At 46.5% G+C, this 115,343-nt stretch carries 113 protein-coding genes, 1 tRNA gene, 2 riboswitches and 3 other annotated features (2 of these 119 cut by a window edge); of the genes, 90 read left to right on the top strand and 24 right to left on the bottom strand.

Annotated features, from left to right (window positions below; genetic code table 11):
- Window positions 1–303 carry the 3' portion of a bifunctional 3-deoxy-7-phosphoheptulonate synthase/chorismate mutase gene (locus FQV30_RS11590; protein ID WP_146500302.1) on the top strand. It extends 783 nt beyond the left edge of the window, so the window shows 303 of its 1,086 coding nt (coding positions 784–1,086); its start codon lies beyond the left edge, outside the window; it ends in the stop codon at window positions 301–303.
- A 98-nt stretch (window positions 304–401) separates the two neighbouring features.
- Window positions 402–1,403 carry a catabolite control protein A gene (gene ccpA, locus FQV30_RS11585; protein WP_146500301.1) on the top strand — a complete coding sequence of 334 codons (1,002 nt, stop codon included), beginning with the start codon at window positions 402–404 and terminating at the stop codon, window positions 1,401–1,403.
- Between the two features lie 22 nt (window positions 1,404–1,425).
- Here ccpA and FQV30_RS11580 read toward each other — a convergent pair whose 3' ends face one another.
- The 3 genes from FQV30_RS11580 to FQV30_RS11570 are packed head-to-tail and all read right to left on the bottom strand — an operon-like array spanning window position 1,426 to window position 3,868.
- Window positions 1,426–2,577 (bottom strand): acetoin utilization protein AcuC, encoded by a 1,152-nt coding sequence (locus FQV30_RS11580; protein WP_146500300.1) that lies wholly within the window; start codon window positions 2,575–2,577, stop codon window positions 1,426–1,428.
- A complete protein-coding gene (locus FQV30_RS11575) occupies window positions 2,574–3,218 on the bottom strand; it encodes an acetoin utilization AcuB family protein (RefSeq protein ID WP_146500299.1) in 645 nt (214 codons plus the stop codon). Before FQV30_RS11575 ends, FQV30_RS11580 begins: the two co-directional genes overlap by 4 nt.
- Before the next feature lie 17 nt (window positions 3,219–3,235).
- Window positions 3,236–3,868: a GNAT family N-acetyltransferase gene (locus FQV30_RS11570; protein ID WP_146500298.1), complete on the bottom strand. Its 633-nt coding sequence runs from the start codon at window positions 3,866–3,868 to the stop codon at window positions 3,236–3,238.
- A gap of 167 nt (window positions 3,869–4,035) precedes the next feature.
- Here FQV30_RS11570 and acsA point away from each other — a divergent pair, with 167 nt between their 5' ends.
- A complete protein-coding gene (gene acsA, locus FQV30_RS11565) occupies window positions 4,036–5,754 on the top strand; it encodes an acetate--CoA ligase (RefSeq protein ID WP_146500378.1) in 1,719 nt (572 codons plus the stop codon).
- Between the two features lie 99 nt (window positions 5,755–5,853).
- Here acsA and FQV30_RS11560 read toward each other — a convergent pair whose 3' ends face one another.
- Window positions 5,854–8,829 carry a transglycosylase domain-containing protein gene (locus tag FQV30_RS11560; protein ID WP_146500297.1) on the bottom strand — a complete coding sequence of 992 codons (2,976 nt, stop codon included), beginning with the start codon at window positions 8,827–8,829 and terminating at the stop codon, window positions 5,854–5,856.
- A gap of 105 nt (window positions 8,830–8,934) precedes the next feature.
- Window positions 8,935–9,124, top strand: a binding site (T-box leader).
- A 171-nt stretch (window positions 9,125–9,295) separates the two neighbouring features.
- Here FQV30_RS11560 and tyrS point away from each other — a divergent pair.
- The gene (gene tyrS / locus FQV30_RS11555) at window positions 9,296–10,558 is read left to right on the top strand and encodes a tyrosine--tRNA ligase (RefSeq protein ID WP_146500296.1); all 1,263 of its coding nucleotides are present in this window, start codon (window positions 9,296–9,298) and stop codon (window positions 10,556–10,558) included.
- A gap of 64 nt (window positions 10,559–10,622) precedes the next feature.
- Here the strand turns inward: tyrS and FQV30_RS11550 are convergent, their stop codons facing one another.
- From FQV30_RS11550 to rpsD, 4 genes are all read right to left on the bottom strand, one after another.
- Entirely contained in the window at window positions 10,623–11,279 is a 657-nt protein-coding gene (locus FQV30_RS11550; RefSeq protein WP_146500295.1) for a potassium channel family protein, read from the bottom strand.
- A gap of 74 nt (window positions 11,280–11,353) precedes the next feature.
- Window positions 11,354–12,307 carry a magnesium/cobalt transporter CorA gene (gene corA, locus FQV30_RS11545; RefSeq protein ID WP_146500294.1) on the bottom strand — a complete coding sequence of 318 codons (954 nt, stop codon included), beginning with the start codon at window positions 12,305–12,307 and terminating at the stop codon, window positions 11,354–11,356.
- Between the two features lie 9 nt (window positions 12,308–12,316).
- Window positions 12,317–13,123: a cobalamin-binding protein gene (locus tag FQV30_RS11540; RefSeq protein ID WP_146500293.1), complete on the bottom strand. Its 807-nt coding sequence runs from the start codon at window positions 13,121–13,123 to the stop codon at window positions 12,317–12,319.
- Between the two features lie 114 nt (window positions 13,124–13,237).
- A complete protein-coding gene (rpsD, locus tag FQV30_RS11535; protein WP_146494199.1) occupies window positions 13,238–13,840 on the bottom strand; it encodes a 30S ribosomal protein S4 in 603 nt (200 codons plus the stop codon).
- Between the two features lie 323 nt (window positions 13,841–14,163).
- Between rpsD and megL the strand changes: the two genes are divergently transcribed.
- A complete protein-coding gene (gene megL / locus FQV30_RS11530; protein WP_146500292.1) occupies window positions 14,164–15,372 on the top strand; it encodes a methionine gamma-lyase in 1,209 nt (402 codons plus the stop codon).
- A gap of 248 nt (window positions 15,373–15,620) precedes the next feature.
- Here the strand turns inward: megL and FQV30_RS11525 are convergent, their stop codons facing one another.
- Together FQV30_RS11525 and hisJ are read right to left on the bottom strand one after the other, a co-directional pair.
- Window positions 15,621–16,100: a GAF domain-containing protein gene (locus tag FQV30_RS11525; RefSeq protein ID WP_146500291.1), complete on the bottom strand. Its 480-nt coding sequence runs from the start codon at window positions 16,098–16,100 to the stop codon at window positions 15,621–15,623.
- A gap of 13 nt (window positions 16,101–16,113) precedes the next feature.
- On the bottom strand, window positions 16,114–16,920 hold the full coding sequence (hisJ, locus tag FQV30_RS11520) for a histidinol-phosphatase HisJ (RefSeq protein ID WP_146500290.1): 807 nt from the start codon (window positions 16,918–16,920) through the stop codon (window positions 16,114–16,116).
- 152 nt (window positions 16,921–17,072) lie between these two features.
- On the opposite strand from hisJ, the gene ezrA reads away from it, so the two are divergent.
- From ezrA to FQV30_RS11465, 11 genes are all read left to right on the top strand, one after another.
- Window positions 17,073–18,776: a septation ring formation regulator EzrA gene (ezrA, locus tag FQV30_RS11515; RefSeq protein ID WP_146500289.1), complete on the top strand. Its 1,704-nt coding sequence runs from the start codon at window positions 17,073–17,075 to the stop codon at window positions 18,774–18,776.
- 57 nt (window positions 18,777–18,833) lie between these two features.
- The gene (locus FQV30_RS11510; protein WP_146500288.1) at window positions 18,834–19,937 is read left to right on the top strand and encodes a cysteine desulfurase family protein; all 1,104 of its coding nucleotides are present in this window, start codon (window positions 18,834–18,836) and stop codon (window positions 19,935–19,937) included.
- Between the two features lie 5 nt (window positions 19,938–19,942).
- The gene (gene thiI, locus FQV30_RS11505) at window positions 19,943–21,151 is read left to right on the top strand and encodes a tRNA uracil 4-sulfurtransferase ThiI (protein ID WP_146500287.1); all 1,209 of its coding nucleotides are present in this window, start codon (window positions 19,943–19,945) and stop codon (window positions 21,149–21,151) included.
- Between the two features lie 175 nt (window positions 21,152–21,326).
- On the top strand, window positions 21,327–22,904 hold the full coding sequence (gene mbcS / locus FQV30_RS11500; protein WP_146500377.1) for an acyl-CoA synthetase MbcS: 1,578 nt from the start codon (window positions 21,327–21,329) through the stop codon (window positions 22,902–22,904).
- A 213-nt stretch (window positions 22,905–23,117) separates the two neighbouring features.
- Window positions 23,118–24,014: an EamA family transporter RarD gene (gene rarD, locus FQV30_RS11495; protein WP_146500286.1), complete on the top strand. Its 897-nt coding sequence runs from the start codon at window positions 23,118–23,120 to the stop codon at window positions 24,012–24,014.
- A gap of 74 nt (window positions 24,015–24,088) precedes the next feature.
- The gene (sppA, locus tag FQV30_RS11490) at window positions 24,089–25,102 is read left to right on the top strand and encodes a signal peptide peptidase SppA (protein WP_146500285.1); all 1,014 of its coding nucleotides are present in this window, start codon (window positions 24,089–24,091) and stop codon (window positions 25,100–25,102) included.
- 13 nt (window positions 25,103–25,115) lie between these two features.
- Window positions 25,116–25,694: an RDD family protein gene (locus FQV30_RS11485; RefSeq protein ID WP_255473415.1), complete on the top strand. Its 579-nt coding sequence runs from the start codon at window positions 25,116–25,118 to the stop codon at window positions 25,692–25,694.
- A gap of 42 nt (window positions 25,695–25,736) precedes the next feature.
- A complete protein-coding gene (tpx, locus tag FQV30_RS11480; RefSeq protein WP_146500284.1) occupies window positions 25,737–26,243 on the top strand; it encodes a thiol peroxidase in 507 nt (168 codons plus the stop codon).
- A gap of 56 nt (window positions 26,244–26,299) precedes the next feature.
- Window positions 26,300–27,223, top strand: coding sequence for a class I SAM-dependent methyltransferase (locus FQV30_RS11475; RefSeq protein WP_146500283.1), 924 nt, complete (start codon window positions 26,300–26,302; stop codon window positions 27,221–27,223).
- A gap of 76 nt (window positions 27,224–27,299) precedes the next feature.
- On the top strand, window positions 27,300–27,485 hold the full coding sequence (locus FQV30_RS11470; RefSeq protein ID WP_146500282.1) for a hypothetical protein: 186 nt from the start codon (window positions 27,300–27,302) through the stop codon (window positions 27,483–27,485).
- 292 nt (window positions 27,486–27,777) lie between these two features.
- Window positions 27,778–29,040: a mechanosensitive ion channel gene (locus FQV30_RS11465; RefSeq protein ID WP_146500281.1), complete on the top strand. Its 1,263-nt coding sequence runs from the start codon at window positions 27,778–27,780 to the stop codon at window positions 29,038–29,040.
- A 155-nt stretch (window positions 29,041–29,195) separates the two neighbouring features.
- Here the strand turns inward: FQV30_RS11465 and FQV30_RS11460 are convergent, their stop codons facing one another.
- A complete protein-coding gene (locus FQV30_RS11460) occupies window positions 29,196–29,693 on the bottom strand; it encodes a GNAT family N-acetyltransferase (RefSeq protein WP_146500280.1) in 498 nt (165 codons plus the stop codon).
- A 95-nt stretch (window positions 29,694–29,788) separates the two neighbouring features.
- On the opposite strand from FQV30_RS11460, the gene FQV30_RS11455 reads away from it, so the two are divergent.
- The 3 genes from FQV30_RS11455 to FQV30_RS11445 are packed head-to-tail and all read left to right on the top strand — an operon-like array spanning window position 29,789 to window position 31,855.
- Window positions 29,789–30,238: a MarR family winged helix-turn-helix transcriptional regulator gene (locus tag FQV30_RS11455; protein ID WP_146500279.1), complete on the top strand. Its 450-nt coding sequence runs from the start codon at window positions 29,789–29,791 to the stop codon at window positions 30,236–30,238.
- Between the two features lie 42 nt (window positions 30,239–30,280).
- Window positions 30,281–31,624, top strand: a complete 1,344-nt coding sequence (locus FQV30_RS11450; RefSeq protein WP_146500278.1) for an NAD(P)-binding domain-containing protein — start codon at window positions 30,281–30,283, stop codon at window positions 31,622–31,624.
- A gap of 15 nt (window positions 31,625–31,639) precedes the next feature.
- The gene (locus FQV30_RS11445; RefSeq protein WP_146500277.1) at window positions 31,640–31,855 is read left to right on the top strand and encodes a hypothetical protein; all 216 of its coding nucleotides are present in this window, start codon (window positions 31,640–31,642) and stop codon (window positions 31,853–31,855) included.
- Window positions 31,856–31,880: 25 nt separating this feature from the next.
- Here the strand turns inward: FQV30_RS11445 and queE are convergent, their stop codons facing one another.
- Genes queE through queC form a run of 3 tightly spaced genes read right to left on the bottom strand, consistent with a single transcriptional unit; the run spans window position 31,881 to window position 33,672 of the window.
- Window positions 31,881–32,588 carry a 7-carboxy-7-deazaguanine synthase QueE gene (queE, locus tag FQV30_RS11440; protein WP_146500276.1) on the bottom strand — a complete coding sequence of 236 codons (708 nt, stop codon included), beginning with the start codon at window positions 32,586–32,588 and terminating at the stop codon, window positions 31,881–31,883.
- Window positions 32,585–33,010 carry a 6-carboxytetrahydropterin synthase QueD gene (gene queD / locus FQV30_RS11435; RefSeq protein WP_146500275.1) on the bottom strand — a complete coding sequence of 142 codons (426 nt, stop codon included), beginning with the start codon at window positions 33,008–33,010 and terminating at the stop codon, window positions 32,585–32,587. The genes queE and queD overlap by 4 nt, the downstream gene beginning before the upstream one ends.
- Complete coding sequence (gene queC / locus FQV30_RS11430; RefSeq protein WP_146500274.1) at window positions 33,007–33,672, bottom strand: 7-cyano-7-deazaguanine synthase QueC; 666 nt, start codon at window positions 33,670–33,672, stop codon at window positions 33,007–33,009. The genes queD and queC overlap by 4 nt, the downstream gene beginning before the upstream one ends.
- 7 nt (window positions 33,673–33,679) lie before the next feature.
- A riboswitch (PreQ1 riboswitch) is annotated at window positions 33,680–33,723 on the bottom strand.
- 172 nt (window positions 33,724–33,895) lie between these two features.
- Between queC and FQV30_RS11425 the strand changes: the two genes are divergently transcribed.
- Together FQV30_RS11425 and FQV30_RS11420 are read left to right on the top strand one after the other, a co-directional pair.
- Entirely contained in the window at window positions 33,896–35,269 is a 1,374-nt protein-coding gene (locus tag FQV30_RS11425) for a M1 family metallopeptidase (protein ID WP_146500273.1), read from the top strand.
- A 63-nt stretch (window positions 35,270–35,332) separates the two neighbouring features.
- Window positions 35,333–35,782, top strand: a complete 450-nt coding sequence (locus FQV30_RS11420; protein WP_146500272.1) for a DUF4362 domain-containing protein — start codon at window positions 35,333–35,335, stop codon at window positions 35,780–35,782.
- A gap of 271 nt (window positions 35,783–36,053) precedes the next feature.
- Here the strand turns inward: FQV30_RS11420 and FQV30_RS11415 are convergent, their stop codons facing one another.
- The 3 genes from FQV30_RS11415 to FQV30_RS11405 are packed head-to-tail and all read right to left on the bottom strand — an operon-like array spanning window position 36,054 to window position 39,176.
- Entirely contained in the window at window positions 36,054–37,661 is a 1,608-nt protein-coding gene (locus FQV30_RS11415) for a YndJ family protein (RefSeq protein ID WP_146500271.1), read from the bottom strand.
- Window positions 37,651–38,262, bottom strand: a complete 612-nt coding sequence (locus tag FQV30_RS11410; protein ID WP_146500270.1) for a DUF4166 domain-containing protein — start codon at window positions 38,260–38,262, stop codon at window positions 37,651–37,653. The genes FQV30_RS11415 and FQV30_RS11410 overlap by 11 nt, the downstream gene beginning before the upstream one ends.
- Before the next feature lie 11 nt (window positions 38,263–38,273).
- A complete protein-coding gene (locus tag FQV30_RS11405) occupies window positions 38,274–39,176 on the bottom strand; it encodes a DoxX-like family protein (protein WP_146500269.1) in 903 nt (300 codons plus the stop codon).
- A 141-nt stretch (window positions 39,177–39,317) separates the two neighbouring features.
- Between FQV30_RS11405 and FQV30_RS11400 the strand changes: the two genes are divergently transcribed.
- Both FQV30_RS11400 and FQV30_RS11395 read left to right on the top strand, forming a co-directional pair.
- Complete coding sequence (locus FQV30_RS11400) at window positions 39,318–39,833, top strand: GNAT family N-acetyltransferase (RefSeq protein ID WP_146500268.1); 516 nt, start codon at window positions 39,318–39,320, stop codon at window positions 39,831–39,833.
- A gap of 118 nt (window positions 39,834–39,951) precedes the next feature.
- Window positions 39,952–40,887, top strand: coding sequence for an NADP-dependent oxidoreductase (locus FQV30_RS11395; protein ID WP_146500267.1), 936 nt, complete (start codon window positions 39,952–39,954; stop codon window positions 40,885–40,887).
- A 50-nt stretch (window positions 40,888–40,937) separates the two neighbouring features.
- On the opposite strand, the gene FQV30_RS11390 is transcribed toward FQV30_RS11395, so the two are convergent.
- Window positions 40,938–41,486: a universal stress protein gene (locus FQV30_RS11390; RefSeq protein ID WP_146500266.1), complete on the bottom strand. Its 549-nt coding sequence runs from the start codon at window positions 41,484–41,486 to the stop codon at window positions 40,938–40,940.
- 311 nt (window positions 41,487–41,797) lie between these two features.
- Here FQV30_RS11390 and ald point away from each other — a divergent pair, with 311 nt between their 5' ends.
- A complete protein-coding gene (ald, locus tag FQV30_RS11385; RefSeq protein ID WP_146500265.1) occupies window positions 41,798–42,913 on the top strand; it encodes an alanine dehydrogenase in 1,116 nt (371 codons plus the stop codon).
- A 45-nt stretch (window positions 42,914–42,958) separates the two neighbouring features.
- On the opposite strand, the gene FQV30_RS11380 is transcribed toward ald, so the two are convergent.
- On the bottom strand, window positions 42,959–44,050 hold the full coding sequence (locus FQV30_RS11380; RefSeq protein WP_146500264.1) for a M24 family metallopeptidase: 1,092 nt from the start codon (window positions 44,048–44,050) through the stop codon (window positions 42,959–42,961).
- Between the two features lie 92 nt (window positions 44,051–44,142).
- On the opposite strand from FQV30_RS11380, the gene FQV30_RS11375 reads away from it, so the two are divergent.
- Together FQV30_RS11375 and FQV30_RS11370 are read left to right on the top strand one after the other, a co-directional pair.
- A complete protein-coding gene (locus FQV30_RS11375) occupies window positions 44,143–44,823 on the top strand; it encodes a metal-dependent hydrolase (protein WP_146500263.1) in 681 nt (226 codons plus the stop codon).
- 140 nt (window positions 44,824–44,963) lie between these two features.
- Window positions 44,964–46,271, top strand: a complete 1,308-nt coding sequence (locus tag FQV30_RS11370) for a DRTGG domain-containing protein (RefSeq protein ID WP_146500262.1) — start codon at window positions 44,964–44,966, stop codon at window positions 46,269–46,271.
- 37 nt (window positions 46,272–46,308) lie between these two features.
- Here the strand turns inward: FQV30_RS11370 and FQV30_RS11365 are convergent, their stop codons facing one another.
- Window positions 46,309–46,608: a YtpI family protein gene (locus tag FQV30_RS11365; protein WP_146500261.1), complete on the bottom strand. Its 300-nt coding sequence runs from the start codon at window positions 46,606–46,608 to the stop codon at window positions 46,309–46,311.
- A gap of 92 nt (window positions 46,609–46,700) precedes the next feature.
- On the opposite strand from FQV30_RS11365, the gene FQV30_RS11360 reads away from it, so the two are divergent.
- From FQV30_RS11360 to FQV30_RS11225, 28 genes are all read left to right on the top strand, one after another.
- Window positions 46,701–47,639 carry a DHH family phosphoesterase gene (locus tag FQV30_RS11360; protein ID WP_146500260.1) on the top strand — a complete coding sequence of 313 codons (939 nt, stop codon included), beginning with the start codon at window positions 46,701–46,703 and terminating at the stop codon, window positions 47,637–47,639.
- A gap of 22 nt (window positions 47,640–47,661) precedes the next feature.
- A complete protein-coding gene (gene dnaE, locus FQV30_RS11355; RefSeq protein WP_255473426.1) occupies window positions 47,662–50,718 on the top strand; it encodes a DNA polymerase III subunit alpha in 3,057 nt (1,018 codons plus the stop codon).
- A gap of 113 nt (window positions 50,719–50,831) precedes the next feature.
- Window positions 50,832–51,482: a FadR/GntR family transcriptional regulator gene (locus tag FQV30_RS11350; protein WP_146500259.1), complete on the top strand. Its 651-nt coding sequence runs from the start codon at window positions 50,832–50,834 to the stop codon at window positions 51,480–51,482.
- Window positions 51,472–52,338, top strand: coding sequence for an acetyl-CoA carboxylase, carboxyltransferase subunit beta (gene accD / locus FQV30_RS11345; RefSeq protein ID WP_146500258.1), 867 nt, complete (start codon window positions 51,472–51,474; stop codon window positions 52,336–52,338). Before FQV30_RS11350 ends, accD begins: the two co-directional genes overlap by 11 nt.
- Window positions 52,331–53,296: an acetyl-CoA carboxylase carboxyl transferase subunit alpha gene (gene accA, locus FQV30_RS11340; protein ID WP_146500257.1), complete on the top strand. Its 966-nt coding sequence runs from the start codon at window positions 52,331–52,333 to the stop codon at window positions 53,294–53,296. The genes accD and accA overlap by 8 nt, the downstream gene beginning before the upstream one ends.
- A 142-nt stretch (window positions 53,297–53,438) precedes the next feature.
- Entirely contained in the window at window positions 53,439–54,398 is a 960-nt protein-coding gene (gene pfkA / locus FQV30_RS11335) for a 6-phosphofructokinase (protein WP_146500256.1), read from the top strand.
- Window positions 54,399–54,420: 22 nt separating this feature from the next.
- Window positions 54,421–56,181 carry a pyruvate kinase gene (gene pyk, locus FQV30_RS11330; RefSeq protein ID WP_146500255.1) on the top strand — a complete coding sequence of 587 codons (1,761 nt, stop codon included), beginning with the start codon at window positions 54,421–54,423 and terminating at the stop codon, window positions 56,179–56,181.
- Window positions 56,182–56,204: 23 nt separating this feature from the next.
- Window positions 56,205–56,591, top strand: coding sequence for an FxsA family protein (locus FQV30_RS11325; RefSeq protein WP_146500254.1), 387 nt, complete (start codon window positions 56,205–56,207; stop codon window positions 56,589–56,591).
- Window positions 56,592–56,774: 183 nt separating this feature from the next.
- Window positions 56,775–57,890 (top strand): citrate synthase, encoded by a 1,116-nt coding sequence (gene citZ / locus FQV30_RS11320; RefSeq protein WP_146500253.1) that lies wholly within the window; start codon window positions 56,775–56,777, stop codon window positions 57,888–57,890.
- Between the two features lie 76 nt (window positions 57,891–57,966).
- Window positions 57,967–59,235, top strand: coding sequence for an NADP-dependent isocitrate dehydrogenase (icd, locus tag FQV30_RS11315; protein WP_146500252.1), 1,269 nt, complete (start codon window positions 57,967–57,969; stop codon window positions 59,233–59,235).
- A gap of 116 nt (window positions 59,236–59,351) precedes the next feature.
- Window positions 59,352–60,290 carry a malate dehydrogenase gene (mdh, locus tag FQV30_RS11310; RefSeq protein ID WP_146500251.1) on the top strand — a complete coding sequence of 313 codons (939 nt, stop codon included), beginning with the start codon at window positions 59,352–59,354 and terminating at the stop codon, window positions 60,288–60,290.
- 132 nt (window positions 60,291–60,422) lie between these two features.
- Window positions 60,423–60,899: a MaoC/PaaZ C-terminal domain-containing protein gene (locus FQV30_RS11305; protein ID WP_146500250.1), complete on the top strand. Its 477-nt coding sequence runs from the start codon at window positions 60,423–60,425 to the stop codon at window positions 60,897–60,899.
- A 50-nt stretch (window positions 60,900–60,949) separates the two neighbouring features.
- A complete protein-coding gene (locus FQV30_RS11300; protein WP_146500249.1) occupies window positions 60,950–61,654 on the top strand; it encodes a response regulator transcription factor in 705 nt (234 codons plus the stop codon).
- Entirely contained in the window at window positions 61,651–63,048 is a 1,398-nt protein-coding gene (gene pnpS, locus FQV30_RS11295) for a two-component system histidine kinase PnpS (RefSeq protein WP_146500248.1), read from the top strand. Before FQV30_RS11300 ends, pnpS begins: the two co-directional genes overlap by 4 nt.
- Before the next feature lie 14 nt (window positions 63,049–63,062).
- Window positions 63,063–64,277 carry a carboxylate--amine ligase gene (locus FQV30_RS11290; protein WP_146500247.1) on the top strand — a complete coding sequence of 405 codons (1,215 nt, stop codon included), beginning with the start codon at window positions 63,063–63,065 and terminating at the stop codon, window positions 64,275–64,277.
- Between the two features lie 216 nt (window positions 64,278–64,493).
- Window positions 64,494–67,112, top strand: a complete 2,619-nt coding sequence (gene polA / locus FQV30_RS11285) for a DNA polymerase I (protein WP_146500246.1) — start codon at window positions 64,494–64,496, stop codon at window positions 67,110–67,112.
- A 15-nt stretch (window positions 67,113–67,127) separates the two neighbouring features.
- Window positions 67,128–68,000, top strand: coding sequence for a bifunctional DNA-formamidopyrimidine glycosylase/DNA-(apurinic or apyrimidinic site) lyase (gene mutM, locus FQV30_RS11280; RefSeq protein WP_146500245.1), 873 nt, complete (start codon window positions 67,128–67,130; stop codon window positions 67,998–68,000).
- 9 nt (window positions 68,001–68,009) lie between these two features.
- Complete coding sequence (coaE, locus tag FQV30_RS11275) at window positions 68,010–68,615, top strand: dephospho-CoA kinase (protein WP_146500244.1); 606 nt, start codon at window positions 68,010–68,012, stop codon at window positions 68,613–68,615.
- Window positions 68,616–68,715: 100 nt separating this feature from the next.
- Window positions 68,716–69,732 carry a glyceraldehyde-3-phosphate dehydrogenase gene (locus FQV30_RS11270; RefSeq protein ID WP_146500243.1) on the top strand — a complete coding sequence of 339 codons (1,017 nt, stop codon included), beginning with the start codon at window positions 68,716–68,718 and terminating at the stop codon, window positions 69,730–69,732.
- 318 nt (window positions 69,733–70,050) lie between these two features.
- Window positions 70,051–70,434, top strand: coding sequence for an adenosylmethionine decarboxylase (gene speD / locus FQV30_RS11265; RefSeq protein ID WP_146494425.1), 384 nt, complete (start codon window positions 70,051–70,053; stop codon window positions 70,432–70,434).
- 256 nt (window positions 70,435–70,690) lie between these two features.
- Window positions 70,691–71,167 carry a transcriptional regulator NrdR gene (gene nrdR / locus FQV30_RS11260; protein ID WP_146500242.1) on the top strand — a complete coding sequence of 159 codons (477 nt, stop codon included), beginning with the start codon at window positions 70,691–70,693 and terminating at the stop codon, window positions 71,165–71,167.
- 11 nt (window positions 71,168–71,178) lie between these two features.
- Complete coding sequence (locus FQV30_RS11255; RefSeq protein WP_146500241.1) at window positions 71,179–72,543, top strand: replication initiation and membrane attachment family protein; 1,365 nt, start codon at window positions 71,179–71,181, stop codon at window positions 72,541–72,543.
- Window positions 72,544–73,479 carry a primosomal protein DnaI gene (gene dnaI / locus FQV30_RS11250; protein WP_146500240.1) on the top strand — a complete coding sequence of 312 codons (936 nt, stop codon included), beginning with the start codon at window positions 72,544–72,546 and terminating at the stop codon, window positions 73,477–73,479.
- Window positions 73,480–73,984: 505 nt separating this feature from the next.
- Entirely contained in the window at window positions 73,985–75,913 is a 1,929-nt protein-coding gene (gene thrS, locus FQV30_RS11245; protein WP_146500239.1) for a threonine--tRNA ligase, read from the top strand.
- Between the two features lie 58 nt (window positions 75,914–75,971).
- Window positions 75,972–76,110, top strand: a sequence feature (ribosomal protein L20 leader region).
- A 73-nt stretch (window positions 76,111–76,183) separates the two neighbouring features.
- Window positions 76,184–76,702, top strand: a complete 519-nt coding sequence (gene infC / locus FQV30_RS11240) for a translation initiation factor IF-3 (RefSeq protein ID WP_219905823.1) — start codon at window positions 76,184–76,186, stop codon at window positions 76,700–76,702.
- A 29-nt stretch (window positions 76,703–76,731) separates the two neighbouring features.
- Window positions 76,732–76,932: a 50S ribosomal protein L35 gene (rpmI, locus tag FQV30_RS11235; protein WP_033541514.1), complete on the top strand. Its 201-nt coding sequence runs from the start codon at window positions 76,732–76,734 to the stop codon at window positions 76,930–76,932.
- A gap of 114 nt (window positions 76,933–77,046) precedes the next feature.
- Window positions 77,047–77,406 carry a 50S ribosomal protein L20 gene (gene rplT, locus FQV30_RS11230; protein WP_106533893.1) on the top strand — a complete coding sequence of 120 codons (360 nt, stop codon included), beginning with the start codon at window positions 77,047–77,049 and terminating at the stop codon, window positions 77,404–77,406.
- A gap of 65 nt (window positions 77,407–77,471) precedes the next feature.
- Entirely contained in the window at window positions 77,472–77,753 is a 282-nt protein-coding gene (locus tag FQV30_RS11225) for a DUF1294 domain-containing protein (protein ID WP_146500238.1), read from the top strand.
- Between the two features lie 36 nt (window positions 77,754–77,789).
- Here FQV30_RS11225 and FQV30_RS11220 read toward each other — a convergent pair whose 3' ends face one another.
- Window positions 77,790–78,176 (bottom strand): sigma-w pathway protein ysdB, encoded by a 387-nt coding sequence (locus tag FQV30_RS11220; protein WP_146500237.1) that lies wholly within the window; start codon window positions 78,174–78,176, stop codon window positions 77,790–77,792.
- 82 nt (window positions 78,177–78,258) lie between these two features.
- Here FQV30_RS11220 and FQV30_RS11215 point away from each other — a divergent pair, with 82 nt between their 5' ends.
- From FQV30_RS11215 to pheT, 8 genes are all read left to right on the top strand, one after another.
- Window positions 78,259–78,744 (top strand): dUTP diphosphatase, encoded by a 486-nt coding sequence (locus tag FQV30_RS11215; protein ID WP_146500236.1) that lies wholly within the window; start codon window positions 78,259–78,261, stop codon window positions 78,742–78,744.
- Between the two features lie 79 nt (window positions 78,745–78,823).
- Window positions 78,824–79,912 carry a M42 family metallopeptidase gene (locus FQV30_RS11210; RefSeq protein WP_146500235.1) on the top strand — a complete coding sequence of 363 codons (1,089 nt, stop codon included), beginning with the start codon at window positions 78,824–78,826 and terminating at the stop codon, window positions 79,910–79,912.
- Window positions 79,913–80,119: 207 nt separating this feature from the next.
- Window positions 80,120–80,335 carry a helix-turn-helix transcriptional regulator gene (locus FQV30_RS11205; RefSeq protein ID WP_146500234.1) on the top strand — a complete coding sequence of 72 codons (216 nt, stop codon included), beginning with the start codon at window positions 80,120–80,122 and terminating at the stop codon, window positions 80,333–80,335.
- A complete protein-coding gene (locus FQV30_RS11200; RefSeq protein WP_146500233.1) occupies window positions 80,325–80,825 on the top strand; it encodes a hypothetical protein in 501 nt (166 codons plus the stop codon). The genes FQV30_RS11205 and FQV30_RS11200 overlap by 11 nt, the downstream gene beginning before the upstream one ends.
- On the top strand, window positions 80,822–81,271 hold the full coding sequence (locus tag FQV30_RS11195) for a small multi-drug export protein (RefSeq protein WP_146500232.1): 450 nt from the start codon (window positions 80,822–80,824) through the stop codon (window positions 81,269–81,271). The genes FQV30_RS11200 and FQV30_RS11195 overlap by 4 nt, the downstream gene beginning before the upstream one ends.
- Before the next feature lie 47 nt (window positions 81,272–81,318).
- Window positions 81,319–82,086: a TrmH family RNA methyltransferase gene (locus FQV30_RS11190; RefSeq protein ID WP_146500231.1), complete on the top strand. Its 768-nt coding sequence runs from the start codon at window positions 81,319–81,321 to the stop codon at window positions 82,084–82,086.
- Window positions 82,087–82,174: 88 nt separating this feature from the next.
- Window positions 82,175–82,402: a binding site (T-box leader), on the top strand.
- Window positions 82,403–82,441: 39 nt separating this feature from the next.
- A complete protein-coding gene (gene pheS, locus FQV30_RS11185) occupies window positions 82,442–83,479 on the top strand; it encodes a phenylalanine--tRNA ligase subunit alpha (RefSeq protein ID WP_146500230.1) in 1,038 nt (345 codons plus the stop codon).
- 13 nt (window positions 83,480–83,492) lie between these two features.
- Window positions 83,493–85,892, top strand: coding sequence for a phenylalanine--tRNA ligase subunit beta (gene pheT / locus FQV30_RS11180; RefSeq protein ID WP_146500229.1), 2,400 nt, complete (start codon window positions 83,493–83,495; stop codon window positions 85,890–85,892).
- Between the two features lie 552 nt (window positions 85,893–86,444).
- Here pheT and rnhC read toward each other — a convergent pair.
- Window positions 86,445–87,377, bottom strand: a complete 933-nt coding sequence (rnhC, locus tag FQV30_RS11175) for a ribonuclease HIII (protein ID WP_146500228.1) — start codon at window positions 87,375–87,377, stop codon at window positions 86,445–86,447.
- An 83-nt stretch (window positions 87,378–87,460) separates the two neighbouring features.
- Between rnhC and zapA the strand changes: the two genes are divergently transcribed.
- From zapA to FQV30_RS11110, 13 genes are all read left to right on the top strand, one after another.
- Entirely contained in the window at window positions 87,461–87,721 is a 261-nt protein-coding gene (gene zapA / locus FQV30_RS11170; protein WP_146494444.1) for a cell division protein ZapA, read from the top strand.
- Window positions 87,722–87,726: 5 nt separating this feature from the next.
- The gene (locus FQV30_RS11165; protein WP_146500227.1) at window positions 87,727–88,263 is read left to right on the top strand and encodes a CvpA family protein; all 537 of its coding nucleotides are present in this window, start codon (window positions 87,727–87,729) and stop codon (window positions 88,261–88,263) included.
- A 60-nt stretch (window positions 88,264–88,323) separates the two neighbouring features.
- Entirely contained in the window at window positions 88,324–90,027 is a 1,704-nt protein-coding gene (polX, locus tag FQV30_RS11160) for a DNA polymerase/3'-5' exonuclease PolX (protein ID WP_146500226.1), read from the top strand.
- 12 nt (window positions 90,028–90,039) lie between these two features.
- On the top strand, window positions 90,040–92,400 hold the full coding sequence (locus tag FQV30_RS11155; protein WP_146500225.1) for an endonuclease MutS2: 2,361 nt from the start codon (window positions 90,040–90,042) through the stop codon (window positions 92,398–92,400).
- A 23-nt stretch (window positions 92,401–92,423) separates the two neighbouring features.
- Entirely contained in the window at window positions 92,424–92,837 is a 414-nt protein-coding gene (locus FQV30_RS11150) for a DUF350 domain-containing protein (protein WP_146500224.1), read from the top strand.
- Window positions 92,838–93,060: 223 nt separating this feature from the next.
- A complete protein-coding gene (locus FQV30_RS11145; protein ID WP_146500223.1) occupies window positions 93,061–94,752 on the top strand; it encodes an AMP-binding protein in 1,692 nt (563 codons plus the stop codon).
- 131 nt (window positions 94,753–94,883) lie between these two features.
- Window positions 94,884–95,468 carry a fatty acid metabolism transcriptional regulator FadR gene (locus FQV30_RS11140; protein WP_146500222.1) on the top strand — a complete coding sequence of 195 codons (585 nt, stop codon included), beginning with the start codon at window positions 94,884–94,886 and terminating at the stop codon, window positions 95,466–95,468.
- 16 nt (window positions 95,469–95,484) lie between these two features.
- Complete coding sequence (locus FQV30_RS11135; protein WP_146500221.1) at window positions 95,485–96,258, top strand: enoyl-CoA hydratase; 774 nt, start codon at window positions 95,485–95,487, stop codon at window positions 96,256–96,258.
- Window positions 96,259–96,278: 20 nt separating this feature from the next.
- A complete protein-coding gene (locus tag FQV30_RS11130; RefSeq protein ID WP_146500220.1) occupies window positions 96,279–97,052 on the top strand; it encodes an electron transfer flavoprotein subunit beta/FixA family protein in 774 nt (257 codons plus the stop codon).
- Window positions 97,053–97,112: 60 nt separating this feature from the next.
- Window positions 97,113–98,078, top strand: coding sequence for an electron transfer flavoprotein subunit alpha/FixB family protein (locus tag FQV30_RS11125; RefSeq protein WP_146500219.1), 966 nt, complete (start codon window positions 97,113–97,115; stop codon window positions 98,076–98,078).
- A gap of 153 nt (window positions 98,079–98,231) precedes the next feature.
- A complete protein-coding gene (gene trxA, locus FQV30_RS11120; RefSeq protein WP_106533870.1) occupies window positions 98,232–98,546 on the top strand; it encodes a thioredoxin in 315 nt (104 codons plus the stop codon).
- Window positions 98,547–98,596: 50 nt separating this feature from the next.
- Window positions 98,597–100,390, top strand: a complete 1,794-nt coding sequence (gene uvrC, locus FQV30_RS11115) for an excinuclease ABC subunit UvrC (protein WP_146500218.1) — start codon at window positions 98,597–98,599, stop codon at window positions 100,388–100,390.
- 41 nt (window positions 100,391–100,431) lie between these two features.
- A riboswitch (Lysine riboswitch) is annotated at window positions 100,432–100,606 on the top strand.
- Between the two features lie 99 nt (window positions 100,607–100,705).
- Entirely contained in the window at window positions 100,706–101,920 is a 1,215-nt protein-coding gene (locus FQV30_RS11110; protein ID WP_146500217.1) for an aspartate kinase, read from the top strand.
- 97 nt (window positions 101,921–102,017) lie between these two features.
- Here FQV30_RS11110 and FQV30_RS11105 read toward each other — a convergent pair whose 3' ends face one another.
- A complete protein-coding gene (locus FQV30_RS11105; protein WP_146500216.1) occupies window positions 102,018–102,419 on the bottom strand; it encodes a YslB family protein in 402 nt (133 codons plus the stop codon).
- A 202-nt stretch (window positions 102,420–102,621) separates the two neighbouring features.
- On the opposite strand from FQV30_RS11105, the gene FQV30_RS11100 reads away from it, so the two are divergent.
- The 11 genes from FQV30_RS11100 to FQV30_RS11050 all read left to right on the top strand — a co-directional run bounded on the left by FQV30_RS11100 (window position 102,622) and on the right by FQV30_RS11050 (window position 110,983).
- Window positions 102,622–103,233: a succinate dehydrogenase cytochrome b558 subunit gene (locus FQV30_RS11100; protein ID WP_186725625.1), complete on the top strand. Its 612-nt coding sequence runs from the start codon at window positions 102,622–102,624 to the stop codon at window positions 103,231–103,233.
- A 45-nt stretch (window positions 103,234–103,278) separates the two neighbouring features.
- The gene (gene sdhA / locus FQV30_RS11095) at window positions 103,279–105,027 is read left to right on the top strand and encodes a succinate dehydrogenase flavoprotein subunit (RefSeq protein ID WP_146500214.1); all 1,749 of its coding nucleotides are present in this window, start codon (window positions 103,279–103,281) and stop codon (window positions 105,025–105,027) included.
- Window positions 105,028–105,045: 18 nt separating this feature from the next.
- Window positions 105,046–105,816, top strand: a complete 771-nt coding sequence (sdhB, locus tag FQV30_RS11090) for a succinate dehydrogenase iron-sulfur subunit (RefSeq protein WP_146500213.1) — start codon at window positions 105,046–105,048, stop codon at window positions 105,814–105,816.
- Between the two features lie 129 nt (window positions 105,817–105,945).
- Window positions 105,946–106,413 carry an acyl-CoA thioesterase gene (locus FQV30_RS11085; RefSeq protein ID WP_146500212.1) on the top strand — a complete coding sequence of 156 codons (468 nt, stop codon included), beginning with the start codon at window positions 105,946–105,948 and terminating at the stop codon, window positions 106,411–106,413.
- A gap of 72 nt (window positions 106,414–106,485) precedes the next feature.
- On the top strand, window positions 106,486–106,938 hold the full coding sequence (locus FQV30_RS11080) for a MarR family winged helix-turn-helix transcriptional regulator (RefSeq protein ID WP_186725624.1): 453 nt from the start codon (window positions 106,486–106,488) through the stop codon (window positions 106,936–106,938).
- Window positions 106,939–106,955: 17 nt separating this feature from the next.
- On the top strand, window positions 106,956–107,759 hold the full coding sequence (racE, locus tag FQV30_RS11075; RefSeq protein ID WP_146500211.1) for a glutamate racemase: 804 nt from the start codon (window positions 106,956–106,958) through the stop codon (window positions 107,757–107,759).
- A gap of 77 nt (window positions 107,760–107,836) precedes the next feature.
- Window positions 107,837–108,586 carry a ribonuclease PH gene (gene rph, locus FQV30_RS11070; RefSeq protein ID WP_146500210.1) on the top strand — a complete coding sequence of 250 codons (750 nt, stop codon included), beginning with the start codon at window positions 107,837–107,839 and terminating at the stop codon, window positions 108,584–108,586.
- The gene (locus FQV30_RS11065) at window positions 108,583–109,188 is read left to right on the top strand and encodes an XTP/dITP diphosphatase (protein ID WP_146500209.1); all 606 of its coding nucleotides are present in this window, start codon (window positions 108,583–108,585) and stop codon (window positions 109,186–109,188) included. The genes rph and FQV30_RS11065 overlap by 4 nt, the downstream gene beginning before the upstream one ends.
- 100 nt (window positions 109,189–109,288) lie before the next feature.
- Window positions 109,289–109,362: transfer RNA gene (locus tag FQV30_RS11060), tRNA-Arg, on the top strand.
- 214 nt (window positions 109,363–109,576) lie between these two features.
- Window positions 109,577–110,125, top strand: a complete 549-nt coding sequence (locus FQV30_RS11055) for a DsbA family oxidoreductase (RefSeq protein WP_370512394.1) — start codon at window positions 109,577–109,579, stop codon at window positions 110,123–110,125.
- A 300-nt stretch (window positions 110,126–110,425) separates the two neighbouring features.
- Complete coding sequence (locus tag FQV30_RS11050) at window positions 110,426–110,983, top strand: class I SAM-dependent methyltransferase (RefSeq protein ID WP_146500207.1); 558 nt, start codon at window positions 110,426–110,428, stop codon at window positions 110,981–110,983.
- 47 nt (window positions 110,984–111,030) lie between these two features.
- On the opposite strand, the gene FQV30_RS11045 is transcribed toward FQV30_RS11050, so the two are convergent.
- Window positions 111,031–111,696, bottom strand: a complete 666-nt coding sequence (locus tag FQV30_RS11045) for a hypothetical protein (protein ID WP_146500206.1) — start codon at window positions 111,694–111,696, stop codon at window positions 111,031–111,033.
- A 128-nt stretch (window positions 111,697–111,824) separates the two neighbouring features.
- Between FQV30_RS11045 and FQV30_RS11040 the strand changes: the two genes are divergently transcribed.
- The 4 genes from FQV30_RS11040 to clpX form a co-directional block, all read left to right on the top strand.
- Window positions 111,825–112,223, top strand: coding sequence for a hypothetical protein (locus tag FQV30_RS11040; RefSeq protein ID WP_146500205.1), 399 nt, complete (start codon window positions 111,825–111,827; stop codon window positions 112,221–112,223).
- 92 nt (window positions 112,224–112,315) lie between these two features.
- The gene (locus tag FQV30_RS11035; protein ID WP_146500204.1) at window positions 112,316–113,296 is read left to right on the top strand and encodes a tetratricopeptide repeat protein; all 981 of its coding nucleotides are present in this window, start codon (window positions 112,316–112,318) and stop codon (window positions 113,294–113,296) included.
- A gap of 101 nt (window positions 113,297–113,397) precedes the next feature.
- Window positions 113,398–114,723, top strand: a complete 1,326-nt coding sequence (gene tig / locus FQV30_RS11030) for a trigger factor (RefSeq protein ID WP_146500203.1) — start codon at window positions 113,398–113,400, stop codon at window positions 114,721–114,723.
- Between the two features lie 170 nt (window positions 114,724–114,893).
- On the top strand, window positions 114,894–115,343 hold the 5' portion of the coding sequence (clpX, locus tag FQV30_RS11025; RefSeq protein WP_146500202.1) for an ATP-dependent protease ATP-binding subunit ClpX. 822 nt of this gene lie beyond the right edge of the window; 450 of the gene's 1,272 nt are visible here — the first part of the coding sequence; it begins with the start codon at window positions 114,894–114,896; its stop codon lies beyond the right edge, outside the window.

Genomic DNA, 115,343 nt, shown 5'->3' with positions numbered 1-115,343 from the left:
GGGATTCGCACATATGAAAAAGCGACGAGAAACACGCTTGATATCTCTGCTGTGCCAATCCTGAAACAGGAAACACACTTGCCGGTGTTTGTGGATGTTACGCATTCTACAGGACGCCGTGATCTGCTGCTGCCTACCGCAAAAGCCGCTATCGCAATTGGCGCAGACGGTGTTATGGCTGAGGTTCATCCAGATCCTGCTGTTGCTTTATCTGATGCCCAGCAGCAAATGAATATACCTCAGTTCGACGAATACTATGATGCTTTGATGAAGTTCATGAAGCAATACGAATTTAAAGCATAAGACCGAAGAGCCGGGAATTTACCCGGCTTTTCTTTTTTAGTTGATATCATGAAAGTTTCTATCGTATGATAAAAGGAGCACTTGAAAGGAGGCGTACAATGACCGTTACAATTTACGACGTGGCAAGAGAAGCGAACGTTTCCATGGCAACCGTTTCACGGGTAGTGAACGGAAACCAGAACGTAAAGCCTGCCACACGGAAGAAAGTCCTAAAAGTTATAGAAGAATTGGGTTATCGCCCCAATGCAGTGGCAAGAGGGCTTGCCAGCAAAAAAACCACAACGGTTGGCGTAATCATCCCTGATATTTCCAACAGCATGTATGCTGAACTTGCACGTGGCATTGAGGACATCGCTACGATGTACCGCTACAATATCATCTTGTCGAATTCAGACCAAAACCAAAACAAAGAACTTCAACTCCTGGAAACAATGCTTGGTAAACAAGTAGACGGAATCGTTTTCATGAGTGGCATGATTACGCCGGAACTTCTGCATGAAATGGAGCGTTCATCGGCTCCGATTGTTTTGGCGGGATCTATCGACGAGTCAGCTACAATTGCGTCGGTCAATATCGATTATTATGGAGCCGCCTATGAAGCAGTGAAAAAATTGATTGATAACGGCCATAAGAAAATCGCATTCATTTCAGGTCCGATGACATCCAAAGTCAACAAAGACTATAAGCTAAAAGCGTATAAACAAGCTTTGCTGGACGCAGGAATCGAATTCGAAGAACAAATGGTGGTGGAGTGCAACAATTCATATGATGAAGGCACAGAAGCTGTTGAAACCCTGAAACCATTCGATCCGACTGCTTATTTTGTCAGCAATGATGAAATGTCCGTAGGAGTTATCCATGGATTGGAAGAAATCGGAAAGAAAATTCCGGAAGATGTGGAAATTATCAGTTATGAGAATTCGAAATTAGCCCGCATGGCACGTCCTATGCTAACCTCTATCGCATTCCCCTTATACGATATCGGAGCTGTATCCATGCGTCTACTAACAAAATACATGAACAAAGAGGAAATCGAGGAAAATCAAGTCATTCTTCCATATCGTATAGAAGAACGCCAATCTACCAAAAATAACGATTAAAAGCTCCCTTATAGGGAGCTTTTTACGTATTCCGAATCATATACAGCGCTTTGTTGAGCATTTGATGGTTTTTATCCGTGATTTCTTCTTTTCGGGGAATGGCTTCATACATATTTTGAGGATCATGCCATGTATCGATTAGCCGGACGGGCGATTCTGGCTGCCATTTGGAAATCCAGGATTGCGGCAATTTTCCTTCAGGAAGGAGAAAATTGTTCATTTCCATCCATAAAAATGACCAAGCCCTGGGTACGACACGCCATATATCATAGCCGCCGCCTCCAACTGCAATCCAGCGGCCGCCACAGTATTCATGGGCCAGCTCGTGAGCTATTTTTGGTATCTCCCGGTAAATGTTCATAGTCCCGTACAAATGCGTCAAAGGATCCAAATAATGGGCATCAGCACCGTTTTGGCTAAGAATAACGTCAGGTTTGAAATACTCAACAATTTCTTTCATAGACGTCCGGTAAATATCCAAAAAAGATTCATCTTCCGTAAAAGCATCTATCGGAAAGTTGAAGCTTGTTCCATAACCTTGGCCACTGCCGCGCTCACTGATGCTTCCTGTGCCTGGAAACAAGTACCGCCCAGTTTCATGGATGGAAACTGTGCAGACATCCGGATCTTCATAAAAGCACCATTGCACGCCGTCACCGTGGTGGGCATCCGTATCAATGTAGAGCACTCGTGCTCCATATTTTTCCTTGATGTAATTGATGGCTACCGAGCTGTCATTATAGATGCAAAAGCCTGATGCTTTTCCGCGAAATCCATGATGGAGGCCGCCGCCAAGATTCAGGGCATGTTGAGCTTTTCCTTCCATCACATAGTCGACCGCTGTCAGTGTTCCGCCGACTAGACGCGCACTGGCTTCATGCATGTTTTCGAAAATAGGGGTATCTTCTGTGCCGATGCCATAGCTTTCGCCGGCTTCAGGCGTGATTTCCCCACGGCTCGCTTTTTTGACGATATCAATATAACGCTGATCATGGGCTAAAAGCAATTCTTCGTCTGTCGCTATACGAGCTGGAACAATAACATCATCTGAAAGCGCATTCATATGTCGGAGCAAATCTATGGTCAGAACAAGCCTCTTTTGATTGAATGGATGCGTCTCTGAAAACTTATAGCCCAGCTGGTCTTCCGAATAGACGAAGACGGCATGTTTCATTTGTTTATTTTGGGTATGTTTGGCCATAAAACATCGAAACCTTCTTTGCGTAAGTCATCAATCACAGTTAATGGATTCATCGTCTGGACACGGAACACGAGAATTTTGTTGCTGGAATCCTGCTTGTCGGGATATACCAGGACGCTTAGAACATTGATGTGCTTTTCGTAAAATACTTTCGAAACCTCATATAGTACACCAGAACGGTTTGGAACTTTTATCTCGATTTGTGAACCGGGTTGATGAGCTCCGGTAAGTTCGATGTACTTGTACAGAAGGTCGGTTTCTGTCAAAAATCCAACTAATCTTGTTCCGCTTAAGACAGGAAGGCAGCCAATTTGCTGTTCGTAGAAAACCAAAGCGATTTCTTCGACAAAATCCATTGGATGCGCAGTTACCGGATTTTTCGTCATGATGCTTTCGATTTTCTTCTCATATCGTTCCGGCGGCGGGGAAGTAGCGAAACGTGAGGGCAGGGCATCTTTCAAATCACGGTCTGATAGGATCCCCACAAGTTTTCCGTCTTCTACTATCGGTGCATGGCGAATATGCTTTTCTTCAAATAACAGTACAGCTTCTTTGACGGTTTGCTCGGGACGGAGCGAGTGGATAGTGGTTTTCATAATCTCTTCAACTAACATATATACACCCCTCGAATTTAATACATGTAGCGGTTCATGAAACGCAATTGATCGAATTTTTGGACTGACTCGGGATCGACGCGGCTGCCGATTTTAGCCATCAAACAATTTGCCGGGTGCGAACTGATTTCAGGATCATCGGTGGCATAATACTCCAGTCCGCCCGCCTGCATCATTTTCTCCATAACTTTTCGGTATTCCCAAACGTTCAAGCCGGTTCCGTTCAGATCCCAATGCCAATAATATTCAGTCGTAATGACTATAAAATCTTCCAGCGCATCATCCATCATCGATACTTTCAGCAGCGCTTTGCCGACTCCGCTGCCCCTGAATTTAGGGATGACTTCAATAGCGCCAAGTTCAATCAAGTTCTCCATTTTCCCTTCAGACCATCTTTCAAGAGGGTCTGGATAAAGGAAGGTGACATATCCGACAATCATACTTTGGTCGCGGGCAATTATAATCCGTCCCTCCGGCAGATCGGCGATTCCAATAACCGCTTTATGCTGCTGTTCAGGCGGACGGAAGGCGACCAGATCTTCATGAAACTCAAGCTCTTCCAATTCGCTGGAAGGAACTGGCCCTTCAATGACTAGAGGGCCGTGCTTTGTCTTCAACTCCAACACATTATAGGTTTTCTTATGCTCCATTTTTTCACCGCCTATTGGTTACAATTAGCTTTATTATACATGAACTGGTGATAGATGGGGACTAAGGCCGTGAAAGAGAGTGTCTTTTCTAAAAAATTAAAATAATTGGCATTCAATTGTCAGAATGTTGTAGAATGAAAGAGAATCGACAGGAAAGGATGATTAGGATGAAAGTGGAAGCGATACCAGCGTTACAAGGAAATTATCTATTACATAACTATGAAGAAACTGCTGCAAACTTTGATTGGGCCGATGCTGAAAAAGAATTCAGCTGGCATGAGACCGGCAAGGTCAATATGGCATATGAAGCAATCGATCGCCACGCAGATTCTGATCGAAAAAACAAAGTCGCTCTATATTATAAAGACCAGGGAAGAAGCGAATCATACACCTTCTACGAAATGAAACGCATGACAAATCGGGCAGCAAATTTATTGAAAGCGCATTCTGATCTTGAAAAAGGGGACCGGTTGTTCATTTTCATGCCAAGATCGCCGGAATTGTATTTCATGATGTTTGGCGCATTGAAAATGGGATTGATTGTCGGCCCGTTGTTCGAGGCGTTCATGGAAGGGGCTATCTACGACCGTTTGGATGACAGCGACGCGAAAGCGATCATCACGACCCCGGAATTGCTGCCGCGTGTTCCGCATGACCGGCTGCCTAACTTAAAGACGATTTTCCTGGTTGGAGGGAATATTGAGGAAGACAGCAAAATCATTGATGTCCATAAATACTTGAATTCGAGCTCTGATCAGTTTGATATTGAGTGGCTTGATAAAGAAGACGGCCTTGTGCTGCACTATACCTCCGGCTCGACAGGCAAGCCGAAAGGGGTGCTTCATGCTCAATACGCCATGGTCCAACATTACCAGACCGCAAAATGGGTATTGGATTTGAACGAGCAGGACATCTATTGGTGTACTGCCGACCCGGGATGGGTTACTGGAACTTCTTACGGGGTGTTTGCTCCTTGGCTGACAGGGTCAACCACAGTCATTCTGGGAGGCCGCTTTTCTCCTGAGGGCTGGTACAAGGCAATTGAAGATTTTGGCGTAACCGTTTGGTATAGCGCGCCTACCGCATTCCGCATGTTGATGGGGGCAGGGGACGCATTGGTCAAAGAGTTCGATTTGTCGACGCTCCGCCACGTGCTGTCAGTTGGAGAACCGTTGAATCCCGAAGTTGTACGCTGGGGCATGCAAGTGTTCAAAAAGCGGATCCATGATACATGGTGGATGACAGAGACTGGCGGCCACATGATCTGCAATTATCCATCCATGACGATCAAGCCTGGTTCTATGGGCAAGCCGGTGCCTGGCATCAAAGCGGCCATTGTCGATGACCAAGGCAAGGAACTTCCGCCAAATCAGATGGGGAACTTGGCCATCAAGAAAGGCTGGCCATCCATGATGCGCCAAATTTGGAACAACCCGCAGAAATACGAATCTTATTTTATGAACGACGAGTGGTATGTTTCTGGAGATTCAGCTTATATGGATGAAGAAGGCTATTTCTGGTTCCAAGGACGTGTAGATGACGTTATTATGACTTCTGGTGAACGTGTCGGACCGTTCGAAGTTGAAAGCACGCTGTTAGAGCATCCTGCAGTAGCGGAAGCGGGCGTGATCGGAAAACCGGACCCGGTGCGGGGAGAAGTCATCAAAGCATTTGTGGCACTGAACGAAGGCTATGAGCCCTCAGAGGAACTTGTGCAGGACATCCAGCAATTTGTGAAGAAGGGGCTTGCGGCGCATGCAGCACCAAGAGAAATTGAATTCAAAGACAAGCTGCCGAAAACACGGAGCGGAAAAATCATGCGGCGTGTGTTGAAAGCTTGGGAATTGGATTTGCCGACAGGCGATTTGTCGACAATGGAAGATTGATAGATAGAAGGAAAAAGCCTCAGCCGATTTTCTGGCCGAGGCTTTTTTCTCATAGAAAAAGCCGATCCGCTCTGAGCGGACCGGCTGGATAGATGAAAATCATTCTTCGTCTTTCGGTTCTTCTTTATCTTCATCTTCATCTTCAGCAGGTTCTTCTTCTTCTTCTTTTTCTTCGTCTTTTTCTTCGTCTTTCTTTTCTTCGTCAGCCGGCTTGGAATCTTCATCTTTTTTGTCGTCAGAAGAATTATTTTCTTCCGTTTCCGGTGCTGATTCTTTCTCTTCCTCTTCCTCTTCCGGTTCTGCTTTTGGTTTTTCCGCTTCGATGCTTACGCTATTGGACTTGCCGGATTGTTTGCCGGTAATATCAACAGCCACTACATAATAGCTGCCCGCTCCAGGCAAATTAAAAGAGTTCTCTCGGGATTCAGAGAGGGAAGAAAGAGGAGAGCCGCTGCCTTCTCTGTATACACGATAACCGACAACATCATCGGAAGCTGAATTGCTCCACGTAAGGGTGCTGCCATTCAATGTTGCGTTTACTGCTGAAGGAGCAGAGCCGTCGGGCTCAAAATTGGATCCTGCGACCACTCTTGCATAACGAGAGTCGCCTGGGAATAATTTGCTTGCATCGCCTCCGAATGGTGCAAGCATCCGATCAACAAAGGCCTGCGATACACCAGCGCCTCCACTTGTGACAAATTCTCTTGGCGTGCTGTCAAGTGCAGCATAACGGCTGCCATTGATGGTTGTATAGGATCCGGAAGTCAAACTGTCATCCCTCTTGGATGGAACCATTGCTTTTTCATTGAACAAATCGGCTTTCACTAAGCCGTCGCCCGAACATGATCCGCTCGGTGCAAGACCGGAAATTGCACAGAAAGAGCGTGTAACAACGCCTTTCGGCTGTTTGAACTTTTTGTTTGCACCGATTAGTTTTGGCTTTACATCGTAAGAAACATTCATCAAGTTAGCCCATAACTGGTTGACTCGGACTGAAGGCTGCAAGTCACGGTTAGGAAAGTCAGCCAGCGAGTATTTCTCTTTGTCATATCCTAGCCAAACACCCATCGTGATGTTGGGGTTATAGCCGATAAGCCAGACATCTCTTGTCTGTTGGGTTGTACCGGTTTTTCCAGCAAAGTCTGCGTTGAAGTTCAATAAACTGTTTGCGCGGTTTGCTGTTCCTCTGTCATTTTCAAACACATCGCGGAGCATATCGGTAAGAATATAAGCCGTTTGCGGCGTAAATACTTCTTTCTCATTTGATTTGTGTTCAAAAACCACATTTCCTTCGTCATCTTCGATTCTATCGATCATATAGGCATCGACAAACTTACCGCCGTTGGCAACCATTGCATATCCATTCGTAATTTCCTCTACAGATCCTTCAATACCGCCGCCCAATGCAGCCGATGTATTGTAGTTTTCCTGTTCTTCCACTCTGGAGAAGCCAGAGTTCATCATATACTTGATCGGCACTTGGTCATTGATTTGCGCGTATAAGCGAAGTGCCGGCAAATTTTGGGATTGTGCCAAAGCGTCGCGCGCCGGCATGATGCCTTGTTCGCTTGTCGGTACAAAGTTGGCTGGCTCCCAGATGGTTCCGTTGTCGTTCTTTTTGAATTTCACATCGACGACCGGGCTGCCGGCGCCAATTTTGCCGTATTCGATTGCTGGTCCATAGACAAGCAACGGTTTTACGGTTGAACCAATCGAACGGAAACCTTGCGTTGCATGGTTCAATTTCTCGATTTCAGGGTCACGTCCGCCAATAAAGCTCAAGATGCGCCCCGTTTTGTTTTCTATTGTCATACTGCCGACTTGGACCGGGAATTCCTTTTCTTCTTCTTCGCCATCGGCATTGATGACAGTGCCATTTCTGGTCGTGCCATACGTTTTATAATTGTCTTTTGCTTTTTGTTGTGCATCATATAACTTTTTGTTGATGGTCGAATAGATCCGATATCCGTTTGACCGGACTGCGCGGTCAGCAAGAATTGCATATTCTTCATAGAGCTTATCGTTTTCATCCAAGGTTTCTGGCTCGACTCCATCTTGTTCTGCCAGGACATCCATGATGATGCGGGTAGCACGTTTTTCCAGCTCTGTAGTCACGTAATAATATTTATCATAAGCGCGCTGTTCGTTTTTCCGGAAATCTTTTGTAATATCATAAGCTAGGGCTTCGCTGTATTCTTCTTCTGTAATGTATTCCGTCTCTTTCATGCGGAACAGCACAGTTTTCATGCGGTCGAGCCCGGGCTGAAGCCCATCTTTGCTTTTCAGCTTTCCGCCTTGCGCTTGGTAAGGAGTATAAAGGAAGGGAGCTTTTGGAATCCCTGCAATATAGGCAGCTTGTGGCAAAGTCAATTCGCTTGCCGACACGTTGAAAATGCTTTTCGCAGCAGTTTCAATTCCGGCAATATTTGTCCCTGCGGAATTTCGGCCATAAGGGACAATATTCAAGTAAGCTTCCATAATTTCATCTTTGGACATGAATTTTTCCAATCGCATCGCCAGCAAAATTTCCTTCGCTTTCCGTTCGTAGGAAACTTCGTTCGTCAAAATCTGGTTCTTGATAAGCTGTTGTGTCAGTGTAGATCCACCCGTCTGGCTATCCGAATTGGAGACGTCCTGGAACAATCCGCGGAAAATAGCTTTTGGGACAATCCCGTTATGTTCTTCAAAGTACTCGTCTTCCGTAGCAAGAACGGCGTTGATCGCATTTTCTGATACTTTATCTAGTGTAGTTTCTGTACGTTCCAAATCCGTTTGAAGCTTCCCGAAGTAAACTTCTCCAGCAAAATACAATTCCGATGTTTCCTCATAGCTATAAACCTCGTCCCGCATTTCTTCAGGGGTACGAAGCTTTTCCTCGTCGACTAGTGAAGCGAAATAGCCTGCGCCGACTGAAGCGGCAAACACTCCGCTCGCGACAAATATGATCGCAAGCAAGATGGCCAAATTCCAAAGGACGCCAGTGGTAATATTAAAGCGTCTGGCCCATTTGGCAGATGACCATTTATTGTAAGACTCTTCAGCTTTAGCAAGCCAGTTCTTTATTTGATCGAGCACATTATCACCCTCCTAAAATCTTGTCTTATTATAGCATATTCTCATATACTCAATGAAGGATATTGACAATATCTTATATTAAAGTAAACTACTAAATATATTCATATTTAAACGTTGAAGAGTCCGAAGTAGGGCGCGCGAATTTTGTCCAGAGAGCCGGTGGATGGTGCAAACCGGTCAAAGCGCAGCGGCTGAATTACAGGCTTGGAGTTTACGGAAGTGCCCCGTTCGGCACATTTGGAGTAGGGAGAGAAAATCTCCAAGCTGGGTGGTACCGCGCAAAAGCGTCCCTGCATGAATTTCATGCAGGGGCTTTTTTATTTTGAGCTGGGTTAAGTGGAGATTAGGAGTGTCCTGTAACGCCGCTGTACTTTTCAACGGCCATCCCAGCTGCTTTGCTCCATATTCAGGAGAGCGGAAACAACCGCAGGACTTGATGCAGCGCATATCTTAAGGAGGAATTAGAATGGCAAACGAGTTGATGAAAGATTTGAAATGGCGTGGGTTGTTATACCAACAAACCGACGAAGAAGGTCTGGCGAAATTGCTGGAAGAAGAAAAAATCTCTTTATACTGCGGAGTCGATCCCACTGCAGACAGTATGCATATTGGCCATATTGTTCCGCTGTTGACTTTGCGCCGCTTCCAGATGCATGGCCATCAGCCGATTTTGCTTGTAGGAGGCGCGACAGGCATGATTGGCGATCCGTCAGGACGCAACGAAGAACGCCAACTTCAATCAACAGAGCAAATCGATAAAAACGTCGAAGCGATAAAAGTGCAGATGGAACAGATTTTTGATTTCCAGTCCCAAAACGGAGCACAGATGGTCAACAACCGCGATTGGATCGGCCAAATGAGCGTGATTGAATTTTTGCGGGATTATGGAAAACTGATTTCCGTCAATTACATGCTTGCAAAAGAATCGGTTGCTTCACGCCTGGAAAATGGAATTTCGTTTACTGAATTCTCATACACGCTGATTCAAGCGATCGATTACAACCATTTGTACAATAACTTTAATTGCCGTGTACAAATCGGCGGATCCGACCAATGGGGCAATATCACTTCCGGCCTTGAAGTTATCCGCAAGACGCACGAAGAAGAAACCAAAGCATTCGGCATCACGATACCGCTTGTTACAAAAGCGGATGGCACAAAGTTCGGGAAAACTGCCGGCGGTGCAGTATGGCTTGATGCGAAAAAAACTTCGCCTTATGAATTCTACCAATTCTGGATCAACACAGCAGACGCGGATGTTATCAAGTACTTGAAGATTTTTACGTTCATCAGCCGTGAAGAGATTGAGGCGCTCCAAGTTACGGTCGAAAATGAACCGCATCTGCGCAAAGCCCAGAAGGTGCTGGCTGAAGAAATGACCAAGCTGATTCACGGGGAAGATGCGTTGGATGATGCGCTTCGCATCACAAAAGCGCTGTTCAGCGGCGACTTAAAAGCGTTGTCTGCCAGCGAAATGAAAGCGGCGTTCAAAGACGTGCCTTCTGTGGAAATGGCGAAAGAGCCGAAAGCCATCATCGACTTGCTTGTAGAAGCGGGCATTTCATCTTCCAAAAGACAAGCGCGGGAAGACGTGGCAAACGGTGCGATATCAGTAAACGGAGAGAAAGTGACCGATCTGGAATATGTTGTAGATGAAAAAGACCGTTTAGAAGATACATTCGCCATTGTCCGCCGCGGCAAGAAAAAATACCACATGGTACAATTTTGAACAAACCCAAAAATCCGTCCAGAGCAATTCTCTGGACGGATTTTCTTATGGAAGAAACAGGCGCTTAAACGCTCTTATCTTCAAAGCGCTTCAAATCTTCACGGTGCCCGATGATGATCAATATATCTCCGAGCTTGATAACATCGGAGGGCAGCGGAACAATGTTCACATCTTCCCCTCGTTTGATGGCGAGGATGGTGCAGCCGTATTTGGCGTTCGTATTCAGCTGGTTCAAACTTTTATTGGCCGTCTTCTCGGTTGCCACCAATTCGACAATGCTATAGTCTTTCGAAAGGTCGATATAGTCGATCAGCTTTTCAGAATCCATATGGTGGGCCACACGGATGCCCATTTCATTTTCGGGCTGGATGACCCGATCTGCGCCGACGCGCTCCAATATGGTTTGATGCTGCAAGTCGCGGGCTTTTACCCAGACTTTTTTCAGGCCGATTTCTTTTAGCATCAACGTGCAGAGGACACTTGACTGGAGATTGTCGCCGATTGCGACAATAGCGTGGTCAAAGTTGCGCACTCCTAAAGATTTCAAGCTTTTTTCATCTGTGGCATCTGCCACTACGGCATGGGAAGAATAATCCGTCAATCCATTGACGCGTTCAAAGTTCTGGTCGATGGCTAACACTTCATGGCCCAGTTTATACAGTTCTTTACAGACGCTTGTGCCAAATCGGCCGAGCCCGATAACAACAACTTGTTTTTTCATTTTGCTTCCTCCAATCGATCAGCGGTTTTTGCTTTGGTGCGGCTGGCTGTTCATCTGCTTGGCGACTGTCAGCGTTATTCGCTGTCGAACCAGCCTTTGTTCTTGAACCAGAGAAACATGCCGATGCCGGTGAACAGCATGACAGCCAATACAACAAAATATCCTGCTTCCCATTGAAGTTCGGGCATGTATTGAAAATTCATCCCGTAGATTCCGGCTAAAAATGTCAGTGGCATGAATATAGTGGTAATGACGGTCAAAGTTTTCATAATGTTGTTCATTCGGAAAGAGTTCATCGATATGTAGCTGTCGCGAATATCTGAAGTCAGCTCGCGGTTGGATTCAATAATCTGGCTGAGCTTGATCAAATGGTCATGGATATCCTGAAAATAAGCCCGTTTTTGTTCCTGGATGATAAAACGCTTCGATTCCAGGATCCGGTAAACCAAATCCCGCATCGGAAGGACAGTTTGCCTGAGTTTCAGCAAATCCTTCCGTATATCGAAGGTTTTCTGAATGATCATATTGCCCGCAAATTGGTCTTCCCTGGAATTTTCAATGCCAAGCAAATGGTCTTCCAGCTTGTCCGTAATCGGGAAAAATGAATCGACCACTTTATCCATGATTTTGTAGACAACTTCGACAGGCTTTATCCGGTCGGAACTTTTTGAACGCTGGAAATAATCCCAGACATAGTTGACTTCCTGCAAGTCTTCATAATGGAAAGATACCGTGAAATTTTCGGTGATAAACAAATCCACTTCAGAAGCTTCCAGCGTTTTTTCGTTCAAGGTATGAAAAACGAGGAAGCTGAGGTTTTCATAGTGCTCCAGCTTCGGCCGTTGAAGCGAGTGGATGCAATCCTCAATGGCAAGCGGGTGGAAATGGAAATAACTTCCGAGCAAGCTGGTTTCTTCATCTGTCGGCATATTAAAATCCGCCCAGTACCACTTCATGTTTTCCAATGAATCCAATGGCGGGTTTATAAGCAGATCGTTTTCTTTGTTGATTGCTAGTATTCTAAGCATACTTTTCTCCTATAGTTGTTTTTCTCCAATAAAGCTCGGCAGCTCCATATCGCTGTATATGTCCGGATGAACCAATTTCCCCAGCTTGATGGCTCCTTCAACCAAACGGGGGGAAGGGCGGCAATACAATTCTTCTTCCATGATATGGATGTTTTCGTATGCTTTCATTTCGTTCCAGCCCGGCCGTTTCCTGACAAGCGCAGGTTTCACTTTGGAAGTCATAATGCCGACCCATGCAAGAAGTATAAAATCAGGGTCGCGCTTTTTCACTTCTTCCCAATCGGTTTGGAAATTGGCTGAATCGATATCATCGAAAATATTGCGTGCTCCGGCAATTTCACTGATTTCCGTCAGCCAATTGATGCTGCCGGGTGTGAAAACCGGTTTTGGCCACCATTCCCAATAAAGGGAAGGGCGGGGCAAGGCGTTGGCCGAACGGCTTTTGATATCTTCAATAACAGCAGTATATTCAGCGTGAATCTGCGCTGCATCGATGCCGCATGCTTGCCCCACTGTTAGGAGATCATTGCCGATTTCATCTAGAGACTGGGGATTTAAAACGAGATGAGGAATTTTCCGTTTGATCAGTTCGTCTACGTTTCTTTCCATGCCCGGTACGCTAAGCGAGGCTAAAACCAAGTCGGGGTTTAAAGCTTCAAGTTCATCCATGCGGATGGACAAATCAGGCCCAAGCCGCGGCAACCCGGCAACATGCTCCGGCCAATCGGAAAAATCATCGACAGCCACCAGCATGTGATCGGCACCCAAAAAAGCGAGAAGTTCCGTATTGCTTGGACAGATTGAAATGATTCGCATTTTGCACCTCCGCCGTTTTCCTCAGTTTACCATAGAAAAAAGGGGGAAGTAAAAATCCTTTCAAAGCAAAAAAGAAGCCTCCGCATAAGCGGGGCTTCTTTTAATGGCTCGAAATTAACGAGAGTAGAATTCTACGATCAATGATTCGTTGATTTCAGCAGACAATTCGCTGCGCTCAGGGTAGCGTACGAAAGTGCCTTCTTTAGCGTCAGCATTGAAAGAAACATACTCAGGAACAAAGTTGCTTACTTCGATTGCTTCGTTAACAACATCCAAGTTGTTTGAACGTTCGCGGAAAGTGATTGTTTGGCCCGGTTTCACGCTGTATGACGGGATGTCAAGGCGTTTGCCGTCAACAAGGATGTGGCCGTGGTTTACGATTTGGCGAGCTTGGCGGCGAGTGCGCGCAAGGCCTAAACGGTAAACAACGTTATCAAGGCGGGCTTCAAGCAAGATCATGAAGTTTTCACCGTGTTTGCCAGGCATTTTGCCAGCTTTGTTGAACAAAGTTTTGAATTGGCGTTCGTTTACACCGTACATGAAACGAAGCTTTTGTTTTTCTTGAAGTTGCAAACCGTATTCAGAAACTTTTCTGCGTTGGTTAGCACCGTGTTGACCTGGTGCGTAAGGGCGTTTTTCTAATTCTTTACCTGTTCCGCTAAGAGATACTCCTAGGCGGCGTGACAGTTTCCATGATGGACCTGTATAACGAGACATATATGTCTCCTCCTCTGTTTTTGGTTTTTAGAGTAAAATAAAAACCAGATGCATTCATGCTGTAAGCCATTTTATTTTCATGTACCTTCGCTCAGCAGCCAAGAGTTACGCGATACACCTACTAGGGAGGAATAAAATGGACAAACCCGCACATACAACTGCTGCGATTATTTTACACAAAGAGTAGTATAACCGATTTTCATAGGGAAAGTCAATGGAAACAATTGAACGGAAAAGGCCGGCTTTTCTTTTTCTGCTATTCACGATAGAATAAAAAGAGAATGAATGTAAGCGCTTTCTAACTTTGATAAGGGGTGTTTCAAATGAAAAAGCGAAATATGAAAATGGAGACTGCTGTCATCCATAGAGGCTACGACAGCAAACTCCACCACGACAGCTTAGCTACACCGCTTTACCAGACTTCGACATTCTCATTTGCGGATGCAGAAGAAGGGGAAAGCCGCTTTGCAGGAAATAGTGGAGGAAACATCTATTCCAGGTTAGGCAATCCGACTGTGCGTGTCTTGGAAGAACGTATGGCAGAAATTGAATGCGGCCAAGGTGCACTTGCATTCGGCTCGGGAATGGCAGCTGTCAATGCTATATTGGTTTACTTGACCAAGGCTGGAGACCATGTTCTATGCTCAAGAGGCATATATGGCTGTACATTCGGCTTGTTGGAAATCATGAATGAAAAATACGGCATCACCCACAGTTTGGTATCGATGACAACAGAAGAACAAATCGAACGGGCCATCTTGCCGGAGACAGCATGTATATATGTAGAGACACCGATCAACCCGACGATGGAGCTGGTCAATCTGGAAGCTGTGGAAGCCGTCGCTTCAAGGAGAGGGATTCCTGTAGTGGTAGACAACACATTCAGTTCACCTTATTTACAGAACCCGCTGCGGATGGGAGCTGATTTCGTTTTGCACAGCGCTACGAAATACTTGAACGGACATGGCGACGTTGTAGGCGGAATATTGGTCGGAAAAGATGCGGAAGAAATGCAGCGTCTGCGGAAAACGGTGCAAAAAGATGTGGGCGGAATCATGTCGCCGTTTGATGCATGGCTATTGATAAGAGGATTGAAGACTCTTCATGTCCGGATGGACCGCCATGTTTCCAACGCCAAAGAAATCCTGGCCTTTTTACAAAAAGAGCCCAGCGTGAAAACCATCTTTTATCCTTTTGACAAGGCGCATCCGCAACACGGAATTGCGGTAAAACAAATGCGCGAAGGGGGCGGTTTGATATCGTTTGAAATCGAAGGCGGGAAAAAAGAAGCGCAAGCATTCATGAACGCCCTTTCACTTGTCAAAATCGCAGTCAGCTTAGGCGATGCGGAGACGCTTATCCAACATCCTTCGACAATGACCCACTCGGCCGTTCCGGAGAAGGAGAGAGCTGCGATGGGAATCACCGATTCTCTGCTGAGGCTGTCAGTCGGCCTTGAACATACCGACGATTTGATGGAAGACTTGGCGCAAGCGTTTGAAAAAGTGAAAATGGAATTGCAGGAAATATAATATAATCTTCCATAGCTTCATTGTCTTCCTGAGGAATTTTCCGTTCTTTGCTTTATGGTTAGGAAAAACAAATGGAAAACTTCAACTCCATCTATAATTAGAAAGCGTATCAAGTAAGATTGACCCGAATATAAAGATGGCCGAAACCATCGGAAGACTCTTTCAAGGGCAGCGGTTATCGATAACTTCTAACTATTATCAAAGAAGCGAAAAAAGCCCTGAAACTGAAAAGTTTCAGGGCTTTTTGTCTACAAATGTTTTAGCAGGACTTCCGTAAAGTGTTCCAATCCTTCTTGGTCTTCTTTTGAAAAGCGGCTGAGCTCGGGGCTGTCGATATCGAGGACACCGATCACTTCGCCGTCTTTGATAAGCGGAATAACGATTTCAGATTGGGAAGCGGCATCACACGCGATATGTCCCGGGAATTCATGGACATTATCAATCAGCATGGTTTTCTTTTCAGAAACCGCTGTACCGCAAACCCCTTTGCCGATTTTGATGCGGACGCAGGCAGGCAGCCCTTGGAATGGCCCAAGAACCAATTCGCCATCTTCCATCAAATAAAAACCGACCCAATTGATCCGTTCAAGAAACTGGTTCAATAAAGCGGAAGCGTTGCTTAAATTGGCAGTCTGGTTGGACTCGCCAGTCAATAATGCATCTAGTTGTTTGCCAAGCAGGTTGTATTGGTCTGTGCTTGTGCCGCTGTAGCTTGTTTGGGTAAACATAAGCAACCTCATTTCATTTTAAGATTTCATTATTATAAAGCTTGCTGTAATGGTTATGCAAGCCTTTGGCGCTGTGGGCGTCGGATCCGAAAACCAGCGGGATGCCAAGCTCTTTCGCTCTGGCTATATAGCGTTCAGGGGGATAGGGTTCCAGACACTCGGGTTTGGAAAAGCCGGCGCTGTTCAAGTCAATTTCATACCCTGCCGCAGCAATGCTTTGGAGGGTTTTTTCGATTTCGGCGCTGTCGTCGATCTGCTCGCCGTGCGCCAGCTGGAATTTATGGACAAGTGTCGGGTGCCCGATCCGTTTTGGCTTGTAGGCGCCGAGATCTGTTTTAATGGAAGCTGCGACTGTTTTATAATATAGATCATATACGTTTTGGACCGATCCGGCTTTAGCGGCGATGTCTGCGAAAACTTCTTTGCTGTAATCCATGCAATGATAATGTCCGCCAACTTTCAAAAAGTGTACGGATAAAATAGCGTCATCCAAGAGCGGGCCAACTTCATCCAAAAATGCCCGTGTTTCTTTTTCAAAACCTTCGATAAAATCCACTTCCAGCCCTGTTTGGATCCGGATATCTTTTTTGTATGCATCTTTTGCTTGGGCTATGGCGTCAATATACGGGTATAATTCTTTTAGGCTCATTCCGCTGTCTTTCATAGGTGTTGGATCAGTGAAAGAAGAGGGGAGGGGAGCGTGTTCGGTGAAAGAAATGTCCGTAAAACCGGACGCAATCGCTTTTTCTATGTAAAGTTCAAGTGAATCTTTCGTTCCATGCGGACAAAAGGGTGTATGGATGTGCCCATCCCGTTTCATAAAAAACACCTGCTTTCTTTTAGTCAAAAAATATTTATCCATTTCTCTTAAATTGGCAAACAAAAAGATAAAATACATGGTAAAATGAAAGAATCATGAAATGCATTTACTTTAAGCTGGAAATGGATTTTGAACAGGAGGCTATATGACTTATGATGAAGTATATCATCATTGCGGTCATCATTCTATTAGCGCTGATTATTCTCGGCTTTTTGTTTCGCAAAAAGCATTACGCGGAAATTGAACGCTTGGAACAGTTAAAACTGCAAATACAAAACAAACCGATCCTTGAAGAATTGACAAAAGTGAAACAGTTGAATATGAACGGCCAAACGGAAGAGATGTTTGAACGTTGGCGTAACATATGGACTGAAGTTATGGATGTACATATTCCGAAAATTGATGCGTCGATGTTTGATGCAGAAGACGCAATCGAGCATTTCAAATTCGGAAAAGCGACTGCAATTGAACACGATATAGAAGCCAAGATAGAAAAAGTCGATCAGCAAATGACTGAAATCTTGGTTGAATTGGAAGATTTGATCGGCAGCGAAGAAAAAAACCGCAACGAAATGGAATTGATGAAAGACCAGTACCGCCAGGCACGCAAGACTTTGCTTGCTCATCAGCATTCCTACGGCGCGGCAGCTGTTCCGCTTGAGAAAAAGCTGGAGTCGTTCACTCCTTTGTTCAATGAGTATGACAAGCTGACTGCTGAAGGCAATTATCTCAAAGCCCGGGAAATCGTAATGGGCTTAGTCGATGAAAGCAAACGCGTCTTCTCGCTGATAGATGATATTCCTCCGCTGTTGTCGGAAGTTCAATCACGCATTCCTTCCTCGATCCATGAACTGCGAAGCGGCCAGCGGGAAATGGAAGGCCAGTCCTACTATTTGAACCATCTGGAATTGACGCCCCAACTCGATCGAATGGAAGAAGAGCTTGTCATCCTAAAACAAAATATTGCTGAGTTGACTGTTGCAGAAACAAAAGTGAAAGTGGAAGAAATGAAAGAAAAAATCGATTCCTTCTACGAAATTTTGGAAAGAGAAGTTGAGGCGAAGCACTATGTGGACCAGCACAAAATAGAGATAGCCAATCAATTGGAAGTGGTTTCCAGGGATACTCGCGATATGGCAGATGAATGTGCTGTGGTCCAGTTAAGCTATAAGATTTCTGAAAGTGATGCAGCGATTCCAAAAGCTTGCCAAGAGAAAATAGAGAAATTGCATAAACGGTTCGACTTGCTTGAAGCCCGTTTAAGTGAAGATCAATCCGCTTATTCCCATTTAGCGGAGGAATTGATTGAGATACGGGAAGAATTGGTGAAAGTGGACCAAACCCAACGCAATCTTACTGATTCGCTGAAGAGCTTAAGAATCGACGAGCATGAAGCACGCGCGAAATTAGAAAAGCTGAAGCGGACGCTGCAAGAAACCGACCGCATGCTTCATAAAGCCAATATGCCGGGCATTCCGGAGGAAATGGATGTTCGTTTGGAAGAAGCGGAGGAGCATTTGTTTGTAACCATGCAAGGGCTGCAGGAAGTGCCGCTGAATATGAAGCTTGTCGACAACTATTTGGTGAAAGCTGAAAAATGCGTTGACGAAGCGGAAGAAAAAGCGAAAGAAATGGTAGAAAATGTGAGGCTGATTGAACGTATCATCCAATACGGCAACCGTTTCCGCAAAACCGATCCGCAAATGAACGCGAAATTAATGGAAGCTGAAGAATCTTTCCGGCAGCTGCGCTATTCAAAAGCGCTGGAAGAAGCGGCGACTGCAGTTGAAACCTTCGAGCCTGGTTCGATGAAGCGCATTGAAGTGCTGGCAAAAGACGAGGCTTGGCATACGTAAAACAATAAAAAAACCACCAGCCCTTGAGCTGGTGGTTTTCTTTTCGGAGGTGGCACGATGATTTACTTGGACAATAGCGCAACAACAAAACCAAAAAAAGAAATACTGGAGACATTCGTTAAAGCAAACGAACAATTTTATGCCAATCCGGCTTCATTGCACCAGATGGGAAATGCCGCGGAAGATTTGCTTGAAAAAGCCCGTGCTCAAATAGCTGGCCTTTTGCATATGAAGCACGTCGCTTTTACATCCGGCGGGACGGAATCGAATAACTTGGCAATTTTCGGGACAGCATTTGCTTACAAGTCGCGCGGCAAACATATTATCACAGCGGCGACAGAACATCCCTCGGTGTTGAACAGCCTTGGAGCTCTTGAAGAACAAGGATTTGAAATCACACGTTTGCCTGTCGACCATTTCGGCCGGATCAGTCTTGATGAGTTGAAGAATACCTTGAGAAGCGATACGATTCTCGTGAGCCTTATGCATGTCAACAATGAACTCGGCACGGTTCATCCTATCGCCGACATTGCCCGGCTCTTGAAAAATACCCGGACGTTTTTCCATGTTGATGGGGTACAAAGCATCGGAAAACTGGCTTTCGATCAAACCGCAATGCCGGATTTGCTGACAATGTCTGCCCATAAAATCCATGGGTTAAAAGCGAGCGGTGTATTGGCGTTCAACGATGTGGAGTTCAAAGCTGTGCAAGTCGGCGGAGGGCAAGAAGCAGGATTGAGGAGCGGGACTGTCTCTGTGCCTCATGCTGCTGCACTAGCAAAAGCGCTGAGATTGGCTGAACCTCATCGGGGCCATCAAAAATGGAATCATGACCTGCGTGATTTTTTCATGAATTATCCTAATGTAAAGGTGCTTAGTCCGGCAGAAGGCGCACCTCATATTTTATCTATAGCGGCTAAAGGGATTAAAGGGGAGATCCTTGTTTCCGGTTTGCAGAAAGAAGGCATCATTGTTTCGACTTCAAGTGCATGCTCATCCAAAAGCCGTGAAACAAGCCACGTGATTGAGGCTATACGAGTGCCCCGGGACTATAGGGACGGCGTGATCCGGATCAGTTTCGGAGCTTTCACGACCCAACAAGATATCCGGCATTTCAAGAAAGCATTTGAACGGGTCAACCGTTTGATCAAAGGAGTATGACCAGCATGAAAACAAACCAAATCCTCGTCAGGTACGGGGAGTTATCAACAAAAGGGAAAAACCGCAATTCCTTTATTGGCCGATTGCGTGATAACGTGCGGCAGACGTTTGCAGACTTGGGCGGCATCCGCATCAAAGCGGAACGCGATCGGATGTTTATCGCATCGGATAATGAAGCAGAAATAGAACAAGCGATCCGCCGCCTGCCTAAAGTGTTTGGCATTCAATCGTTCAGTCCGGTCACTGAAGCGGAATTGGATATGGACGCGATGAAACAAACCGCGTTCCGCGTCGTCGAGAAACTCGACCGTACCGGTAAAACGTTCAAAGTGAGCGTTAAACGTCCGAACAAAGCATTCCCGTTGGAAAAACTGGAAATCATGCATGAAATCGGTTCGCATGTGCTGCGCAGCTTTCCGGAACTTTCCGTCCAGATGCAGCATCCTGACATCGAACTGAAAGTGGAAATTCGCGAAGAAGCGGCTTACATGATGGCGGAAGTCATCCAAGGAGCGGGCGGTTTGCCGGTCGGCGCAGGCGGCAAAGGCCTGCTGATGCTGTCGGGCGGCATTGACAGCCCGGTGGCCGGCTACCATATGCTGAAACGGGGCGTCCGCCTCGAACTGATCCATTTTTTCAGCCCGCCATTCACCAATGACCGCGCAAAAGAAAAAGTGTTTGATCTTGCGGAAAAACTGAGCCAGTTCGGTTCATCCGTCAATCTGCACATTATTCCATTTACCAAACTGCAGCAAGAAGTGCATAAACAAGTCCCGGACAATATTACGATGACGTCAACCCGGCGCATGATGATGCGGGTGGCGGATAAAGTATTGGAAGAAACAAATTGCAAGGCGATCATCACCGGAGAAAGCCTGGGGCAAGTGGCAAGCCAAACTTTGGAAAGTTTGAGCGCCATCAATGCTGTGACCCGCACACCGGTTCTTCGTCCGCTTATTGCCGCAGACAAGCTGGATATTATTGAAACGGCCCAGAAAATAGGGACGTATGATATATCCATACGCCCCTATGAAGATTGCTGCACCATTTTCACGCCCGCCAATCCAAAAACTAAACCAAAGCTTGATAAAGTCGAGTATTACGAGAATTTCGTTTCTTTTGACGAGTTTATTCAAGAAGCGGTTGACCAGCGTGAAATCGTGAAATTCCCGCAAGTGAAAAAAAACGGCGCTGTATACGAGGACCTGCTTTAAAACCGCCATTAGGCGGTTTTTTCTTTTGGCTTTTTATAAGAGAAGAAAGTTCATGCTTGATGAAAAATAGGGAAACATAAAGCAACCGACTTGTTTTATTATTTTGAATACTAAAACTCTTCCGGTATAATAAAAAAAATAGAATATAAATTATATATCGAGGGGGAGACAAATGATTAAAAGAGAAGAATTGCTGGCGCCGGATTCTTATAATTTGATCCAGGAAATTGAGAAATATGCGACGGGAGACGGAAAGCTTGCAATCGTCTGGGAAAGTGATGAAGGCGAGAACAAACAGATTACATATGATGAGCTGATCAAGCGGGCGAACCGCGCGGCGAACAGTTTCCGCAAAGCGGGATTGGAGAAAGGGGATATCGTTTTGGTCATGGTCCCTAGGCTGATTGAAGCTTATGAAGCCTATATCGGCGCGTTAAAAGCAGGGCTGGTAGTTATCCCGAGTTCTGAAATGCTGCGGACCAAAGATATTTCGTACCGTTTGAACCACAGTGAAGCGAAAGCGGTCATTGCATACGAGCCATTCATGGACCAGTTTGCGGATGTGGAGGAAATGGACAGCGTCACCAAATTCGTCATTGGCCATTCCGACAGCTCGTGGATTTCCTTGACAGAAGAAATGGAAAATGCATCTGACCATTTTGAAACTGCCTTTACAAAGAAGGAAGATATGGCGTTTTTATCTTATACATCAGGCACAACAGGCAACCCGAAAGGCGCTGTTCATAGCCACGCCTGGGCTTATGCGCATCTTCGCACATCCGCCGAGCACTGGCTTGGCGCAACAGAAGGCGATTTGGTGTGGGCGACTGCAAGCCCTGGCTGGCAAAAGTGGATTTGGAGCCCGTTTGTCGCGACCCTTGGAAGCGGCGCTACAGGATTTGTCTATAACGGGAAATTCAATCCGGAAACGTATCTGGAAATTCTGGAACGGCGAAAAATCAATGTACTGTGCTGCACGCCGACAGAATACCGCTTGATGGCCAAGCAGAAAAACTTGGCATCTTTCGATTTGTCATCGCTGCATAGTGCTGTATCCGCTGGCGAACCGTTGAACGCGGAAGTTATCAATGTTTTTAGGGAACATTTTGGGCTTGAAGTGCGGGACGGTTATGGACAGACCGAAAATACTCTGTTGGTCGGCGTAATGAAAGGCATGGAAATCCGCATCGGCTCAATGGGGAAACCGACGCCGGGAAACCGCGTGGAAATCATCAACGAAAATGGTGAACCCGCAGCTGCAGGCGAAGTGGGCGACATCGCTGTCCATGTTGAAACACCGGCGTTGTTCAAAGGATATTTCAAAGACGATGAGCGGACGAAAATGCAGTTCCGCGGCGATTATTATGTAACAGGCGACAAAGCGTCAAAAGATGGGGACGGCTACTTCTGGTTTGAAGGCCGCGGCGATGACATCATTATTTCCTCGGGCTATACCATTGGGCCGTTCGAAGTGGAAGATGCGCTCGTCAAACACCAGGCAGTCCAGGAGTGCGCTGTAGTCGCCTCTCCCGATGAAATCCGTGGGACAATCGTCAAAGCGTTCGTTGTGCCTGTAGCTGGAACCGACCCATCAGAAGAACTGGTCAAGGAATTGCAGGAACATGTGAAGAAGCTGACGGCGCCTTACAAATATCCGCGTGCTATCGAATTTCTGCAGGAATTGCCGAAGACGGCATCCGGCAAAATCCGGCGGGTGGAATTGCGCCAACTGGAGCAAAACAGAAACAGATGATTTTAGGATTCCGGAAAACTTTTCCGGAATCCTTTTTATTTGAGGCAGGATTTTGCCTGCCACTCGCTTGATTTCCTCTGCTGATTCACTTGCCGCCTGCGGTTCCGTTAGGTTTACATTCAATGGGTGCAGGCATATAATTAACTTTGTTATTTCGAAAGGCAAAATAAAAAAAAGAGTGGTGCAAAAAGCGTGGCAGAAGAAAGAAAAGGTATGATTTATACAGTTTTAACTTATATGATTTGGGGCTTCCTGCCGATCTACTGGAAGCAAGTAGGGCATGTCGGCAGTGATGAAATATTGACGGCGCGCATCTTCTGGGCTTTTTGGCTGACACTGGCATTTATATTTTTAGTGAATGGCGGCAAGCACTTGCTCTCTGATATAAAAACGCTGTGGCAATCGAAAAAAATGTTTTTTGCTTTGATGGCCGCATCTTACTTGATCACCGCAAATTGGTTCTTATATATCTTTGCGGTAACCAATGACCGCATCGTTGAGACGAGCCTTGGCTATTACGTGAATCCGCTCGTTTCAGTGCTGCTCGGAGTTTTCTTCCTGAAAGAAAAGCTGACGCCGGCCATTAAAGCGGCGTTCGTTTTGGCGGCTATCGGTGTGGTCATCATGACCGTTTCCTACGGCACTTTTCCGTGGCTGGCATTCGGCATGGCTTTCTCGTTCGCATTTTATGGCCTGATCAAAAAAACGATCAAGCTTAATGCGCTGCGCGGTTTGGCGCTTGAGACTCTTTTCGTGCTTCCCGTCGCAACCGCCTATTATGTTTACCTGTTTTATACAGGACAGGCAGCCTTTTTGCACGGAAGCGGCTCGACGGATCTGCTGCTCATCCTGAGCGGCGCGGCTACGGCTTTGCCGCTGGTGCTGTTCGCGACGGGAGCCCAGCTTATTCCGCTGTACATGATCGGCTTTTTGCAGTATATTGCCCCGTCGCTAATGCTCATCATCGGCGTCTTGATCTATGGTGAATCGTTCGGGGTGGTCGAACTGGTTTCCTTCTCATTGATCTGGTGCGCGTTGGTCTTGTTCACAGCCTCTAAAATCATCCAAGTAAGAGGGGCGAAAAAGGATAAAATGAAAGCTGCAGCTTGATCGCAAAACAAATGAAACATTCTGCGGCTTTTACCGTATAGTAATAGAGTAGAGATCGAGGAGGGAATGTGTAAATGAACACAAAAAGATGGATTGCACTTGTTGCAGCAGCAGTATTGCTGGGAGTATCGCTTGTTATCAATTCGGCTTTTGCATTATTTCAGTCGGATATGGACGCGGGGTTTGCCGAGTTGCTGGCTCCAACGGATTCAGGCTATATGGAGTACGTGATTGAAGAAGGGAACATGGACTCGCGGATTGCGGTCTTGAATGTTGATGGCGTTATCCAGGATACGGGTGAAGCTTCGCCGCTATTCGGCTCGTCCGGCTATAACCACGCCTTTTTTATGGAGCAGCTAAAACAAGTGAAACAAGATGATACAGTAAAAGCCATTATGCTTAAAGTCAATTCGCCAGGCGGCGGTGTAGTCGAATCGGCTGAGATTTACGATAAACTCAAAGAAATCCAAGATGAAACACAAAAGCCGATTTATGTCTCAATGGGAGCGACTGCAGCGTCAGGCGGCTATTACATTTCAGCTCCTGCTGAGAAAATTTTTGTGAACGAAGAAACATTGACCGGATCGATCGGCGTCATTATGGAAAGCGTCAATTATGCCGACCTTGCTGAGCGGTACGGTGTCGATTTTGTGACCATCAAATCCGGGCCGTACAAAGATATCATGAGCCCGACACGCGATATGACTGATGGGGAACGCGAATTGCTGCAGGAAATGCTGAACGAATCATATGAATCATTTGTTGATATTATCGAAGAAGGCCGCAACATGTCCGAGAGTGAAGTGAAAGAATTTGCGGACGGGCGCATCATGAGCGGCCGCCAAGCGGTGGAAATCGGGCTGGCCGACGATTTCGGTTATGAAGAAGATGTTATTGCCAGCCTGAAAAGCGATTTTGAATTAGGCGATGCCGAAGTATTCGAGTATGGCGCTTCGGAAGGATGGGGTTCATTGCTTTCAATGAAAATCAATTCATTGTTCGGCAATGATATGGAGTCCAAATTGCTGGGGAAATTGTTCTCGGATTACAATTCTCCGCGCATGATGTACTTATACGGCGAAAAATAAGGAGGATCGAATTATGACAGGACAAAGCAATGAAGAAATGCGCACTGACCAGCCTATTGCGACATTAAAGCCAAACACGCCAAGCTATGAAGAAGTTTTGTTATATGAAAGAAAGCCTGCCGGGTTTTGGGTCCGATTCTGGGCATATATCGTCGATCTTCTTGTGGTTTTTGCGGTGATCTCCATTTTGATCAAACCCATATTCGCGCTGTTCGGCCTTGATGCAAGTGCTGCAGCATGGTATGCGCCGTATACAATTCTTTCGGCCATCATCTTTTATGGCTACTTTGTTTTGATGACAAAGTATTTCAAACAGACAGTCGGGAAGATGATCATGGGCATTCGCGTTGTTTCACTGAAATCAGACGAACTGCCATGGGGGACTCTTCTGTTCCGGGAATGGATAGGACGTTTCCTTTCGGCAACAATTTGGCCATTGTACTGGATTGTCGGATTTACACCTTTAAAACAGGGGGTCCACGATTTTATCGCGGATACGACGGTAGTGCATGAAGAGTCGTACCGAAAGCAGAAAATCATGCAAAAGCGGAAGCCTGAAAGCTCTGAGTTGCATGAGACAGAAGCGTTTTAGTAAGATTGTAAAGTAAAGAAAAGAATTAGGGAGGCGTTATGATTGGTACAAATTACATTCAAGCAAAATCCGGTTACGCTGCCGGGCCGAGAAGTGAAAGTAGGCGACCAAGCACCAAATTTCACTGTTCTGGCGAATGACCTGAGCCCCGTGACACTGGAGAACAGCGCAGGGAAAATCCGGTTGATCAGTGTTGTTCCATCACTCGATACGGGTGTTTGTTCTCTTCAAACAAAACGGTTTGAACAAGAAGCCGCTTCTTTTGGCGATAATGTCGAAGTACTGACGGTTTCCGCCGACTTGCCTTTTGCGCAGCGCCGCTGGGTCGAGGAAAACGGAATAGAAGGCATCGCCACCGTATCTGATCACCGTGATTTGTCATTCGGAGAAGCATATGGTACGACGATGCAGGAACTTCGGCTATTGGCACGCTCCATCTTCGTTATCGATGAGGATGACCGTGTGGCTTATGTGGAATATGTGCCGGAAGGAACGGACCATCCTGATTACAATAAAGCAATTGAAGCGGTAAAAGCCCTGACAAACTAATACAAGAAACCCACTCCTTCCGAGTGGGTTTCCTTATTGAGGACGGAGAAAAAGCTATGAATTCAGCTATGGAAAAAACTTTTAATTTTATCGATGCCCATGCAGCAGCAATCCAAAAAGATCAGGACCTCTCTTATTTGGAAAGCTTATTGACTGTGACAGAAAACTGGCTTGACGGGCATATACAGCCCGAAGAGCAGGCCGGCAAGGAAGATATCCGCAAGGCGATCCAAATGGCCGTTTTAAAGGGCATGAAAGAGCATGTCCAGCCGCACCATCAAATGACGCCTGACGCGCTGGGTCTGCTGATGGGATATTTGGTGGAGTTGTTTATGAAGGAAAAGCAGCTGACCATTTTGGATCCGGCGGTCGGGACGGGCAATCTTTTGCTTACAGTGATGAATTATTTGGATGGCCGCATAACAGGAGCCGGTGTGGAACTTGATGATTTGCTGATCCGTTTGGCTTCGAATGCCGGCAACCTCGTCGAGCAGCCCATCACGCTGTATCTGCAGGACGCGCTGCAGCCGCTGTTGATCGATCCGGTCGATGCGGTGGTTTCCGATTTGCCGGTCGGCTATTATCCCGATGATGACAATGCCAGCTTGTTCGAACTGAAAGCGGAAGAAGGCATGTCATATGCGCATCATTTGTTTATCGAGCAGTCCTTGAAGCACACAGCCGAAGGAGGCTATTTGTTTTTCGTAATTCCAAAAGCGTTATTCGAATCGCCTCAGGCTCCCCAACTGCATAAGTACTTGAAGCAGCATGCGCATATCCAAGCGGTCATGGAATTGCCGGATACATTATTCAAGAACTCCGCCCATGCAAAAGGCATATTGATATTGCAGAAGAAAAAAGACGGAGTAAAAGCGCCGAAGGAAGTGCTGCTTGCGCGCGTTCCGAGCATGTCAAAGCCGGAATCGATGGCGAAGTTCTTCTCTCAAGTCAGCGGCTGGTTCAAAGAAAATAAGGAATAGAACCCCATAATTGTGGTATACTAAAGGCATAAAGCAACCGGGAAATGGAATTTTTAACAGAAAAGAGGGATGGCAAATGACTGAATCTAACGAAACTCCTAAAAAAATGAGTTTGCAGGAAGCGGTAAAACGCCAATTGGAAGCGAAGAAAAACCAAGCAGCCAATAACCAAGGCGGAAACAACGCATCAAAGGAAACAAAAAAAATGAAGAGCCAGCAAACGAAGAAAGTAAGCAATACACGCCGCAAGATGGGTGTGTAAGGGAAACCGGCCAATTGGCCGGTTTTTTTATTTGCATTGAAACAGGCAAGGAAGGTTCAAGTTTTTGCTGAGGGATCAATGGAAAAAAATCCATGAAGCATAATATTCGGAACTGGAAGAAGAGAGAACATACCTTCACTGTTTTCAATATGGATTGTATAACTGTATGGGTCCATGGCCTCTAAAATTCAGAATAGTCCAAATAAAAGGATATTTGCGGTTTGTAAAGGGGGCATATGGGAATATTGAAGTAACACCGGTGAACAAATCCAAAATGGAAGGGAGATTTAAGATGAATCAATTATCAGGAGCATTTCGCGACATGTTCACGACCATAGTGAACTTTCTGCCGAACGTCATTGGAGCCATCTTGCTGCTGTTAGTAGCATGGATCGTTGCAAGCATCGTCAGAGCCATCTTTACAAAGGGATTAAGAAAGTTAGGTGCTAGACGCGCCATGGTCAGAGGCCATATGGCAGCTGATGAAAGAGATGCAGACAGCAAGCTGAAGTCAATCGGGAAAATATTCTATTACCTAGTCTTTATTCTTTTCCTCCCGAGCGTTCTTGATCAACTGCGCATGGAAACCGTTGCTGCGCCAATCACCAATATGATGAACAAGTTCCTGGCGTTCCTGCCGAATCTGCTGACAGCGATTGTCATTCTCGCAATCGGCTACTTTGTTGCAAAATTCGTTAAAAATCTTGTTGTCACCATTTTATCCACCATTAACATCGACAAGTGGTTCAACAAATTGACGAACAAAAGCGGAAGCCCGCAAAACATGTCGGGCAGCGACAAATACACATTGGCGAATGTTTTAGGAAATGTGGTCTTCATCCTTGTTCTGATTCCGATCATTACAATCGCTTTGGAAACGCTGAACATCGATACCATTGCACAACCGATTACAGCAATGCTGAACCAAGTATTGAACATGATTCCGAACATTTTTGTAGCGATTATCCTTATTCTTGTAGGGGTAGCTATCGGTAAATTTGTTGGAGACCTGTTAGCCAGCCTATTGAAAGGTACAGGAATCGATAACGTTTCCCAGTACTTGAACACTGGAAGCCGCACTAACGCACCTTCATTTGACTTGGCGAATATTGTCGGGAAAGTTGTTCAGACTTTGATCATCATCTTCTTTACAGTTGAAGCATTGAACGTGCTGCAACTGGATGTACTGAATAACATTGGATCTTCTGTTATCAGTTACTTGCCGAATATTCTGAGCGCTTTGATCATCCTTGGCCTTGGATTGGTCGGCGGAAACTTACTGGGGAACTATGTTAGCCAGGCTTCTGGCAACCGCATCATCGGAGCCATCGTCAAATACGCTATCATGATTATTGCGGTATTCATGACGCTAGACCAGTTGAACTTTGCAACAAGCATCGTCAATACGGCATTCCTGTTCATCATTGCCGGTTTGTCTGTAGCATTTGCAGTAGCCTTTGGTATTGGGGGCCGTGATTTTGCGAAACGCCAGCTGGAACGTTTTGAAGCGAAATCACAAGCGGAAAATAAAAAGCCGCCAACTGATGGAGTTTAATCCGAATCTGAAAAACCATTGTTTCCGCGGAAACAATGGTTTTTTTAGTGTTATTAGAGCACTTTTGACAAGGTAACGAGCTTTGTGCCTCATCAGCAAATTTCAAGGAATAACAGGTATGACCGGTGAACAGCAAAATTTTGCCGCCCGCTCTTTCAATCCACTCCGACTGTCTTGCTGCGCCTCTCCAAAAAGACATTATCCCGCCAAACGCCGTCGCGTTTTCCGATGCGTTCACGTATGCCGACGATGCGGAAGCCGTTATTCAGATGCAATTGGATGCTTGCTTTGTTTTCAGGGAAGATAGCCGCCTGCAGCGTCCAAAATCCTTCCTTCTCGGATTGTCGGATCACTTCCTGCAGCAACAAGGTTCCAATCCCTTTCCCTTTTTTGGCAGGGTCAATATAAACGCTTACTTCTCCTACGCCGCAATAGACTTTCCGAGAGGAAACCCGGCTGATTTTGCACCAGCCGTAAATTTTCCCGTCTTCTTCTAAAACAAGCCGGCAAGAGGAAGGGGACTGGCTGATCCATTGTCCGTAAAGAGGGGCTTCGGTTTCAAATGTAGCGTTTTTTGTTTCCATTCCTTGTTCGTAGATCCGTTTCACTGCTGGCCAATCTTTTTCTTCCAGAGTTCTGATAGTGTGCGCCATTGCAAAACCTCCCCATAAAGATCGTTAAAATTATCTTAAATAAAATTGTTGCAAAATGCAAGTTTTTAAATTATTCTATGGGTGAGGTGATAGAAATGGAATCGAAAAGAGAAATTTTTCAAACCATGATGAAACGGTTTGGATTGCTCAACAAAAACAGCTGTATGGTAGGCGGGCTGGAAATTACGCTTGTCCAAAGCCACATCCTGTATGAAATCGACAAGCGCCCATCCCCTTCAATGCAAGAAGTGGCGGAAACTCTAGGCATCGATATTTCAACATTCAGCCGGCAGATCCAGACGCTGGCCAAAATGAATCTGGTCCAAAAAACGCCGTCTTCCTCTGATAAGCGGATCTTTCTATTGACGCTGACAACAGAAGGGAAATTTGTAGCAGGGGCAGTCAATGAAAGCATGGAACAGCATCTGGATGAAATTTTCTCCCATCTCAGCCCATTCGAACAAGAAACGGTTTTACATTCAATGAGAGTGTTGAACGAAGCAATGGCAAAATCAGTGGTGTGCTGTAAACCGATATTGAAATAAAATACTTGCAAAAATCAACTAGTTAGAGGAGGAGAAGTAGAAATGATCAATCAATCTTCATGCTGCTCGGCTAAACCTGTTCCCGTTCAATGGAATTTTCCGGAAAAGAAGTCTGCAATGCTCCCTATCGCCATCATAGGAGCGGGTCCGGTCGGATTGGCTGCTGCAGCCCATTTGGCGAAAGCCGGCGAACGATTTGTTGTGCTGGAAGCCGGTGGACAGGCAGGAGATCATGTGCTGCAATGGGGCCATGTCCGCTTGTTCTCCCCGTGGAGATACAATATAGACCAAGAGGCGAGAAGCTTATTGGAAGGAGCCGGATGGGCCGCACCTTCTGATGAAGAATTGCCGACTGGCAAGGAGCTGGTCGAAGGTTATCTGGCAAAGTTGGCTGCGCTCCCGGAAATCAGACCCCATATCCGGTTGAAGACAAAGGTATCAGCTGTATATAGAAAAGGGCTGGATAAAATGAAGACGGCACGCCGCGAGGAAAAGCCGTTCGTGCTCAATGTGGAAAACCGGGACGGAGAGACCGGACAAATAGAAGCGAGAGCTGTCATCGATGCAACCGGTACTTGGGGACAGCCGAATCCTGCCCATTCAGCCGGAGTCTGGACGCGGAAGGAAACAGCTTCTGCTGACCGCATTTATTATAGAATCCCGGACATTGCCGGAAAAGACCGGAGGATTTTCGATGGAAAGCGCGTAGGGGTTATAGGAGGCGGGCATTCAGCGATCAATACAATACTGGATCTAGCCGAGACGACTGCCGAAATAACCTGGATCCTCCGGAAAGAAAGAGTGGAAGATGCGTATGGTGGGGAAGAAAAGGACGCACTTGAAGCGAGAGGGCAACTTGGTTCCCGGATTCATCAATTAGTCGATTCAGGTGCCGTAAAAGCGATGGCCCCATACCGCATTCACGCTATTGAAAAGAATGATAGCCTCCTTACACTGTCCGGTGAATGGAATGGAAAGCCCCACTCCATTGAAGGATTGGACCAGCTCGTTGTCAATGCCGGCAGCCGGCCGGATTTCTCATTCCTGTCGGAAATCCGACTGGCTATCGATCCGGCAACTGAAAGCGTCCAAGCGATAGCCCCCCTTATTGATCCGAACCTTCACAGCTGCGGCACGGTCCGGCCGCACGGTGAAGCGGAATTAAGGCAGCCGGAGAAGGATTTTTATATTGTCGGCATGAAAAGCTATGGGCGGGCTCCAACCTTTTTGTTGGCGACCGGTTATGAACAGGTCCGCTCGGTTGTTGCCCATTTGACAGGGGATGCGGCCGGGGCACAAGAAGTTCGGTTGGAATTGCCTGAAACCGGGGTCTGCAGCATAAACTTGAAAACCAAAGCCGGAAGCTCGCCGGCACTTTGCTGCTAAAGGGGAGACATAGCGATGACCGTCAATCATGGGGGGAATTTAAAACCGGATTATTTCCGCTCGTATTTGTCGCTGGTTATGGACTCCAGAAACTGCAATTTGAAACAAGCAGAAAATTACATGTTAAAAACATTCTTTAAGAATAACCGGAATCAATATGGTTCCTCGACTTATGGGAGTTTTATGGCAGCCATCAACAGTTTGAAGAAAGAAGACAGCAAAAAAGGATGAAAGGCAGATGGCCTTTCATCCTTTTTTATACACCGCGTTTGTTTCCCCATACAAGTGTATGAAGCTGCGGCAAAACTTTGGCATCGTTCATGATCGGGGAGCGGACGGAATGGTCAATCAACCATTCATAGCGCTCCAGCAAATCTCTTACAAGCCTGGAATCGTCAGTTGTTACAGTATCGCTGTTTCCTGTCTGCAAGAAGAAAGGAACCCGAGGATAGCGCAAATGGACATCTTCGGCATACTTGAAATCTTCTTCATCAAAAACGACGACTTTCAAACTGGCGTTGCTTTCAGCCAATTTTTCCATGATTGCATCCAGTTTGCCAAAATCGGTTTTCATGCCGGAACTAGGGGGTTTGGGCGACAGCGTAATATCATCGACGCTGCGAAGCCAATCCTGCCACATGGAACCTTGCGTTTCAACTGCAACTTTCCAGCCATTCTCATGGCATAAATCGACCAGTTCGCCGATTCCTTTATGAAGGGCTGGATTGCCGCCGGAAATCGTCACATGGGAAAAAGCTTCTCCGCCGATTTGCCGCAGTTCTTCAATGATTTCATGCGGCTTTTTTGAAACGCTTTTTCCGGTGCCGTCCCATGTAAAGCTGGAGTCGCACCAAGCGCACGAATAATCACAGCCCGCAGTGCGGACAAACATCGTCTTTTGCCCCATGATCATGCCTTCTCCCTGGATTGTCGGACCGAACACTTCCATTACAGGAATCTTCATGCTAAATCCTCCTGTCTCGGACGGTAGACAACATAGCTCGTCGGCGTTTCCCGCACGATCACCTGCAGGCATTTCGGTTTGTTGCCGCGTGTGTCGAGTACAGCTTGGATTGAAATCCAGATTTGTTCCGCCAAAAGTTCTGTGGTCGGAAACTTGTCTTTGAATTCCGGGTGGTCATTCAAAACCGAATGGTCATATTTTTTATGGACAATATCTTTCAGGATTTTAAAATCGATCAAAAACCCGATCGGATCGAGTTCATTGCCGCCGATAGTGACATTCACATGGTACGTATGCCCGTGGACCGCCTGGCATTTTCCTGCTTCCTCGCTTGGGATGAAATGCGCAGCGGAAAAATTCATGTCTTTATTAAGTTCAAAACGGTAAGGGTGAGGGACGGATGGATAAAATTGCTGCATCATTCCACAGCACCTGCCGTTTTTTGCTCTAAATAAGTTTTCAAGCCTTCGTTCCGCAGTTTGCAGGAAGGGCATTCGCCGCAGCCGGTGCTAGGGATGCCTTCATAGCACGTCAGCGTTTTTTCCTGGACGAATTCCAAAGCGCCGAGCTCGTCGGACAATTCCCAGACGCCTGCTTTATCCAGCCACATAAGCGGAGTATGGATGATGAATTGCTTGTCCATTGCCAAGTTCAACGATACGTTCAATGAACGGATAAACGTGTCGCGGCAATCCGGATAGCCGCTGAAATCGGTCTCACTGACGCCTGTGATCAGATGGCGCGACCCGATGGCATCCGCATAAACCGCCGCAAAGGACAGAAACAGCAAATTGCGTCCTGGAACGAAAGTGGAAGGCAGTTCGCCTTCTTCAGCTGTGATGTCGATATCATCTCGCGTTAGCGCATTGGCAGACAGTTGGTTGATCAACGTCATATCCAATACTTTAAATTTCACTCCAAGTTCATCGGCGATTTTCCGTGCTACTTCAATTTCAGCCGAATGGCGTTGGCCATAGTCGAATGTCACTGTCGCAACTTCGCCGAAATTTTGCAATGCCCAAAAAAGGCATGTCGTGCTGTCTTGGCCGCCGCTGAATACGACAACCGCTTTCTCGTTTTTCATATTATCTGACTCCTTAGTTTTTTTGAGAGGGAGTTTGCGAACCTCTTTTTTTCGAACACTGTCCATAATACCACAGGCTGTTGTGCAGTGTTAAAAAAGAACTTTTGCAAAAGAAATTAAACAGGCCAAAGAATATTGTGGACTGAATCGTTTCCAGGTAATATTTGGATAAGATTTGCTGATACAATAAGACTAAGAAAGTTACAGCAAGGAGGGATGAAAAATGACCAGGAAGAAAATTTGGCTGATTGGAATTGCAGTTATCGTTGCTGCTGTTAGCGTACTGGCCTTGAAGCTGTCGCAACTGAAAAAAGATGGGGAGCTGGACCCGGAAGCAAGCGCTTCTTATAGGCTGCAAGTAAGGCTGGATGAGGGAGATGAATTCCACATCAGTGCTGAAATCGACGTGGTGAACCATTCGGGAGACGCATGGGAAACAATAGGGTTTTATTTTATTCCGAACGCCAACGATGAGGAAGTGCTGCCGGAACTCATACAAGACCCGGCAGACTCCGCTATTTCCTCGATAGAAGACGAGGATGGAACACTCCGGTACGAGTTGGCGAACAACGAGCTGCTGGTCCAGCTGGGGGAAGAATTGCAGCCGGGAGAGAAGAAGCGGTTGAAGATAGACTATACAATGTCCCTGTCAGAAGATGGAATGCGCCTATCCCGGGACGGAAATAATTATTATTTGGCGCAATGGTATCCCATGCTCGCATTTTATCAAGATGGCTGGGCTATTGAAGACTTCGACCCAAAAGGGGAATCTTATCATACGCCATATAGCGACTATAGAGTGGAATATGAACTTCCCCGCAAATTTCTTGTGGCAAGTTCAGCAAGCGATGGCGAAATTGCTCCAAGTTCATCGGGAGCAGTTGAAGGCGAAAACATCAAAGATTTTTACATGGCATTCATGGAACCGGAAGAATGGACCACTGAAACGAGACATGCGAACGGTACGGCATTGCGGATGTTTTTGCCGGTTGGATCGGATGCGACCGAAGAAACTGCAGAGCTGGCGGTCGATGCATATAGTTATTTTGAGGAAAAAATAGGGGACAATCCATTTCAGGAGCTGGACATCATCGCCAATGACGGTAATATGGAATACCCGAATGCCATAGAAGTCGCATCTGACAAAGAAAATTTAGAAAGCGTGCTTGTCCATGAAATCGCCCATCAATGGTTTTATTTCCTCGTGGCAAACGATCCTTTTGACCATGCGTGGGTTGATGAAAGCATTACCGAATATGCAGCGTCCCTTTTTTTGGGGGACCGATATGATAGCGAGGCATATGGTTTTGAATCAGCTGCGCTCATGGCGGAATACTATGACACCAATAAGTACAGCAATCTTCCGATGGATGAATATGAAGAAACGGAATATTACGCCACGATTTACGGGAAAACGCCGCTTATCCTAAGGGATTTCTTTAACGGGCGGGGCGGAGAAGAAGAAGCTTTCCGGTTTTTAGCGGCCTACTACAAGGAATTTCAATTCCAGAATGTAGACACTGAAACGTTTAAAGAGTTTTTCAACGAGTATTTCGGAGAAAATCATAGTGAGTTTTTTAAGGATTGGCTGCAATAGATGTGCAGAACCTGTAATTTTAACTTTTCCGGTTCGTCTAATTGAAAAAAGAAGGTGGCTGGCTTGAAAAAAGGTTTGATGTTCGGCTGGCTGGTGGCTTTGGCGATTTTTTCAGCTTGCCAAGCAGATGGGGCAATAGAAACTGAGAAAGAAAATGCAGAAGTAAAAGAAGAGGACAGTTCTGAAGACACCGTGTTAGACCGGCACGGAGAATTGACGAAAGAAGAGCGCCTTGCCGCTTCTTTGGAAAATGTGGAATCGAAGAAAAAAGACCGGATTAGCATTATATCTTTTACTGCAGAAGGCGATCCAATTGGCCACGAACTTAGCTTTGACGGCTCAATGATAAAGTTGATTGTGGATTCTACGAAAGACCAATTCGGCTTTGGAAAAGTTACAGAAATAATGTGCAGGACAATCAAAGAAGTCGAGGCAGCAGAACAAATTGATTATGCGCTTCAAGGATGCAACAAAGGAGACGGGGATATAATAGTTTTGGCAAAGTGGAAATGACGAATATGAAAAGGGGCGGTCCTATATTTATAAAACCGTCCCTTTCTTATTGAAATGCCAGTAAATATACGCCGGAATTTTTGCATAGCCAAAACTAAAAGGAGACACCCACTAACCCGATGAAGATGGAAGCAGCAGAAAAAACAAAGAATTTCCTTCATGAAATTTCTTTTCGCCGAAAGGAGGCAGCAAAAGCCATGATGGGGGAATAAACCGTCATAAAAATAAGGAATGCCCAAACCGTGCTTGTTAAGATGATTTCCATAGTCCTTCACCCTTTGGATTCATCTTTAGGCTCAATCACATAATTTATCGTTAGAAACGGCAATGAAAAAATCCTCATTTCATGTATGGCCCTTAGGCAGCCCGAGTGCATTTCCTCCAGCAAAAACCGCTCTCCCAATGGAAGTTTAAAGAGATATCTCGATACCGTCAAATAAATTCCGGCATCGGAAGCTGCATCCCCGCAGCTTGTCAGCAGCAGCTTTTCATCTTGCTGCTCTAATTCCAGAATGCCGATCATGGACGATCCCGGAAGAGGCAGCGCTACATTCATGTAGGCCCGGTCCTTTGTCTGATGGATGGAATACAAAGCGACAAAAACAACTTCTTCGTCTATTTTGCGAAGCCAGGCCCTGGGATGCGTTCGGCCGTCTGCTGCTTGATCCAGCGCTGTAATGGAGCCCGTCATTTCGATTTGTTTGTTGGAGAGCGGCAAATTCAGCTGCTGCATGTGGCGGCTCAACAGCCGAAATATGCCGGCAAAAGGTTTGAACCAAGCATGCCACTGCACTTCCGCAAACAAGCGGTAACGGTCTGTGTTCTCATAAAAATCACGGATCACAAAGGGCAATGTTTTTAAATTGATGGCCGGTCCATAAGCTGCCATATCATCCACCAAACAGGCATATGTCTTCGTTGGATCCGTATAATCGGTCACCAGTTGTTGGCCTACCGTCTGTCTCCCTCTGATCCCACTGACTGGAAATCCTTTTTTTATTGCATTAGGTGACGGAGGATGGACAGCCCAGCCGATAAATCCGCATAAAGCAAAGCCCACTGCATTAAAGAAACCGTGGAATTGGAGCATAAAGCCGATATTGGCGGAATTGGCGCCAAAAGCATTTCCATAGGCGTATAACAGAGAAAAAAGGATCGTGATTCCCAAAGACCCGAATGATAAACGGACGAGCCATTTTTGCCAAGAGCTGAAAAAGGGAGTTTTGAACGTTAGATAGATAAGGCTGTAAATTGCAAAGATATAAAGCAGCACTGAAAAAAACTCCAACCACCGTGAGAAGGTGATGCCGAAAGCAAGAACAACCGGATTGATCAAAATAAGCGTACACGCGATTTTGTACACGCGCGTCTTTGTTGAACGTCCAAGAAATCCGACAAAAACCGGCAGAAGGAAAGCGGAATAGTGAAAATGAATGCCGGTCAGCCATGTAATAATCGGGGAAAAGCCTGTTTCGAGTCCAGCTTCATAAGCGAAAAACCAAGCACCGCCAATCGCTAAAAAAATCATGGCGACATCAAGTGCAAATTCCTCCAGATCGCTGAAGCCCCTATGGAGAAACCGTTGAAGCCCGGTCCAAGCAACGAGCAAAGTATAGAGTAAATAAAGAAAAGCTAAAACTCCATCCCATTTGGTTGACCCGGTGATTTGCAGCAGGCAGACGGCAAGAAGGGCGGGAGGTGCGATAAAAAAATAATGCCTGTAAAAGAAGTTTTCTTTGTTTGTCACAAGAAGCAATGCCAGCGGAACAAAAAATAACTGGGCAGCCGTCAGCATCAAGAAATGCCACGGTCCGGAGTTGAATGCCATACTTATAAGGAATAAGGCGGAATGATAGAACATGAGCAGTTTAAAGTTCATGCGCTTTGAATTCTCCTTCGTATGAAAATAAGAGGCCAAAAAACGGATTCGTAATTTGGACATTAATCGTGAAGACGCCTTTTTCTTCTATATATCCTTCTGTAACCTTTGTGACGCCGTGAAGCAACTTCGGCAGTGGAACTTCAATAGGGCCAAGAACGATCCGCTGCTTACGGGATTGAATCTGCATATGGCCTTCCGGCGATACAAAAAACGCCAATTCCGAATAAAATAAGGGAGGCTCCCCCAAATAGTCTTTCACAATTTTGCTTTTGGAATTACGGCTCATCAGCGCATTGAAGCACCTTGTCTTGTTTGGGAAAAAGAACGTTCGCTCCCAGAATACTTGTTCTTCGCCATTTGCGCCTTTTTGTCTTGTGTTGACGATAGTAAAAGGAATATCAGTACCCGATTCCGGAAATAAAAATTTCCGTTTTGCACCAATTAAAAAAAGCGGCAGCAGCCAATCGGGGCCGCGGCTGATGCTTTTCATAACGCCATTGGCTTTGAAAGGCGACTTGATGGGAAACTCGTATCTTTTTTGGAGCATAGGATGGAGTTTGTTGAACTGGCTTCCTAATACCTCTTTGTATATGGACATCATAAATCTCCTTATCTTTTCCGTTTGCAGCTTCGAGCAGTAGGCAAATTTTTGCTTAGCCCAAAGCCGATGATTGAAAGTGCGAAAAGTGCTATATTGAATGTCAATGGATTGAACGGATGAACAAAAGATGCGGATTCTGCCCAAAATGCCGAAGCGGTCAAGGCTGGAAAAAGCACCAATTGAATCTCGAATAATTTCCGTTTGCCTTTATAGAAGAGCCAAAAAAAACCGAATAATATTTCAGCTGTCCCGATCAATAAGACGGCCGTTTCCGCCTGGCTGGCGGAAGTTCCAAGCAAGCTTTGCGCCATCAATACTTCCTGAGGATGCAAACTTAGCAGTTTTGGTACGAGACCTTGATAGAACCAGACAAAAGAGAATAGAAAGGCGATCAGCCAGGAACTGAAAAAACGTACGTATTGAAGAGCGGGTGATTCTCCATTTTCCAACCATCTTTTTAGAACATCGAAGCTTAAGGCTGTAGCCCATCCAATGGCGGGCCGAAAAAAGCAAAAATCAACAACTCGACCAAATTTGCCCCAATTCACGTTGTAATCATATTGTGTAAGAAAATTGACTGAATTTGAGTGTGGCCGGTATTTCCAATAGCCTTTTCCTTCTCGGATGATCGATATTGGTTGGCTGGTGCCAAAGTGCAGAGATGAAGTTCTCGATCCATCTTTGCCATCAAATGAGCCGATGCTTTTTCCCCAGCCTGCTATGGTCAAACCCAGGCCCATCACTGTTTCATATATAAAATTCTGGGCCTCGTTTTCTTTTTTCGGCAAATATGTAATGGCTGAAAAACGGAGATCCCATTGTTCGTGAAGCTTCGGCGTCTGGGTAGCCTTCCATAAGCTTTCCATATCGGATTTGATATCAATTTCTACATAAATAGGTTTAGTTTTCATGATTGCTCCTCCTGATATAAGTTTAGCATAGCTGGTAGTCACATAGGCCTAATCCATCAAGAAAAATAGTCCTGCAATTAGGAACTTGAAAATTGTTTGAAAAAGAGGAAATGTTAAAATGTATAAAAAGAGGTGTTGGGGATGAAGATAAGAAAAGCTGTTATATCTGACGCCAAAGGAATAGCAAAAGTTCATGTAGATAGGTGGAAGACCACTTATGAAAAAATCCTTCCCGCCAGTTATTTGAATGGACTGTCATATGAACAACGTGAGAAAATCTGGTTGGACAATATGGAAACCGATATGGTTTTTGTGGCGGAAAATCGGGATGGCGAGATTGTCGGATTTTCCACTGGCGGACCGGAGAGGAGCGGGAATTATCCTAACCACTCCGGAGAGCTTTATGCAATTTACATATTGGAAGAATACCAGCGGCAAGGCTTAGGGAAAGCACTGATCCGGCCGATTGTCCAGCAGCTGCAGCAAGAGAATATTGACGGCATGGCCGTTTTGGTGCTGGAAGACAACGGTTCACGCTTTTTTTATGAAACGCTTGGAGCAAAAGAAATTGATGGCATCACGGTAAAAATAGCTGGAACCATTTTGAACGAATTGGTTTATGCCTGGGATGATGTCCGGCACATTCCTGCAGAGTAAAGTGAATGAAGACAATTTTTCATTATGGACGCCGATGATTTATCAAGCTCGTACTTCAAGCTGCATACATTATCAAAATGGCGGGTATATGCATATGGTAAAGAAAGGGGAATCGTTCATGAAAGCGATAGTAATCGATCAATATGGCGGAATTGAGGAATTGAAAGAACGGGAAGTGGGGCGTCCGGCAATCAATGATGACCAAGTCCTGCTCGAAGTTCATGCAACTTCCATAAATCCGATTGATTGGAAATTGCGGGAAGGGTACTTGAAAGAAATGCTGCCATTCGAGTTTCCGATCATCCTGGGCTGGGACGCTGCCGGTGTTGTGGCGGAAACAGGGCGCAACGTCACGGGGTTCAAGGTTGGTGACCGGGTGTTCACAAGGCCGCTGACAACACGGCAAGGCACATACGCAGAATATGTGCCGGTGGAAGAACATTTGCTTGCGAAGATGCCGGACTCGATGAGTTTTGAAGAAGGCGCAGCGATTCCGTTGACGGGGTTGACTGCATGGGAAGGGCTTGTTGAAATTGCAGGGGTAAAGGAAGGAGACAAGGTTCTTGTTCATGCGGGAGCTGGCGGGGTTGGAACTTTTGCTGTCCAAATTGCCAAGAGTTTTGGTGCATATGTCGCCACAACTGCAAGCGCTAAAAATGAGGCAATGCTCCAGTCATTGGGCGCCGATCGAGTTATCGACTATAAAAGTGAAGATTTCAGTGAAGTTCTCAGCGGTTTCGATATTGTACTCGACACCATAGGCGGTGAAGTTCGGGCGAAAAGCTTCGGTGTATTGAAAAAGAAAGGAAAGCTTGTGTCGATTATCGAACCGCCATCAGAAGGGGAAGAGGAAAAATACGATGTGGAAATCGGTTATTTCTTCCTGGAACCGAATGGAGCTAAACTGCAGAAACTCGCAGATTTATATGAATCCGGGCAGCTGAAAGCAATCATCGGCGAGACGTTTGAATTTACCGAGAAAGGCTTGAAAAACGCCCATAAAATAAGCGAAACCCACCATGCGCAAGGCAAGCTGGTAGTCAAGATCAAATAGCCCGAAATGAAAAGGCAGGCAACGGTTATTCGTTGCCTGCCTTTTGCGGTTCAGCGCCGGTCGATGTTTTCGCCTACTGTATAGTCTTTTCTGTCATTATCAATGTTTCGCTCAATCCCGCTGCTTGTCTCATAATCGGCAGGGATTTCATCATAGGGTTCTTCTGTACGGACGACAAGCACATCGCATTTAGCCGACCGGACAATATGTTCTGAAACACTGCCGATCAAAAACCGTTCGACCGCATTCAATCCGGTCGCTCCGCAAACGATCAAGTCAGCGTTTACTCTTCCGGCGATATCTCTGGAAATAAGGGTTTTCGGAGAACCGTAGTCGACCAGCGTATTGACACTTTGGACTCCTGCATCCATCGCTTCCTTCTTGTAATTATCAAGCAAATCTTCCGCGAACCGCTGGGCGCGATCGGCGATTGAACGGTCGTATGCTTCGATGGCAGCGAAGGATCGGGTGTCAATAATGTTTGCCAAGTTTAAAGTTGCATTGTTTCGTTTTGCGATGCCGACTGATTTTTTGAAAGCCCATTCCGCTTCTTTCGAACCGTCTACCGCAACTAAAATTTGCGAATACTTTAAAGTCATAGCACATTCCTCCCTTTTCTTATATATAAAATTCGCTAGCTGTTTGTTTTGTTCCTTCTTTTTTTACTAGTTTTATGGAAACTTTCCTTGAAAGAATGAATTTTGTTGTGATGATATAATTAAATTTCAAATTTAAAAATCCAGCTTTTTCGCATTGTTCCAGCTGATAAATTGAGGAGAGGTAAAGTTGTTAAGCGATAAAATTATTACAGCAGAAATATAGAATATCTGATAAAATGGACTTGCTCTGGAATTATGAAGCGGTTACACATACATATCATTTTAAATCAATGTAATTGGAGGGTTTTGGAATGCGAATTGGAGTACCCACAGAAGTGAAAAACAATGAAAACCGCGTAGCGATGACACCAGCAGGGGTTGTCAACCTTGCGCTTTACGGGCATGAAGTGTTTATCCAAGCAGGCGCAGGTGCAGGCTCAGGCTTTACAGACGAAGATTATAGAGAAGCAGGAGCGCATATTGTACCGACTGCAGAAGAAGCATGGGCGCAGGAAATGATCATGAAAGTGAAAGAGCCGATTTCTTCCGAATATGGCTTTTTCCGCAAAGGCATGATCTTGTTCACTTATCTTCATTTAGCTCCAGAACCTGAACTGACAAAAGCTTTGCTTGATGCAAAAGTGGCCGGCATCGCATATGAAACGGTGCAGCTTCCAAACAACACATTGCCGCTCCTGACGCCAATGAGTGAAGTGGCCGGCAAAATGTCGACACAGATTGGAGCGCAATTCCTGGAGAAAATCCATGGTGGTGCTGGAATCCTGTTAGGGGGAATCCCGGGCGTTTCACGCGGAAAAGTAACTGTCATCGGCGGAGGAGTGGCAGGAACACACGCGGCAAAAGTGGCGGTAGGCATGGGTGCAAATGTTACGATATTGGACTTGAATCCGGACCGTCTTCGCCAATTGGATGATTTGTTCGGGCAAGACGTACAGACGCTTATTTCAAATCCATTCAACATCGCTGATTCGGTGAAAGCAGCGGATTTAGTGGTAGGAGCTGTTTTGATTCCGGGGGCGAAAGCGCCTAAATTGGTGACAGAAGAAATGATCAAGTCGATGAAGCCGGGGTCAGTCGTCGTCGATATCGCAATCGACCAAGGCGGGATTTTTGAAACAAGCGACCGCATTACCACTCATGATAACCCGACGTATTTGAAACACGACGTGGTCCATTATGCAGTGGCAAACATGCCAGGAGCGGTTCCTCGCACATCCACTATCGGTTTGACCAATGTTACCGTCCCTTATGCTGTTCAAATTGCGAACAAAGGCTTCAAGGAAGCGATTCTCCAAAACGAAGCGCTGAAAAAAGGCGTAAATACGTACCAAGGCTTTGTGACATATAAAGCTGTGGCGGACGATCAAGGACTGGAATTCAAGCCGGTTGATGAATTGTTGGCGTAAAATAAAAAGGCTGACCCGGAAAATTCCGGGCCAGCCTTTTTTCGGCTATAAAATTTGCAGTTCTTTCGGGAATTTCGTCAATACTTCGATGCCATCCGCAGTCACTGCAACATCGTCTTCGATTCGGACACCGACTTTTCCTGGCAAATAAACACCTGGTTCGATCGTGAAAACCATGCCGGCTTCCATCTGCATGTTGTTTGAGCCGTGGAGCGAAGGGAATTCATGGACCGATATGCCAAGACCGTGCCCGAGGCGATGCGTGAAGAATTCGCCATAGCCGGCCTCTTCGATGACGCGGCGCGCTGTTCGGTCAAGCTCCGCTGCAGTGACGCCCGGTCTAACGGCATTGACTGCTGCAAGTTCTGCCTGCAGCACCACTTCGTAAACTGCTTTTTGTTCTTCGTTCGGTTCACCGAATGCCACTGTCCGGGTAATATCCGAACAATAGCCTTTGTGGACAACGCCAAGGTCGAACAAGACAAGGTCGCCTTTTTGGATTTTACGGTCTCCGGTCTTGCCGTGTGGCGATGCCGCTTTCGGGCCGCTAAGGACAGTCGTATCAAAGGACATGTGCGTAACGCCGCGTTTTTTTAGCGCCAGTTCAATTTCCGTCATCACTTCGATTTCTGTGATGCCTTCTTTGATAGCCTTGCAGCCCACTTCGATGGCATAATCGGCAAGGGCTGCCGCCTCACGCAAAATCTGAAGTTCTGCTTCGTCTTTTACAACGCGCATTGCGTTGATTTGATCATCCAGCTGGACAAACTCCAAACCGCCGAACAAAGAAAGCAGCGCATCATAGCGGTCGACTGTCATGTGCGACTTTTCAATAGCTAGTCTGCTTAGATTCACTCCACGGCCTGAGGCGGTGCGGTGGAGGACTTCCATCGCATTTTCCGTATCTGCATGTCCGACAATATCGCTGCTCCATCCGGCATTTTTCGCATCCGGAATCTCCATTTGCGGACAGATAAGGAACGGCTCCGCTTCCTGGAAAACCATGACTCCAAGCAGGCGTTCGTGCGGATTGCTTTTGAACCCGCTGACATAAAACACATTGTCCGGATTCGTGATGAACGCTGCATCAATCGACTGTTCTTTCAAATAACTTTGCAATTGCAGGATTTTCTTCATATGTATTACCTCCCTTATATGTGTAGCTTATCAAAGTTCAGGGTATATGACAGCTAGAAATGGTTTAGACAAACTGAAACTGGAGGGATTTTATGCAAGTTTCATACCATGCACATTCCATTGTAAAAATCAAAACCGGAAACCATACCATCTTGATCGATCCATTTATTACAGGGAACGGACTGACTGACCTGCAAGTGGCAAATGAGAAACCGGACGCCATTTTACTGACACACGCACATAACGACCATGTTGGAGACACTATTGAACTGGCGTCCAATAGCGGCGCCATCGTAGTAGCGCCGGTAGAACTGGCGAGTTATCTGGGCAGCAAAGGATTGAACACGGTTGGCATGAATCTTGGAGGAGCCAAGGAATTTGAATTTGGCACTGTGAAATTTACGAAAGCCTTTCATAGTTCATCATATACTTCAGAGGAAGATGGCGTCATTTACGGCGGAATGCCTGCAGGTATTTTGTTCAAAGCGGAAGGGAAAACGATTTACCATGCAGGAGACACCGAAGTGTTCGGCGATATGGAAATCATCGGCAAGATGAACGACATCGATTTAGCGTTTGTGCCGATCGGCGACTTTTTCACAATGGGGCCGGAAGACGCTGCTTATGCCGTGGGCTTGTTGAATCCCAAAACAGTTGTGCCGATCCACTACAATACCTTCCCGCCAATCAAACAAGACCCGGAACATTTCAAGAAGCTGGTCGAAAAAGCGGAGGTCAACGTCCTCCAAGCCGGGGGCGTAATCGACATCTAAACGAAAAACCGAAGAGGGGGGCCTCTTCGGTTTTTTGATTTGTTCTGCGCATCCGTTGTTCCGTTAAAATCGGCTTCTTCGCTTTTATTTCGGATATGGTACACTAAAAGGACAGGAAAGCAGAGGGAATGGGTGAAGTTATGGCAACGAAACACGAGCAGATATTAGGGTATATCGAGAAGCTTGCGGTTGGCGAAAAGATCTCGGTTCGGCGAATTGCAAAGGAATTGCACGTCAGTGAAGGGACGGCTTACCGGGCGATCAAAGAAGCGGAGACAAAACGGCTGGTATCCACGATAGAACGGGTCGGCACCATCCGGATTGAACGGAAAAAGAAAGAAAACATCGAACGGCTGACTTATGCGGAGATTGTCAATATCGTAGACGGCCAAGTGCTTGGCGGCCGGGCCGGACTCCATAAATCGCTGACGAAATTTGTCATCGGCGCCATGCAGCTTGATGATATGATGCGCTATACTGAGGCGGGGAATCTCCTGATTGTCGGGAACAGGCTGAAGGCGCAGGAATATGCTCTCCGGGCCGGAGCGGCGGTACTGGTGACCGGCGGATTCGACCCGACCGACACCGTGAAAGATCTGGCCGATGAATTCGAGCTTCCGGTCATCTCGACAAGCTATGACACATTTACCGTGGCGACGATGATCAACCGGGCGATCTACGACCAACTGATCAAAAAAGAGATTTTACTGATCGAAGATATTCTGATTCCTTTGGAAAATACCGCTGTCCTGCATTATAAAGAGACAATCAGCCGCTATAATGAATTGAATGAGGAAACTTCTCACGGGGGATTTCCGGTGGTGGACGAGAATCAGAAATTGGTCGGTATCATCACTTCCAGGGACGTACTTGGACACGAGCCAAAAGATACAATCGAAAAAGCGATGACCAAAGATCCCATCACGGTTTCGCTGCAGACAAGCGTCGCAGCTGCTGGCCACCGCATGATTTGGGAAGGCATCGATCTGCTGCCGGTCACCGATGACCATGGCTATTTAAAAGGGGTTATCAGCCGCCAAGATGTATTGAAAGCCATTCAAACAGCCCAGCGGCAGCCGCAGCAAGGCGAGACAATCGATGATATCATTAAAAGCCAGCTTCGCCTGCAAAATTCGGACAAGCTGACGTTGGAGTTCCGCGTGACTCCGCAAATGACAAATGCTTACGGATCCATGTCTTACGGAGCTTATTCCACCATTTTGGCGGAAGCTGGAGCTACAGCGCTGAAAACGAAAAACCGCAAAGACAGCGTCCTGGAAAATATGGCGGTCTACTTTTTAAAGCCGGTCCAGCATGATTCCCTTATGCTTGTGCGTCCGGTTATTTTGGACATCACCCGCAAGTCTGCAAAAGTGGACATTGAAGTTTCTTTTGAAAACGAAATCGTCGGCAAAGCGCTGCTCACATACCAGCTTTTAGATCGGTAGAAGCCAACAAAAAAGCCCTCCTGGCTAGGAGAGCGAATTATTTGTTCAGGCGTGTTTCTTCATCCAGGAACGAGCGATAATGCTTGGCTGCCTTAAAGTTGTAAACTATCAACCCTAGTCCAAGAACAATGAAAATGCCGGCAACAATATAGGTTACAACCGTCTGGAAAAGAAAAAGCTGGTTGATGCCAAAGAACATGACGAAACTGCCCAGCGCCACCGATGCCATTGAAGCATACCAATTTTTGCGGATTGGCAAAGACGTACGGAACTGCTTTGTTTTATAATAAAAATAAAAGACAAACGAAACAACGATCAACAACACAAATATATTCATAGGGAACCTCCTGTATTCCAAACCTCATTCTTATTGTACTAGAAATAAATGAAATTGCGAATGGATTTCCCGACATGCAGAGGAGCATACACGTGAACAGTCAAATCATCGACACAATTAAACAATTTGATACCATCATCATCCATCGGCATGTGCGCCCGGACCCGGACGCCTATGGCTCTCAGATGGGCTTGAAATATTTGCTTCAGCACAATTATCCGAACAAGCGGATATTGGCTGCGGGTGAACACGATTTCACATTGGACTTTCTTGATTTTCCGGATAAGGTGGAAGATGCCGATTTTGAAAATGCTTTGGTGATTGTCACAGACACGGCAAACACGGAACGGGTGGACGACCAGCGCTACGCGAAAGGCGCTAAAGTGATAAAAATCGACCATCACCCGAATGATGATGTTTACGGTGATATTGTTTGGGTGGACATAACGGCAAGTTCTGCTTCAGAATTGGTCTATGAACTCTTTACATACGGGCGCGACCACGAAAATTGGCAGCTTTCCAATGCCGCGGCACGTCTCCTATATGCGGGGATTGTGGGGGATACCGGGCGTTTCCTGTTTCCGAGCGCAACCCAAAAAACATTCGAAATCGCGGGAGAGCTCATCAAATATGAGTTTGACCGGACGGCACTATACAATGGAATGTACGAAATGGAGCGCAATTTGCTCCATCTGCAAGGCTATATCTATCAAAATTTCAAACTGGACGAAAGCGGAGCGGCTTATGTCAAAATTACCTTGGATATTTTAAAGGAATTTGGCGTGACTGCGACTGAAACTTCATTGCTGGTCGGTTCTTTGGGCAATGTAAAAGGCTTGAAGGCATGGGTCATCTTTATAGAAGAAGAAACGGAGATCCGTGTGCGCCTCCGTTCAAAAGGTCCCATCATCAACGGATTGGCAAAAGAGTTTGGCGGAGGCGGACATCCGATGGCTTCCGGCGCTGCAGCTTATACTTGGGAAGAAGCGGACCGCGTCATTGAACGACTGATTGAAATTTGCTCGTCATGAAAAAGGAGGGATGGAGTTGTCCATGGTTTATCCGCATATAAGCACGTCGGCTGATTTGCTGAAAAGCACGGTGCGCCTAGACGAACTTTTTCCTTTTTTAATGGGACAAGGCGCCCGGTCTGCAGCCATCGTCAATACGAAACTTTACGGAATCCTCCCTTTTTGGGAGGCGTGCAGCCGTGCCGGTATACATGGTGTGGTCGGCTTGTCGTCGTTCATCGAGTTTGATGAGCAGGATTACCCCGTTGTCTTATATGCCAAAACAAATGAAGGCTATAGAAATCTGCTGAAAATATCCAGCGCCTTGGCAACGAGGGACAAAAAGGCGATTCCTGAACAATGGCTGAAAGCATACAAAAACGGGCTGGTTTGTGTGGTTCCAAACAAACCGGAATGGATGGCGGCAGATCAGATGCCGGTTTTCCAGTACATCAAATCCCTTTTTGGCGCTGAAAGTTACGGCAGTGTGGAACGTCCTGGAGGAGAAAAAGCTGCGGACGAAGCAGAGTTTCTATCTTTGTGCGGGAAAGCCGGACTTTCCATCATTGCAACACAGGAAAGCCGTTACTTGAGCGAACAGGATGCGTTTGCCTACGAAGTGGCATCTGCCATCGGCCAAGGGCTTAAACTCAATGATCCGCAGCGTGAACGCCCCCTGCACACTAAAGCGTATGTGCCTGCTGCCGAAGAGTTCCGTTCCTGGTTTTCAGATCATCCGGAATGGCTTTCGGAAGCTGCCGGCTTGCTTGAGAGCTGCCGAGTGACGATCCCGATGAACCGGCAATTGCTGCCGGTCTTTCCGCTGGAAGAGTCGGTTGATCGAGCCGCCTATATTGCTGAGTTGTGCAAAAAGGGCCTGGCAGAGCGCATCCCTGACCCTTCAAAAAGGTACACGGACCGGTTGGACTATGAACTGTCGGTCATCGGTAAAATGGGTTATATCGATTATTTCTTGATCGTTTCGGATTTTATGAAATTCGCCCGCGACAACGAGATTTTAACAGGCCCTGGACGAGGCTCATCTGCGAGTTCACTCGTCGCTTTTTCCTTGCGCATCACAGATGTCGATCCTCTCGAACACGGCTTGTTATTCGAACGGTTTTTGAATCCGGAGCGGGTGACGCTGCCGGATATCGATATCGACTTTGCAGATTACCGGCGCCATGAAGTGGTCGAGTATGTCGCGCGGAAGTACGGCGAAGTGCGGACCGCTCAAATTATTACCTTTGGCACACTTTCCGCCAAAGCCGTCGCCCGTGATACCGCCCGTGTTTTTGGATTCGAAGCGGAAGAACTTGAAGCCATCTCGAAAATGATTCCAAACAGGCCGGGAACGACATTGAAATCGGCTTTGAAAGAATCGCCTCGCCTGAATGAATGGATCATCGAAAAAGAAGAGCGCAAAACATGGTTCAAAACGGCAATCAGACTGGAAGGGCTGCCGCGCCACGCATCAACCCATGCAGCAGGGGTCGTTTTAAGCCCAAGCCCGCTTGTCGATCATGTGCCGATTGAAAAGGGCCACGAAGGAATTTTCATCACCCAATGGCCGATGCAGGAACTTGAAGCGATCGGTTTGTTGAAAATGGACTTTCTTGGTTTGCGCAACCTGACCATTCTGGAACAAATTCGCCGCCTGGTGCAGTTCGACAAGCGAGAACGCATTGATTACCGGAAAATCCCTTTAACCGATAGTGAAACTTTTTCTTCCCTGGCTGCAGGAGATACGACCGGTGTTTTCCAGCTGGAATCCGATGGAATGAGGCGTGCGCTGAAAGAAATCCAGCCCACCGCTTTCGGCGACATTGTCGCCGTCAATGCCCTGTTCCGTCCTGGACCGATGGAATTCATCCCTTTATACGCTAAGCGCAAACGCAAAGAGGAAAAAGTAACTTATGTCCATCCGGTGCTGGAACCGATTTTGGAAGAAACGCACGGCGTTATCGTCTACCAGGAGCAGATCATGCAAATTGCCGCTGCAATGGCCGGTTTCTCATACGGAGAAGCGGACTTGCTGCGGCGTGCAGTCAGCAAAAAGAAACGGGAAATCCTGGATGAGGAGCGGCTGCACTTTGTTGGCGGCGCTTTAGCTAAAGGATTCACGGAAGCCGCCGCGACGGAAGTATACAATTTGATTGTCCGCTTTGCAGACTACGGCTTTCCGAAAAGCCATGCCGTCGCTTACAGCATGATTTCCTACCAATTGGCTTTTATGAAAACGCATTATGCCGTGTATTTCTTTTCCGCGCTCTTATCAACAAGCGCAGGCAATCCGGAAAAGACAAAGCAGCTTCTGCATGAAATAAAAGAGAAAAAAATTCCGGTTTTGCCGCCTTCTGTCCAAAGGAGCCAATCCTCGTTTTCTGTAGAAGCCGGCCAAATCCGAATGGGGTTGAGCTCTGTGAAAGGGGTGCCGGCAACAGCCATAAGAGCGTTGCTGGCGGCTCGGAAAGAAGGGCCATTCACCAGCATGTTCAATATCGCCGAACGGATATCAGCAATCCATTTCACCCGAAAAGCATTTGAACCGCTGATCAAAGCGGGAGCGCTTGATGAATTTGAACTTGATCGGGGAGTTTTGCTGGCCTCGCTCGACAGCGCAGTCAAACATGCAGAACTGGTCAAACCTGACGAAGAGCCTGGCCTCTTTGATGACATGGGAAGCAGTTTCATGAAGCCCAAATATGCCCAGGCTTCTCCAATTCCGGAGAACTTGAAGCTGGATTTTGAAAAAGAAGTGCTCGGCTTTTATTTATCGACCCATCCGATTGAGCGTGAAAAGGAAAAACGCAGCAAATCCTACGCCGCTTTCAATAGCCTGAAAAACCGGCGGGACAAAGAGCCGGTGACAATTCTCGGCATGATTGAAGAAGTCAAGCGGATTCGAACGAAAAAAGGCGACGCCATGGCGTTTGTCAGCCTGCAAGATGACACAGGTCCAGCTTCTCTGACTTTGTTCCCGGCTGAGTATGCGAAATACAGCGCCTTATTGGAGCCGCACGCCATCCTTGAAGTGCAAGGAAGTATAGAGAACCGCAATCATAAGATTTCCATTATATGCAAATCAGTTCAACTATGACTGCTTTTCAAAAAGAAAAGCAGTTTTTTCTTTACGGAAACCGAAAAGTTTTGTATCCTAGTCAATATGAGTGGTCAGACCACTTTCAAAAAATTGGAAGACAAGGAGCGACCATGAATCAGTCTAAACGCTATTTAGATATAGTCCGTGATTTAAGGGACATGATTAGGCAGGAAAACATCCGGCCGGGCGACCGTATTCCATCAGAGAGAGAGTTGGCTGAAACGCTGCAAGTAGGGCGTTCGACAATCAGGGAAGCTTTGAGAAGTCTAGAGTTGTTGGGTTTGATTGAAACGCGGAGAGGCGAAGGGACATTTCTGGCTGATCACCGCAACAACATGCTGGTAGAAGTGCTATCGACCTTCATTCTGCAAGATAACCAGTCTCAAAAAGATGTGCAGGAAACCAGGCAAATCCATGAATTGGCTGCTATCCAAACGATTTGCAATAACAAAGCCACCAGCCAGATGGCTGTCTGGGAAGGGTTTCGCATCCGCTTGTCGGATGAAGAAAACGGTTTTCAACGGGAAGATTTTGTACGTGAACTAATGGTGCTGTCAGGCAACCGCCTGTCCCTGAAAATTTGGGTCATCCTTCACCAATACAGCGGCAATCCTTATAACGGGACAGTTTCAACTCCCGAAAAAGAACGGCTGTTGAACATATTGGCTGCCATTGGGCAGCAGCAAACGGACAAAGCCGTAAATGAGTTTAAAACTTGGAGCGATTGGCTACTAAAGGAGAGATTGCGCGATGATTCGTGATATTTTTAAGCGAAATAAAGACAAAAAAGAGGCGACGATTCCCTCTAAAGCCGCAAAGGACATGCCGGAAGGGCTTATGACGAAATGTCCGGAATGCAAACATATTGCATTAACCAAAGATCTGCAGGCAGATCATAAAGTGTGTTCAAAATGCGATTACCATTTCAAATTGACAGCCCACGAACGGATTGCCAGTTTGATGGACGAGGAATCGTTCACTTCAATGGATGATCATTTAAAGACCGAAAATCCTCTTGGCTTTCCCGGATATACGGAGAAAATCCAGCAAGACAGCAAAAAAACCGGATTGAATGAGGCCGTGTTGACTGGAACAGGAAAATTGTCTGGCCGGGAAGTTGTAGTTGCCGTTATGGATTCCCACTTCCGCATGGGTTCGATGGGTTCAGTGGTCGGCGAAAAAATCACCCGGGCGATTGAAGCGGCGACCGAGAAAAAGCTGCCGTTTATCATCTTTACAGCAAGCGGCGGGGCCCGCATGCAAGAAGGGGTATTATCGTTGATGCAAATGGCCAAAACAAGCGTTGCGTTGAAGCGACACAGCAATGAAGGCCTGCTGTTTGTATCCGTCTTGACCCATCCGACGACCGGCGGAGTATCAGCCAGTTTCGCATCCGTCGGCGACATCAATATAGCGGAGCCAAAGGCATTGATAGGCTTTGCAGGGCGCCGCGTTATTGAACAGACGGTCCGCGAGAAGCTGCCGGAAGATTTCCAGACGGCCGAATTCCTGTTGGCGCATGGCCAGCTTGATGCTGTCGTGCACCGGGCGAAAATACGGGAAACTTTAACTTCAATAGTGCGCTTGCATACAAAGGAGGTTCACCAAAATGGCTAAAACAGCACCGAAGGCGATGCCTTTTGAAGAACCGTTGTTCGAATTGCGGAAAAAGATAGATGAACTGAAAGAATACACGGCCACCGCAGATGTGGATCTTGGTTCTGAAATCAAAAGCTTGGAAGAGCGCCTTGCAAAACTTGAATCTGAGATTTATGAAAACATGAAGCCTTGGGACCGTGTGCAGGTGGCTCGGCATCCGAACCGCCCGACAACATTGGACTATATCTCCATTTTATTCGAAGATTTCATTGAACTGCATGGGGACCGCTCCTACGGGGACGACGAAGCAATTGTTGGGGGCATTGCGTCCTTTCATGGCCAGCCGGTCACTGTCATCGGCCATCAGCGCGGTAAAGACACGAAAGAAAACATCCGGCGCAATTTCGGTATGCCCCATCCGGAAGGCTACCGGAAAGCATTGCGGCTGATGAAGCAGGCGGAGAAATTCAACCGCCCGATCATTTGCCTGATCGATACTAAAGGGGCTTATCCCGGTAAAGCTGCAGAAGAACGAGGGCAAAGCGAAGCGATTGCGCGCAATCTGGTGGAGATGGCCGGACTTGAAGTGCCGGTAGTCTCGATCGTGATCGGAGAAGGCGGAAGCGGGGGCGCATTGGCGCTTGGCGTCGGGAACCATATCCTGATGCTTGAGAACTCGACGTTCTCCGTAATTTCGCCGGAAGGCGCCGCTTCTATTCTATGGAAAGACTCGGCACTTGCGCAAACAGCTGCTGAAGCGATGAAAATTACAGCGCCCGATTTGCTGAAAATGAAAATCATAGAACGTGTGGTTCCGGAGGTTCGCGGCGGAGCACATCACGATTACACCAAGCAGGCTGCGTACATCGGGGATGCAATCAAGCAGTCGTTTGATGAACTGAACGCGTTATCTGGCCAGGAATTGATCGAACAGCGCTATGCGAAGTTCAAATCTATCGGCATTTTTAGTGAATAAAAAACCGCTTTGGCGGTTTTTTTGTTGGAAAAATAACCTTTCATACAAAAACTTAACACATGAGGTATTATTCAAGACTGACAGCAAAGAACTCTTCGTGGTAAGGTGAAAAGAGTAAAAGGAAATGCAGGAGGCGTATTAGATGAAACGAATTGGAGTTTTAACAAGCGGCGGTGACTCGCCGGGCATGAACGCTGCGGTACGGGCGGTTGTACGTAAAGGAATCTATCACGGCTTAGAAGTTGCCGGAGTATATCAAGGCTATCAAGGTTTGATTGAAGGGAAAATCAAGAACTTGGAAGCCGGCGATGTGGGCGACATTATTCAACGGGGCGGAACCAAACTGTATTCAGCAAGGTGCCCGGAGTTTAAAACAGAGGCCGGACAAGATAAAGCGATCGAGCAGATGAAAAAACACGGGCTTGAAGGCTTGGTTGTTATTGGCGGAGACGGATCGTATCAAGGGGCGATGGCATTGACGAGAAAAGGGTTCCCATGTGTCGGCGTGCCGGGGACTATTGACAATGACATTCCAGGTACAGATTATACAATCGGTTTCGACACAGCCTTGAATACGGTAATCGAGGCTGTTGATAAAATCCGCGATACGGCAACAAGCCATGAACGGACATTCATCATCGAAGTTATGGGCAGAGATGCTGGGGACTTGGCGCTTTGGTCGGGACTTGCAGGCGGGGCAGAAACAATTCTCATTCCAGAAGAAGAACATGATCTCGATGAAATTATCGACCGTTTGAAAAAAGGGAAGGCGCGGGGCAAACGCCACAGCATCATCATTGTGGCGGAAGGCGTCATGAGCGGCAATGAGCTGGCTGCCTTGATCGAAGAAAAAGCAGGAATCGAAACACGGGTCTCTGTACTGGGGCATATCCAGCGCGGCGGTTCTCCGACAGCAAGAGATCGTGTACTCGGAAGCTTGTTTGGTGCAAAGGCAGTTGAAGTTCTTTTAGAAGGAAAAGGCGGAAAAGCTATTGGCATGAAAAATCACCTAGTGGTAGACTATGATATGACTAAAGCATTCACTGAAGAGCATGATGCAGATATGACGTTATACACGCTTTCGAAAGAACTATCAATTTAAAACTTTAATTGGAGTGAGTCTATTGAGAAAAACGAAAATCGTATGCACGATCGGCCCTGCAAGCGAATCGCCAGAAACCCTCGAAGCTTTGATCCAGGCGGGGATGAACGTAGCCCGTTTGAACTTTTCACATGGCAGCCATGAAGAACATGGGATGCGCATTCAACGGATTCGCGAGGCTGCAGTAAAGACCGGCAAGATTGTCGGTATCCTTCTTGATACAAAAGGTCCTGAAATCCGGACTCATCAAATGAAGGACAACGCAGTCGAGCTTAAGACTGGCCAGAAAATAGCCATCTCTATGAATGAAGTGCTTGGAACAGAGGAAATGTTTTCCATCACCTATGAAAAGCTGATTGAAGATGTAACGGAAGGCTCAATTATTCTGCTTGACGATGGATTGATTGAACTTCGTACGGAAGCCATTGATAAAGAAAAAGGTTTGATCCATACGATTGTTGAAAATGCAGGAACATTGAAAAGCAAAAAAGGCGTCAATGTGCCTGGAGTTTCTGTTCAGTTGCCTGGGATCACAGAAAAAGATGCCCAGGATATTTTGTTCGGGATCGATCAGAAAGTTGACTTTATTGCCGCTTCATTTGTGCGAAGAGCTTCTGATGTCATGGAAATCCGCAGTTTGCTTGAGAAAAATGGCGGAGAGCAGATTCAAATCATCCCTAAAATTGAAAATGGCGAAGGCGTCGACAACATCGATGAAATCATTATGGTTTCTGACGGCTTGATGGTGGCGCGAGGCGATTTGGGTGTTGAGATTCCTGCCGAAGAAGTTCCGATTGTCCAGAAATCGTTGATCGAAAAATGCAACAGTGCAGGCAAACCGGTCATTACAGCTACGCAGATGCTCGATTCAATGCAGCGCAATCCGCGTCCGACACGCGCGGAAGCAAGTGATGTGGCAAATGCGATTTTCGATGGCACCGATGCAATCATGTTGTCCGGTGAAACAGCGGCAGGAATCTATCCGGTTGAGTCGGTGGAAACCATGCACCGCATCGCGGTAACTACTGAAGAGGCACTCAATTACAAGCAAATTGTTTCCACCAGAAGAAAAGAAAAAGAGTCGAACATGACTGAAGCAATTGGGCAAGCAGTAGCTTATACGGCTCTGAACCTGAAAGTGAAAGCGATCATTGCACCGACTGAAAGCGGCCATACCGCTAAAATGATTTCAAAATACCGTCCGGAAGCCCCAATCATAGCCGTGACTTCCTCAGACATCCCATCGCGCAAATTGACGCTTGTGTGGGGCGTGCAGCCAATTGTCGGTTCCAAGGTGGAGTCAACTGATGATCTATTGGAAAAAGCGGTAGATGAAAGCTTGCACCACCATTATGTCAAGCATGGGGACTTGGTTGTCATTACTGCGGGGGTGCCGGTAGGAAAAGCCGGGACAACCAATTTAATGAAAATCCACGTTATTGGCGACATTATTGCTAAAGGCCAGGGCATCGGAAAATCTTCTGCTCTAGGCGCCACCTTGGTGGCCCGAAATGCAGAAGAAGCGAACGCTTTGGATGCGGAAGGAAAAATCCTGGTAACGATCGGTACGGACCGAGATATGATGCCTGCCATAAACAAGTGTGCGGGAATTATTACTGAAGAAGGCGGATTGACCAGCCATGCGGCTGTTGTTGGCTTAAGTTTAGGGATTCCAGTCATCGTTGGTGTACCGGATGCCACAAATTTAATCAAAAACAATTATGATATAACAATTGACGCCGAATCTGGAATGATCTACCATGGACACGCAAGTGTTCTGTAAAGACTTATAAGGAGGAGGATACTATGATGAGATGGTTTTTTATAGCATTGCTCATAGTTCCGACACTCGAACTGGCCCTGCTCATATGGGCGGGCAGAGAAATCGGATTTTTTCCGACACTAGCTATCATTCTGGCAACTGGCATTGCGGGCGCTTTTTTAGCAAAAAAACAAGGGTTGAAAGCGTTTCGTGATATTCAAGAAACAATGGGCAACTTCCAAGCGCCAGGCGATCAGTTGCTCAATGCCGCTTTTGTTTTAGTCGGCGGCGTTTTACTCTTGACGCCAGGATTTATTTCAGACGCAGTTGGTTTCAGCATGCTATTTGCTCCGACACAAAAAATCTATCGGCCGATTGTTTATCGATTCATACAAAGCAGAATGAGAAACGCTCGGATTATCGTACGATAATCCGAGTATACTCATAACTTTTTAGGAAAGTTATAGAAAAACAAGCGTTTTCATTCACAAAGCTTTCGAAATTGATTATAATGGCAAGGTAAGGAATTTAGCATAGGTTCATAAAAGCAGATGAGCCATCATTCTGTCTTTTTTTTTGGAATGATGAATTATACTGAAGAAGGAGCGATTTAGATGACATCGTCAAAAGGATTAGAAGGTGTAGTAGCAACACAATCCGCCATCAGCTCAATTATTGATGACACTCTTACATACGTTGGCTACGATATCGATGATTTAGCAGTAAACGCAAGCTTTGAAGAAGTGATTTACTTATTATGGCATCAGCGTTTGCCGAAAGCGGATGAATTAGCAGAGCTTAAGCAGCAGCTTGCCGATAATATGTCGGTTCCACAAGCTGTGCTAGATCATTTCAAAACATACGAGATTAAAAACGTTCATCCGATGGCTGCTCTTCGCACAGCAGTGTCCATGTTGGGACTGTTTGATGAAGAAGCAGAAGAAATGAACACAGAAGCAAATTACCGGAAGGCGATCCGGATCCAAGCGAAAATTTCTACGCTTGTGACTGCATTCGGCCGTATTCGCAATGGCCAAGAGCCGATTGCGCCAAAAACGGATTTGAGCTTTGCCGCTAACTTCCTTTATATGCTTTCTGGTGAAATGCCGGAAGATATCGAAATTGAAGCTTTCAACAAAGCGCTTGTGCTTCACGCTGACCATGAGTTGAATGCATCAACATTCACTGCACGTGTAGCGGTTGCGACTCTTTCTGATGTCTATTCAGGAATCACTGCTGCAATCGGCGCTTTGAAAGGGCCATTGCACGGAGGGGCAAACGAACAGGTTATGAAGATGTTGACTGAAATCGATTCTGTCGAGAACGTTGACTCTTACATCAATGGAAAATTGGACAATAAAGAAAAAATTATGGGCTTTGGCCACCGTGTTTATCGCAAAGGCGACCCGCGTGCAAAACATCTTCGTGAAATGTCACAGAAATTGACAAAAATCCGTGGAGAAGAAAAATGGTATGAAATGTCAATCAAAATCGATGAAATTGTAACTGGCAAGAAAAACCTTCCGCCAAACGTGGATTTCTATTCCGCATCTGTTTACCATTCGTTGAATATTGACCATGATTTGTTCACACCGATTTTTGCGGTATCACGCACTTCAGGCTGGCTGGCGCACATTCTTGAGCAGTATGCAGACAACCGCTTGATCCGTCCGCGCGCAGAATACATCGGACCAGGAATGCAGACTTACGTACCTGTAGAAGAACGTTAAGAAAATACAACAATAGGCACCATGGGGCCAGCAGATGATGCAGCCCTGTGAATTTGACCATAGGAGGCAATTATTAATGGCAAACGGCGAAAAAATCACAGTTGAAAACGGTGTTTTAAATGTACCGAATAACGCAATCATTCCTTTCATCATCGGTGATGGAACAGGACCGGATATTTGGAATGCAGCTTCCCGCGTTTTGGAACAAGCAGTAAACAAAGCATACAATGGTGAAAAATCAATTGTCTGGAAAGAAGTTCTTGCAGGCCAAAAAGCATTTGACGAAACTGGCGAATGGTTGCCGCAAGAAACTCTTGATGTGATCAACGAATACCTGATCGCGATCAAAGGACCGCTTACTACACCAATCGGCGGCGGTATCCGTTCTTTGAACGTTGCGCTTCGCCAAGAACTTGACCTTTACACTTGCTTGCGCCCTGTTCGTTATTTCGAAGGCGTTCCTTCTCCTGTTAAGCGTCCGGAAGATACTGACATGGTCATTTTCCGTGAAAACACAGAAGATATCTATGCTGGTATCGAGTACGCTAGCGGTTCTGAAGAAGTAGCGAAATTGCTTTCTTTCCTTCAAGGGGAGATGGGCGTAAACAAAATCCGCTTCCCTGAAACTTCAGGTATCGGCATCAAGCCAATCTCTGAAGAGGGAACAAAGCGTTTAGTGCGCGCTGCCATCAACTATGCATTGGTTGAAGGCCGCGAGTCAGTAACCCTTGTGCACAAAGGAAACATCATGAAGTTCACTGAAGGAGCTTTCAAAAACTGGGGCTATGAAGTTGCAGAACAAGAGTTTGCTGATAAAGTATTCACTTGGAACCAATACGATGCGATCAAAGAAGAGCAAGGCACTGATGCTGCGAACAAAGCGCAAGAAGAAGCACTTGCTTCAGGCAAAATCCTGATCAAAGATTCAATCGCTGATATTTTCTTGCAACAAATTCTTACACGTCCAAGCGAATTTGATGTAGTTGCTACAATGAACTTGAATGGAGATTACATCTCTGACGCTTTGGCAGCTCAAGTAGGCGGAATCGGTATTGCACCGGGCGCGAACATCAACTACGACAGCGGACACGCTATCTTTGAAGCGACACACGGAACTGCACCAAAATATGCAGGCCTTGATAAAGTGAACCCATCTTCTGTTATCTTGTCAGGTGTATTGATGCTTGAACACCTTGGCTGGACAGAAGCTGCGAAACTTATCGTTGCATCAATGGAGAAAACAATTTCTTCTAAAGTTGTAACTTACGATTTCGCTCGTCTAATGGATGGCGCAACAGAAGTGAAATGCTCTGAGTTCGCTGACGAATTAATTAAAAACTTTTAAGAAATGAGGGGGAAACCCCTCTTTTTTTTATAGTTTTATAGAATAGCCTTCCATGCTTCATATCTGTCAGAGCTTTGCGCAAAAAAGCCGGAATTTTACTTTAAAGGAGCGGTTTTATGACATTCAAACGCAAAAAGATTTCTGTAATCGGTTCTGGTTTCACTGGGGCTACAGCGGCTTTTCTTTTAGCCCAGAAAGAATTGGGAGATGTCGTCCTGGTCGACATTCCGCAAATGGAAAATCCGGCCAAAGGAAAAGCTCTTGATATGGCGGAAGCAGGCCCTGTCCAAGGATTTGACGCACGTATTACTGGTACGGCGGATTATGAAGATACAAAAGGCTCTGATTTGGTGATCATTACAGCGGGAATTGCGCGAAAACCGGGCATGAGCCGTGATGACCTTGTCCAGACAAACCAAAAAATCATGAAATCCGTTACGGCTGAAATCGTCAAAAACTCACCTGACACAACAATTATTGTATTGACGAATCCTGTGGATGCAATGACTTACACCGTATATAAAGAGTCAGGTTTCCCGAAAGAACGGGTAATTGGCCAATCCGGTGTCTTGGATTCTTCGCGATTCCGGACATTTGTAGCAGAAGAATTGAATTTGTCAGTCAAAGACATCACCGGCTTCGTTTTAGGCGGGCACGGCGATGACATGGTTCCTTTAGTCCGTTATTCGTATGCGGGCGGAATTCCGCTGGAAACCCTGATGCCAAAAGACCGCCTTGAGGCTATCGTCGAACGCACACGCAAAGGCGGCGCCGAGATTGTCAACTTGCTGGGCACTGGTTCCGCTTATTATGCACCTGCGGCATCGCTTGTTGAAATGACGGAAGCGATTATCAAAGACCATCGCCGTGTGTTGCCTGCAATTGCATATCTGGAAGGCGAATACGGATTGACAGGGATCTACCTAGGAGTGCCGACCATATTGGGAGCTGGCGGCGTAGAAAAAATCATCGAAATTGATTTGAACCCTGAAGAAAAGGCGGCACTGGAAAAATCTGCTGAGTCGGTCAAAGCAGTTATGGAAGCATTAGCATAGACGAACGGGCAAGATTTTCTTGCCCGTCTTTTTATTCCAATACTTAGAAAACGTAAGCTCCGAACTGTGCTTGCACTTTTCTTGCATTAGTTGTTACTATAAAGGTATCCATACAATGGGGAGGGATTTTATTTGTTGCTTGGGAAAAAACGCAAATTGGGCCGAAAAATCGAAGCCATCAATACCGGCGAGAAACTGCAGTTGACTGAGAAAATAGAAGATAAAGACTTGCTGCTCTATCTGGGGCTGACAAATGACAGCAACCCGCTATACATCCAGCATGATTTTGCGTCACAAACTGCTTTTGAAAAACCGGTAGTGCCGACCATTATGTTGGCGGGCATCATTTCTTCTGCCATTTCCAAATATTTGCCAGGGCCTGGCACTTATATCAAAGAGCAACGCTTGAAGTTCATCAAACCCGTATACCACTACGCCACAATAGAGTTTTTGTTGGAAGTGGCCGAAGTGGACCTTAAAAACAATGAAGTCACCGTTCGTGTTGAAGCGACAGATGAAAAAGGGGATTTGGTGATTGAAGGGACAATTCTTGCCAACCCGCCTCAAATCTTGAATCAGCTGACAACTCAAGCGATGGATAATTTTTAGCGCATGGTTTGGGATGGGGGTTCTAAACTGAATGCGGAGGATGTTACACGATGAAGAAAATATTGATTATTGAAGATGAACACTCAATTGCAACCTTGCTTTCCTATAACCTCGTACAAGCGGGTTATGAAACGGTGGTCGCAAATGACGGCAAACAAGGCTTTGATTTGGCATTGAGCGAAGATCCTGCATTGATAGTGCTTGACCTGATGCTTCCTTCAATGGACGGGGTGGAAGTTTGCAAATCATTGCGGCAGCAAAAAATCAGTACACCGATTATCATGCTGACAGCAAAAGACGATGAATTTGACAAAGTGCTGGGATTGGAACTTGGTGCGGACGACTATATGACCAAGCCATTCAGTCCGCGTGAAGTTGTAGCCCGCATAAAAGCGGTGCTCCGAAGAACGGAAAGCAAACCGGTGGACCCGCAGGACTCAATGGCGCCTTTGACATTCGGCGAGCTGACTGTTTATCCGGACCGCTTTGAAGTGTTTATGAGCGAAGAACAGATCGAATTTACACCGAAGGAATTTGAACTTCTTGTCTACCTGATGGAAAATAAAAATCGGGTATTGACGCGTGACCAACTGCTAAGTGCCGTATGGAAGTACGACTTTGCAGGGGATACACGGATTGTCGACGTCCACATCAGCCATTTGCGTGAAAAAATCGAAGAAAATAGCCGGAAGCCGACATTCATCAAGACCATAAGGGGCTTAGGCTATAAATTTGAGGAGCCAAGAGCGATATGAAATCGTTTCGGCATCGATTGCTGGTCATGATTGTTGGGTGGATCGGCTTGCTTTTGGCCGGCTTGTTAATCATTGTCTCGCAATTGTTCCCGCTTTATACAAATCTAGAGAATCCTTCGACCATTTGGCTGCTGCTGTTTTTGATATTTGCTGTAGCCATGGCCATATCGACGGTCATCAGCCATCGCATCATAAAAATTCAAGCGCAGCCGATTGAAAATGTGACGGAAACGGCTTTGGAACTCGTGAAAGGCAATTATCGTGCCCGTGCCGTGGAATCCGGCACAGTCGGTGCGGTTCAACTGAGTGCGACAATCAATGTATTGGCAAGAAATTTACAGGAAATCACTGCTGTCCGGCAAATGGAGCAAGAACGTTTGAAAACGCTGATCGAAAACATGGGCAGCTCGCTTATGATGATCAACCGGCAAGGAAGAGTTTCGCTTGTCAATACACCTTTTTTGAAAGAACTGGACATGTCGATGGAAGATGTTCAAGGGAAATTATATAAAGAGTTGGCTATCCCGGCAGTGCTTGCCCAGTTTATAGAAAATGTTTTCATGACTGAAACGCCGGACCGGGATCAAATCGACTTTTTTATCGGCCTTCACCAGAAACATTTGGACGTATACGGCGCTCCTATTATGGGGGAACATGAACGCTGGCTGGGCGTAGTGATCGTAGCCCATGATATTTCGGATTTAAAGCGGCTGGAGCAAGTGAGGAAAGATTTTGTGGCCAACGTTTCCCATGAATTGAGGACGCCAGTCACTTCCATCAAAGGGTTTTCTGAAACGCTGTTAGACGGTGCCTATCAAGATACACCGACTTTGATGTCTTTTTTGGAGATCATCCAAAAAGAGAGCAATCGGCTGGAATTGTTGATCAAAGACTTGTTGGAGCTGTCAAAGATCGAGCATGCCGGATTTCAAGTGAAAGCGAAACCTACAGATATGCAAGCGGTGATTGAACGGGCTGCAGACATGATTCAGCCAAGGATGGAAGAAAAGTCGATTCTTTTGAAACTGCAGGTGGAACCGGTTAATGTATTTGGAGACCCTGATCGCCTGATTCAAGTGATGATGAACTTGCTGGCCAACGCACTCACTTATTCTGCCTCTGAGACGACAGTCGAAGTAAGGCTTTATAAAGAACAGGAAGAAGCCGTGATTCAAGTGATAGATCAAGGAATCGGGATCGAAGCTTCAGAAATCGGCCGATTGTTTGAACGCTTTTATCGAGTGGACCGGGCCAGAAGCCGCAATTCAGGCGGGACAGGCCTCGGCTTATCGATTGTAAAACATCTAGTGGAAGCGCATCATGGAAAATTGAAGGTGGACAGCGAGGTAGGGGTTGGCACCACTTTTACAGTCTATTTGCCCTTAGCAAGTTAATTTAGGAGGAAAAAATGAAGAATTTACCCTTTTTGCCAATCATTGTAGGCACGGATATGAACGCCTACAATATGGCAATTTCATTTCATGAAGCTTACGGAATCAAGCCTATTTTGGTGGGAAAAGAGCCGTTGTCCTTTACGACAATGAGCACAATAACAGAAACAATTGAACTCCGTTCGGGATTGGCGGACGCCGATCAATTTGCCGGCATTTTGATCGATATAGCGAAAAAATATAAAACCTCCGGGAAAACACTCCTGTTGATCGGAACCAACGATTTGTATGTTCGCTTGATCATTGAGAATGCCGAAACTTTAAAGGCGCATTTTGCTTTCAATTACATAAGTGAAGAGCTGATGAATCAGCTGCAAGTCAAAGCGAACTTTTATAAGTTGTGCAAAGAGCATGGCATTGATACACCGACAACCTTTTTCTATGACTGCAGTACAGAAGCTCCTTTCAAGGAGAATATGATGTATCCGGTCATCGTCAAGCCGAGCAACGGGATCGCATACAATCAAAATAAATTTGCGGGACAGCAGAAAGTCTATAAAGTGGAAAACGAGGCGGAATTGCAAGAGGTGATCCGGACAATCACTGCAAGCGGCTACCGCGACGAATTGATCATCCAGGATTTTATTCCTGGGGACGATACGTATATGTGGGATTCGGTTATTTATGCAAGCTCCAAAGGCAAAACCCAGCTCGTGACATTTGCCCAAGTGGTGCTTCAGGAACATACGGTAACGGCCATCGGCAACTATACAGCACTGATCACACGATATGATGAAGTGATGATGAAAAAATTGCAGCGTTTCCTGGAAGCGGTCGGCTATACCGGCTTTGCCAATTTTGATTTGAAATACGACGAGCGCGACGGCAAATTCAAAGTATTTGAAGTGAATATCCGCCAAGGAAGATCCAGTTATTACGTAACGGCCCTCGGCCATAACATGGCTTCGATGTTCGTGGATGACCTGATTTACAATGTTGAAAAACCGGTCACCTATCTCAATGAAGAATATTTGTTTACTGTAGTGCCGAAAATTGTCCTTCGCAAGTTTGTGGACAACAAAGCCGTTCAGAAAGACATCAACCGCCTGATTAAAAAAGGCAAATACGGAAATCCGCTCTTCTACAAAAAAGACAAGCATTTAAAGCGGAAATTCTACTTGTTTGCCCGCCAAGTCAATTACTATAAAAAATATAAAAACAATCAGTGGTAAAGTTTACATTCTATTAATACTAGCTTCACATTGGGTTGTTAAGGTGTAATAGAACCCCCCTTCAACCGCAAGAAAAGAAAAAGCCCAGGCATGGGCTTTTTCTTTTGCCCTAAAACAGGAGATAATTCAAATATGGACAGCCCTTCATTTCTTTTCTTTTTGCCCGCATGGTAAAATAGAGGGAATGAGGGCTTTTTTAGTGAAAGGGGTAATTTTGTGGCGAAGAAAATTTTATTATTAGACGGAAACAGTTTGGCTTACCGCGCTTTTTTTGCGCTGCCATTGCTTACTAATGAAAACGGGGTTCATACAAACGCCGTCTACGGTTTTACGATGATGCTTCAAAAAATTCTGGAGGAAGAACAGCCGACGCATATGATTGTGGCATTTGATGCGGGAAAAACCACTTTCCGCCACGAAACATTCAGCGAATATAAAGGCGGCCGGCAAAAAACTCCGCCGGAGCTATCCGAGCAATTTCCTTATTTGAGAAAGCTGATAGAAGCATACCAGATCAAAAGCTATGAGCTGCCGAATTACGAAGCGGATGATATTATCGGCACATTGAGCCTTGAAGCGGAAAAAGCCGGGGATGAAGTGATTGTCATTTCAGGGGACAAAGATTTGACGCAGCTTGCTTCTCCGTCGACAACCGTTTACATCACACGAAAAGGCATTACCGATATTGAAAAATATACCGTCGACCATATCCGTGAAAAATACGGATTGAGCCCGGAGCAGATTATCGATATGAAAGGTTTGATGGGCGACGCTTCGGACAATATTCCCGGAGTGCCTGGAGTCGGCGAAAAAACGGCGTTAAAGCTGTTGGCTGCCCATGGATCAGTGGAAGGCGTCTATGCGGCTATCGAAGAGCAAAAAGGCAAGATGAAAGAAAAGCTTGCCGAAAATGAAGAACTTGCCCATATCAGCAAGAAGCTCGCAACAATCGAGCGCCATGCACCAATCGAGATTTCAATAGATGAGTTAGCCTATTCAGGCCCAGACCATGAAGAACTCATCAAAATCTGGAACGAGCTGGCTTTCAAATCGCTGCTGGAGAAAATGGAGTACACATCGGAAGAGACCGAAAAGGAAGAACTGGAGTTTACGGTGATAGACTCGTTCGACCCGCCGGTGTTGGAAGATGAAATGGCAGTTCACTTGGAATTGTATGATGAGCAATACCATACATGCGATTTGCTCGGCGTATCGCTCGCCACCGAAACTTCCACTTATGTGGTCCCGATGGAAGTGGTCCGGAATTCAGATGAGTTCAAGGCATGGCTCAGCAATCCGGAAAAAAAGAAGTTCATGGCGGATTCAAAAGCGGCGACAGCGGCTTTTTATCGCTGCGGCATTGAATTGAACGGAGTCGATTTCGACTTGATGCTTGGTGCATATATAGTCAATCCTTCATTAACTTATACGGATTTGGCGAGTATCGTTCAGGAATATGGCTATATGGAAGTTGCTACAAACGAGCAGGTTTATGGCAAGGGAGCCAAAAAAGCAGTTCCTGCCGATTCGGCTTTGCATGAACACTTGGCGAGAAAAGCGCGCGCTATTTGGGCAGTCCGTCCGAAAGTGGTGCGGAAATTGCAGGAAAACGACCAATTCGATCTTTACGACAAACTGGAATTGCCGCTCGCCGTTATTTTAGGAACTATGGAATCGTTTGGCGTTAAGGTCGACAAAGGCCAATTGACGGCTATGGGCAAAGAGTTATCGGAAAAGCTTGCCGAAATCGAAAAGAATATCTACTGGATTGCCGGCGAAAAGTTCAATATCAATTCACCAAAACAATTAGGTGTGGTCCTTTTTGAAAAGCTGGGCTTGCCGGTATTGAAAAAAACAAAGACCGGTTATTCGACTGCTGCAGATGTGCTTGAGAAACTGGAGGGGCAGCATGAAATCATCGGCCAAATTCTGATCTACCGCCAGCTTGGAAAGCTGCTGTCGACGTATATTGAAGGCCTGCTAAAGGAAATCCATGAAGACGGCAAAGTCCACACAAGGTTCCAGCAGGCTTTGACAACGACAGGGCGTTTGAGTTCGACCAACCCGAACCTTCAAAATATCCCAGTGCGCCTGGAGGAAGGACGGAAAATCCGTAAAGCGTTCATCCCTTCTGAGCAGGAGTGGGTAATGGTCGCTGCCGACTATTCCCAGATCGAGCTGCGTGTGCTTGCGCATATGTCGGGAGATGAGCGGTTGATCGAAGCGTTCCGGAACGACCAGGACATCCACACGGCAACAGCTGCCGATGTGTTCCATGTACCATTGGAAGAAGTGACGGGAGATATGCGCCGCGCCGCAAAAGCCGTGAATTTCGGTATCGTTTATGGTATCAGCGATTACGGTTTATCCCAAAGTTTGGCGATTACCCGCAAAGCCGCACAGGAATTCATAGACCGTTATTTGGCCAGTTTCCCAGGGGTGAAGCGGTATATGACTGATATCGTTGAAAAAGCACGGAAAGATGGTTTTGTCACAACCTTGATGAACCGTAGAAGGTATTTGCCTGACATCAACAGTTCAAACTTCAATTTGCGCAGTTTTGCGGAACGGACTGCGATGAACACACCGATCCAAGGAAGTGCGGCAGACGTTATCAAAAAAGCGATGATCAATATGGCAGAAGCGCTGGAACGGGAAGGCATGCAGACGCGCATGCTGCTGCAAGTGCACGATGAATTGATTTTTGAAGCGCCGCCGAACGAACTTGAAAAATTGAAAACCTTGGTGCCTGAAGCGATGGAATCGGCAATGGAGCTGGATGTGCCGCTAAAAGTCGATTTTGCATTCGGGGATACCTGGTATGATACAAAGTGAGAGGAGATGTCATTAATGCCTGAACTTCCGGAAGTGGAAGGTGTTGTCCGGCAAATACGGCCGGCAGCCATCGGCAAGAAAATCCAGGATGTTTATGTGTCGGACATTATCCGCGTTTCCAAACAAAATGGCAAAGAAGCGATCATCAAACGAATGGAAGCTGACGGGTTTATCGAAAGCCTGATCGGTGCTCAAATTATAAGCGTAGAACGCCGAAGCAAGTATATTTACTTCACGTTAAAAACCTTGGAAAATGAGTTTTTGCTCGTTAATCATTTAGGAATGTCGGGAGCCTGGTTTTATGTAGACCACCTTATGTCGATTGCCGAAGAAAAATTTCGCCGCCATGCCCATGTGGTGTTCACTTTAAGCGACGGCAATCTGTTGGCGTATTCGGATATCCGGCGGTTTGGAGAGATGCGCGTCTTGAAGGAAGAGGGGGATTTTCCCCCTCTTCTGCTTATGGCGCCGGAACCGTTTGAAGAAGGAGCCCTCGAGCATTTCCTTTCGATGGCAGAAAGTCCGAAGTATCGGGCAAAGCCGATCAAAGAAGTCATTATGGACGGACAAGTCATTTCAGGCTGCGGCAATATCTACGCTACCGAAGCGCTATATAAAATGAAACTGCATCCGAATCGAGCGTCGGGAAGAATCAGCAGGCAGCGGAAAATCGCTTTGTTCGAGACCATTGTGGCTATCTTGCTTGAGAGCATTGAAGCTGGGGGCAGCACCATTTCCGATTACCGGAACATCAATGGTGAATCAGGAAGCATGCAAAACCGGTTTGGAATGTACGGAAAAAAACAGTGCATTGAATGCGGCAATGCGACGAAGACGCTGAAAATCGGCGGCCGGGCGTCGGTATATTGTCCAACATGCCAAAAGTGAGGGCGTTAAATGATTATTGGATTAACGGGCAGTATTGCCAGTGGAAAAAGCACGGTATCGAAAATGTTGGTTGAATTGGGCTATCCGGTAGTCGACGCAGATCTAGTGGCACGCCAAGTGGTGGAACCTGGAACGGATACGCTGAAAAAAATTGAAGCTATTTTCGGCAACGGAGTGATTTTGCCGGATGGAAAGCTTGACCGCACTAAACTTGGCCAAATTATTTTCAACGATCCGGCAAGCCGCCAGCAATTGAATGCAGTCATTCATCCCGCCATCCGCAAAGAACTTTTGCGGCAACGGGATGATTTTTTAGCCCAAGGCCATCAAACGGTTGTACTGGATATTCCTCTGCTGTTCGAAAGCAAACTGCTGAATTTTGCGGAAAAGATTCTTGTTGTCAGCGTGACAGAGGAAACCCAGTTGAAACGGCTGATGGATCGGAATGGCTTGACCGAACAGGAGGCGCAGGCGCGCATCGGATCCCAGCTGCCGATGTCGGTCAAAGAGGCAGGAGCGGATGCTGTAGTATTTAATAATGGAACACTGGAAGAAACCAATCAGCAATTGCTTCATATATTAAGGGATTGGGGATTGGAATACGAAAAACATTAACACCATATTTAGTTATTAATGTTCACTAATCCATATAATGTGTTATACTATATACCAATTAGTATATTAAAGTATAACTTATTTGATGGGGGACGGATAAATGACTATTTCGATTGCGATTAATGGATTTGGGCGTATTGGCCGTATGGTTTTCAGACAAGCTATTTTAATGGACGATATTACAGTTAGAGCGGTCAATGCAACATATCCGCCAGAAACTTTAGCTCACTTGATCAAGTATGACACAAATCATGGAATATTCGCCGGTGATGTTTCTTTTGATGAAGATGCTTTGATCGTTAATGGCAAGCGGGTTCAAATTGTCAGCGAACGAGACCCTCTGGAATTGCCATGGAGAGAATTGGGCATTGATATCGTCATTGAAGCGACCGGAAAATTTAATACACGCGATTTAGCCGCCCTCCATTTAGAAGCGGGAGCAAAAAAAGTCATCCTGTCTGCACCAGGAAAAAATGCGGATGCCACTATTGTAGTAGGGGTCAACGACGACACATTGGATATTGAGAAACATCACATTATTTCAAATGCCAGCTGCACCACCAATTGCTTGGCGCCAGTAGCAAAAGTGCTTAGCGATTCGTTCGGTATTGTCAATGGTCTGATGACCACTGTGCATTCCTATACCAATGACCAGAAAAACTTGGATAATCCGCATAAAGATCTGCGAAGAGCAAGGTCAGCCGGCCAATCCATCATCCCAACTTCGACGGGTGCTGCGAAAGCGCTGTCATTGGTACTTCCTGAACTTGAAGGGAAACTCCATGGGATGGCACTGCGGGTTCCGACACCGAATGTATCGTTAGTGGACCTTGTAGTGGATCTTGAAAGAGATGTGACTCCAGAAGAAGTCAATGAGGCGTTTATAAAGGCTTCTGAAGATGGTATGGAGGGCATTCTCGCATTGACGATGGAACCGCTTGTGTCGGTCGACTTTAATACAAATCCGAAATCCGCAATCATTGATGGCCTATCCACAATGGTTATTGATAACCGGAAAGTGAAAGTTCTTGCTTGGTACGATAATGAATGGGGATACTCAGCACGTGTTATCGATTTGACCAGGAAAGTAGCAAATGCACTTGTTTCCCTCGTTTGAAAAACTTGGAGTTAACGCCTCTCAGACTAATGGAGAGGCGTTTTTTCAATGGGTTTTTAATTTTTTTGTAGAAAATAATAAGTAATTGAAGATAAATTGGTTGCATTTAAAACCAATACATCATATACTAACAATCGTAGTTAAAAAACAACTACATCTCTTCTAAGTTTTCAGTAGCTTTTCACGGAACAAGAAGAATCTTTATTCACATGACTGCTTAAAGGGTTAGGATCTCTTTGGACTAACTTTCCCCCGTGGTAGTCAACTTTGAATATTTTGAGCACGAAAACAAAATGATATCAAAGGGGGAAACGAACCATGGAAACAATGGGGCGTCACGTTATTGCAGAACTTTGGCAGTGTGATTTTGACAAATTAAACGATATGGATTATATCGAAAAAACTTTTGTTGATGCAGCACTTAAATCAGGAGCGGAAGTCCGCGAAGTAGCTTTTCACAAATTTGCACCACAAGGCGTAAGCGGCGTAGTGATCATTTCTGAATCGCATTTAACGATCCACAGCTTTCCGGAGCACGGCTATGCGAGTGTAGATGTTTATACTTGCGGCGATCTTGATCCGACAATTGCAGCGGATTACATCGCTAAAGCGCTTGACTCTAAAAACAGCGAAGTCACTGAACTTCCGCGTGGAATGGGTCCAGTCGGTGCTGGTAAGACCAAAGTTTCAGTAACAGCATAATCCGTTAACATGAAAAACATTAAAGCAGAGGATAAAATCCTCTGCTTTTTCTATTGCAATATTTTAAGGGTTTTGCGTCTAATAATGAAATTGGATCCTATTTTCTCTACCATAAAAAGGAGAAAAGCCGAAAGGCCTGAAGGATGCGGACTAATTCCTTACCGATTGTTAACAACAATTATCAAGTTCAATTTATATCGTTATAAATATTTGGTATACTAGAGAGAATAGAGAGTCTGTTTAGGGAGATGTCAATATGAAGTGTCCGTCTTGTCAACATAATGGAACGCGTGTCGTGGACTCGCGGCCAGTAGATGAAAACAAATCGATCAGAAGGCGCAGAGAGTGTGAATCTTGCGGTTATCGTTATACCACTTTTGAAAAAGTGGAAGAAATGCCATTGATCGTAGTCAAGAAAGACGGTTCCCGTGAAGAGTTCAGCCGCGAAAAAGTGCTGCGGGGGCTCATACGAGCGTGCGAGAAACGTCCGGTTTCTCTTGAAGTGCTGGAAGAACTCGTGTTTACGATTGAAAAAGACCTTCGCCGAATCGGCAATGCCGAGGTGAAGTCTGAAGAAGTCGGAGAAATGGTGATGGAAGGCCTTGCGGCGATTGATGAAGTCGCATATGTCCGTTTTGCCTCTGTATACCGCCAATTTAAAGACATCAGTGTGTTTATTGACGAATTGAAGGATTTATTGAAAAGAAGTCCGGAAGAAAAGAAATCCGAGTAAGGCGGTGACTTATGACAGCACTTTATAAAGAGCTACAGCCTGCGGATTCGTATAAGATTCGGCTGCCTTATCCTTTTTCGAATTATGACCGGCAATTGTTGACGATTTTGTATCAGCCGATGATCGGCGCAGAAGCCATCGCGTTCTACTTGACGCTATGGGCGGAAGGCGAAGCAATGAAAGAAGAAGCGACCCATTACACGCTGATGAACTTGTTGGGGCTGCCGATCGCCAAAATCTTTGAAGCGAGGATTCAGCTTGAAGCTATCGGGTTATTGAAGACTTTCCGCAAAGATGGGGGAAACCGTTCTTTTGTTTATGAATTGTGTCCGCCGCTTGATCCGAAAACTTTTTTTGCCGATCCACTCCTGTCGATGTTTTTGTTCAGCAAAATTGGTGAAGCGGCTTATCGCCGGGCGCGGGAGCGTTTTGTCGTCCATGCTGAAGAAATGGCGGGATATGAAGAAGTATCACGCACATTTACTGATATTTATCAGCCGGTCCATGCAAAGGCAGGCTATCCATCGGGAGAGCCTCAGCTGCACGAACGCAAACGGACAGGATTCGATGCGGATGCAGATTTTGATTTTGATTTGCTTCGGCAAGGGCTATCGGAGCAATTGGTTCCCAAACGGGTGCTGACGGCTTCTATAAAAGATACAATCTCGAAACTGGCATTTTTGTACAGCTGGGGACCTTTGGAAATGCAGAAGGTTGTACTTCTGGCAATTGACGACGATTATAAATTGACAGCCGAAAGTATGAAGCGGGCCGCATCGGAATACTATAAGTTGACCGTAGCCACTACAGCGCCAAAGCTTGTCCAAGTACATAAAACGGAGCCGAAAGCGGCCGAGGCCCCTAAGACGAAGCAGGAGGAATTGCTGGTTTACTTGGAGTCGGCATCACCCGTCGAAGTGCTGCGGGACATTGCAAACGGCAAAGAACCGCTTCCGGCTGATGTCCAGCTGGCCAATCAGCTGGTAATGCAGCATGGAATGGAGCCGCCCGTCGTCAATGTGCTGCTGCAGTATGTCTTGCTGCGGACCGATATGAAGCTGACCAAGGCGTATGTGGAGAAAATCGCTTCACATTGGCTCCGGAAAAAAGTTACGACGGCAAAAGAAGCGATGGAACTGGCGCGGATTGAGCATGCCGAATACATGAAATGGAAAGCTGAAGGCTCTCCGGTGTCGTCTGCCAAATCTTCTGTTTCATCGAATAGAAAGCCGGTTCGGGAAGAAAAACTTCCGGAATGGTTTTACCAGAAAGATGAAGGGCCTGCTGCTGATCCACGGCCCGCAAATGACAATCTTGAAAAGGAAAAACAAAAACTTCTCGCAAAACTGGCGATGAAGAAAGGTAAAGGTGAGTAAATGGAGCCGATCCGTGAAACGATGAAACGTGTGGTGAATGCCCCGGCTTTTTCAGAACGCTACAATGAAATGCGCAGGGAAGTGCTTGAACATCCAGGCGTTCAGCAATTCTTAGAAGAACATTCAGATCAAATCGATAAAGGCATAGTCGACAGAGGCATGCATAAACTGTATGAATTTATCGACCAGTCGCATGGCTGCAACAAATGCCCGAGCCTTGGCGAGTGCGTCAACCATTTGAAAGGGTTCGAGCCGCATCTTGTGCTTGAACGCGGCACCATCGGCATCGACTATGTGAAATGCCCGTCCAAAACCAATCACGAGAATAAGCGCCAGGCCTCTTCAATGATCCACAGCATGTTCATGCCGAAAGAAGTGATGCATGCAACCCTTTCAGGATTTGAACTTGACGACAGCCGGATGGAAGCATTCCGGGCGGTCGGCGCGTTCTTGGATGAAGCCACCGGGCCGGACCACCTGCCGGAAAAAGGGCTGTTCCTTTACGGGAAGTTCGGCATCGGGAAATCTTATCTGTTGAGTGCTGTCGCAAATGAACTCGCGGAAATGCGTGTCAAGTCGGTATTGGTCTTCGTTCCGGAATTCATGCGGGAAATGAAGCAGGCAATTGGCGACCAGACTTTGCAGGAGAAAATCGATTACGTAAAAAAAGCGGATGTGCTCATGCTCGATGATATCGGCGCAGAAGCTATGTCCAGCTGGACGCGTGACGAAGTACTGGGGACGATCCTGCATTACCGGATGGCGGAACGTTTGCCGACGTTCATGACGTCGAATTTCAGTTATTCGGAGCTGCAGCATCATCTAACGTACTCGCAGCGCGGCGAAAAAGAAGATTTGAAAGCGGCGCGCGTCATGGAACGGATCCGTGCGCTGACTACCCCTGTCAAAATGGACGGACGCAACAGAAGAAACTAATTAAGAAAAACGGAAGCGGAAGAAAACGGAACCTTCGAACACCCAGCGATGATAGAGTATGCAATTCTATTTTTTGCAGGAAGACGGTTGCGTTTTTTTTCTGTTCGCAGTATAGTAATAACAATCGAAATTTGAAATGCTATGACAAGGACAATGGCGGATTTGTACGACTTTCAGAGAGAGAAGCCCCGGCTGCAAGCTTCTTAAGCGACGGCAAGACGCATACCACCTTCGAGCAGCGACTGTGAACTTTTTTAGTAGCAGTTGACGGTACCGGCCCGTTAGCCGATGCAGAGCTTCGTTTCAATTGGATTTTTCCGTTTGGAATAGAAGAAGGGTGGAACCACGAACAGAGCTTCGTCCCTTTGGGATGAGGCTTTTTTGCGTTTTCAAAGGAAAACGGAGGTTCCATTTTCTGCAGGCATATTATAGCTGAGGCGCCTTGGAGGTTCTTGCAGTTCAGGAACTAGGCGCGAAGCTAAACAAAGAAAAAGGAGAGATTGCTATGTCAGACATGATTCAATTAAAATTCCCGGATGGAGCTGTAAAAGAGTTTGGGCGCGGGACAACTGCAGAAGACGTCGCTCAATCAATCAGCCCGGGCCTTCGGAAAAAAGCGTTAGCGGGCAAAGTGGGCGAGAAATTGGTCGACTTGAAAGCGCCGATCGCTGAAAATGGGAAAATCGCGTTAATTACTCCGGAATCTGAAGAAGCACTGGAAATTCTACGCCATTCAACTGCGCATTTATTGGCTCAAGCAGTTAAGCGCCTGTATCCGGATGCCAAACTGGGTGTCGGCCCTGTAATTGAAAACGGCTTTTATTATGACATTGACAGCGAGCAGTCAATCACAGCTGAAGATTTGCCGGTAATTGAAAAAGAAATGAAGAAAATCATCAACGAAAATCTGGAAATCGTGCGCCTTGATGTTTCGCGTTCTGAAGCGCAAGAACGGTTTGCTGCAATCGAAGATCCATATAAGTTGGAACTGCTGGAAGCCATTCCTGAAGATGAGCAAGTCTCGATTTATGAGCAAGGTGAATTTTTTGACCTTTGCCGCGGCATCCATGTACCGTCAACTGGCAAGCTGAAGGAATTCAAGCTGCTGAGCGTGGCGGGAGCGTATTGGAGAGGCGACAGCGACAATAAAATGCTGCAGCGCATCTACGGAACTGCCTTTTTCAAAAAAGAAGACTTGAAAGCGCACCTTGCTTTCTTGGAAGAAGCGAAAGAGCGTGACCACCGCAAAATCGGAAAAGAATTGAACTTGTTCATGAACTCCCAAAAAGTCGGCCAAGGCTTGCCGATGTGGCTGCCAAAAGGCGCGACAATCCGCCGCATCATCGAGCGCTATATTGTCGACAAGGAAGAACGCCTTGGCTATGACCATGTTTATACTCCTGTAATGGGCAGCGTAGACTTGTACAAAACTAGCGGACATTGGGACCATTATCAGGAAGATATGTTCCCGGTCATGCAGATGGACAACGAAGAATTAGTGCTTCGTCCGATGAACTGTCCGCATCATATGATGATCTTCAAGCAAGGCATCCATTCGTACCGCCAGCTGCCGGTCCGCATCGCGGAACTTGGGCTGATGCACCGCTATGAAATGTCTGGCGCGCTATCCGGGCTCCAGCGCGTTCGCGGCATGACTTTGAACGACGCCCACATCTTTGTCCGTCCGGACCAAATCAAAGACGAGTTCAAGCGCGTGGTGAATCTAGTGATTGATGTCTACAAAGATTTCGATATCAAAGACTACTCGTTCCGCTTGTCCTACCGCGACCCGGAAGACACGGAGAAATACTTTAATGACGATGCGATGTGGGAACGCGCGCAGTCGATGCTGAAAGAAGCGATGGACGATCTGGATCTGCCTTATGTAGAGGTCGAGGGCGAAGCTGCATTCTATGGCCCGAAATTGGACGTTCAAGTGAAAACCGCGCTTGGGAAGGAAGAGACTCTGTCGACTGTCCAGCTTGATTTCCTGCTTCCGGAACGCTTTGACCTTTCATATATCGGGGAAGACGGCAAGCAGCACCGCCCGGTCGTTATCCACCGCGGGGTGGTTTCCACAATGGAGCGTTTTGTCGCTTTCCTGATAGAAGAATACAAAGGAGCTTTCCCAACTTGGTTGGCGCCGGTGCAAATTGAAGTGATTCCAGTGTCGCTTGATGCACATAGCGAATACGCCAAAGGTTTGCAGGAGAAAATGCAGGACCATAAACTTCGGGTCGATATCGATGAACGCGATGAGAAGCTTGGCTATAAGATCCGTGAAGCACAGATGCAAAAAATTCCTTACATGCTTGTTATCGGTGATCAGGAAGTGGAGAACGGCTCAGTCAATGTCCGTAAATACGGTGAACAGAAATCTGAAAGCATGCCGTTTGATGACTTCTTGAAAATGGTTCAAAGCGAACTTCGATAAGATGGTTGACACCGTCAATCAGGGGTGCTATTATAAGTAAGGTTATTGAATACTTATATGTGCTAAGCAGGAGCACCCGCTTCTCACCTGATTGACGAATTGTTGGCAGGTATACACGATTGACTTTCACACGCTTTTTGCGTGCTGTCATACTTTGCGGGTGGACCTCTGTGGTCCACCCGCTTTTGTTTTGGATCGGACCTGTAAACCGGCAACATTCGTCGGTTAAGCATTTAAGATATTCGCGACACTATCCGGAGGTGGATTAATATTAGCAAAGACATTAATGTAAACGAAGGTATTCGTGCACGTGAACTACGGGTTATTGATCAAAACGGTGAACAGCTCGGAATTAAAACGCGTAACGAAGCACTTGAAATTGCGTCTCGTGTCAACTTGGATCTTGTTCTTGTGGCTCCTCAAGCTAAGCCGCCGGTCGCACGTATCATGGACCATGGCAAGTTTAAGTTTGAGCAGCAGAAGAAAGATCGCGAAATTCGTAAAAATCAGAAAGTCATCGTATTGAAAGAGGTTCGTTTGAGCCCGACGATCGACGCTCATGATTTTGATACGAAGCTTCGCAATGCTATCAAGTTCCTTGAAAAAGGCGACAAAGTAAAAGCTTCAATTCGTTTTAAAGGCCGTGCGATCACGCACAAAGAAATTGGTCAGCGCGTCCTCGAACGCTTTGCAGAAGCGTGCGCGGAAGTAGCGACAGTTGAACAGCGCCCTAAAATGGATGGCCGCAGCATGTTCTTGATGCTAGCGCCAAAGAACGAAAAAGAATAACAGAACAATTTGTTTAGGAGGAATTCCAAATGCCGAAAATGAAAAGCCACCGCGGTGCGATGAAACGTTTCAAGAAAACTGGAACTGGTAAAGTAAAACGCAACCGTTCACACACAAGCCACTTATTCGCAAACAAATCTACAAAACAAAAGCGTCACCTTCGCAAAGGGAAACTTGTTTCTGCAGGCGACTTGAAACGCATCAAATCTTTGATCTACAACATGAAGTAAGAAAAGCGAAAGCGCCCATGCAGGTTCGTCTAATGACCGCGAGAATTTGGGCACTGGAGTTTAAACAAAAAACAAAAATCGAATTCTTTATATTCAAGCAGGAGGTAATGAGATATGCCACGCGTAAAAGGCGGAACAGTGACGCGCCAGCGTCGTAAAAAAGTTATAAAATTAGCAAAAGGATATTATGGTGCAAAGCACATCCTTTTCAAAGTAGCAAACCAACAGGTGATGAAATCAGGTAACTATGCTTACCGTGACCGTCGCAACAAGAAACGTGACTTCCGCAGATTGTGGATCACTCGTATCAACGCAGCTGCTCGTTTGAACGATATTTCATACAGCCGCTTAATGCACGGATTGAAAGTTGCGGGCATCGACATCAACCGCAAAATGCTAGCTGAAATCGCTGTATCGGATGCTGCTGCATTCACAGCTTTGGCAAACGCTGCTAAACAAGCAGTAGCTAAATAATAGTAGAAAAACAAAAGGCTGACGAATTTCCGTCAGCCTTTTTCTTTATGAATGGGGAGTTAAGAATGTTCTTGATTATAGTAGGCTATTTTACTGCGTTATCGCTTCTCGCCTTCTTCATGATGCGGATCGACAAAGCGCAGGCACGCAAACGCGGACAGCGCATCCCGGAAAAGAACTTATGGACAGCCGCTATTTTTGGCGGCGGTATAGGCGCATATCTCGGCATGATGCTGTTTCGCCATAAAACAAAACACACCAATTTCCGCGTCGGCTTTTTGCTGCTTGCGGCTATCGATGTGGCATTGATCATATGGAGCTATCAAACATTCAGACTGGATAGATAGAGATGCAGCTGTAAAAGGGAAAAGGAGGATGAGAAATCATCCTCCTTTTTTCATCAGCTGCTCAATCGGATTTTTCCAGCTGATTGCCGCATCTGGATAATTTCTTTTGATTTCATTTTCTAAAAAACGGAAATCTTTTTCGGTGAACTCCATCAACTTCTTAAGTTCATGCGTCCATACGAAAATGGAGACCACCTTAAAAGCTTTCTCCTCTGTTCCCGTATACTTTTCTCCTTCAAACAGGACCCCGTTGTAAGCTAAAAAAAAGTTCATCCGTGGATTTTTTGGATCATCAGACAGATAATAAGCTCTGGCTTTTACCGCCGCATCGAGTTTTCGCTTGGGATTGGATATATGCCGGACGAATCGGTAAATCAGATAAATGATGAGTGCCAGTACAAGGATGCGGATGAGAAACGCCATGCGATTTACCTCCTATAGCTCTTGAATCTACTGTATAATACGAACGGAAGCGAAAATGGTTTCAAAAATAAGGAGGGGTTTCATGAAACTGCAAAAATTATTCCAAATGCAGAAAGACCTGGACCGTTTTATCCAGGATAATCGTGGCGTTAGTGAAGACGTCTTCCGCAAAAAAGGCTTGGCATTATTGGTGGAGCTTGCAGAACTCGCAAATGAAACGCGCTGCTTCAAATTTTGGAGCGCAAAAGGCATGTCGGAGCGGTCCGTCATCTTAGAAGAATATGTCGATTCGATTCATTTCCTATTGTCGCTGGGTATCGAAAAAGAATTCGAAGACCTTCAGGAATGGCCAGGACCGGTGGATGAAAGCGATTTGACAGAACTGTTTCTGGGAACCTTCGGAGCGGTCCAAAAATTCATAGCAGAACCTATTCTTGCAAACTATAGAAATGTCTGGAGCTGGTACGGGGCCATCGCCCTCGCCATGGAATTCAGCTATGAAGAAGTGCTGGAAGCGTATGTTCAAAAAAACCAAACCAATTACGAGCGCCAGAACAATGGCTACTGACCGGTAGAGGGAATTTTTTGATAATGGGAAAGGTTTCATTTATAATGGACAAGTATAAACTATTTAGGAGGTCGAACTAATGTCGAATTTGGATGAAACGCTAATCATGCTGAAAGAATTGACAGATGCGAATGGCATTGCCGCTAATGAGCGCCAGCCACGCGAAGTAATGAAAAAATACATAGAGCCATTTGCCGATTCTGTAGAGACGGATGGCCTTGGCAGTTTGATCGCACGAAAAGAAGGACAAGCAGGCGGACCGAAGATCATGGTAGCTGGCCACTTGGATGAAATCGGCTTTATGATTTCCCAGATCGACGATAAAGGCTTCTTGAAATTCCAGACAGTCGGCGGCTGGTGGTCGCAGGTCATGCTTGCACAGCGCGTCACCATCACGACACGCAGCGGAAAAGAAGTGATTGGTGTGATCGGCTCCAAACCGCCGCATATCTTATCTCCCGAAGCGCGCAACAAACCGGTGGATATCAAGGATATGTTCATCGATATCGGTGCATCATCACGCGAAGAAGCGAAAGAATGGGGAATTACACCGGGGGACATGGTGACGCCTTATTTCGAATTCAATGTCATGAACAACGACAAGCTGCTTCTTGCAAAAGCCTGGGACAACCGAATCGGCTGCGCAATTGCAATCGACGTATTGAAAGGGCTGCAAGGCCAGGAACATCCGAACGTCGTGTATGGCGTCGGCGCGGTCCAGGAAGAAGTCGGTTTGCGCGGCGCGAAAACAGCAGCGGCTCTTATCCAGCCGGATATCGGCTTTGCGGTTGATGTAGGTGTTGCAGGTGACACTCCTGGAGTAACGGCACAAGAATCCAACAGCAAAATGGGTGACGGCCCGCAAATCCTGCTGTTTGACGCTTCAATGGTTTCCCATCGCGGTTTGCGTGAACTTGTGGTCGACACGGCGGAAGAAAACGGCATTCCGTATCAATTTGAAACAATTGCTGGCGGCGGAACGGACGCAGGTTCCATCCACTTGACGGCCAACGGTGTACCTTCTCTTGCAATCGGTGTGGCAACCCGCTATATCCATTCGCATGCAGGGATTCTGCATCGCGACGATTATGAGAACGCTGTGAAGCTGATTATCGAAGTGATCAAAAAACTCGACAAAGACACAGTGGCGCGCATTACATTCGAATAAACCGAGGTAACCCCCGCTATTTAGCGGGGGTTTTTATTTTTTAAGGGAAGAGTAGAAGCGGGGAAGAAATTCCTTTATAAAAGAATCCTAAAATAAAAACACAAGAGTTATCAGTTAAATTTTGTTAAGTCTGCTAGACATAATGTTAAGTTTAATGTACATTATGTTATATAAACCAAACAAATGAAAAAGAAAGGAGCAATGCCTATGCTCCGAAACCGAGTAAAAGAGCTGCGGGCGCGATATGGCTTTACGCAAAGCGACTTGGGGAAACGGGTGAATGTGACGCGGCAGACAATTGCGTTCATTGAGAAAGGGGAGTTTTCGCCTTCAATTACGTTGGCGCTGAAGTTGGCTCGTGCACTGGAGACCAGTGTCGACGAATTATTCTGGCTGGAGGGGGACGGGGAAGATGAAAAATGATTTTCGTTTGCAGTATCCGTTATGGATGATGGGATTTATTGTAGTACTTGGCCTTTTTGCTTACGGTATAAGCTCGCCTGTCGTGGAAATTACCGGTACAGAGCTTGAGCAAAGCGTTATGGTCAGCGTGAGCGGGGAAAAAGGATTTTTTACGTTGGGTTCGATAATGCTTTATCTGGTCATGCTGCTGATTTTCTTTTTGCAGCTTCGAAAGCATAATCGTGAAAAGCCAGGCCAAAAAATTTCACCTTTTTCTATACGGCCGCCGGAATATTTGGAGCAGGATGAAGGCATGACGTACATAACGCGTAAAGCGTCCCAAAAAGTCTACACGTTCATCACCTGGGGATTGCCGGCGCTTGCAGCTTTCGCTATGCTTTTTTCTATCTCCAAACTCCTTATCATTTGGGGAATCCTTTTCATCGCTCTTGGGCAGTACTGGATTTATTACCGAGAAATACGCAAACACTTTAAGGAGGAAACAGAATGATCTACGAATATTTTCTAATATTTCTTGGGGCGGCTATTCCGTGGTTCGAAATCGCGTTGGTGATTCCGCTCGGTATCGTCTGGGGTTTGTCGCCATTTTGGGTGATGCTTTTGGCATTTGTCGGAAACATGTTGACGGTGCTTGCGCTAATCGTCGGTTTTGACAAATTTAGAAACTGGTATACGAAGCGCCAAGAAGCGAAAGGAAAGACCGTCAACAAAAAAAGCGACCGCGCAAAACGGATTTGGAACAAATACGGGTTGCCGGGGCTTGCACTTCTCGGACCGCTTTTGATTGGCACGCATATTGCTGCGTTCATCGGAATGACACTCGGCGCTACGAAAAAGAATACAACCATTTGGCTGACCATCAGTATCGGTTTATGGACATTGGCACTTGGCATCCTGACAGCATTAGGCTTCGACTTTTTCACGAGAGCGACATGACCTATGCTATACTGGAGCTATTCTGAAATAAAGGCGTGAACCATAATATGAAGAGAATTGAATCGGTGCAGAACTCGCTCGTCAAACACTGGAAGAAATTAGGGACTACCCGGAAGGAACGCGATAAATTTGCGGAGTTTCTTGTGGAAGGTTTTCATTTGACCGAAGAGGCATTAAAAAAGAAAGACTTGGTTAAGTCGTTGATCGTCCGTGAAGGAGTTGAAGTGCCAGCTGAGTGGGATGTGGAAAATGTTCCCCAATATTCGGTGACGGCAGCAGTTTCAAAAGAAATTTCAGAAACCGAGCATTCCCAAGGGATTTTCGCCCATTGTGCCCAGCCGGAATTTTCCGCAGATGAACAGCAAACTTGGAACACATTGCTGCTGGTAGATGCAGTGCAGGATCCCGGAAATATCGGGACGATGATCCGCACTGCCGCTGCAAGCGGAATCGATGCGGTGATTCTTGGGAAAGGCAGTGCCGACCCGTTCAATCCGAAAACAGTCCGTTCAGCACAGGGATCCCATTTCCAGATTCCTGTAGTCAAAGGGGAACTGCCGGAATGGGTTGCCCAATTGAAAGAACGCGGCATTCCGATTTTTGGTACAGCTCTGCTTAATGCAACTCCCGTACATGAAGTGGAAAGCCGGAACCAATTTGCTTTGATAGTCGGCAATGAAGGCAGCGGCGTTGATCCGCTATTATTGAAGGAAACGGACCAAAATTTAGTCGTGCCATTATACGGCCCTGCAGAATCGCTGAATGTTGCAGTGGCCACAGGGATTCTGCTTTACGGGCTTGTTTCCAAAAGCTGATGTTGAATTCGCTGGAAATTTTTCGTATACTTAAAGTGTAAATAAAGAAAGGCAAAGGCGGGCAAGCAGCGCCGGCGTCTTGATAAAAACAAAAGCAACGACCGGGAAAAGTACGTGGCGCCCTTGCATCCCAGGAAATCTGCACCTTGACTGAAAGTGCGGATATGCAAACGTTTCGGAAGTTCACCCCGCGAGCTGCCCAACGGGACCAGCAAAAATGCTGTAAAGTTGGGCCGGTGAAGAGCCGTTATGTAAATGAGTGATTGCGAATGCGCAATAACTAGGGTGGTACCGCGAATAATGCCTCGTCCCTTTTTAGGGACGGGGCTTTTTTACGTTCAAAGGAGGAGAAACAATGGAAGAGCAATTGCAAGGATTGAAAACCGAAGCGCTGGAGAAAATCGCATCAGCGGCTAATGTCAAAGAACTGAACGATGTACGGGTCGCCTATCTTGGGAAAAAAGGGCCGATTACGGACTTGTTGAAAGGCATGGGGAAATTGCCTGCTGAAGAACGTCCGAAAATGGGTGCGCTTGTTAACGTCGTACGGGAAGATGTAACAGCTTCGCTTGAAGAACGCATGGTGATTCTGGAAGAAGCGGCAATCAATGAAAAATTGCAAAGTGAAACAATCGATATCACTTTGCCGGGGCGTCCCGTAAAAACAGGGAATCCGCATCCGCTGACGCGTGTGGTGGAAGAAATCGAAGATTTGTTCATCTCGATGGGCTATGAAATTGCAGAAGGCCCGGAAGTGGAGAAGGATTATTACAACTTCGAAGCGCTGAACTTGCCGAAAGGACATCCGGCGCGCGATATGCAGGATTCCTTCTATATAACAGAAGATATTCTGCTGCGCACGCATACCTCTCCTGTACAGGCGCGTACAATGGAAGCAAAAGGCGGAGAGCCGATCAAAATCATCTGTCCGGGGAAAGTATACCGCCGTGATAATGACGATGCGACGCATTCCCATCAATTTACGCAAATTGAAGGACTGGTTATTGGGGAAGATATCCGCATGAGCGACCTGAAAGGCACACTTTCGGTATTCGCGAAGAAAATGTTCGGCGAAGACCGTGAAATCCGCCTCCGCCCAAGTTTCTTCCCATTCACGGAACCATCTGTTGAAATGGACATTTCTTGCTTCAAGTGCGGCGGGACTGGATGCAACGTCTGCAAGAAAACCGGCTGGATTGAAATTTTGGGAGCTGGCATGGTCCACCCGAACGTACTGGAAATGGCAGGATACGACTCCAAACGCCTAACGGGCTTCGCTTTCGGCATGGGACCTGAACGCATTGCGATGCTGAAATACGGTGTGGAAGACATTCGGCATTTCTATACAAACGACGTCCGCTTTTTATCCCAATTCCAACGCACTGAAGTTTAAGGAGGAAATTAGAATGCTCGTATCGTTAAAATGGTTAAAAGACTATGTGAATCTGCAAGAATTGCCGGCACAAGAGCTGGCTGAAAAAATTACGCGTTCCGGAATCGAAGTCGATGCAGTCATCGACCGTTCTTTCGGCATGACAAATGTGGTTGTCGGTTATGTGGAAGCCTGCGAAAAACATCCGGAAGCCGATAAACTGTCAATTTGCCAAGTGAATGTCGGCGAAGAGACAACGCAAATCATTTGCGGTGCACCGAATATCGCTGCTGGCCAAAAAGTCATTGTAGCCCGTCCAGGAGCAAAACTGCCGGGCGGCATCAAGATCAAAAAAGCGAAACTGCGCGGCCAAGAGTCGAACGGCATGATCTGCTCGCTCCAGGAACTTGGCATTGAAGGAAAACTTGTGCCGAAAGCTTATGCCGAAGGAATATACGTCTTGCCGGAAGAAGCGGAAATCGGTACAGATGTTGTAACAAATTTTGATCTGGATGATACGGTCCTGGAACTTGGATTAACACCGAACCGCGCTGATGCTATGAGCATGCTCGGCGTAGCATACGAAGTCGGAGCTATTTTGGACGAGGAAGTTTTGCTGCCGGAAATCACGTACTCGGAAGCGGCTGAAAAAGCGGATTCCTTGTTGACTGTTCGTGTGGATGACCCGGAAGTGAATCCGTTATATGTCGCTAAAGTCGTCCGCAACATTAAAGTGCAGGAATCTCCGATGTGGCTGCAGCAACGTCTGATGGCTGCCGGCGTCCGTCCCCACAATAACGTTGTCGACGTAACAAATTACATTTTGATGGAATATGGCCAGCCGCTTCATGCATTTGACTATGATTTGCTTGGCACAGGCAACATTACCGTTCGCCATGCTAAAGAAGGTGAAAAGATTACAACGCTTGACGATGCAGAGCGCACCCTGTCTGCGCATAACCTTGTCATAACAAACGGCGAAAAACCGGTTGCGCTTGCTGGAGTTATGGGAGGCGCCAATTCGGAAGTGAGCGGCTCGACGACAACGGTTGTCATTGAATCGGCTTATTTCGATTCAGGTTCGATCCGCCAAACATCGAAAGACCATGGCCTTCGCAGCGACGCAAGTTCCCGCTACGAAAAAGGCGTGGATCCAAACCGGGTGATTCCGGCTGCAGAACGGGCAGCTGCATTGCTTGCTGAACTGGCTGATGGAGAAGTGCTGGCAGGGTCTGTCGTGTTTGACGCCCTTGACCGCGCGGAAAAAGTGGTTTCAGTATCACCTGATTTCATCAATCAGCGCTTAGGGATGAAAATCCGCTTTGAGGATATGCTGGACATTTTGAACCGTCTGAAATTCAAGACAGAAGCGGCAAATGGCCAACTGGTCATTTCCGTTCCGACGCGCCGCCAGGATATTCAAATCGAAGAAGATGTTGTGGAAGAAATTGCCCGCCTTTATGGCTATGATGAAATTCCGGCGACGCTTCCTGAAATGGAAACAAAACCAGGCGGTTTGACGCCGTACCAAGAAAAACGCCGGGTTGTCCGTTCATTATTAGAAGGTGCCGGCTTGCTTCAAGCGACCACATACTCGCTGACATCGGAAAAGTCTGCCCAGCAATTCGCATTGACAGAGACGGAAACGACAAAGCTTTTAATGCCGATGAGCGAAGAACGCAGCACGTTGCGCCAAAGCCTCCTTCCGCATCTGTTGGAGTCAGTGTCATATAACACGGCAAGAAGAAGCGATTCCGTAGCGCTATACGAGACAGGATCTGTCTTCTTGAAAACGGAAGATGAATTGCTGAACGAAGAAGAACACTTGGCGATAGCCATGACTGGCCTGTGGCTTGATAACAGCTGGCAAGGTGAACGCAAAGAAGCCGACTTTTTTGTGCTGAAAGGCATTGTGGAAAGTTTGTCCGAAAAATTAGGTGTGGAACTGGCATTTGAACGGGGCCAGATGGATGGCCTTCATCCAGGAAGAACCGCGTTCATCATGAATGATGGCAAACGAATTGGTATTCTTGGCCAGCTTCATCCGACCGAACAGAAAGTGCGTGATTTGAAGACAACCATCGTGATGGAACTGAATTTGGCCGAACTGCTCCATAAAAATTCAGAACCACTTGTCTACACGCCGGTGCCGCGTTATCCATCCATATCGCGCGATATCGCGCTCGTCCTGTCAAAAATTGTGGAAGCGGGCACCGTAGTGAACGTGATCCGCAACGCCGGCGGCAAATTGCTGAAAGACGTCCGCGTCTTCGACTTGTATGAAGGCGATAAAATGGAAGCCGGCAAGAAATCGGTGGCGTTCTCGCTGACTTATTTCGATCCGGAAAAAACCTTGACGGATGAAGAAGTGACAGCTGTACATGAAAAAGTATTGCGTGCATTGATGGAAGTCGGCGCAGAGCTGCGGAGTTAATAAAATAGGCATTTTAGTTTGAGGCAGAGCGGAATCTTTTGATTTCGCTCTTTTTTGTGCTTGGATACAGTAAGAAAATATCGATTGCAGTTTAATTAGCAAAAAGGGCTAATTTAATAACTGATCTTATGGAAAAATGTTATCAAGTATTTCTGCTTAGTTAAATATAATTTATAGATACTTATTGTAGTTTACAAGTTGATAGGAGGAAGATAAATGAAAGGAAAGTTTCGGAATGAGAAAAGTATGACTCTGGTAGAATTATTGGCAACAACTATGCTTCCTGCAAAGTCAATGAAGCCATAGGGCCTGATTATGACAGCTCTACTGGAAGCCCGTTATGGGGCCTGATGGATGAGACAAATATCACCTATAATTAGGTTGATTGAAATAGCAGAATGGAAAAACGGAACCCTTGAGTTCCGTTTTTGTAATTGTAATGCCGTTAGTTCAAAGTATTGAACGGAATTATCGGCTCTATTTAAGAAGGAGTTGTTATGAACCTTCCAAAAAAGCTTGAAGATCTTAGGAGCAGTTTTAAAACCTGAGAGGTTAAGATCGGCGCTTCGCCGCGAGCACCTGTGCTTTCTTCGTATTCGCAAAATGAAACTTCGTCAGCGACTTTAAATAATCAGGCCCTTTTTTCAGCAAAATCTTCGCAGCCGTTTCATCAACCCCTTTGCCCGCTCCTTTTGGAAGCGTGACGCCGACTTCTTGGCTCATGCGGTCCATTTCCTCCAAGAAGGCGACACGCGCAATGATTGAAGCGCAGGCGACAGAAACGTGCAACCCTTCCGCTTTAGTGGAGAACAGGACGTTTTCCCGGATGATTTCTTTATCGTTTTTGATGTGGTTGTAGTAGACACCGCGTTCTGCAAACTGGTCGATGAGAATGGCGTCTGGCTTCTCCGGTGCCATTTTCTGCAGCACAAGCTTCAATGCCTGGTTATGCAGCAGCGCTTTGATTTTCCCTTGCGACCAGCCTCTGGCCTGGACTTCATTGTATTTTTCGTTTTTCAGCGTAAGGACGTGGTGGACAAACGCTTCTTTCAAATCCGGTGCGATTTTTCGCATATGATCATCGGTCAGTAATTTGGAATCCTTTACGCCAAGTTCATGGGCGAGGGCGATTTTATCCGAAGGGACGAAGCAGGCGGCGACGGTTATGGGGCCGAAGAAGTCTCCGGTGCCGGTTTCATCGGAACCGAGGACAGAGCGGTCCGCAAAGCCATCAGGCAAAACATCGCCTTTAGTGGAAGCCGCTTTTGCGGCTTCTCCATCAGCCTCTCCCCATTTGCCTGCCTCACGTTCAGCTCCGGCTCCCTGGAACATCACTTTTCCGGAGGTATAGACAGTCACAACCGCATCAGGCAGTTTTGCTGTAAAGCGGACGTACTGGGCTTTGGCAGCCGCTTGCTGGTTCTTGTAGTAGGCGATTACCCGGAGCAGACTTTCCTCTGGTAATTTTAGAACGACATTTGACATGGGTAAGTCTCCTCTCTTATGATTCACAAGCAGCTTGTGTTCATGTTATGATTATGTATAGAATTCTAAAGGGGGATGGAGCATTGTCGGATCAGCAGAAAATTCGCACTTCAGTTGAAATATACGGCCATACTTATAAAATGGTAGGCAGCGAAACTTCCGGGCATATGCGCCTGGTTGCGTCGATGGTTGATGAGAAAATGCGTGAATTCCATGCGATGAATCCATCTCTTGACAGTTCGAAGCTTGCTGTTTTGACGGCGGTTAATGCCGTGAATGACTATCTTAAACTAAAAGAACAAGTAGAACAATTGGAATTTGAACTCCGAAAACTGAAGGGTTGACGAACATGCTTGATATACTGTTATTGATTTTATTGCTTGGCGGCCTTATTGTCGGGGCTAAAAGGGGCCTAGTGGTACAGCTGATCCACATGGTCGGATTTATCATAGCGCTCATAGTTGCGTACCTTTATTATAAACCACTCGCCGAATATTTTGTGCTATGGGTGCCATACCCGGCCATCAGCGAAGGATCGCGTTTTACCATTGCGGTCGAGCAACTCGATCTGGACCAGACGTTCTACCAGCTGTTCGCTTTTGCATTGATTTTCTTTGCGGTGAAATTCGCGCTGCAAGTGCTGGCTTCGATGTTCGATTTCCTGAAGTATTTGCCGCTGCTCGGTTTTGCCAGCAAAATCCTTGGAGCCGTACTTGGCTTGATCGAAGTGTACATACTGTTGTTTATTTTCATATACGTGTTGGCATTGCTTCCGATGGATGCAATCCAAACTCAATTGGAGAATTCCGGGATTGCCCAAACGATGCTGGAGCATACACCCTTTTTCTCCGAGAAAGTAAAAGAATGGTGGTATATTTATATGTAAGTAGGAACTTCTCTCTTACCGAGGGAAGTTTTTTTCAAGTCTGAAACTGGAGGATTCTGCATGAATAAAAAAATTATCATCAGAACGCTTGAGAAAATCGCATTATATATGGAGTTGAAAGGGGAAAACCCGTTCAAAGTTTCGGCATTCCGGAAAGCCGCACAAGCGCTCGAACTTGACCAGCGCAGCCTGGATGAAATCAAGGACGTCACAAAGCTCAAGGGCATCGGAAAAGGGACGGGTGACGTCATCTTGGAATTGATGGCTGACGGGAAATCCACTGTCTTGGAAGAACTGCAAAACGAAGTGCCGAAAGGGCTGCTGCCGCTGATGAAAATTCAGGGCATGGGCGGCAAGAAGATTGCCAAACTCTATAAAGAACTGGGCATCGATTCCGCGGAAGCGTTGATGCAGGCGTGCCTTGCGCACGACATCCAAAAATTGCCGGGCTTCGGGCCGAAGTCGGAAGAAAAAATCTTGAAGGAATTGGCGGATTTTGATTCCAAACCGGGCCGCCATCCGATTTGGCGGACAGAAGAAGCTGTAGGGTTCATCGAAGATGTGCTGTCAAAAATCGAAGCGGTAGCGAAGTTCTCGGTCGCCGGCAGTTACCGGCGTACAAAAGAGACCAGCAAAGACCTCGATTTTATCATTGCGACAACAGATCCGGTCGGTGTGAGAGAACAGCTGCTGGCAGCGCTTCCGGTGGAAGAAACGATAGCGGCAGGCGATACGAAAGTGTCCGTCACAGTAGAATTCCAGGAGAAAATCGACGTTGATTTCCGTTTGGTCGCGCTGGAAGAGTTCGCGACGGCGCTCCACCATTTTACAGGTTCGAAAGACCATAATGTCAAAATGCGCCAGCTCGCAAAATCACAAAACAAGAAAATCAGCGAATACGGTGTGGAACAAAGCGATGGAACGGTCAAGACTTTCGAAAACGAAACCGAGTTTTATGCGCATTTCGACTTGCCATTCATTCCGCCGACAGTCCGGGAAGACGGGCGGGAAATCGACCGCTTGGGGGAATTGCCTCTGCTTGTCGACCTGCCGGACATCAAAGGCGACCTGCATATGCATACGACCTGGTCGGACGGTGCCCACTCCCTGACAGAAATGGTGGAAGCTTGCCGGGATCGGGGCTATAGCTATATGGTCATCACCGACCATTCGCATTATTTGAAAGTGGCCAACGGCTTGACGCCGGAACGCCTGTTGAAACAAAACGCTGAAATCCGCGAATTGAACAGAAAATACGAAGGCATTGAAGTGATGTCCGGGACTGAAATGGATATTTTACCGGACGGCTCGCTTGATTTTGATGATGAAGTGTTGGAGCAGCTCGATTTTGTCATTGCAAGCATCCATTCAAGCTTCCAGCAGCCGCAGGAACAAATCATGGCCCGGATTTTAACGGCTATGAAAAATCCCCATGTGGACATGATTGCGCATCCGACAGGACGTATAGTCGGACAGCGGAGCGGATATGACCCGGACATGGAACAATTGCTGGACTGGGCGAAGGAATATGGTAAAATCGTAGAACTGAACGCCAGCCCGTACCGCTTGGATTTGGCCGTGGAGCATTTGGAAATGGCACAGGAAAAAGGTGTGCCGGTGGCGATCAATACCGATGCCCACGCAATTGACCAGCTGGAAGTCATGGGAACAGGCGTCAAGCATGCACAAAAAGCATGGTTGAAAAAGGACCATGTGGTCAATACATGGCCGCTCGAGAAGTTGCAAGAATACCTGAAAAAATAGGAGGTGTCTCCTTTGATTGCAGAACGTGCGTTAAGGACACTTGAATATTATAAAATCCGGGAAGAAGTGGCGCGTTACTGTACTTCTTCACTCGGAAAATCACATGTTGATGGACTGGTGCCCTCAACAGACATCAACGAAGTCCAGATTTTGCTGGATCAAATGGATGAAGCTGCAAATGTGCTGCGCGTCAAAAACAACGTACCGATGGGCGGAATATTCGATATCCGCATGCACGCCAAGCGTGCCCAGATCGGCGGTATGCTGAGCCCGGTTGAATTGATGGAAGTTTCATCGACCATCCGCGCCAGCCGGATCCTACGCCAGTTTTTTGAAACTATCCAAGAAGAAGGCGGAATTGATATTCCCCATTTCCTTGAAAAAAAAGAGTCGATGCCGATATTGACGTCGCTTGAACACGATATCAACATGTGCATCGACGACAACGGCGGTGTACTGGATAGCGCGAGTGCTGCGCTTCGGACCATCCGCCAGCAGCTGCGTTCCCAGGAAAGCCGTGTTCGGGAACGCCTGGAAAGTTTGATCCGCGGAAAAAATGCGTCAAAAATGCTGTCTGATTCCATCGTGACAATCCGTAACGACCGCTACGTGATTCCGGTCAAACAGGAATACCGCAGCCATTACGGGGGCATTGTGCACGATTCATCGTCTTCAGGCCAGACATTATTCATCGAACCGGACGCAGTGGTTCAAGCGAACAATGAAGTGCGCCGGCTGAAAGTGAAGGAAAAAGAGGAAATCGACCGAATTCTGCAAGTCTTGTCTGCGCAAGTGCAGGAAGTTGCGCATGAATTGTTTACACTGGTCGGAGTGCTCGGCGAAATTGATTTGATCCTGGCAAAGGCGAAATACGGTGCGGCCAATAAATGCTCGAAGCCCGCAATAAATGCAGAAGGCTATATCAACTTGCGCAAAGCCCGCCATCCGCTTATTCCAATCGATGAAGTGGTGGCGAATGATATTGAATTTGGCGGCGACATTACAGCGATTGTCATCACAGGCCCGAATACAGGAGGGAAGACGGTCACGCTTAAAACTGTCGGCCTTTGTACGCTGATGGCTCAAGCCGGCTTGCCGGTGCCGGCACTGGACGGTTCGGAGCTGGCAGTGTTTGATCAAGTGTTTGCGGATATCGGCGATGAACAGTCAATCGAGCAAAGCTTGAGTACATTCTCTTCCCATATGGTCAACATCGTTGATATTTTGACGAAGTTCGATGAAAATTCACTGGTCATCTTTGATGAATTGGGCGCCGGGACCGACCCGCAAGAAGGGGCGGCGCTAGCTATTTCACTTTTGGATGAAGTACATGGACGCGGTGCTCGCGTCATTGCCACGACACATTATCCGGAATTAAAAGCTTACGGCTTTAATCGGCCGGGTGTCGCCAATGCCAGCGTCGAATTTAATGTGGAAACGCTTAGCCCGACCTATCGCCTTTTGATCGGGGTTCCGGGACGAAGCAATGCCTTTGAAATTTCCAAACGGCTCGGTTTGCCGGAACACATTATAAACCATGCGAAAAGCTTTACCGGCACTGATCGGCGAGAAGTCGATTCGATGATCGCTTCTCTTGAAAAGAGCCGCAGGGAATCCGAAAGGGATGCGGAGCGTTCAAGTGAAGTGCTCCAAGAGTCGGAACGATTGAAGAAAGAGCTGGAAGACCAGCTGAAGCAATATGAAAACCAAAAAGAGCGCCTGGAGGAAAAAGCGAAAGAAAAAGCGCGCAAAATTGTAGAGCAGGCGACACGGGAAGCGGAAGCTGTGATGTCTGATTTGCGCAAAATGCAAATGGAACAAGCTTCGGTCGTTAAAGAGCATCAGCTGATCGACGCTAAAAAGCGGCTGGAAGCGGCCATGCCTGAAAACCGGGTCTTGAAAAAAGCTGCGAAAGCCAACCAAACACGCGCCCTCCAACCGAATGATGAAGTGAAAATCATTTCATACGGCCAGAAAGGGACGCTGATCGAAAAAGTATCCGCTAACGAATGGACGGTCCAAATCGGCATTTTGAAGATGAAACTGCCGGAATCTGATTTGTCCTATACAAAACCTGAAAAACAAAAAGAAACCCGCGCTATGGCGACGCTTAAAAACCGCGATTCCCACATTAAGTTAGAGCTTGATTTGCGAGGGGAGCGCTACGAAGATGCACTTGCGCGTGTTGAAAAATATATTGATGATGCTTTACTATCAAATTACCACCAAGTATCGATCATCCATGGCAAAGGCACAGGAGCGCTTCGCCAAGGGGTGCAGCAGTATCTGAAAAAACATCCGCGCGTGAAAAGCTATCGTTTCGGCGAAGCGGGAGAAGGCGGTTCTGGCGTTACGGTTGCTGAACTAAAGTGATTTTTGAAAAGGGAGAATAGAACATGTCGGAAACTGGATTTTGGACCCACCCGCTCGTTGAAACAGCCGGCTATTTCAGCGTAGTCGTCTTATGTTTGATTGTTTCAATGGTGATTTTTGAAATTATAACAAAGTACAAAAATTGGGAAGAAATCAAAAAAGGCAATGTTGCGGTCGCAATGGCGACAGGGGGGAAAATTTTCGGCGTTACGAATATTTTCCGCTTTTCCATCGATCAGCATAATACATTGCTCGAAATGATCGGCTGGGGTCTATATGGTTTTGCGCTGCTCATTTTTGCATACGTCCTATTTGAATTTCTGACCCCGAAATTCAATGTGGACGATGAAATTGAACGTGACAACCGTTCCGTCGGGTTCATATCAATGACAATTTCCGTCGGATTATCATATGTCGTCGGTGCCAGTATTTCTTAGGAGTTGGGCCAAATGGAAAACTTGATCAAGATATTATTTGTTTGTTGTGTCATATTCATACTAGTGGGTTTAGTATTTCTCTTTCTATAAAAAGCAGGCAGCCGGGCGGAAACTGGCTGCCTGCTTTTGTTTCGTCCAAAAATAGATTGTAAGCGATACCATTATTCTTTATAATTGAAATAGGAATATTCGCACGAATCCGATCAAATGGGAGGTATGAAGAATGATACAAAAGCCTTGGCTCGCACATTACCCGCCAGAAGTGCCGCATACGCTTTCCTACCCCAGCATCCCGGTCCAAAAATATTTGACCCAGGCCAATGAACAGTTTCCGGAAAAAGTGGCTGTTCATTTTATGGGAAAAGATCTTTCTTATCGGGAACTGTATCAATCCTCTTTGAAATTTGCGAATTACTTGCAGAAACTTGGCATTGAAAAAGGAGACAGGGTGGCGATTATGCTGCCGAACTGTCCGCAGGCGGTCATCAGCTTTTACGGCATTCTATATGCCGGCGGCGTAGTTGTCATGACCAATCCGCTTTACACGGAACGCGAAATCGCTTTTCAAATGAAAGATTGCGGAGCCCGCGCAATTGTAGCGCTTGACATCCTGTTTCCGCGTGTTTCCGCAGTCGTCAAAGAAACAAAATTGGAAAATCTCATCGTGACCGGCATAAAGGATTTTCTGCCATTCCCGAAAAACGTCGCCTATCCATTCATACAGAAACGGCAGCACGGGGTATCCGTCAAAGTAGAGCATCGGGGCATCAACCACCTCTTCGCTGAAATCTTAAAGAGCGCTGTTCCGGAAGTGCAAGAGCCGCCGTTCAATTTTGAGGAAGATCTGGCGCTGCTTCAATATACCGGAGGTACGACAGGATCGCCGAAAGGGGTCATGCTAACGCATAAAAATCTTATTTCCAATGCGACGATGTGCGACAGCTGGCTTTATAAATGCAAAAGAGGCGAAGAGACGATTTTGGGCATCATCCCCTTGTTCCATGTCTATGGATTGACAACAGTGCTTATTCTTTCAGTCATGCAAGGCAACCGGATGGTCCTATTGCCGAAATTCGATGCTGAAATGGCATTGAAAACTATCGACAAGCAGAAGCCGACACTTTTCCCGGGAGCGCCTACACTGTATATCGGTTTGATGAACCACCCGGATATTTCGAAATATGATTTGTCTTCGATCGAAGCTTGCTTGAGCGGTTCTGCCCCGCTGCCTCTGGAAGTGCAGGAAAAGTTCGAGGCAATTACCGGAGGCAAATTGGTCGAAGGATATGGCTTGACCGAGACTTCGCCGGTAACCCATTCAAATCTCGTATGGGGGGAACGTCCGAAAGGGTCAGTAGGTCTTCCTTATCCTGACACGGATTGCCGAATTTTTCGTACAGGAACGACAGAACCTGTCCGAAACGGCGAAATAGGGGAAGTTGCCATTAAAGGGCCGCAAGTGATGAAAGGGTATTGGAACCGGCCTGAAGAAACAGCCGCCACTATAGTGGACGGTTGGCTGCTGACTGGAGATTTGGGCTACATGGACGCTGAAGGGCATCTTTTCATCGTCGACCGCAAAAAGGACATGATCATCGCCGGAGGCTTTAATATCTACCCGCGCGAAATCGAAGAGGTGCTCTATGAACATGAAGCGGTGCAGGAATGTGTCGTGGCGGGAATACCTGACCCTTACCGCGGGGAAACAGTCAAAGCGTTCATTGTCCAAAAAGAAGGGTACCACGTAACGGAAAAAGAGTTTGACAGCTATTGCCGCGAACGGTTAGCGGCTTTCAAAGTTCCGCGCATCTACGAATTTCGGACAGAGCTGCCAAAAACAGCGGTAGGCAAAATACTGCGCCGCAAGCTTGTGGATGAAGAAGTCGCGAAGCAGAATGAAGCCATTCCATCTTGATTGGGGAAAGGGGCGGGGAGACGGCAATAACGGTAAGAGGTTAAAGCTTGACACCCTATAGCATAGCCTATAATATGAAAATATGAATGAACAGCCATTCATATTTTCATATTTTTTTGGGTGGTGATGAGTTGGTAAACAAGGATAAACCGAAATACAGGCAAATCATCGATGCGGCAGTTATCGTCATTGCTGAAAATGGCTACCATCAGGCACAAGTATCGAAGATTGCTAAACAAGCTGGTGTAGCTGATGGAACCATTTATTTATATTTCAAAAACAAAGAAGACATTCTTATTTCGGTATTCCAGGAAAAAATGGGGATGTTCGTCAGCAAACTGGAAGAAATCATCTCAAAAGAAAGTACAGCTTCAGAAAAGCTCGGCTCCATGATTGAAAGCCACTTCGGTTTGCTTGCAAGCGATATCCATCTCGCCATTGTCACTCAACTCGAACTTCGGCAGTCGAATTCCGAAATCCGTATGAGAATAAATGGCGTGTTAAGAGAATACTTGAAGCTGATGGATAAAATCTTGGTTTTAGGAATGGAAAACGGGGAATTTGACAAGTCGATGGATATCCGTCTAGCAAGGCAGATGGTTTTCGGTACAATGGATGAGACGATCACTACTTGGGTGATGAATGACCATAAGTACGATTTAGTCGAATTGGCGCCTAAGGTTCATCGCTTGCTGATGAAAGGCATGCGCACATAAGAAAGGGGCTCATCGAATGGAATTCATTAGTTGGACAAAGGAAGGCGGCGTCGCAGTTGCCGCGATCAACCGTCCTCCGGCAAACGCTTTATCGCGCTCGCTGATTTTGGAAGTGGACGAACTGCTCAATCAAGTGGAGCATGATGAAGAAGTCCGGGTTATCGTCCTGCACGGGGAGGGAAGATTTTTCTCGGCGGGCGCTGACATCAAGGAATTTACTGCTGTCGTTTCAGGCGAAGAATTTTCGCAGCTTTCTGCAAGCGGCCAAAAGGTTTTCGAACGAGTTGAATCTTTCCGAAAGCCTGTCATAGCCGCTATCCATGGAGCGGCTTTAGGAGGCGGACTGGAACTGGCAATGAGCTGCCATATGCGTTTTGTAACTGAAAATGCTAAACTGGGTCTGCCTGAACTTCAACTGGGCCTGATTCCCGGATTTGCTGGCACGCAGCGTTTGCCGAGATATGTCGGCATTGCAAAAGCGGCAGAAATGCTGTTGACCAGCGACCCGATTTCAGGAACAGAAGCGGCACAGTTTGGACTTGCCAACAGGGCATATGCCGAAGAAGAGCTTCTTCCGCAAACGCTTTCAATTGCGAGGAAAATTGCGAAGAAAAGCCCGGTGGCAGTGAAGGCGGCGATTGATATGCTTCAATACGCAAAACATGCTTCTTATTTTGAAGGGGTTGAAGCGGAAGCCCGGTCATTCGGAACGGTTTTCGAATCGGAAGATGCGAAAGAAGGCATACAGGCTTTTCTCGAAAAACGCGAAGCACAATTCAAAGGGAAATAATACTTGGGAGGTCTCTGTTCATGAACATTTATGTATTGGTAAAGCGTACGTTTGACACTGAAGAAAAATTGGTCATCTCTAACGGTAAAATTCAGGAAGACGGAGCGGAATTCATCATCAACCCTTACGACGAGTATGCAATCGAAGAAGCAATCACCGTCCGTGATGCCCATGGCGGCGAAGTGACGGTCATTACGATAGGCGGCGAGGAAGCTGAAAAACAATTGCGGACAGCTCTTGCAATGGGTGCCGACAAAGCGGTCTTGATCAATACAGAAGATGATCTGGACGAAATGGACCAATACACAACTGCATACATATTGGCTGAATATTTGAGAGATAAAAATCCTGATTTGATTTTGGCTGGAAACGTGGCAATTGACGGAGGCTCTGGCCAAGTTGGCCCGCGTGTGGCTGATTTGCTTGGCATCAACTACGTCACGACGATCACGAATCTCCAGATCGAAGGCACAAACGTCAAGATTGTCCGTGATATTGAAGGGGACGCGGAAGAACTTGAAACTTCACTGCCGCTTCTTGTAACTGCTCAGCAGGGATTGAATGAACCGCGCTACCCTTCGCTCCCAGGAATTATGAAAGCGAAGAAAAAACCGCTGGAAGAAATCGAAATCGATGACCTTGATATTGATGAAGAAGATGTCGAACCGAAAACAGAAACGCTGGAAATATACATGCCGCCGAAAAAAGCGGCGGGCCGTATTCTTGAGGGCGACTTGGCCACTCAAGTATCCGAGTTGGTCGGTTTACTGCGCAACGAAGCGAAAGTTATATAAATGGATTAGTTCCAATCGTATCCATCGATTTCTTACATCTACTTAGGAGGTAAACGGACTATGTCGAAAAAAGTATTGGTGTTGGCTGAAACGCGTGAAGGCGCATTGCGCAATGTATCATTTGAAGCGATTGCCGCTGCGAAACAGATTTCCGGCGGAGGGGAAGTGGTGGCAGTGCTGCTTGGGGATTCTGTCAGCGAATTCGGGGCAGAACTTGTCAACTGCGGGGCAGACCGGGTCATCACTGTCGAACATCCGCATTTGAAGTCATATACATCCGATGGCTATGGACAGGCATTCATGGCTGTTATCGAACAGGAAAATCCGGAAGGCATCGTTTTTGGCCATACGGCGGTCGGAAAAGACCTTTCACCTAAAATTGCATCAAAACTGCAAGCTGGTTTGATTTCCGATGTGACGACGATTGAAGGGGAAGGCGAAGACGCTGTGTTCGTTCGCCCAATCTATTCCGGTAAAGCGTTTGAGAAAAAGACGATCAAAGAAGGCATCACTTTCGTGACCGTACGCCCGAATAACATTGCGCCGCTTCCGCGCGAAGAGCGTTCTGGCGAGGTCAGCTCACTTGTGGTGGATATAACCAATCTGCGTACAATCATTTCAAACGTTGTGCGGAAGTCGGCAGAGGGCGTGGACCTGTCGGAAGCGAAAGTTATTGTTGCCGGCGGCCGCGGCGTCAAAAGTGCAGACGGATTCGCTCCGCTGCAGGAATTGGCGAACCTTTTGGGCGGTGCTGTCGGCGCTTCACGCGGAGCATGTGATGCAGATTACGTGGACTACTCGCTGCAAATCGGACAAACGGGCAAAGTTGTGACGCCTGATCTCTATATCGCCGCAGGAATTTCAGGAGCGATTCAGCATTTGGCAGGCATGTCCAACTCGAAAGTCATTGTAGCCATTAACAAAGACCCCGAAGCGAACATCTTCAAAGTAGCCGATTATGGCATTGTCGGAGATTTGTTCGAAGTGGTACCGATGCTGACGGAAGAATTCCGGAAAGTGATGTAATAGTAAAAGCGGCCTTCTCTGGGAAGGCTGCTTTTTTCGTTTAGTGCTAAAATATGCGGGTAGAGTAAGCGTAGGCAAAAAAATAGCGGGTGAAATAATCGCATGCTATAATCGTTTTATAGTTGGGGTTTACAAAATAAGGAGGAATTATCAATGGCAATTGTACACGGCACAGATCAAAACTTTTCACAAGAAATCGCAGAAGGTTTAGTATTAGTCGATTTTTGGGCGACTTGGTGCGGACCATGTAAAATGATTGCTCCAGTATTAGAGGAATTGGACGCTGAAATGAGCGACAAAGTAAAAATCGTCAAAGTAGACGTTGATGAAAACCAAGAAACTGCAGGAAACTACGGCATCATGTCAATCCCGACTCTTTTGTTGATGAAAGACGGAGAAACAGTTGATAAAGTAGTAGGTTTCAGACCAAAAGAAGCTTTGGCTGAATTGGTTAACCAACACGCATAATTCTAAACCGGGTCCAGAGATGGCGCCCGGTTTTTTAATAGGGTGAGAATATGAAAAACGAATTGCTGCAGCATAAATTGGCGGTTCTTCCCGACCAGCCGGGATGCTATTTGATGAAAGACCGCCAAAATACCATTATTTACGTCGGCAAGGCAAAAGTGCTGAAAAACCGCGTCCGTTCCTATTTCACGGGAAGCCATGACGCAAAAACCCAGCGCCTTGTCAATGAAATCGAGGATTTTGAGTATATTGTGACGAGTTCGGACAAAGAAGCTTTGATCCTCGAGTTGAATTTGATCAAAAAGCATGACCCAAAATACAATATTATGCTGAAGGACGACAAATCCTATCCATACTTGAAAATTACGGGTGAGCGCCATCCGAAGCTGATTACGACTCGCCAAGTCAAAAAGGACAAGGGCAAGTATTTCGGCCCTTATCCGAATGCATTCGCAGCAAGTGAAACGAAAAAGCTGCTTGACCGTCTGTATCCGCTCCGGAAATGCCACACGATGCCGGACCGCGCATGCCTCTACTACCATATGGGGCAATGCCTGGCGCCTTGCATCAAACCTGTTGAACAGGAAACATACCAGGAAATGATCGAAGGAATCACCAAATTCCTGAATGGCGGATTCCGTGAAGTCAAGGAGCAGCTGGTGGAAAAGATGTCGGAGGCTGCTGAAAACCTGGAATTTGAACGGGCGAAAGAGTACCGCGACCAGATTTCGCATATTGAAACCGTCATGGAAAAGCAAAAGATGGCGATGAACGATTTTACGAACCGCGATGTTTTTGGCTATGCGGTTGACAAAGGCTGGATGTGCGTACAGGTGTTTTTTGTGCGCCAAGGCAAACTGATCGAGCGCGACGTTTCGCTTTTCCCGCTATACCGGGATCCGCAAGAAGAATTCCAGACGTTCCTTGGCCAATTTTATGAGCAATCGCATCATGTGAAGCCGAACGAAATTTTATTGCCGGAAGGCGAGGACGCGGAACTGATCAAGGAATGGCTTGAAATCCGTACGCTTGTACCTCAGCGCGGCAAGAAAAAAGATTTGGTGGAATTGGCGAAGAAAAACGCGGAAATTGCCATCAAGGAGAAATTCCAGTTGCTCGAGCGGCAGGAAACAAAAACCATCGGAGCCTGTGTGGAGCTTGGTGAAGCCATGAACATTGAAACGCCGCTGCGCATTGAAGCATTTGACAACTCCCATATCCAAGGGGCAGATGCCGTATCAGCGATGATTACATTCATCGACGGCAAACCGTCGAAAAAAGATTACCGCAAATACAAAACGCGCAACGCGTCAAAACCCGACGACTACGCCGCGATGCGTGAAGTTATCCGGCGCCGCTATACCCGCGTGTTGAGGGATGAATTGTCGCTGCCGGATCTGATTATCATTGACGGCGGCAAAGGGCAGATTGAGTCGGCGCGCGAGATAGTTGAAGATGAGCTTGGGCTGTCGATTCCCATTGCCGGCCTTGCAAAAGACGACAAGCACCAAACATCGCAGCTTTTGTACGGCTCCCCGATCGAAGTGGTGCCGCTGAAACGGACGAGCGAAGCGTTCTATCTGCTGCAGCGCATACAAGATGAGGTGCATCGTTTTGTTATTACTTTCCATCGCCAGTTGAGGGGCAAAAACGCCATTACGTCGGCGCTGGACAATTTGGAGGGCGTCGGGCCAAAGCGCAAACAGCAACTGCTCAAGCACTTCGGTTCAGTAAAGAAAATAAAAGAAGCGTCCGTTGATCAATTGAAAGACGCCGGCATGCCGGTGGGGCTCGCTGCTTCCATCCACAAACACTTTCACGAACAGCCATTGTCAACAGAATAAGAGTGTGCTATCGTAATAACATAATTAAATCACTTGTAACGAGTGGTGATAGAGGTGCGAACGTCAAAAGTACCCATTCAGAGATGGACAGAATCTGTGAGGAATGGGGAAAGGGGCGGTCGCCGAAGTGTACGGGGAACTGTAAATCCGTATGCTGGTCCTGCATTTAAGAAGTGCAGGGCTGTCAGAGTGAATCTCTGGAGGGCTATCTCACATGGACGTTTTTCGTGCATGATAAAAGAGGTAGTTTGCTGCATCCGCAGCGGGCTGCCTCTTTTTTTTCTGAGAGCCACAAATATTGTGGGAGTGGATAAAATGGAAACTGTTGTAATGAAATTCGGAGGCACATCGGTAGCGACGCCGGAGAAAATTATCGGAGTTGCGAAACGTGCCATCCTGGAAAAAGAAAAAGGCAATCGGGTCGTCATTGTCGTTTCGGCGATGGGGAAAACCACTGATACTCTTGTGGCGCTGGCCAATGAAATTTCAGCTGAACCGCCGAAACGCGAAATGGACATGCTGCTTGCGACTGGGGAGCAGGTGACGATATCGCTTCTCGCGATGGCTTTCAAAGCGCTTGGCCATGAAGCACTGTCATTCACCGGCTGGCAAGCCGGCATTGAAACTGAATCCGTGCCGAGAAACGCCCGCATTGAACAAATACACACAGAACGTCTGGAGCGCGTGTTGGACAATGGCTATTTCTGTGTGGTTGCCGGCTTCCAGGGCGTTGATAAAGTAGGCAACATCACGACTTTGGGTCGCGGAGGATCTGACACAACCGCAGTCGCGCTTGCAGCAGCATTGAATGCGGCCAAATGCGAAATCTATACGGACGTTGACGGTGTCTATACTGCTGACCCGCGCTATGTAGCGGGCGCACGGAAATTAGAACAGATATCTTATGACGAAATGCTTGAGCTGGCAAACTTAGGGGCCGGGGTGCTTCATCCGCGCGCGGTCGAATTTGCTAAAAACAACAATGTCCCGTTATCAGTGAGAGCGAGTTATTCGGACGAACCGGGCACAATTATACAAGAGGTGATTACAGTGGAGAAAAATCTGATTGTTAGAGGCGTTGCATTTGAACGGGGAATTGCCCGGGTAACCGCGAGCTATGAAAAACCATTCAACGGATCGCTGGCTAAAATTTTCATGAAGCTTGCCGAGCATCATATCGATGTGGATATTATCGTCCAAAGCATATCCGAGGATGTTCCGCCGTCCGTGTCGTTTTCCATCAAGGAGGAAAGCTTGGAAGAAACAAAACGGGTACTGGAAACATATCGCAATGAGATCGGGTTTTTGACCGCAAACTACGAGGTCGGCTTGGCGAAAGTCTCTATCGTCGGTTCCGGCATGGTGTCGAACCCGGGTGTTGCTGCGCAGATGTTCGACATTCTCCGGATGCAGGATATTCCAGTGAAAATGGTCAGCACTTCCGAGATCAAAGTTTCCGTTGTGGTACCGGAAAGCGGCATGGAAAAATCCGCAAACGCCCTTCACGATGCATACGGATTATCATATTAAGAAAACAAGGCCCAACTTCGGTTGGGCCTTGTTCTCTGATCGGGGCATGGGGGCGGTGAACCGGCCAAGTCAATCCATTTTCCCTATTTGTCATAGTTTAGACACGTTCACGAAGGTCTGTTTTTAAGGTAATGCGCACCAAATTCTTTTTCTGGAATACTTCTTCATGCGCTTCAGTCAAATAGCCGTCTATCTTTTGTTTTTGTTCGGCAAGAAATCCGGCCTCCAATTTAAAGCAGCGGTTTTCAATTTTCGGAGGAATAAGTGTATATATTGTTTCATCTTTGGATGATTTTTCGAGTGCCAATTCCCCGAAACCGGCTGTGGAAAAGAAGCCAGAGGCTTCTTCCATGGAGAACAAAGGGAATTTGCGGGCGATTGATTTGCCGGCCCAATAAAGGATTTCCGTTTCATGGGGGCCTAATATTTCCGGCAGAAGGTAATCCCTAATCACTTCATAGCCGAAATGTCCGTGCGGATTTGTTTCAGATGCAGCCATAATAAACCTACTTTCACTATAATAAAATACTATTAAGAATGTTTGCAAAAACAACGAGTTGCCTTGACGCTCCTTTTTTCGGGGAGTACAATAAATATGTCATATTATTGTATCATGATGTTAGTCGCAGTCAATGGATGCTTTCGTAACATATCGATGGCTCTTTTTGCTGCCTATCAATAGGTTGAGGGGGGTAAAAAATTTGGAAAATCGTGAATTTTTATTGCGCAGATTGCACTCATTACTAGGAATCATCCCGATCGGTGTTTTCTTGACGCAGCATTTAATCGTCAACCATTTTGCGACACAAGGTGAGTCTGCATTCAACAGTGCGTCCCACTTTATGGCGAATCTTCCTTTCGTCATCTTCTTGGAGATTTTCGTTATTTATCTACCGTTGGTGTATCATGCATTCTACGGCTTGTACATAGCGTTTACTTCAAAACATAATGTGGGGCATTACAGCTATTTGAGAAACCGTTTACTTGTTTTGCAGCGTTACACAGGAATCTTCCTTGTGGTCTTCATCGCATGGCATGTATTCGAAACACGTTTCCAAGTAGCAGTCGGCAATGCAGCAGAAGCAGATTTTAATATGATGGCTGATATTTTGGCTAATCCGCTTATGCTGGCATTCTACATCGCCGGTGTATTGTCCGCGACTTTCCACTTAGCGAACGGATTATGGTCTTTCCTAGTAACTTGGGGAATCACACAATCAGAAAAATCACAGCGCTATGCTAACTATTTCACGCTTCTAGTATTTATCGTACTATCGGTTATTGGTATCAGAGCTTTGTTCGCGTTTGTTTAAGAACGCTTTCATTATTGGTGAACTAAAAGAGGAGTGAATACCAAAATGGCGAAAGGCAAACTTATTATTGTCGGCGGAGGGCTTGCTGGGTTGATGGCAGCGATCAAAGCTGCAGAAGCAGGCTCGCCCGTTGATTTATTTTCGATCGTTCCAGTGAAACGGTCCCACTCTGTTTGTGCTCAGGGCGGGATTAACGGAGCGGTAAATACAAAAGGTGAAGGGGATTCCCCCGCAATTCACTTTGATGACACTGTTTACGGCGGCGATTTTCTAGCCAACCAAAAACCTGTTCAAGCAATGGCGGAAGCAGCACCCGGAATTATCCGCTTGCTTGACCGGATGGGCGTCATGTTCAACCGTACGCCTGAAGGTTTGCTCGATTTCCGCCGTTTCGGTGGCACATTGCACCACAGAACGGCATTTGCCGGAGCCACAACTGGACAACAGCTGTTATACGCACTTGACGAGCAAGTTCGCCGCCAAGAAGCAAACGGTCTGGTCACGAAATATGAAGGCTGGGAATTCTTGGGGTTAGTGCTTGATGAAAACGGGGTAGGCCGGGGAATCACTGCGCAAAACATGACGACAATGGAAATCCGCGCGTTCCGCGGAGATGCTGTTGTTATGGCGACTGGCGGACCTGGAATCATTTTCGGAAAATCGACAAACTCTGTCATCAACACTGGTTCGGCAGCTTCAATCGTCTATCAGCAAGGCGCTTACTATGCGAACGGCGAGTTTATCCAAATTCACCCTACCGCAATTCCAGGCGATGACAAACTCCGCTTGATGTCAGAATCGGCCCGCGGAGAAGGCGGCCGCATCTGGACATATAAAGACGGAAAACCTTGGTACTTCTTGGAAGAAAAATATCCGGCTTACGGAAACCTGGTTCCGCGGGATATTGCAACCCGTGAAATTTTCGATGTATGCGTCAACCAAAAACTTGGGATCAACGGCGAAAACATGGTGTACTTGGATCTTTCTCATAAAGATCCGAAAGAGCTGGATATCAAACTCGGCGGAATTATTGAAATCTACGAGAAATTCACTGGCGATGACCCTCGTAAAGTACCGATGAAAATTTTCCCGGCCGTCCACTATTCAATGGGTGGATTATGGGTCGATGACAATCAGATGACAAACATTCCGGGCGTATTCGCTGCAGGCGAATGTGATTATTCGCAGCACGGAGCAAACCGTTTGGGAGCGAACTCGCTTCTTTCAGCCATCTATGGCGGAATGGTTGCAGGCCCGAACGCTTTGACGTATATCAAGGGGCTGGATCAGCTTGCAGACGATCTTCCATCAGATGTTTTTGACCGCCATGCAGCTGAAGAACAGCGCAAATGGGAAGAATTATTGGCGCTTGACGGTACAGAGAACGCTTATGTCCTGCACAAAGAATTGGGCGAATGGATGACTGACAACGTTACTGTAGTGCGCTTCAACGACAAGCTGCAGCAGACGGATGAAAAAATCCAGGAATTGTTACAACGTTTTGACAATATCAGCATGACGGACACACAACTCTGGAGCAACCAAGGCGCTATGTTCGCACGCCAATTGAAAAACATGCTACATTTAGCTAGAGTAATCACACTCGGTGCGTTAAACCGCAACGAAAGCCGTGGCGCTCACTATAAACCGGAATTTCCTGAGCGCAATGACGCAGAATTCCTGAAAACGACAATGGCCAAATTCAATGGATACGATGCACCGATATTCCATTATGAAGATGTAGATGTATCTTTGATTCCACCACGGAAACGTGACTACTCAGCGAAAGCCTAAGAGAGGAGCTATTTTACCATGGGTGAAGCAGCAAAAACGGTTTTATTTGAAATCGAACGCAGAAACTCTACGAACGAAGAGTCGTATTGGGAAAAGTTCGAAGTGCCATACCGCGCAAACATGAATGTCATTTCGGCATTGATGGAAATCCGTCGGAACCCGGTTAACATGGATGGCAAAAAAACCACTCCTGTCAACTGGGACATGGCTTGTCTAGAAGAAGTCTGCGGAGCTTGTTCGATGGTCATCAACGGCAAAGCGCGCCAGTCGTGTACTGCATTGATCGATCAGTTGGAACAGCCGATCAGACTTCAGCCGATGAAAACATTCCCGGTTGTCCGTGACCTGGTCATTGACCGCAGCCGCATGTTTGAATCGTTGAAGAAAGTCAAAGCTTGGGTGCCGATTGACGGAACTCATGATCTTGGCGATGGTCCGCGCATGCCGGAACGCAAACGCCAATGGGCGTACGAATTGTCCAAATGCATCACTTGCGGCGTATGCTTGGAAGCATGCCCGAACGTTAACGATAAATCCGATTTCATCGGACCTGCACCACTTTCACAAGTCCGCCTTTTCAATGCGCATCCGACAGGCGCAATGAACCGCGATGAGCGTTTGAACGCCATCATGGGAGACGGCGGCTTAGGAAGCTGCAGTAACTCACAAAACTGTGTTGAATCTTGCCCTAAAGGAATTCCTTTGACAACTTCAATCGCAGCATTGAACCGCGAAACGACAGTCCAAATGTTCCGCAACTTCTTCGGAAGCGACAGAATGGTCGACTAGCATCCACTTGAAAACCTCCGCTTGGCGGAGGTTTTTTTATTTTAGGCCAAGCCGCGGTTTTTTCAGACCTTTTGGTGTGTTTTTGCTATACTAACAAAACAAACCCTTATTTTTCGAGAGGAGACTGTTATGAAAGCGAAATACATTGCCGATTTTGATAGCTGGAAAAAAGGTTTTGCCTTCTCTGTGCCGATTCAAGTGCGTTTTTCAGAAACAGACATGTTCGGCCACGTCAACAATACGGTGCCTATCACGTATTTTGAATTCGCGCGGATCGAGTTTATGAAAGAATTGGGCATCATGCAGAACTGGCTGATGGGAGAAAGTAAATTATTTCCTGTTGTCGCGGATATTCAAGTAGATTATACTCAACAAGTATATTTTGATGAAAAGCTCAAAGTTCATGTGAAAATCGAGTCGATAGGCACTTCGTCTATGGATGTCCATTATTGGGTGACCAATGGAAAAGGGGAAACGTGTTTTACGGGACGCGGCGCTATGGTCCAAATCTCAAAAGAGACGGGCAAAGGGCATCCTTGGACCGAACAGGAAAAAGAGCTTTTTCGAAATAGCGGGGCTGCGGCAGCGAAACTATGAGGATTTCTTGCCATATTGATAAAAAACCCTCACTATAGAAGTAAGATCCGTTCTTAAGGAGTGAAAAATACAATGGCCAATGACATGCAAAAACACACCCATGACCCGGAGAGGGTTGCTTTTATGGAAAAAGAACTGCGGTATATTGCCGGTATCATCAAACAAAAGGGCCGTGAGATTTTAAATGCCTACACAATCACACCTCCCCAATTTGTCGCATTGCAGTGGCTTTTTGAACACGGTGATATGACAATCGGCGATTTATCGAACAAAATGTATCTGGCGTTCAGTACGACGACCGATCTGGTCGACCGCATGGAAAAAAACAATCTGGTTATGCGCATTCGGGAAGAACAGGATCGTCGCGTTGTCCGCATCAAGCTGCTGCAAGAAGGCGAACGGATCATTGAAGAAGTGATTCAAAAAAGGCAGGAATATCTGGAAACGGTTCTTGCCGATTTTACACAGTCAGAAGTAGAGCAGTTCTCATTTTTGCTTGAGAAATTGCATACTAACATGAAATAGGATTGAGGAGATTAACGGTGAACGCACCAATCGGTGTTATTGATTCAGGAGTGGGCGGTTTAACCGTCGCAAAAGAAATAATGAAGCTCTTGCCAAACGAACAAATATACTATGTCGGTGATAACGCCAGATGCCCTTATGGCCCCCGTCCGATTTCGGAAGTGCGGAAGTATACGTGGCAAATGGCGACTGCCTTGATGCAGAAAAACATCAAGGTGCTTGTAATCGCGTGCAATACCGCGACTGCAGCCGCTCTTAACTCGCTGCAGAAAAACTTGCCGATTCCCGTGATCGGTGTTATTTTCCCGGGTGCCCGGGCTGCTATAACCTCATCTTCTACAAAGGAGATTGCCGTTCTTGGAACTTTAGGGACTGTAAAAAGCGGGGCATATGAAAAGGCGATCAAATCGCTCGTTTCATCTTCGCATGTTGTCCAGCTGGCTTGCCCAAAATTTGTGCCGCTCGTAGAAAGTGATGAATACGAAGGCGAGTTCGCGCGTGAAATGGTCAGGGAAACGCTTTCTGAACTGGAAGGGGAATCGTTTGATACGGCCATCCTTGGCTGCACCCATTATCCGCTGCTTCAAGGGTTTATTGAAGAAGTTTTCGGCAAAGGGGTCCGTGTGCTGTCTTCGGCTGAGGAAACCGCGAAAGATGTCGAAAAGCATTTGGACTATATAGACCAGCGTGCTACCCGGACAAAACCGCCTGTCCACCATTTTTACACGTCCGGCTCCACGCCGATTTTTACGACCATCATACAGAAATGGCTTGGAATCGAAGAACCTCTTATCCATTCCATCCGATTTCCGAAAACCTGACAGCTTGCTGTCGGGTTTTTTTGTCGTTCATAGTCAAATATGGTACGCTATTTGAGCAAACATAAGGAGGATTTTCCATGACACGCATAGACGAACGAAACACAAATGAACTGCGCCCGGTGCAGATGGATGTGGACTATTTGATTCATCCGGAAGGTTCGGTATTGATCACGGTTGGCCAGACAAAAGTTATCTGTACGGCAACTATTGAAGACAAAGTGCCTGGATTTTTAAGAGGGCAGGGCAAAGGGTGGATCACGGCGGAATATTCCATGTTGCCGCGCGCGACAAACAGCCGCAACCAGCGGGAAGCCTCCCGAGGCAAAATCGGCGGACGGACGATGGAGATCCAGCGCCTGATCGGACGCGCGCTGCGTGCAGTCGTGGACCTGGAGAAGCTGGGCGAGCGGACGCTATGGATTGACTGCGACGTCATCCAAGCGGACGGAGGTACACGCACCGCTTCCATTACCGGAGCTTTTGTGGCGATGGCAATGGCAATAGGCAAGCTGAATTTGGCGGCTTTTCCGGTGACCGATTTTCTAGCCGCGACAAGCGTCGGCATTGTTCCGGGCATCGGCGCGGTGCTGGATCTGAACTATGTGGAAGATTCTTCCGCTGAAGTGGATATGAATCTTGTCATGACAGGAGCGGGAAGTTTTGTGGAGCTTCAGGGCACGGGGGAAGAATCGACATTCACGCGCGCTCAGCTGAATGAATTGCTCGATCTTGGAGAAGCGGGCATCCAGCAATTGATTGCCATGCAAAAACAGGCGTTGGGTGATTTAGCGGTGCGCATTGGCGAAGAAGTGGAATCGAACCTATGAAAAAGGTGATCATTGCGACGCAAAACAAAGGCAAGGCAAAAGACTTTGAAACCCTGCTGTCGCCGCTTGGCTACCAAGTGCTGACACTGCGCGATGTAGCTGAAGAGCTCGATATCGAAGAAACGGGCGCGACGTTCGAAGAAAATGCCATTATCAAGGCGGAAGCGGTTGCCAGTGCTCTCCAAACACCTGTGATTGCAGATGACAGCGGACTTGAAATTGACGCCTTAAACGGCGAACCAGGCGTCTATTCCGCGCGTTATGCCGGAGGCGTGAAGAGTGATGAAGCTAACATCGACAAAGTGCTCGATAAGCTCGGCGGCGTTCCGGAAGAAGAGCGTACGGCGCGATTCCGGTGTGTTTTGGCAGTCGCTGCCCCGGACCAAAAAACCGTTACGGTTTCCGGTTCATGTGAAGGGCGTATTTGGAGTGAACGCCGTGGGGAGAATGGATTCGGCTATGATCCGATTTTTTACGTGCCAGCGCTTGGCAAGACGATGGCCGAACTTTCGCCGGAAGAAAAAGCGGCTATCTCCCACCGGGGGAACGCAATCCGGGAACTGAAAAATGCCATGCCGAAATGGCTAGGCAACACGGAATAAAAGCTTGGAAAAACTTTCTTTAATTATTTTTTTGAAATAGCGTTGACTTTTCTTGAAATCATTCCTATAATAAGAATTGTCTTTCGTTAAAGAAAGTATCGTCTCAGTAGCTCAGCTGGATAGAGCAACGCCCTTCTAAGGCGTCGGTCGGGGGTTCGAATCCCTCCTGGGACATATAAGGAATACATAGGAAAACTCCTGGCCATTGCGGCCAGGAGTTTTTTCATGCATTCTTCCAAAAATTTGGGACAAGGAAAAGAAGTGTGCTTGAAACCGGATTGCGTGTCAAAAGGAAAATTATCCTTTATCCTGATAATTGACTAACAAAACTGGAGGGATGAATATGCACATCGAAATGTGGACAGACTTTGCTTGACCGTTCTGCTATATTGGCAAACGGCGTCTGGAAGACGCCATCAAACAGATTGACCATCCGATCGAAGTGACTTACAGAAGCTTCGAATTGGATCCTGCACTGGGACGGGATATAAAAGAGAATATGTATGAGAAATTGGCCCAGAAATACGGCATGAGCATTGAACAAGCCAAAGCGAACACACAGAACATGGTGCAGATGGCAAAGGAATCGGGACTAGATTACCGGATGGATACACTGATATTGACGAATACTTTTGACGCCCACCGATTAACGCTGTTTGCAAAAGAGCAAGGTTTGATGAAAGAAATGACCGAACGGATTTTGCGCGCCTATTTTACGGAGTCGAAACATATCGGGGACCATGCCACATTGACCGAGCTGGCAGTTGAAGTAGGCTTGGACGAACAAGCTGTCACCGGGATGCTTGCAAGTGATGGAATGGCTGAAGAGGTCCGCGCAGAAGAGCGGACAGCTGCGCAATATGGTGTGACAGGCGTGCCTTATTATCTGATCAATAAAAAATATGCCTTGACTGGCGCCCAGCCTACTGAATACTGAAGTATTTGTCCGGGCGTTGAAGCAAGTGGTAGCGGAAGACGAAACTACAGCTTGAGCAAATGAAACAACTGAAAACCTGGCTTTCTAATCGTATACCGGAAAACTCCTGCCTGAAACAGGCGGGAGTTTTTCATTTTTATCAATCCCAAGTAACTTGGTATGTCTTTCTTGGAGAATCGGAAAAAGCATGATATATTAAGAAAAAACAAAAGTTTTCAGAAATTTTTAAATTTCTGGGATGGGCCGATGTAAAGAAGTACTGCTGGATCTATTGATTCTTACTAAAGAAAGAGGAAGATTATGACTCCAATGCGATTCTTAAGCCAGTACATAAAGCACCCCCGGTCGGTTGGGGCAGTTGTGCCAAGTTCACGCCTCCTTGCCGAGCAAATGGTGGCTTCCATCAATTTTGAAAGTGCCACTTGCATTGTCGAATATGGACCAGGCACAGGCGTGTTTACGGAACAGCTGATCCAGAAGAAGCGGCAAGATACAAAACTTTTGGTTTTTGAAACAAACAAAAGATTCTACCTCCTCTTGAAACGAAAATACAGGGGTGCAAAAAATGTCTTTATCATCAACGATTCCGCTGAACGGGTAAGCCATTACCTGGAAAAGTACGGCATTATGAAGGTGGACCACATTGTATCAGGCTTGCCTTTTGCCAGCTTGCCGAAAGAAGTATCCGAAAAAATTCTTCATGAAACGAAAAAAGTACTCAATGCTGACGGAGAATTCATCACTTTCCAATACACTAAATTCAAGGAAAAGTATTTCAAAACCCACTTCAGCGAGATACAGATCAACAAAGTTTTCCTTAACATGCCGCCAGCATTTGTCTTCAAATGCACGAGGTGAAACAAAAAAACGATCCGAAGCCCGGTGCTTCGGATCGTTTCTTCTGATTAATAAGGCAAAATCTCAATCTCAACTTCGAGCGGTTCAGACAAAGGGAGATTTTCTTCTTTGGATACCGGCGGATCGATGATAATGCGGACAGACGTAAGATTGCTGCCGACATCATCCGTTGCCCATGAAATGCCAGTAGCTTTTGTAGCGCCTGCGGTAAAGTTGCCGTCGATAGTATCTGTCCAGTATTTCAATGGTTTCAATGTCTCTCCTGTATTTGTCACAAGCAAAGCTTCATCAGGATTGAAAAGGATATCCATATCCGAATAGTTATCGGCGACCATGTAGGCACTCACAATACGGACTTCATCTTTTCCGCCAAAAACAACTCTTTTTTGTCCGTTTTCAGGTTTGAAATCCATGACGGTGACCTCTTGTATTGTAACGGCCATTGGGCCAGCTTCAAGAGGAACGTAAGGGTTTTCGGAAAAATCCAGGCCGATGCTCCGGTTGTAGCCATAACTTGTCAATCTATAAGTGCCATTGCTTGTTTCCTCCCATTCACCAGGAGCGGCAGAATTATGTTCGATTTCTCCGTGAAGTTCACTTCCGGTCTCTTCTATATTAGATGCATCTTGTTCAGCCCCTTCTTGGACTCCGGCCCCGCAGGCTGCCAAGAAACAAGCGAGAGATAAAACGGACAAAGCCAATATTTCCTTCATGCAAACCCTCCTTTTTTACTAGTATATAAGAATTTGGCACTAGCATGAAATAGTTTTTTTATAGAAGCTGCGGGTATACTAAAGAACAGAATGCAAGTTTTTCAGAGCTTTATTGGGAGAGGTGGTTGGTGAAGAAGACAAGCTTTCTATTGTCTGGCATATTGTTGCTCGCTGCTTGCAGCGGCGAACAGCCGGAAGACGGGCAATCGGAGGAGATGGAGCAGGAACCGGAAGCGGGCATGAAAGCTGAAGCCGTGGAAATCGATTTTGTAGCAGCTAATGACGATTCTGTCCCTGCCGGAAATATCGTCAAAGCGGAAGGAGTTGCGTCGCCCATCACCGGAACGGAAATCGGCGATGAATTTCTCCTGACGACCCAGGAATCGGAAGGCCAAGGCACCTATATTGTCAGCAACAATAGCTCCGTGGAAGTGCAGCACGGGCAAGAACTCACCGTTTATGGTTCTTGTGACGGCAAAACCGAATCAGGTTCTCCAAAAATCACCGCAGCAATCATCGAACGATAAACAGCAGGAAAAATGGATGGATTGGAAGCAGGCTTTTATTTTCCCGTAAAATGCCGGTATGATATGATAGTGTTTACAAATGAGGTGGGTAGATGCGGAAAAAATACAGGGAATTGAAGCGCAAGGGCAATGTGATTGTTTTTCCGACAACGATCAATCGCCTGCTGACAGACGGCATGAATTATTTGAAGAACGAGAATTATGAAGAAGCTAGAGACAAGCTGTATCAAGTGCTTTCCTATGAACCGGAAAATGCGGCTGCGCTTGGAGCGTATGCATACAGTTTGTTTGAACTTGGCGATTACGAAGAAGCGTTGGATGTCTGCCGGGAACTTTTGAAAGTCGGGCCGATCCATTATTTGGAGACGATGGAATTATACATAAGCATTTTAATGCAGGTAAGGGAATATAAAGAAGCGGAACAAATGATTGAAATATTGATAGAAGAAAATGTGCTGCCGGAAGAACGGCTCGAACAATTCAGGCAGCTGCGGGATTTGAACGAGCGCATTGTTTCGAGTGCGTCGGTTGAGGATGTGCCGGCCGCGCAGTATTCACTGGATAACTTTTTGACTTTGACGCCATTTGAACAAGAGCGGCTTATCATGGACTTGCCGCTGGAATCCTATAAGGCGATGAAGAACCACCTCATCCAGATCGTTGAACATCCGAATGTCGACATGTTAACGAAAACTTACATATTATTTATGCTCCATCAGGAAAAGATACGCGGCACTGTGCATATCCAGAAATTCCACTTTGAAGCGGCGTTTTCTATTGCCGCGCTGCCTGACCCGCTCAATAACAAGCGCTTGAATTCGGTCAAGCGGCATTTGGAAGATGCATTGGCACAAGATCCCACCCGCCTGGAGATGGTGCAGGAATTGTTTGAACGGCATATTTACTTGTTATATCCGTTCCAATGGGAGGATTACGAGCCGCGCGAGATAGCGGAGGCCTATTTGAGTTATTTGGACTTGCTGTTCACTGGGGAAGAAACTTTTACAGGCGATGAAAACTTGACGAATCTTATCAAATCGGCCGAACAATGGTTTGAATGGCGGAATGGATAGAAATAGTTGAACATGGCTCCATCTGTGCTATAATATGGAGGTTGTCAAAAACCGTATAAAACGTGGTATGACTTTGTAGAAAATGTTTGGAGGGCTTATATATGTCAGCAAAATGGGAAAAGCACGAAGGTAACACAGGAACATTAACAGTTGAAGTGCCTGCGGAAGAAGTAAATGCAGGACTAGACAAAGCGTTCAAGAAAGTAGTAAAAGAAATTAACGTACCAGGGTTCCGCAAAGGGAAGATGCCTCGCCAAATGTTCGAGAAACGCTTTGGTGTAGAATCTCTTTACCAAGATGCTTTGGATTTCATCTTGCCAGACGCTTACGCGAATGCTGTTGAAGAAGCAGGGATCAACCCGGTTGACCGTCCTGAAATCGACATCGAAACGCTTGAAAAAGGCCAACCGCTTGTATTTACTGCTAAAGTGACGGTTAAACCGGAAGTTCAGCTTGGCGAATACAAAGGCCTTGAAGTAGCAAAACCGGATACAGAAGTAACTGACGAAGAAATTGAAAACCTGTTGAAAGAAAACCAAGACCGTTTTGCGGAACTAGTAGTAAAAGAAGACGAAGCAATCGTTCAAGGCGATACTGCTGTCATCGACTTTGAAGGTTTTGTGGACGGAGAGGCGTTTGAAGGCGGACAAGGAAGCGATTATTCTCTTGAAATCGGCTCAAACTCATTCATCCCTGGTTTTGAAGACCAATTGGTCGGCGTAAAAGCTGGAGAAGAAAAAGACGTTGAAGTAACTTTCCCGGAAGAATACCACGCTGCTGAACTTGCAGGTAAATCTGCAACATTCAAAGTGAAAGTAAATGAAGTAAAAGGCAAAGAACTTCCTGAACTAAACGACGAGCTTGCTAAAGAAATCGACGCAGAAGTGGCTAGCCTTGATGAATTGCGCACAAAAATGAAAGAAAACCTAGTTGCGGAAAAAGCGACTGCTTCTGAAACAGCTCTTCGTGATGAGCTTGTGCAAAAAGCTGCTGCTAACGCAACGATCGATCTTCCACACGCTATGATCCATACTGAAATGGACCGTATGATGCAAGATTTCGAACAGCGTTTGACTCAGCAAGGCATGAACCTTGACCTTTACTATCAGTTCTCTGGCCAGGACGAAGAAGCTCTTCGCGGCCAAATGCACGGTGATGCCGAAACTCGCGTCCGCATTTCATTGACGCTTGAAGCAATCGCTGCTGCAGAAAACATCGAAGTGACAACTGAAGACATCAACAACGAACTTGAGAAAATGGCAGGCCAATTCAACATGGACATCGAAGCGATCAAAACTGCTCTAGGTGGCACTGAAATGCTTGAAAACGATATCCGTATGCAAAACACTGTTGAGTTCCTGGTTCAAAACGCTAAATTCGTTGAAAGCGAAAACGCAAGCGCAGCTGCTGACGCAGACGCTGAATAAAACCACATAAGCAACACCCAGTAAAACAAGGCTCGGAGACGCGCCTTGTTTTACTCTACATAGAATATAAGCAGTACTGGTGCATGGCTAGAGAACTTCGGCCCGAATCTTATTAGTTGCTGAAATTAATATAATCTTGTAAGATAATGGCTTGAATAGGGGTGAATACATTGTTCAAATTCAATGACGAAAAAGACCATTTGAAATGTTCGTTCTGTGGCAAACCACAAGAGCAGGTTCGTAAACTGGTTGCAGGACCGGGTGTTTATATTTGTGACGAATGTATTGAGCTGTGTACGGAAATCGTAGAAGAAGAGCTTGGTACAGAAGAAGAAGTAGAATTTAAAGAAGTGCCGAAGCCGAAAGAGATTCTTGATATTCTGAACGGGTATGTAATCGGACAGGAAAAAGCGAAAAAGTCGCTGGCTGTTGCAGTATACAACCACTATAAGCGCGTCAACTCAAATAGCAAAATCGATGACGTCGAGTTGTCGAAGTCTAATATTGTTCTAATCGGACCAACAGGAAGCGGTAAAACTTTGCTTGCTCAAACATTGGCCCGTATCCTGAATGTGCCATTTGCGATTGCAGATGCCACTTCGTTGACAGAAGCTGGATAT

The sequence above is a fragment of the Planomicrobium sp. CPCC 101110 genome (assembly GCF_007859395.1).
Lineage (GTDB): Bacteria > Bacillota > Bacilli > Bacillales_A > Planococcaceae > Planococcus.
Note: the sequence above shows the minus strand (reverse complement) of the source record. Positions and strands in the feature narration are given on the sequence as shown.

What these genes read in the sequence shown, in the direction of transcription:
- queD (WP_146500275.1), bottom strand. Translation starts at nt 33,010, where the DNA reads ATGATGCAGCAATTTTATCCATCCGTCCCTCACCCTTACCGTTTTGAA.
- FQV30_RS11370 (WP_146500262.1), top strand. Translation starts at nt 44,964, where the DNA reads ATGGCAACGAAACACGAGCAGATATTAGGGTATATCGAGAAGCTTGCG.
- FQV30_RS11375 (WP_146500263.1), top strand. Translation starts at nt 44,143, where the DNA reads ATGCAAGTTTCATACCATGCACATTCCATTGTAAAAATCAAAACCGGA.
- FQV30_RS11045 (WP_146500206.1), bottom strand. Translation starts at nt 111,696, where the DNA reads ATGAAGGAAATATTGGCTTTGTCCGTTTTATCTCTCGCTTGTTTCTTG.
- FQV30_RS11290 (WP_146500247.1), top strand. Translation starts at nt 63,063, where the DNA reads ATGAAGAATTTACCCTTTTTGCCAATCATTGTAGGCACGGATATGAAC.
- FQV30_RS11210 (WP_146500235.1), top strand. Translation starts at nt 78,824, where the DNA reads ATGTCGAATTTGGATGAAACGCTAATCATGCTGAAAGAATTGACAGAT.
- FQV30_RS11200 (WP_146500233.1), top strand. Translation starts at nt 80,325, where the DNA reads ATGAAAAATGATTTTCGTTTGCAGTATCCGTTATGGATGATGGGATTT.
- FQV30_RS11085 (WP_146500212.1), top strand. Translation starts at nt 105,946, where the DNA reads ATGAAAGCGAAATACATTGCCGATTTTGATAGCTGGAAAAAAGGTTTT.
- FQV30_RS11135 (WP_146500221.1), top strand. Translation starts at nt 95,485, where the DNA reads ATGGAATTCATTAGTTGGACAAAGGAAGGCGGCGTCGCAGTTGCCGCG.
- megL (WP_146500292.1), top strand. Translation starts at nt 14,164, where the DNA reads ATGAAAAAGCGAAATATGAAAATGGAGACTGCTGTCATCCATAGAGGC.
- pnpS (WP_146500248.1), top strand. Translation starts at nt 61,651, where the DNA reads ATGAAATCGTTTCGGCATCGATTGCTGGTCATGATTGTTGGGTGGATC.
- dnaE (WP_255473426.1), top strand. Translation starts at nt 47,662, where the DNA reads ATGGTTTATCCGCATATAAGCACGTCGGCTGATTTGCTGAAAAGCACG.
- queC (WP_146500274.1), bottom strand. Translation starts at nt 33,672, where the DNA reads ATGAAAAACGAGAAAGCGGTTGTCGTATTCAGCGGCGGCCAAGACAGC.
- FQV30_RS11380 (WP_146500264.1), bottom strand. Translation starts at nt 44,050, where the DNA reads ATGAAGAAAATCCTGCAATTGCAAAGTTATTTGAAAGAACAGTCGATT.
- FQV30_RS11395 (WP_146500267.1), top strand. Translation starts at nt 39,952, where the DNA reads ATGAAAGCGATAGTAATCGATCAATATGGCGGAATTGAGGAATTGAAA.
- coaE (WP_146500244.1), top strand. Translation starts at nt 68,010, where the DNA reads ATGATTATTGGATTAACGGGCAGTATTGCCAGTGGAAAAAGCACGGTA.
- accA (WP_146500257.1), top strand. Translation starts at nt 52,331, where the DNA reads ATGGCTAAAACAGCACCGAAGGCGATGCCTTTTGAAGAACCGTTGTTC.
- FQV30_RS11415 (WP_146500271.1), bottom strand. Translation starts at nt 37,661, where the DNA reads ATGAACTTTAAACTGCTCATGTTCTATCATTCCGCCTTATTCCTTATA.
- tyrS (WP_146500296.1), top strand. Translation starts at nt 9,296, where the DNA reads ATGGCAAACGAGTTGATGAAAGATTTGAAATGGCGTGGGTTGTTATAC.
- sdhA (WP_146500214.1), top strand. Translation starts at nt 103,279, where the DNA reads ATGGCGAAAGGCAAACTTATTATTGTCGGCGGAGGGCTTGCTGGGTTG.
- accD (WP_146500258.1), top strand. Translation starts at nt 51,472, where the DNA reads ATGATTCGTGATATTTTTAAGCGAAATAAAGACAAAAAAGAGGCGACG.
- FQV30_RS11390 (WP_146500266.1), bottom strand. Translation starts at nt 41,486, where the DNA reads ATGACTTTAAAGTATTCGCAAATTTTAGTTGCGGTAGACGGTTCGAAA.
- FQV30_RS11455 (WP_146500279.1), top strand. Translation starts at nt 29,789, where the DNA reads ATGGAATCGAAAAGAGAAATTTTTCAAACCATGATGAAACGGTTTGGA.
- FQV30_RS11350 (WP_146500259.1), top strand. Translation starts at nt 50,832, where the DNA reads ATGAATCAGTCTAAACGCTATTTAGATATAGTCCGTGATTTAAGGGAC.
- FQV30_RS11110 (WP_146500217.1), top strand. Translation starts at nt 100,706, where the DNA reads ATGGAAACTGTTGTAATGAAATTCGGAGGCACATCGGTAGCGACGCCG.
- FQV30_RS11205 (WP_146500234.1), top strand. Translation starts at nt 80,120, where the DNA reads ATGCTCCGAAACCGAGTAAAAGAGCTGCGGGCGCGATATGGCTTTACG.
- rph (WP_146500210.1), top strand. Translation starts at nt 107,837, where the DNA reads ATGACACGCATAGACGAACGAAACACAAATGAACTGCGCCCGGTGCAG.
- FQV30_RS11400 (WP_146500268.1), top strand. Translation starts at nt 39,318, where the DNA reads ATGAAGATAAGAAAAGCTGTTATATCTGACGCCAAAGGAATAGCAAAA.
- FQV30_RS11255 (WP_146500241.1), top strand. Translation starts at nt 71,179, where the DNA reads ATGACAGCACTTTATAAAGAGCTACAGCCTGCGGATTCGTATAAGATT.
- FQV30_RS11540 (WP_146500293.1), bottom strand. Translation starts at nt 13,123, where the DNA reads ATGCGAATCATTTCAATCTGTCCAAGCAATACGGAACTTCTCGCTTTT.
- FQV30_RS11215 (WP_146500236.1), top strand. Translation starts at nt 78,259, where the DNA reads ATGAAACTGCAAAAATTATTCCAAATGCAGAAAGACCTGGACCGTTTT.
- pheT (WP_146500229.1), top strand. Translation starts at nt 83,493, where the DNA reads ATGCTCGTATCGTTAAAATGGTTAAAAGACTATGTGAATCTGCAAGAA.
- FQV30_RS11150 (WP_146500224.1), top strand. Translation starts at nt 92,424, where the DNA reads ATGTCGGAAACTGGATTTTGGACCCACCCGCTCGTTGAAACAGCCGGC.
- rpmI (WP_033541514.1), top strand. Translation starts at nt 76,732, where the DNA reads ATGCCGAAAATGAAAAGCCACCGCGGTGCGATGAAACGTTTCAAGAAA.
- mdh (WP_146500251.1), top strand. Translation starts at nt 59,352, where the DNA reads ATGACATTCAAACGCAAAAAGATTTCTGTAATCGGTTCTGGTTTCACT.
- FQV30_RS11405 (WP_146500269.1), bottom strand. Translation starts at nt 39,176, where the DNA reads ATGAAAACTAAACCTATTTATGTAGAAATTGATATCAAATCCGATATG.
- FQV30_RS11270 (WP_146500243.1), top strand. Translation starts at nt 68,716, where the DNA reads ATGACTATTTCGATTGCGATTAATGGATTTGGGCGTATTGGCCGTATG.
- FQV30_RS11465 (WP_146500281.1), top strand. Translation starts at nt 27,778, where the DNA reads ATGAATCAATTATCAGGAGCATTTCGCGACATGTTCACGACCATAGTG.
- FQV30_RS11460 (WP_146500280.1), bottom strand. Translation starts at nt 29,693, where the DNA reads ATGGCGCACACTATCAGAACTCTGGAAGAAAAAGATTGGCCAGCAGTG.
- FQV30_RS11130 (WP_146500220.1), top strand. Translation starts at nt 96,279, where the DNA reads ATGAACATTTATGTATTGGTAAAGCGTACGTTTGACACTGAAGAAAAA.
- FQV30_RS11145 (WP_146500223.1), top strand. Translation starts at nt 93,061, where the DNA reads ATGATACAAAAGCCTTGGCTCGCACATTACCCGCCAGAAGTGCCGCAT.
- FQV30_RS11195 (WP_146500232.1), top strand. Translation starts at nt 80,822, where the DNA reads ATGATCTACGAATATTTTCTAATATTTCTTGGGGCGGCTATTCCGTGG.
- FQV30_RS11550 (WP_146500295.1), bottom strand. Translation starts at nt 11,279, where the DNA reads ATGAAAAAACAAGTTGTTGTTATCGGGCTCGGCCGATTTGGCACAAGC.
- FQV30_RS11035 (WP_146500204.1), top strand. Translation starts at nt 112,316, where the DNA reads ATGCGGAAAAAATACAGGGAATTGAAGCGCAAGGGCAATGTGATTGTT.
- FQV30_RS11425 (WP_146500273.1), top strand. Translation starts at nt 33,896, where the DNA reads ATGACCAGGAAGAAAATTTGGCTGATTGGAATTGCAGTTATCGTTGCT.
- FQV30_RS11580 (WP_146500300.1), bottom strand. Translation starts at nt 2,577, where the DNA reads ATGAAACATGCCGTCTTCGTCTATTCGGAAGACCAGCTGGGCTATAAG.
- tig (WP_146500203.1), top strand. Translation starts at nt 113,398, where the DNA reads ATGTCAGCAAAATGGGAAAAGCACGAAGGTAACACAGGAACATTAACA.
- dnaI (WP_146500240.1), top strand. Translation starts at nt 72,544, where the DNA reads ATGGAGCCGATCCGTGAAACGATGAAACGTGTGGTGAATGCCCCGGCT.
- FQV30_RS11225 (WP_146500238.1), top strand. Translation starts at nt 77,472, where the DNA reads ATGTTCTTGATTATAGTAGGCTATTTTACTGCGTTATCGCTTCTCGCC.
- mutM (WP_146500245.1), top strand. Translation starts at nt 67,128, where the DNA reads ATGCCTGAACTTCCGGAAGTGGAAGGTGTTGTCCGGCAAATACGGCCG.
- acsA (WP_146500378.1), top strand. Translation starts at nt 4,036, where the DNA reads ATGAAAGTGGAAGCGATACCAGCGTTACAAGGAAATTATCTATTACAT.
- ald (WP_146500265.1), top strand. Translation starts at nt 41,798, where the DNA reads ATGCGAATTGGAGTACCCACAGAAGTGAAAAACAATGAAAACCGCGTA.
- icd (WP_146500252.1), top strand. Translation starts at nt 57,967, where the DNA reads ATGGCAAACGGCGAAAAAATCACAGTTGAAAACGGTGTTTTAAATGTA.
- FQV30_RS11410 (WP_146500270.1), bottom strand. Translation starts at nt 38,262, where the DNA reads ATGTCCATATACAAAGAGGTATTAGGAAGCCAGTTCAACAAACTCCAT.
- FQV30_RS11365 (WP_146500261.1), bottom strand. Translation starts at nt 46,608, where the DNA reads ATGAATATATTTGTGTTGTTGATCGTTGTTTCGTTTGTCTTTTATTTT.
- FQV30_RS11525 (WP_146500291.1), bottom strand. Translation starts at nt 16,100, where the DNA reads ATGTTTACCCAAACAAGCTACAGCGGCACAAGCACAGACCAATACAAC.
- FQV30_RS11445 (WP_146500277.1), top strand. Translation starts at nt 31,640, where the DNA reads ATGACCGTCAATCATGGGGGGAATTTAAAACCGGATTATTTCCGCTCG.
- citZ (WP_146500253.1), top strand. Translation starts at nt 56,775, where the DNA reads ATGACATCGTCAAAAGGATTAGAAGGTGTAGTAGCAACACAATCCGCC.
- FQV30_RS11475 (WP_146500283.1), top strand. Translation starts at nt 26,300, where the DNA reads ATGAATTCAGCTATGGAAAAAACTTTTAATTTTATCGATGCCCATGCA.
- FQV30_RS11325 (WP_146500254.1), top strand. Translation starts at nt 56,205, where the DNA reads ATGATGAGATGGTTTTTTATAGCATTGCTCATAGTTCCGACACTCGAA.
- rpsD (WP_146494199.1), bottom strand. Translation starts at nt 13,840, where the DNA reads ATGTCTCGTTATACAGGTCCATCATGGAAACTGTCACGCCGCCTAGGA.
- rarD (WP_146500286.1), top strand. Translation starts at nt 23,118, where the DNA reads ATGATTTATACAGTTTTAACTTATATGATTTGGGGCTTCCTGCCGATC.
- FQV30_RS11485 (WP_255473415.1), top strand. Translation starts at nt 25,116, where the DNA reads ATGACAGGACAAAGCAATGAAGAAATGCGCACTGACCAGCCTATTGCG.
- thiI (WP_146500287.1), top strand. Translation starts at nt 19,943, where the DNA reads ATGAAAACAAACCAAATCCTCGTCAGGTACGGGGAGTTATCAACAAAA.
- FQV30_RS11575 (WP_146500299.1), bottom strand. Translation starts at nt 3,218, where the DNA reads ATGTTAGTTGAAGAGATTATGAAAACCACTATCCACTCGCTCCGTCCC.
- nrdR (WP_146500242.1), top strand. Translation starts at nt 70,691, where the DNA reads ATGAAGTGTCCGTCTTGTCAACATAATGGAACGCGTGTCGTGGACTCG.
- uvrC (WP_146500218.1), top strand. Translation starts at nt 98,597, where the DNA reads ATGAAAAACGAATTGCTGCAGCATAAATTGGCGGTTCTTCCCGACCAG.
- FQV30_RS11510 (WP_146500288.1), top strand. Translation starts at nt 18,834, where the DNA reads ATGATTTACTTGGACAATAGCGCAACAACAAAACCAAAAAAAGAAATA.
- FQV30_RS11065 (WP_146500209.1), top strand. Translation starts at nt 108,583, where the DNA reads ATGAAAAAGGTGATCATTGCGACGCAAAACAAAGGCAAGGCAAAAGAC.
- pheS (WP_146500230.1), top strand. Translation starts at nt 82,442, where the DNA reads ATGGAAGAGCAATTGCAAGGATTGAAAACCGAAGCGCTGGAGAAAATC.
- corA (WP_146500294.1), bottom strand. Translation starts at nt 12,307, where the DNA reads ATGCTTAGAATACTAGCAATCAACAAAGAAAACGATCTGCTTATAAAC.
- hisJ (WP_146500290.1), bottom strand. Translation starts at nt 16,920, where the DNA reads ATGAAACGGGATGGGCACATCCATACACCCTTTTGTCCGCATGGAACG.
- FQV30_RS11450 (WP_146500278.1), top strand. Translation starts at nt 30,281, where the DNA reads ATGATCAATCAATCTTCATGCTGCTCGGCTAAACCTGTTCCCGTTCAA.
- FQV30_RS11470 (WP_146500282.1), top strand. Translation starts at nt 27,300, where the DNA reads ATGACTGAATCTAACGAAACTCCTAAAAAAATGAGTTTGCAGGAAGCG.
- queE (WP_146500276.1), bottom strand. Translation starts at nt 32,588, where the DNA reads ATGAAGATTCCTGTAATGGAAGTGTTCGGTCCGACAATCCAGGGAGAA.
- FQV30_RS11105 (WP_146500216.1), bottom strand. Translation starts at nt 102,419, where the DNA reads ATGGCTGCATCTGAAACAAATCCGCACGGACATTTCGGCTATGAAGTG.
- speD (WP_146494425.1), top strand. Translation starts at nt 70,051, where the DNA reads ATGGAAACAATGGGGCGTCACGTTATTGCAGAACTTTGGCAGTGTGAT.
- FQV30_RS11050 (WP_146500207.1), top strand. Translation starts at nt 110,426, where the DNA reads ATGACTCCAATGCGATTCTTAAGCCAGTACATAAAGCACCCCCGGTCG.
- FQV30_RS11300 (WP_146500249.1), top strand. Translation starts at nt 60,950, where the DNA reads ATGAAGAAAATATTGATTATTGAAGATGAACACTCAATTGCAACCTTG.
- pfkA (WP_146500256.1), top strand. Translation starts at nt 53,439, where the DNA reads ATGAAACGAATTGGAGTTTTAACAAGCGGCGGTGACTCGCCGGGCATG.
- FQV30_RS11125 (WP_146500219.1), top strand. Translation starts at nt 97,113, where the DNA reads ATGTCGAAAAAAGTATTGGTGTTGGCTGAAACGCGTGAAGGCGCATTG.
- FQV30_RS11165 (WP_146500227.1), top strand. Translation starts at nt 87,727, where the DNA reads ATGCTTGATATACTGTTATTGATTTTATTGCTTGGCGGCCTTATTGTC.
- sppA (WP_146500285.1), top strand. Translation starts at nt 24,089, where the DNA reads ATGAACACAAAAAGATGGATTGCACTTGTTGCAGCAGCAGTATTGCTG.
- trxA (WP_106533870.1), top strand. Translation starts at nt 98,232, where the DNA reads ATGGCAATTGTACACGGCACAGATCAAAACTTTTCACAAGAAATCGCA.
- rnhC (WP_146500228.1), bottom strand. Translation starts at nt 87,377, where the DNA reads ATGTCAAATGTCGTTCTAAAATTACCAGAGGAAAGTCTGCTCCGGGTA.
- FQV30_RS11570 (WP_146500298.1), bottom strand. Translation starts at nt 3,868, where the DNA reads ATGGAGCATAAGAAAACCTATAATGTGTTGGAGTTGAAGACAAAGCAC.
- thrS (WP_146500239.1), top strand. Translation starts at nt 73,985, where the DNA reads ATGTCAGACATGATTCAATTAAAATTCCCGGATGGAGCTGTAAAAGAG.
- sdhB (WP_146500213.1), top strand. Translation starts at nt 105,046, where the DNA reads ATGGGTGAAGCAGCAAAAACGGTTTTATTTGAAATCGAACGCAGAAAC.
- ccpA (WP_146500301.1), top strand. Translation starts at nt 402, where the DNA reads ATGACCGTTACAATTTACGACGTGGCAAGAGAAGCGAACGTTTCCATG.
- rplT (WP_106533893.1), top strand. Translation starts at nt 77,047, where the DNA reads ATGCCACGCGTAAAAGGCGGAACAGTGACGCGCCAGCGTCGTAAAAAA.
- FQV30_RS11220 (WP_146500237.1), bottom strand. Translation starts at nt 78,176, where the DNA reads ATGGCGTTTCTCATCCGCATCCTTGTACTGGCACTCATCATTTATCTG.
- FQV30_RS11080 (WP_186725624.1), top strand. Translation starts at nt 106,486, where the DNA reads ATGGCCAATGACATGCAAAAACACACCCATGACCCGGAGAGGGTTGCT.
- FQV30_RS11190 (WP_146500231.1), top strand. Translation starts at nt 81,319, where the DNA reads ATGAAGAGAATTGAATCGGTGCAGAACTCGCTCGTCAAACACTGGAAG.
- ezrA (WP_146500289.1), top strand. Translation starts at nt 17,073, where the DNA reads ATGATGAAGTATATCATCATTGCGGTCATCATTCTATTAGCGCTGATT.
- polX (WP_146500226.1), top strand. Translation starts at nt 88,324, where the DNA reads ATGAATAAAAAAATTATCATCAGAACGCTTGAGAAAATCGCATTATAT.